This window comes from Campylobacter concisus (genome assembly GCF_002913745.1).
Classification (GTDB): Bacteria; Campylobacterota; Campylobacteria; order Campylobacterales; family Campylobacteraceae; genus Campylobacter_A; species Campylobacter_A concisus_R.
The window spans coordinates 1-114,803 of sequence record NZ_PPCG01000030.1 but is presented as its reverse complement, the minus strand read 5'-3'; the positions used below and the strand labels follow the sequence as shown (position 1 = coordinate 114,803).

Below are 114,803 nucleotides of genomic sequence, written 5' to 3'. Positions count from 1 at the left end.
ATATTATAATGCCTTGCTGTTGCGATTTGTTGCATTTAAGGATATTTTTTAAAAAATTGTAATATTTTTTTGATTTTTACATCTTTTTGACGGAAATAAGCTATTATTTCTCTAATCGATCAGATCGATAATTTTTTTAAGGAACACTCCTGTGAACATTTATGTAGGAAATTTGTCGTATAGAACGACAGAGGCAGAGTTGAAGGAAGCTTTTGCACAATTTGGTGAAGTAAGGCGCGCAAAGATCGTAAAAGATAGAGAAACAGACCGCTCAAAGGGCTTTGGCTTTGTTGAGATGGACGACGCGAACGAGGGCCAAAAGGCGATCGACGCACTAAATGAAAAAGAACTTGGCGGACGCACTTTAAGAGTAAATGAGGCTAGACCAAGGGATTAATGACTATTTGCCACCATCTGGTGGCATAGTCTCTCGCATAGCTCCGACGCCAAGCGGCTACCTGCACGCTGGCAACGCCTACAACTTCATCTTGACTTATCTTCTGACGCGCTCACTGGGTGGCGTTTTACACTTAAGGATTGATGATTACGACCTTGGCAGATACCGGCGCGAATTTGTTCAAAATATCTTTGACGTATTAGAATTTCTGGGGCTTTGCTACGACAAAGGTTCTAAAAACGTTAGCGACTTTGAGCAAAATTTTAGCTTTAAAACAAGAGCTAAAAGATATGAAAACGCACTTGAAAAGCTAGATGAAATTTACATTTGTGAATGCACAAGAGCTACCAAAGATGCCTATGAAAACGGCATTTACACTAAAATTTGCAAAGACAAAAAGCTAAAATTTATAAAAGATAAAACCGCTATCAGACTAATCGTGGATGAAAATGATGAGCTTGGCAGGCAAGTGGCAGCGCAGATGGGCGATTTTGTCATTTATAAAAAGGATTTTACCCCAGCTTATAACTTTGCAAGCGTCATAGATGATGAGGATATGGGGGTAAATTTAGTCGTTAGAGGCGAGGACCTGCTGCCTTGCACGCTAGCTCAAAGATACCTTGCAAAAAGGCTAAATTTTAGCTTTTTAAATGCTAAATTTATCCACCACAAGCTACTTTTAGACGGAGGCAAAAAGCTTTCTAAAAGCTCCAAGTCACCACCAATAGATCTAAGCCAAAATCCTAAAATTTATTACAAAATGTTAGCAATTGATCTTGGACTAAATTTAAACTCAGCAGATAAAATTTCAAACCTGCTTTATGAATTTAGGATTAAAAATATGGCTGAGAAGATGATGAACTATAAAAATTTTATATAAATTTAGATATATAGTGTGTTGGTGCTATTGTTTGCACTATTTTGTAAATTTTTAATTCCATTCACCCCTAAGAATTGACTACTAAAATTTGACTTTGCTTGTAGCTTAGCTCAAATTTTAGAGTCGAAATTACTCGCTCATAAAATTTTAAAATTTGCTGGAAATTTCTTAAAATAAATCGCATGCAGTGCAAAGCACTAAAGCATGCACCTCTAACGTTGTCGGGGTTAGGGGATTGTTAAGGGGGAAGGGAGCGACTTCGTAATTCAAGCCTCTTCCCCCTTAACAAAGAAGCAAATATTTAAATTTCTAAAAAATCTACTTTTGCAAATTTTAAAACTTCATTCACTCGCAAGAATTGACTACTAAAATTTGGCTTCGCTTGCAGCTTAGCTCAAATTTTAGAGCCGAAATTACTCGTTCATGAAATTTTAAAATTTGCTGGAATTTCAATAAAATGTATGCATTACAAAGCAAATTTTAAAATCTTACTCGTTCGCCTTAATATACCACTAAATTTAGAGTTGTGATTTGCCAGCTCTAATTTTAAAATTTCTCAAACGCTAAATAGCGCAGCGTGACAGCTTAACCAAGCGCTTTGTTCTTGCCATAGACTTAAAAAATCTCTAAATTTTAAAGCTCCCATTAAGCTTTCATCAAGCGCCTTATTAGCCAAAATTTTGTAAAATCCGCTCATTAAAAAGGATAAAAAATGAGTGAAAATTCTGGCTTTACACACCTACATTTACACACCGAATACTCCCTACTAGACGGAGCAAACAAGATAGAAGAGCTAGCTCACATGCTCCATGACAGAGGCGACACGGCAGCAGCGATCACGGATCACGGCAACATGTTTGGCGCGATTGATTTTTACAAAAAGATGAAAAAAAATGGGATAAAACCGCTAATTGGCATCGAAGCATACGTGCATAACGGCGAGCAGCTTGATGATAAGAGCACCAAGCAGCGCTTTCACCTCATCCTAATCGCCAAAAACGAGACTGGCTATAAAAATCTGATGTATCTAAGCTCCATGAGCTACATTGAGGGCTTTTACTACTATCCTCGTATCAATAAAAAAATCTTAAAAGAGCATAGCGAGGGCCTAGTTTGCAGCTCTGCTTGTTTGCAGGGCGAGGTGAGCTGGCATCTAAATTTAAGCGAGCGCAACGTTAAATTTGGCGCTAAAGGCTACGAGAGAGCAAAAGAGGTCGCGCTTGAGTATAAAGAAATTTTTGGAGATGACTTTTACCTTGAGATCATGCGCCACGGCATCGGCGATCAAAGGCGCATAGACGATGACATCTTGCGTATCGCAAAAGAGACTGGCATCAAGGTCATCGCCACAAACGACACCCACTACACTTTTAAAGAAAGAGCCGCTGCGCACGAGGTTTTCATGTGCATCGCGATGAACAAAACCTTAGATGATCCAAACCGCCTTCGCCACAGCGTCCATGAGTTTTTTGTCAAAAGCAAAGAGCAGATGAATGAGCTATTTTTAGACATCCCTGAAGTGATAGAAAATACCCAAGAGATCGTGGATAAGTGCAACCTTGAGATCAAACTTGGAAACCCAACTCCGCCAAATTTTAAATTTACTCTTGAGTGCGCCAAGGAGAGAAATTTGACCCTCCCAGAGCCAGAAAACAGATATAGCTTCAAAAATGACGCTGTATTTTTCGAACACGAGTGTAGAAAGGGTCTTGAAGAGAGGCTGAAATTTGTCCCTGAAAATTTACACGAAGAGTATAGAAAGCGCCTTGAGATAGAGATCGGCATTATTAATAAGATGAATTTCCCAGGATATATGATGATCGTTTGGGACTTCATCAACGAGGCCAAGCGTAGAGGCGTGCCAGTTGGCCCAGGACGTGGCTCTGCGGCTGGTAGCTTGGTCGCTTACTCGCTAAAAATAACTGACCTTGATCCTATCCCATACAACCTGCTTTTTGAGAGATTTCTAAATCCAGAGCGCGTTAGCATGCCAGATATCGACGTGGATTTTTGTCAAAGCAGACGCGGCGAGATCATCGACTACGTCACGCAAAAATACGGCAAATTTAACGTTGCTGGCGTTATTACATTTGGTAAATTGCTCGCAAAGGGTGTCATTAGAGATGTGGCTAGAGTCTGCGATATGCCTTATGCTGAGGCTGATGCGATGGCAAAGCTTATCCCTGATGAGCTTAACATCACGCTAAAAGACGCCTACGAGAAAGAGCCAAAGATAGCTGAGCTAATAAGCCAAAACCCAAAGGCGGCTAAAATTTGGAAATTTGCCCTTGATCTTGAGGGGCTAAACAGAAATGCCGGCCAGCACGCAGCAGGCGTTGTCATCTCAAACGAAGAGCTTTGGAACAAAACCCCGCTATTTCGCCAGCCAAACAGCCCAGAAGATCGCTTTGTGACGCAGTATAGTCTAAAATACCTAGAAGACGTTGATTTAATAAAATTTGACTTTCTTGGCCTAAAGACGCTAACGGTTATCGATAATGCGATAAAGCTCGTTAAACAGCGCACTGGCAAGGATATCATCTGGGAGCAGGTCGATAAAAACGACTCTGGCGTTTATAAAATGATACAAAGTGGCCAAGCCATCGGCATCTTTCAGATAGAGGGTGAGGGTATGAGAAAACTAGGAACCAGCTTGCGCCCAGACTGCTTTGAGGATATCGTCGCGATGCTAGCACTCTACCGCCCAGGACCGATGGAAAGTGGTATGCTTGATGACTTCGTCAAAAGAAAACATGGCGAGGCAGAGATAACATACGCATTTAAGGAGCTTGAGCCGATCCTTGCGCCAACATACGGCGTTATCGTCTATCAAGAGCAAGTCATGCAGATCGTGCAGGCCATAGGCGGTTTTAGCTTAGGTGGTGCGGACCTTGTGCGCCGTGCGATGGGTAAAAAGATCAAAGAGGAGATGGATAGGCTAAAGGGTGAGTTTGTAAAAGGTGCTGAGGCAAAAGGGCTAAATGGTCAAAAAGCGGACGATCTTTTCGAGCTGATCGTTAAATTTGCTGGATATGGCTTTAACAAGTCTCACTCCGCAGCCTACGCTTATGTCACATTTCAGACGGCTTATCTGAAGGCTTACTATCCGGCTGAATTTATGGCGGCACTTCTAACAAGCGAGGAGAGCAACGTCGATAAGATCGTTCGCTACATCGATGAGATAAAACGCATAAACATCGATACTTTGCCACCATCTATCAACAAATCAACCAAAGAATTTAGCGTCGTTAAAAATGGTGATCACGATGGCATTATATTTGGACTTGGAGCGATTAAGGGTGTTGGTGGAGCGGCTATTGAGAACATCATCGCTGAGCGTGACACAAAGGGCGAGTTTAAGAGCATGGATGACTTTGTCTCGAGGATCGATCCATTTAAGGTCAATAAAAAGGTCTTTGAAAGCCTTATAAAAGCTGGTTGCTTCGATGAGTTTGGCTTTAGTCGCAAGATGCTTTTGCAAAATGTAGAAAATATCGTAGAAGCTTGCAAAAATGCAGCCCAAATACGTAAAAATGCGACTGAGAGCCTCTTTGGCGAAGATGATAGCATGAATGATGTGAAGATAAATTTCGTCACTATAGATGATGAATTTGACATCAAGCAGATCTTGAAATTTGAGCAAGAGAGCGTTGGCATCTACCTCTCAGGTCACCCGCTTGATGACTATAAAGATGAGATAAATAAGATCAAATACACGCTAAGCTCGGAGTTTGAGACCTTGCCACAAAGCGCTGAAATTTTGGTGGTTGGCAAGATCGAGGACTTTAGCACAAGGATCACAAAAAGCGGCAAAAAAATGGGCACTATAAATGTGCTGGACTTTCACGGCAACATCGAGATCGCCGTCTTTGAAAGAGAGCTTGGCAACATCGAAGATATCGTAAAAGACGAGGCAAAACGCGATCTGCCTTATGCTTTTAGGATAAATATCTCGCGCGACGATCAGTTTGTAAGGACAAATTTAAATGAGGTTTATAGCCTAGAAGATGCGCAAAATTTAGACTTTAAGACAAGAAAGCTAAAGCAAAACTCTAAATTTAGTAAAAATGAAGAGGTGAGCGCCCATCAAAAGGTAAGAGAGTATGCCGAGTTAGAGGTGCTTTTAAACCTTAGCGAGCTTAGCAGGCAAAAGCTGGAACAAATTTACTCGCTAGTTTTTAGCAAAAATGCTCCAAATAATCAAAAACGGCTAATTTTGAAGATAAAAAATGAAGCAACTGGCGAAATTTTCATCTATAAGACCGAGTTTATCATAAGCGACGATGTGGGCGAAGAGATAGAAAAGCTCGCTGCTTCGGCGTAAATTTAAGGACAAGAAATGTTTGATATTTTTAGAAAAAAGGGCCATTTTTTAGACGAGCTTGGCATAGATAAAGGTAACTGGAGTGAGCTTTTTAGCGCTTGTCTTGGCAGAGCGATGCTGCTTCAAAAGAGATTATTTAAGCAAGTTGTTGAGGCTAGCAAGTGGCAAGCTGACTTTGAAAGTGGCAAAATTTGCTTTGACAAGCAGGAGTTTGATATGCAGTTTATCGGCTCTGAAAGCTTTTCGTCTAACACTTGGCTTTGGGGCTATGAAAATGTAAATGGCTTTGATGAGCGCTTGCTTGGCCTTGCAAATAGGGCGCGTGAGTTTGGCGAGAAATTTGGGCTTGAAGTGTTTAGCACGGCGCAGTTTGAGCTAGATGAAAATGTAAATGGTCATACGCTCAGCATGGTTGCTTGCGTGGCGCTTGGCGAGGAGCTAAGCTATTATAGGGTTGATTACGACGGAGGTGCTGCATACGTGGCATTTAGGGCGGAGGCCATCTTTAAAGAGCCCGTTTTAGCAAGCGAAGTAGTAAGCGTAGTAAATGAGTGTATAAGCGCCTATGAGCTAGACCACAAGCTTTTTATAAAAGGGCTTTTGCTGGGCAGCGAGATAAAATTTAGCGAAAACAAAGATGAGATAGTAGCTAAGTTTAAAGATGAACTTAGTTTTAAATTTGATGATCTAAATAGACTGACAAATATCTCCGCGAAATTATAAGCTTATATTTTGGCTGGGTTATTAGGCGCTTAGCTTAGTAACCCAGCTCTTTTCTTAGTAAATCTATCTCATCTATTACCATTTGGGGCTTGAGATCTTTCATGCAAGCGTGCGTTTTTAGTGGGCAAACTCGCTTCATACAGGGCATGCAAGCTAAATTTAGATGCACTATCTTTGCAAATTTATTACCCCAGGGCGAGGTCTCGCTAAATTTTGTCGGTCCAAAAAGAGCGATCGTTGGCACAAGAAAGGCGGCAGCTACGTGCATAGGACCGCTATCGTTTGTGACGAAAATGCCATTTTTACTAAGCCCAGCTATGCGCTCGCAAAGCTCTTTGACACTGGTTTTGCCAGCTAAATTTTGGCAAGTTGCGCCATTTTCTTTTAAAATTTGCTCTATTTTTTCACAAATTTCTTGCTCGCCTTTGCCACCAAAGACGACTATCTCAAACTCATCTTTAAAATTTAAAGCCACCTGTGCAAAATACTCTGGGTACCATCTTTTGGCACTTCCATAGCTCGCACCTGGATTTAGAGCTAGTGTTTTTTTGCTTGAAATTTGAGGTGTAAAATGTAGCTTTAGCTGAGTGGAAATTTCGCCTAAACCAAGGGCATTTTTTAAAAAATTTGCATATTTTAGCACCTGATGAAGGACGGTTTTGCTCTTTTTAAAGATGACTTTTTTCTTAGCGTTTATAAAAAACAGCAAAAATTTACTAGCAAACGAGCTTCTAAAGCTAAGCGCTAGATCAAATTTACCAAGACTTTTTGCACTTTTAGTAAGGGATAAAAATCTAAATTTAGCCTTTTTGCTCTCATCAACGACCACTTTTTCGCAGTTTGGATGGCTTTTGTAAAGCTCGCAAGCTACAAATGAGCCAAAAAAAACGATTTTTAAATTCTTCTCATTTTGCACTAAATTTTCGATCGCAGCGCTCGCCATCACGCTATCACCAAGCCAGGTTGGAAGCTCGATAAAAACTCTCATTTTAAGGCATCTTTTACAACATCAAGCGTAAGAGCAGCATTTTTTTCGATGCTAAAATTTAGCGAAAGCTCGTAAGACTTCTCTTGTAGGCTCGCTAAAAGCTTATGGTTTGTGAGAATTTCATCTATAAACTCTAGTGCGCTCTCGTCACTTGGGCTTTGAAGTACAAATTTATCTTCTAATATCTCGCTAGCGCCATTTTGAGCCGTCGTAAAGACCACGTTTTTAAAGCTAAGTGCCTCTAGCACGACATTTGAAAACGGCTCATAGTGCGTTGGAAAGATGAAAATATCACTCGCCTCATAAAATTTAGCTGTGCTCTTTTGCTCGCCGACAAAGTAGGCGTTTAGCCCAAGTTTTTTAGCTAGGCGTTTGTAGCTTGAGATGTTTTTGTCTTTGCCTACAATGAGCGTATTTACGGGCGTTTTTAGCTTTGAAGCAAGGAGTAAAAACTCTTTTAGCCCCTTTCTTTTAAAGCCATTTCCCACGAAAAGCAGGGTCGCAAGCTCAAATTTAAGTCCAAATTCCTCACAGAGTGCGAGCTTTGCCTCGGCTTTTTGCACCTTTTGGGGTAAATTTACTCCGTTATAAATGGTCGTGATCTTCTCTGGCTCTATGCCGTAAGTCGAGATAATCTGCTCTTTGATGAAATTTGAGTTTGTGATGATCTTTTGGGCGTTTTTAAAACACTTTTTCTCTAAGTATGGATAGACGAAATTTAGGGGGTTTAGCCACCAAAAGCTCTTTGTCGTCCTATAAACCTTATGCACGCCGTCTCCTGCCCTGTAGATATCGGCGCAGCTTACTCGCTCTAGGCTAAAGTAAAACTCGTCCTCTTTTTTTTGGCGTTTTACTTGGCGGTTAAAATTTAGCGCTTTTTTCCAAGAAGATATGCCAACATCTCCAAGATATGAGCGAATTTCTGTTTGGATACCAAGCTCATTTATGACCTTAACAAGCCTTCTTAAGTATCTTTCAGCACCTCCAACTGCGTTTGGATTAGTTCTTAAAAATACTATTTTTTTCATCTATAACTCCTAAAGCCAGTGCCCAGATAAATAACATAAGTAATGCGTTTTCATGGTGAAATGTCGTATTAAATAGGGATATAACATTATTAAATAATAGTATCAATAATCCACAAAAAACAACGTTTGATGTCTTGATATTTTTTATAAATTTTATAAAAAGTGATAGTTGAAATACCAAATATGCAAGTAGTGCGAAGATGCCTTTTTCTGTTAAAAATGTTAAAAAGGTGTTGTGCGCGTGGCTAACTCTAACCTCAGAATTTCCTGGGAAAAATGTAGTTATATCTATATTTTTGAAATTTCCTAAACCTATGCCAAAAAATGGATTATCTTGCCATGTGTAAAATGCTGAGTAAAATATAGGCCATCTTGTCTCATTACTTGAAATACCCTGTGATATTTTAAAGACAAATCTAGCATCATTTTGCATTACAAACGCTACAGCAATAATAGCTAATGCAAAGATAGAGATTACTGATAGTGTAAATTTTATATTTATATGTTTTTTGATTGTTAAATATATGAGTATTGAAAATATTACAACCGGAAGTAAATACATAGTAGCACGAGAACCAGCGATAAGAATTCCACAAGTAGAGATAATAGCTATAATAAAGCACGAACTTTTAAAAAATTTATCCTTGCTATCAACAAAAGAAAGACTTACTAAAAGTACTAGTAACATAAAAATAGCGCTGTGATTTACATGACCGATTGATTTAAGCTCAAAAAGCGCCATTGGGTCGTTTGATGTAATTTTTTTAACACAAGCTGGTATAAAAGCGACAATAAAACCAGTAAATAGTGCATAAAACATAAATTTAAAATTTATTTTTTCTGTTCCAACGGTTCTAGCTACAAAGAAAAACAACATACATCTTAACGGATCAAGTGCTCTTGAAGGCGAAACCCCATTTACAAGGCAGCTTATAAAAGTGGCCAACACAAAAACAAAAAGAGAGATGTTGATAACATCAAATTTAAATTGCTTTTTTTCTTTAACGCAAATATAAATTCCAACTAAAACAAAAAGTATGAGTGAAATTTGTTTTAATCCTTCGGTAACTGGTAGTGTAAACAGCATCGCAAGCAAAAAAAAGTTGTAGAGTTTTGACGCAATTTCATTTTTCATATGTATCCTTTAAAATTTAAGTTTGCATTTTATCATTGATGAACTAAAAATAATATACAATTAAACAAAAAGTTAAAAGGAAGTATCGTGCGTGGCGTGAAAATAAGCTTTATAGTGCCTGTTTTTAACAAAGAGGAGCATATTAGAGATTGTTTAAATTCGCTGATATCTCAAGATATGGATGATATTGAGATCATAGTTGTAGATGATGGAAGCAGTGACGATACATCTAAAATTTTAAAAGAGTATAAAGATAAAATAATTTTAAAAACAAAGAGCAATGCAGGTGTAAGTGCTGCTAGAAATGATGGTATTATACTAGCTAACGGAAAATATACCATCTGCGTTGATGCTGATGATTACGTAGAAAAAGACTATGCTTCATCTGTTTACGATATCGCTGAAAAATTTGATGCTGATATCGTGATAACAGATATGTGTAAGATTTATGGTGATAAAAAGCTATTCTTTAAAGATTTTGAGACAAAAGAGGATGGCATTATCGATAAAGATGAGTATCTAAAAAGGCTTTTAGCATCAAGACACAACAAAGTTTTACACAATGCTGCAAACAAGGCGATAAAGACTAAAATTTTAAAAGAAAATTTGTTTCCAATCGGGATCACACAGGCTGAAGATTTTCACACTGTGGTGAGAAATGTTATCGCTTCAAAGACTCTTGTAAAGCTAAATAGGACGTTTTATAACTACAATATCGGAGAAAATAATACAGGTGGCTTCGAAAAGCTAAAAGCTGTGGTAGATCATAAATTTGTCTATGAGGACATAATCTCAATTTTAAAAAATAAAAATTTAGCTCTTGAGATGGTGCCTGATCTAGAGTTTAGAAAGATCAAAAGTGTCTATATGCCAGCTATTTCGGCGATACCAAATCTCAAAAATAGTAGCTACGTAAAGGCACTTGATCTTTTTTATGAGGATATTGATAGCATTATAAGTTCAGCTGGGTTTTTAAAGCTTAGACTAAAACATAGAATTTTGATAAAAATGCTAAAAAATGTAAAATCATACGAAAATGTATCAAAAATTTTAAAAATCTTTAATACAATAAATGGCTTTTTATCAAATAAAAAAATGAAAGAATTTAAAGAGTAGAAAAATGATAAACATACTTGAGCTTGAAAGCTCTTTAGGATTTGGCGGGCAAGAGCACCGCACACAGCGTGTGATAAATGGACTAGATAAGAGCAAATTTAAAGTTTTTTATGGGCTAAACCCTGGCTCAAAAAGCTTTGAAAAGCAGATAGAGTGCGAATTTGTCGAGTTTAACCTCAAAAAGTCTTTTAATATCTTTGAAATTTTAAAAATCTGTAAATTTGTAAAGCAAAATAATATAAAAATCATCTCAACTCACTCAGGCAAAGACGGCACCATAGGCGCGATCGTGGGCAAAATTTGTGGCGTTAGCGTGGTTCGCACTAGACATTTGCAGCTGCCTATAAGTTCTCCCATACCTTACAACCTAAGCATTAAAGTGGTTGGTGTTTGCAACTCAGTTTGCGCTGATCTTATCAAAAGAGGTGTGAGAAAAGAGAAGGTGCTAAAAATCTACACTGGCATCGACACGCAAAAATACACGCCAGAATTTAAGATAAATATGAAAAAAGAATTTGGCCTAAGTGACGATGTGGTGGGCGTTTGCATCGTTGCAGTGTTAAGAGCTGCTAAAAATCATAAGCTCTTAATCGATGCATTTAGCGAATTAAATTTAGAAAAATCAGCCCTTTTTATAGTGGGCGACGGTCCTCAAAATAAAAATTTACACGAGTATATAAAAGATAAGAAAAATATCTTCATGCTTGGCAACAGAACCGACGTAAGCGACTTTTTAGGCTCGCTTGATATCTGCGTGCTACCTTCAGACATGGAGGCTATCGGTGGAGCGTTACTTGAGGCATCTTCGTGTAAGTTAGCTACCATCGGAAGCGATGTGGGCGGCCTTGGCGAGGCTGTGAGTAATGGCAAAAGCGGATTTTTGTTTGAAAATGGCAACAAAGAAGAGCTAAAAAAGGTGCTTGAAAGGCTCATTTTGGATGAAAATTTAAGAAAGCAGATGGGTGAATTTGGCAGAGAGTACGTAAAAGAGATATTTAGCATCGAAAAAATGATAGAAAACACACAAAATTTATATATGGAGCTTGTAAAATGAGCGTACCGGTTTTGATGTATCACCACGTGCTTGAAAAGAGCGGATTTATCGCTAGTAGCGTGGATGAGTTTAGATCGCACATGAAATTTCTAGCCGAAAATGGCTATAAAACGTTAAGTATAAATGAATTTATCGCGTACAAAAAGGGCGAGCTTGAGGTGCCTAAAAAGAGCGTTTGCATAACATTTGATGACGGCTGGATGGACAACTACATCTATGCCTATCCTATCGTGAAAGAATTTGGACTAAAAGCAAATATATTTATAATAACTGGCTGGATAGAGGCAGCGCAAAAGGCCCATGAGTTGAGGCCTGCTAGCTTTTTAAACGTCGATCACAACGAGTGTAAGAGGCTTGCTCCAAGTAGGCCGCAAGATGTGATATTAAATTTAGAGCAGATTGAGAAGATGAAAGACTGCTTTTATTTTCATTCGCATACGCACGGGCATTTTGATGGATATTTTGGGCAGCTTAGCTTGGATGAAGAATTTGGTCTTTGTCGTGAGTTTATGAAGAAAAATTTTGGCTTTGAAGATGACGCACTTTGCTGGCCAAGAGGCAAATATAATGATGAGTATCTAAATGCTGCTAAAAAGCATGGCTACAAGGCATTCTTCACGACAAAGCGTGGCATAAACAAGGCCGATGGCAACTTAGAGGAGATAAAACGAATAGTGACAAAACGCGACGAAAAGTGGCTTAAAAAGACTATGTTTATCTACCAAAATGACTTTTTGGGCTCGATATATGCGGCGATAAGGTCCTAGTGGGCTATAAGCTATTTAGTAAAAATTTTCTCGTTCTTTGTTAGATGCTTTTCGTAAGATCTAGAAATTTTATATGATAGGTTTTTACTATATTTTTTAAAGATAGATTTTATCTTCTCTTTTTGCTTTCTTTGTATCTCTAAATTAGAGTTGTTAAGCTCCTCTGGATGAAAAAATATATTACTAAAGTACATTTTTAACTCAGTATTTCTTAGGATAGCCTCCCATTTATCGGCTCCATAAAGACCATCTTTGTAAAACTCTAAAAGAGCTTTTGCACTGGTTTTTGTTAGTATGTAAGCTGCTGCTCTATAAATGCTAGCATACGAATAGGGTGATACTAGATACAAATCTGGCTTTATTTTTTTACCAAATGCACGAAATCTACTGCTAAGTCCATCTTGCACGCCACATATCAAAATGCTGTCGTGACTTATATCTTGGCATAGCAAAAATGCTTTTTCTATCAAACTATCATCACCTATAACATCATCTTCTAGTATAAGTGTAAATTCTGCGTCGCTTTGTAAAAAATCCTCATAGACTTTTATGTGTGACATTGTGCAGGCTAGCTCTCCTGGAGTCGCCACTAATGGAGGTATCTTAAATTTGTACTTTTCGTCGCATGATTTTAATAAGCAATCGATCATTGCTTTATAGTATTCGCTAGCACTAAAATTTTTAGCATCAACTGCATCAATTATTTTAAATTCATCATATCTGCCAAATTGTTTTTGTAAATTTAGCCTTCGCTCTTCATCTCTTTTTAGTGATATGATATAGATAGGATAGTTCACTTTTACTCCAATTTTAGATATTTCGTTTTATTGGTGATTTAAATTCTAATTTAATTTTATATTCAAGACCTACTAGATCAAGCTCTTTTTTATCTATGTGCCTTTGTGTATTGTTTTGTTCTTCTGCTGGATTTCTTTTGTAAATTCTAGCGATCCTATCTTCTTCATTGATATTTAAAATGCAGAGTATATCGCATTTGCTGATGCGCGAAAGAGGATTGGCGCTTGCGTATATCACAACCTTTACAAATGGCATGATAAATTTAAAAAATGGCCTTAGCTCGTCTCTTTGATCACTCTTGATTTTTACTCTTGGGCGTATAAAAAAAAGATTTACACTCATCACTCCATCATCTATGACAGCGATCTGATATGGTTTAAAGTCACCAAAACCTTTGCGTCTTAGCTCTTTACCAAGCGTACTTTTGCCGCTTCCATGAAGCCCAGTAAGAGTGATTAGTACCTGTTTTTTTGCCTTTAATATCTCTTTGCAAGCTGAATTTAATGCTTCTAGCATTATTTATAGCCTCTATTTCTAAAATTTGAATATAAATTTCCTATTATTGGTGTTGAATAGATAAAAAGCTTCTTTTTGATCCTAAAAATGTAGTCGCTCTCACTCTTTGCATTGTTTGAGATATCGATACGCCTTATCTTAAATTTATCATCTCCCACGCAAAATCCGCCATCTATCACGCTAAAAGCAAAGCTGTAATACTCTTTAACCATCCTTTGCGAAAGCTCGTTAAAATGCCCTTTTGGAAAGCAAAAGCCAAATTCTTTTTTTTCAGGAAATAGCTCTTTTATCTTGGCAAGCGAGCTAGAAAACTCCTCTCTTAGCTTTGCCTCATCGTCGCTTCTGCAAGAAAAGTGGCTCGCTGTGTGGCTATCAAACTCAAAGAGTCCGCTCTCTTGCATCTGCCCGATCTCATCTAAATTTAAAAAATACTCCGCGTCTTTGTCGTAGTCGATCTCTTTGTGTTTTTTAAACGAAAAATCATAATCCTGCCTTTTAAAATCATTGATCTTATCTGTTATCAAAAAGCAAACAGCTGGGATATTTAGCTCTTTTAAGATGGGATATGCAAATTTGTAATTATCAAAATATCCATCATCAAAAGTTAGCAAAATGCTCTTTTTATGAGCCTTTGCTCTGCCAGCAACGATATCTTTAAACTGACCATAATTTATAAATTTATAACCCTCGTCAAGTGCCATAAAAAGCGCTTTTTTAAATAGCTCAGGCCTTATGGCAAAGTCGTTTTCATTGTTATTGCAGTGGTGCATCGTTAGCACGCAAACTGGGTAGTTCATTTTTGCTCCAGTAAATTTCTTATAGCCTCTTTTAGCGCCTTGTGGCTAAAGTTTTCATCCACAAATTTAAAGGCGTTTTGAGAGTAAATTTTGGCTTTATCAGGCTCATTTATCAGTTCTAAAATGCACTCTTTTAGTGAAATTTCATCTAAATTTATAGCACAAAGCCCACGCTCTTTATCTGTAACTAGCACGTTCATCGGCGCGTTATCATAGACCACGACTGGCACCTTTGAGCTCATCGCCTCAAGCAAGACCGTACCAAGTCCCTCAGAGTGCGAGGCAAATACGTAGATATCAAAGCTTTTTATAACATTTGCCGCATCATTTCTAAAGCCAGTGAAGACGATCTTATCTTTTTCATCAAACATAGAGGTGATCTGCTCTTTTGTGCCGTCACTAATGTTGCCAGAAAATACAATAGTCGCATCCTTTGTCTTTAAAATTTCTTTTGCAGCACTTGCAAAGTCAAAGACCCCTTTTTTGCGGTAAAGTGAGGTAAAAGTACCGATGACTAGCTCATCTTTGGCGATATGAAACTCATCTCTAAAAGTGCTTTTTGTGCTATCAATTTTTTCGACATTAACCGTGCTTGGCATAAAAAAGAGCCTATCTTCGCTAACGCCGATGCTTAGGAGATACTCTTTGACGCTACCTGAGATGTATAAAATTTTGTCAAAAAGCTTTTTATGCATAAATTTAGAAACAAACCCATTTATAGGGAAAAGATTGTGTCTTTCTTTATAAAATTTAACGCCTCTTTTGCGGTAAAAAAGCCCAGCTATGGCGCCGACCCAGCTATCAGTCGAGCCATGTGTGATCACGACATCTATCTTATTTGATCTTATCGCTTCGCAAAGTGCTGGCACGCTTTTATGAAAATTTTTCTTATTCATTTCGTGCGTGATGACCTTAAATCCATCTTCTTTCGCGATGCTTTCGATCTGCGAATTTGGGTTGCAAAATAGCATCACTTCATGACCCATTTCACGCATAAAGCGCATCTCGTTTAGCGTCTTGTTTTGCTCGCCACCCCAGTTAAAAAGCGTTTGCGTGTGGAGGATGTTCATTGCGCTAGCTCCAAATTTGATCTTATTTTCGCCTTTATATGTCCCATTTCATCGCTAAAGTCCATTAAAGTCTTCTCGATGCCGTGCTCTTTTATACCCTCTTTGTCGCAAGGCACAAAGTCCCAGTCCTTTTGATAGACAATGTGCTTGCCCATGCTTTGGATGCCATTTTGCGCTGTGTAGCCATTTTGCATCAAGCTATTATCCCAAGGCCCCCATTCAAAAGCATTGCTAGGGCCAAAAAGGGCGATCACTGGCACGTCATTTGCAGCGGCTATATGCATGATCGCAGTATCGACGCCGATAAAGAGACTTGAGCGCTTTGAGAGGGCGATCGTTTGTTTTAGGCTTAGTTTGCCACCCAAATTTATAGGCTCGCTTTTGCAAATTTTTAGCACGCTTGCAAGCTTATTTAGCTCATTTTCTTTGTTGTCGCTTGTTAGCACGACCTTTACGCCAAGCTCATTTTCGCAGTAGTCTATAAGCTCTGCCATGCTCTCGTCGTTTGCGCATTTAAACATCCAGCGGCTTGTTAGATGCACGTGCACAAAGCGTTTTGGTAAATTTAGATACTCCACGCTCTCGTCTGAAAAAACGCTCACTTTTTTACTAACCGGCTCAAAGTCCAAAGCTCTTAGTGCGTTTAAATTTAGATCAACCGTGTGAGAGAAATTTTCATAGTATTTTGCCTTTACGCTTAAAAGCTTATTTATCGCCTTGTGCTTGCCTAAAAAGCCAACTATCTTTTTGATCTTGGCGTATTTTGAGATGATGACGCCGCGGTCTCCAGTGGTCGTTTGCACCGCCATATCGTACTTCTCTTTTTTGATCGCTCTTATAAATTTTAGCTCGGTCATTAGCTTTTTAAAAAAGCCAGAATTTGCACTTTGCCTATCGTAAATGTGGATTTTATTTATGTAAGGATTGCCTTCTATCATTGCTTCTGTGCCTTTATTTAGGGCAAAGTCGATGGTCGCGTCTGGGTAGTAGTGGTGCAAATTTTCAATGAGCGGCGTTGTTAAAAGCACATCGCCGATGTTTCTAAATTTAATCACAAGTATTTTCATTTTATATATTTCCAAAATGTGTACTGGGCGTAAAGTCTAGCTATAACGTAGCCCGTAAAGCCCTCTTTAAAGCCGCCTTTTAGCACGTAAAGCTTAAAAAATTTCCAAGCCGGGCTTGTAAGCGCCTTTAGTAAATTTCTTTTTGCGCCCATGCTTGAGTAGCGATTTTGCTTGGCGATAAACTGCTCGATGCTCTCATACGCGTAGTGCAAGAAGTGATTTTTAAGCGCTCCAAGCCTTTGTGAGCCGTCATTTAAAACGACCTTTTCATGCACAGCTCTGCCATCAAATTTGGCAAAATTTTTGTTAAAAAGCCTCACCGTGTAGTCTGGATATAGCCCCATATTTTTTATAGCTTTGCCAAAGAAAAAATTTAGCCTAGCAACGTTATAAGCGCTAAATTTAGGCTCTTTTAGCGTGCTAATGATCTCATTTTTAAGCTCGTCTGTAATCACCTCGTCGCTATCAAGCACAAAGACCCACTCATTTTTGGCTAGATCCACGCCCTTTTGCTTTTGCGCGCCAAATCCAAGCCAAGCTTGCTCGTGAAATTTCACGTTGCTAAAGCCATCACAAATTTGCCTTGTGCCATCTTTTGAGCCGCTATCGACCACGATGATCTCATCAGCAAATTTAGTGCTCTCTAGCACCTCTTTTAGGTATTTTTCGCTATTAAAAGTCAAAATGACAACGCTTAGCATTTGTACTCATTTTCGTAAAATCTCTTAAACCTTTGGTGAAACCAAAAGTACTCCTCAGGCCTTGCTCTAACCATCTCTTCGCACGCACTGCACTGCATCTGCGTCACTTTTTGCACAGCATCTTCTTTATCAAATGTGCTTATGTCTATTGGCTCTTCAAAGCAAATTTCATTTAAATTTTCACCTTTTTGGTAGATAAATGCATTTATGATAAGGGCATTTGTCTTTTGCGCTAGCACACTTGCAGCTGGTGTATGAAGCACATCTTTGCCAAAAAACTGCACCTTTATACCATCTTTTGGCGCTGTGTTTTGATCGACTAAAATTCCTACTATTCGCCTAGCTTTCAGCGCTTTTAAGATATCTTTTGCGCCGCCATTTTTATCGATTAGCTCCACGTCAAACTGCGCTCTATTTGCCTTTAAAATTTTATCCATGACGCTGCTATCAAGCCTTCTGCCAAGCGCCGAAGAGGCCCCAAAGCGAGCTGCAACTGCTAGGCCAAATATCTCCCACTGTCCAAAGTGCGCAGTCGTGACGATGATAGGCCTGCCAGACTTCATCGCATCAAGCAAAAAGTGCTCATTTTTAAAAACAACTTGTTCAAGTATCTTTTGCTTTGTCGTGTTTTGATTGAGGATGAAATTTATACCAAGATATTTTGCAAAGTTGTAGTAGCATTTTTTGGCGATTTCTAGCTTCTCTTCTTTAGTTTTTGTCTCGCCAAATGCAAGGTCTAAATTTGTCATAACGACATGAAAACGCTTTTTTTTAAGCTTCATAAAGGCAAATGCTAAAAATTTAGCAAGCATCTTTTGAAGCGAGCTTGGTAATATAAATATAAGAAATTTTAACGTGTAAAAGCCAGCTAGATAGAGCCTATCCATTTAGTAGCCTTTTTGCGAAATTTGCAACCGTTTCAGGGTAAATTTCTCTTATGCAAAAGTCGTTTTTATCGATACTTCTAGCATCTATCTCCTTGCCCATATCAACAACAAGGTTTTTGTCTGTGACGTAGGCATTGCGGTGGCTTGGGCGGTTGCCAAAAAGCGTGATAGAAGGCCTATTTACAGCCCATGCAAGGTGCGTTAGACCGCTATCGTTACCGATTACCAGATCGCAGCTCGCGATAAAATCTATCATATCTTTTATGCTTAGTTTTTCAAGCAGTTTTGCTTTAGTGCCTGAAATGATCGCCTCAGCCCTTGTCTTTTCGCTCTCACTCCCGTAGCAAAGGTAAATTTCGCAACCTTCAAGCAGTCTGATCACATCTTTAAATTTGTCATAAATTTTGCTCTCTTCGCTTGCAAAGGCAGCGATTAAAACGCGTTTTTTACCGCTTTCATTTTTAAATTTTTTGCAAATTTCAAAGCAGGGTGATTTTTTTAAAATTTCATCTCTGTCAAAGCTAAAATTTAAGGCGTATCCAACGAGGCTTAGGTTTCTAACTATGATATTTTCATTGTAGTCGATCTTAAATTTATGCCTATAAAGCCTGGCTGCGATCTTTTCTTTGACGCTTTCTCTGCTAAAGCCATAAATTTCTTTGCCAAGTAGTTTTGCGACGACGGCTGATTTGAAAAGTCCCTGCAGGTCGATGATCTTGTCAAATTTGCCAAGCGTTTTTAAGATCTTGTAGCTCTTTTTAAAGCTCTCTTTAAGCGGCAAAACGACTAGCTCGTCGATAAGGGGATGATCTTTTAAAAGGCTTGCAAAACGGGCATCAACGAGCCATGTGATGTGAACATTTGGGCAGTGCTTTTTAATAAACTGAAGCACGATGGCTGCATGGACGATGTCCCCAAGTGCCGAAAGCTTTACGATGGCTATTTTTAGTTGATTTTTATCTTGCATAAAACACTTTAAATATAAATTTTTGGTATGATTTTAAAAAAAAATGCTTAAAAAAGGGCTAAAATGGCGAAAAGTTACATCTGCGTCTTTGACTGCGAGACGATACCTGACGCAAATTTGATAAGAAAAATTTACGGCATTGACGGGAGCGACGAAGATGTGAGCGTGCAGGCGATGGCATTGCAAAAAGAGGCTAGTGGGAGTGAGTTTTTGCCTGTGATGTTTCATAGAGTGGTCGCGATCTCTGCGGTGATGGCCGATGAGTACGGCAAATTTTTAAAAGTTAGCACGATGGAGGGCAAGGACGAGCGCGAAATCATCGCTAAATTTTTAAAATTTATAAATGATTACAACCCAAGGCTCGTTAGCTTTAACGGACGTGGCTTTGACCTGCCAATGCTTATGGTGCGTGCGATGCGTTACAACCTAAACGCAGCGGCATATTATGAGAGCGAAAACAAAGAGCTAAATAAAAACAAATGGGAAAACTATAGAGCGAGGTATTCGCCTAAATTTCACCTTGACCTACTTGATTTTATAAGCGATTTTGGAAGCGTAAGAGGGCTAAAGCTCGATACGCTTTGTGCTAGCTTAAATTTACCTGGTAAATACGACGTGCACGGCGATCAGGTGCTTGAGCTATACTATGCAGGCGAGCTTGATAAGATAAACGAATACTGCGAAAGCGACGTGCTCAACACCTACTGGCTATTTTTGAAATTTGAGCTTTTGCAGGCAAATATCTTGCAAGAAGATTACATAAATCACCTAAACGTGATGAGCGAATTTTTAGCCAAAAACTGTGCTCACAGGGGATATAGCGAGGTCTTTTGCTCTGCGATAAGCGACGAGCTAGCAAGGCTTAGCGGACAGCTAGACTACGAGATAAAGATAGATAAAGAGGCTTTGGAATTTAGCGAATTTGATGAGGTAAGGCCCATTAGCAAAGAGGAGCTAAACCGCGATATGCTGGGCGGTTTGCTTAAAAAAGCAAGCGATCTAAAGCCAAAAGAGCCAAAGAGCAAGACACTTTTTGAAGAGAAAGTGCCTGAGATAAATTTAGACGACGAATAAGTCAAAATGAAAGGAAAAATATGAAAATTTTAGTAACTGGAACAGCTGGATTTATAGGATTTCACCTTGCAAATGCCCTTGTGGCTCGTGGGGATGAGGTCGTTGGATATGACGTGATAAACGACTATTACGACGTAAATTTAAAGCTTGCGCGCCTAAAAACGGCTGGCTTTGACGTGAGCGAGATAGATTACGGCAAGCTCATCACATCAAAAACGCATCCAAATTTAAAATTTATAAAAGCAGACCTTGCTGATGAAAAGACGATGAAAGAGCTTTTTGCTAAAGAAAAATTTGACGTAGTGGTAAATTTAGCCGCACAAGCTGGCGTTCGCTACTCGCTCATAAATCCAAAAGCCTACATCGACAGCAACATCACAGGCTTTATGAACATCCTCGAGTGCTGCCGCCACAATGAGATCAAAAATTTAGTCTATGCAAGCTCTAGCTCGGTTTATGGACTAAATGAAAACATGCCATTTTCTACGCACGAGGGGGTCAATCACCCTATAAGCCTCTACGCAGCGACCAAAAAGAGCAACGAGATGATGGCGCACACTTATAGCCACCTATTTAATGTGCCAACGACCGGACTTCGCTTTTTTACGGTTTATGGACCATGGGGACGCCCTGATATGGCGCTATTTTTGTTCGTTGATGCCGCGCTTAAAGATAAGAGCATCGATGTCTTTAACTACGGCAAGATGAAGCGCGACTTTACATACGTGGACGACATCGTAAAGGGTATCATCAAGTGCATCGACAACCCAGCTAAACCAAATCCAAACTGGGACGCAAAGCACCCAGACCCTGCCACCTCAAAAGCGCCGTTTAAGGTCTATAATATCGGCAATAACAGCCCAGTTGAGCTCATGGACTACATCAAAGCAGTTGAGATAAAGATCGGCCGTGAGATCAAGAAAAATTTTCTCCCACTTCAAGCAGGCGACGTGCCAGCGACATTTGCTGATGTGAGCGATTTGGTGGCTGACTTTGACTATAAGCCAAATACAAAAGTAAATGACGGTGTGGCTAAATTTGTCGAGTGGTATAGCGAGTTTTACGGGATCAAAATTTAAATGAGACGTTGCGAGTGGGCCAAGAGCGAGCTTGACATAGCCTACCACGATAATGAGTGGGGCAAAGTCATAAAAGATGATAGAAAATTTTTTGAGATGATAGTTTTGGAGGGCTTTCAAGCGGGGCTTTCGTGGCATGGGGTACTTCAAAAAAGAGAGGCTATGAGAGCGGCGTTTGACGGCTTTGATCCTGAAAAGATCAAGCTCTATGGCGAGGCTGAGATAGCTAAATTTATGCAAAACGATGGGCTGATACGCAATAGACTAAAACTAAAATCGCTTACCACAAACGCACTTGCATTTTTGTCTGTGACGCAAGAATTTAGCAGCTTTTATGACTATTTGTGGGGACATTTGCTAAGAAAATTTGACCCTAAATTTGACGGCAAACAGATCATCAATCACTACCAAAATATCAAGCAAGTGCCAGCAACCACGCCGATGTCTGACTTTGTGGCAAAGGAGCTAAAAAAGCGAGGGTTTAAGTTTCTAGGCTCTGTTAGCACCTATGCCTTTTTGCAAAGTGTGGGCGTGGTGGATGATCATATGGACTATTGTTTTTGTAAGTGCAAGGCTTGATTAGAATAATTTTTGCACTTTTGGTGCTTTTAAATTTTGCATTTTCCCTTGATCTGTTGCGCCTTAGCGAATTTAAAGATCAAAACGTCTCAGGCTGGCTAGCTAGCGAAAAGCTTGATGGTGTGCGTGCCTACTGGGACGGGGAGAATTTGCTTTCAAGGCAGGGCAAAAAGCTAAATGCGTCGCAAAGTTTTACTAAAAATTTCCCTAAATTTGCACTTGATGGCGAGCTTTACGCAAAGGAGCTTAAATTTGAAGAAATTCAAGCGACCGTGATGGATAAGCTGCCAGATGAAAAGGCGTGGAGCAGACTTAAATTTCACATTTTTGACGTGCCAGAGGCAAGTGGCGGCTTGCTTGATAGGCTTGAAGTTTTGGCTAAATTTCTAAAAAATGAGCCAGATCAAAATTTGATCATCATAAAGCAGATAAAAATGCGCGATAACGCTCAATTTTTAAAATTTACAGAGGAGATTATCGCAAAAGGCGGCGAAGGAGCTGTGGTGCGTGAGCCAAATGCGCCATACGAGCGAAAACGAAGCAAAAATGCGCTCAAATTTAAGAAATTTAAAGACGCCGAGTGTGAGGTTGTCGCCGTAAATAAAGGCAGCGGCAAATACACAAATCTTGCTGGCTCGCTTACCTGCAAGGCGATTGGCGGCAAAGATGATAAAGAAAAAGCTAGCGAGCCAAAAAAGGGCACTATTTTTAAAATAGGCTCAGGACTAAGCGATAAAAACCGTCAAGAGCCACCAAAGATAGGCTCTGTTATCACATATAAATTTCAAAATTTAACCTCTAATGGCAAGCCAAGATTTCCTATATTTTTAAGGGTTAGAGAGGATTAAATTTTGTCCGCGATCTCTTTTAATGCCCTAAAAGAGTCAAGCTGCGCATCCTCGTCAAAAATGAAGCTTTGAGCCATGATCTCATCGACTTCAAGTCTGTTTTGAAACTCTAAAATTTGCTCTTTAACGCTTTGCTTTGAGCCTATAAAAGAGCACGCCATCATCTCTTCCGTGACGCTTCTTTCTCTATTTTTTAGCTCTATCTGCCTAAAGTCGATCGGCCCAAAATGCGGAGCCTTGGCACCTGTTTTGTAAGACGCAGCAAAGACCTCGTCGTTATCCTTTTTTGGTGGCTGCAAATACTCTTTTTCGCCAGTTACTATGTTTAAGAAAAACTGCGTTTGCGTGGTTGCCAAACTCTTCGCTAGCTCGTCACTTTGGGCTATTATCACATTTGCTCCTGCGATGATATAGGGTGCTTTTAAAAAGGGCGATGGTTTGAAATTTTGACGATAAATTTCTACCGCTTTTTCTAGCGCACGTGGTGCAAAGTGCGACGCAAAGGCGTAAGGCAGACCAAACTCAGCCGCCACATATGCGCTATATATGCTTGAACCAAGTATGTAAATAGGCGGAAATTTTTCAATTTTTGGATAGGCTTTCACGGCTCTTTTGGCGTTAAAATAGTCCATTAATTCGTTTATTTGCATATCAAATTCTATCTCTCTTGCGCCTCGTCTAAGCACTGCAGCCGTCTCTTGGTCAGTCCCTGGAGCTCTGCCTAGCCCAAGATCGACGCGGTTTGGAAATAGTGTCTCAAGAGTGGCGTACTGCTCGGCGATGGAGTAGGGGCTGTGGTTTGGTAGCATCACGCCGCCAGAGCCCACACGCAAGCTTTTTGTGTGCTCTAAGATGTGTGTGATGATAAGCTGTGTGGCTGAGCTTGCTAAATTTTGCATATTGTGATGCTCTGCGACCCAGTAGCGATTTATGCCGATATCCTCGGCAAATTTAGCCAGTCTAACGGCTGCATCTATGGCTTCTTTTGCGTCACTGCCTTGCTTTATCGGTAGTAAATTTAATATTGAAACATTCATTTTTATCCTTTTTTTGTAGATGAGGGATTATAAAGATTAAATTTAAAATAGATTGTAAGTCTATTTTAAATTTATAAAGGCAAAGACCTATCCATGCAGTCTTCAAGCAAAATTTAAAAACTAACCCTGCTTTACTTTTGCTTTACTCTATTTTTGATAAAATTAATCACTTTTTTATGAAAGGCTTAAACTTGAAGATTTTAGTAACAGGTGGAGCTGGATATATCGGCAGCCACGTAGTAAAAGCACTTTTAAAGCAAGGCAAAGATGAGATAACCATCATCGACAATCTCTGCAAGGGCTCACAAAAAGCACTTGAGGCACTCCAAAAGATAGGAAATTTTAAATTTATAAATGCAAATTTAGAGGATGACCTAAGCGAAATTTTTGCAAATGGTAAATTTGATGCGATCATTCATTTTGCAGCGTTTATCGAGGTCTTTGAGAGTATGAGCGAGCCGCTAAAATACTATCTAAACAACACCGCAAACGTCGCAAGGGTGCTAAGATATGCAAAAACTTACAATGTAAATAAATTTATATTTAGCTCAACTGCTGCAGTTTATGGCGAGCCAGACGTGGCAGAAGTTAGCGAAACAATGCCTACAAACCCTATAAATCCATACGGCAGAAGCAAACTCATGAGCGAGCAGATCATCAAAGATTACGCCGCTTCAAATGAAAATTTCAAATTTGCAATACTTCGCTATTTTAACGTCGCAGGCGCAGACGAAGAAGGGCTTATCGGCCAAAACTATCCAAACGCTACGCACCTTATCAAAGTAGCTGTGCAAACTATACTTGGCAAGCGCGATAGCATGGGTATCTTTGGCGATGACTACGCGACAAAAGATGGTACATGCGTTAGAGATTACATTCACGTTAGCGACCTAGCAGACGCCCACATAAGCGCACTTGAATATATTAGCCAAAATGGCAGCGAAACTTTTAACGTGGGATATGGCAGAGGATTTAGCGTAAAAGAGGTGATCGAAACCGCAAAAAAGGTAAGTGGGGTAAATTTTAAGGTGCTAAACGCGCCAAGAAGGGACGGCGACCCAGCTATCCTTATCTCAAACGCAAGCAAACTGCGCTCGCTAACAAGCTGGAAGCCAAAAAGAGATGACCTAGCGCTCATCATAAAAACCGCCCTTGAGTGGGAAAAGAAAATTTAGGGAAAAATATGAAAATAGCAGTAATTGGAACCGGATATGTTGGACTAGTAAGCGGTGCATGCTTTGCTAAAATGGGCAACAGCGTGATCTGCGTCGATGTTGATGAAAAAAAGATCGAGGCACTAAAAAACGGCGTCGTGCCTATATATGAGCCAGGGCTTGCTGATATCGTGAGTGAGTGCTACAAAAATGGCTCGCTTAAATTTAGCACGCAGATAACAGAGGCGCTAGAGCACGCAGATGTGTTATTTATCGCAGTTGGCACGCCTATGGGCGCTGATGGGCAGGCGGATTTAAAATATGTTCTCTCGGTTGCCAAGTCTATCGGAGAAAATTTAAGCAAACCGCTAATCGTAGTCGATAAATCAACCGTTCCAGTGGGCACTGGAGCTAAGGTGCACGAGGTGATAGAGGCTGAGCTTAAAAAGAGAAATGTAGAGATCAAATTTGAAGTCGTTTCAAACCCAGAGTTTTTAAAAGAAGGTGCGGCGGTTGAGGACTTTTTAAAGCCAGATCGCGTAGTTATCGGAGCTAGCAGCGAGTGGGGCTTTAATGTGATGAGGGAGCTTTATGAGCCATTTATGAAAAATCACGACAGGCTCATTTGCATGGATGTAAAATCAGCCGAAATGACAAAATACGCTGCAAATTCGATGCTGGCAACCAAAATAAGCTTTATAAACGAGATAGCAAATATCTGCGAACGCGTAGGCGCTGATGTAAATTTAGTTAGAAAAGGCATCGGCAGCGACTCAAGGATCGGATATAGCTTCATCTACCCAGGCTGCGGATATGGCGGTAGCTGCTTTCCAAAAGACGTCGAGGCGCTAATCTACACAGCTAGGCAAAATGGCTTTGAGCCAGAGCTTTTAAACGCGGTCGAGTCAAGAAATAAGGCTCAAAAAAGAGTTTTATTTGATAAAATTTATAACTTCTTTGGCGGCGATCTAAAGTGCAAGACAATTGCACTTTGGGGGCTTGCATTTAAGCCAAATACCGATGATATGAGAGAGGCTAGCTCGCTAACTTTGATAAAGCTTTTATATGAAGCTGGCGCAAAAGTGGTCGCTTACGATCCAAAAGCAAGCGAAGAAGCTAAAAAATATATGTCAAATCTAGATATAAAATATGCTAAAAATAAATATGACGCTCTTGATAACGCCTATGCTATGGTGCTTGTGACGGAGTGGAGCGAGTTTAGATCGCCTGATTTTATGGAGATCAAAGAGAGGCTAAAAAACGCTGTCATATTTGACGGACGCAACCAGTATAACGCTAAAACTTTAGCTGAGCATGGATTTAAATATTTTCAGATAGGCGTCAAAGCGTGAAGCCAATTTTATCTCTCATAGCTTGTTTGCTACCTTTTACGCTCTTAGCTAGCGAGGCTACAGGTAAAAGTGAAGCAAAGACGCAAGAGCAGGTTTTTGAGCTGCCTATCTCAAAGATGCCGAATGATTATTTTAAATATGAAGCTGCATTTTTTAAAGAGGTGCAAACGGATTGCGAATTTGCTATGCTAGAGGGCGGAGGCTTAGATAAAAAAGAGGATAAAAGCGGGGTTTATTATGAATTTAGCGCAGATGATGAGCCGCTTAAGCCTTGCAATGGCAAAAATAAAAAGAGGCAAATTTATTATGAATTTACTCAAATTTTGCCTGGCATTAGCCCCATTAAGATCGTAACCCCACAAGACGTGGGCGCAGAGATAAGAATTTATGAACGTGTAGAAACAATAAAACCAAAAATTTTAAAAAGGAAAGAGAAATGAAAATAGCAGTAGTAGGACTTGGATATGTGGGACTTCCACTAGCAGCGGCTTTTAGTGAAAAGTACGAAGTAGTCGGCTTTGACGTAAATGCAAAACGTATAGAAGAGCTTAAAAGTGGCTATGACAGAACGCTTGAGCTTAGCAACGAGCAGATGAAAAAAGCGATCGATAATGGCATGAAATTTAGTCTAAATTTAGATGACATCAGAAGTTGCAACTTCTTCATCGTAACCGTCCCAACTCCGATAGATAAGAACAAACGCCCTGATCTAACTCCAGTGGTAAAAGCGACTGAGAGCGTGGCAAAAGTGCTTAAAAAAGGCGACATCGTTGTCTATGAGAGCACCGTTTATCCAGGCGTTACAGAAGAAATTTGCGTGCCACTTCTTGAAAAGAGTGGGCTTAAATTTAACAAAGACTTCTTCTGCGGCTACTCTCCAGAGCGCATAAACCCAGGTGATAAAGAGCACACTGTTACAAAGATTAAAAAGATCACAAGTGGCTCAACTCCAGAGATCGCTGACAAGGTCGATGAAATTTATCGTTCTATCATCACAGCTGGCACTCACAAAGCTTCAAGCATCAAAGTAGCAGAGGCTGCAAAAGTCATCGAAAATACTCAGCGCGACATCAACATCGCCTTTATAAACGAGCTTGCGATGCTCTTTGAAAAGCTTCACATCAACACTATCGACGTGCTTGAGGCTGCAGGTACTAAGTGGAATTTCTTAAATTTCCGCCCAGGTCTAGTCGGCGGTCACTGCATCGGCGTAGATCCATACTACCTAACTCACAAAGCTCAAGAGGTAGGCTACAACCCTGAAATGATCCTAGCAGGTCGCCGCATCAACGATGATATGGGCAGATACGCAGCCGATCAAGTGATAAAACTAATGATAAGAAAAGGCGTGCTTATCAACAAAGCGCGCGTGCTTGTTCTTGGCATGACATTTAAAGAAAACTGCCCAGATATAAGAAATTCTCGCGTTATAGACGTGGTTGATGAGCTAAAAGACTTTGGCTGCAAGGTCGATGTGACTGATCCTTGGGCTGATAGTGCCGAGGTAAAACACGAGTACGGCTTTGATCTAGTAAAAGAGTATAACCTAGACGACTACGACTGCATCGTGATCGCCGTAGCTCACAATGAATTTAAAAAGCTCAACCTAAAAGGCCACTTGGTTTATGATATAAAAAATATCTACCCAGAGGCTGACGCTAGGCTGTAAGTGAGCGTTAAATTTAAAATTTACATAGCTGCCTTGCCATCTGGCTTGGCGGCTAAATTTTATGGTTTTTTCTTTTTAAATTTAGCTTTTGGGCTAAATTTCAAAGGTTAAAAGTCTAATGCTAATCAATCTAATAAGCTTGATCGTCGTTTTTGTCGTATCAATGGGCATAAATTTCTTTCTTACGCCATTTATCTTAAAAAGCCTTGGCAACGAGGCATTTGGCTTTGTGGGCCTTAGCAACGCCATCGTTAGCTACGCAGCAGTCGTGAGCGTGGCGATCAACTCGGTCAGCGGGCGCTTTGTCGCTCATGCGTGGCACAAAAAAGATCTAAGCCTTGCAAACACCTACTACTCATCAGTGCTTGTTGTAAATATCTTCTTTTGCGCCGTTGTCGTGGTGCTTAGCTCTGTTTTCATACTAAATTTGCAAAGCTTTTTAAATGTCCCTGAAAATTTACTCTTTGACGTGAGAATGACCCTTGTTTTTTACTTTATAAATTTCTGCGTTGGGCTATTTAACGGCGTTTTGACGGTTTGTGCTTTTGTGACAAACAAGCTCTACCTACTCTCCATCAGAAACGCCATCTCAAGCGCGATCCTAGCAGCCCTCATCGTGGCGCTCTTTTTCTTTTTTAAGCCATTTATCTCATACATCGCCATTTCAGCGCTAGTTGCTAGCCTTTTTGTCTTTTTTAGCACCATTTTTATGTCAGCTCGCATCACGCCAGAGCTAAAATTTAGCCTTAGTAAATTTGATTTTTCTAAGATAAAAGAGCTTTTAAGCTCTGGCATTTGGAACAGCTTTAATGCGCTAAATCGCATACTTTTAACGGGCATGGACCTATTTATCTGCAACATTTTCGTAAATGCAAACGCCACTGGCCTTCTTTCAGTCGCCAAGGCCGCCCCTATCATACTTGAGAGCTTTGTAGCGCAGCTTAGCGGCATCTTTGCACCAAAATTTGTCGAGCTTTACTCTAAAAATTTGATCATGGACCTCATAAAAGAGGCTAAATTTTCAATGAAGGTTATCGCCTTTGTGATGAGCGCTCCAGCCGCATTTTTCGTCGTTTTTGGGCTTGATTTTTACACGCTTTGGCTACCTTTTAAAAGCGCAGATGAGGTTAAATTTATCTACAATATCTCGATGATCACGCTTGTGCCGATCGTATTTATAAGCTTTGTTTTTTCGCTTTTTAACCTTGATAGCGCGACAAACAAGCTTCGCCGCCCAGCCATTGCCAACACCATCCTTGGCGTTAGCACGATCATAGCGCAGATCGCACTGCTTAAATTTAGTGACTACGGCGTTTATGGTATCGTCATCGTCGCAGCCATTTTTTATAGCATAAGAATTCTCGGCTTTGACCTCATAAATGCCGCTTTAAATTTAGAGGTGAAGCTCACCACATTTTACGGGGTTTATTTTAAAAATTTAGCCGTTTTTGCGCTTTGCGTGCTTGCGATGTTTGCCTGCAAGGACTTTGTGAGCTTAGATAACTGGCTAAAATTTGCTATCTTTGCTGCGATATACGCCAGCGCAGCTTATGTTTTGGGATATTTTTTGTTTTTTAATGCTTTCGAGCGAGGCATAGTTTGGCGTAAAATTTTAAAAAAATTTAAAAGGTCTTAAATGAATGAAATTTACTTGATCTCTTTGGCAAAAGACACCAAAAGGCGCGAGTTTTTGCAGCAGAAATTTGGCTCTTATGATAGCTTTAAACTAATAGACGCAATAGACGGCAGGGAGCTAAACGCGAGGGAGTACTACAAGATCATTTCGCCATCATTTAAAGCTTACGGCAAGGTTTTAAGCCCGGCTGAGGTTGGCTGTTCGCTCTCGCACGTGAAGGCTTACGAGGCGTTTTTGGCGAGTGAAGCCAAATTTGCTCTCATCTTTGAAGATGACGTGATCGGAGATGATAATGCCATAAAAGAGGCATTTTTAGCAGCTAGCAAGATACCAGAAGAGAGCGTGCTGATATGTGGCATGCAAGATGGGCTGGAGGGCAGGTTTAGTGCCTTTGGCAAAAAGGTGGATGCCAGCCTAAGTAAGCCACTTTGGCAGGTCTCAAAGCACTCATTTTTATGCATTTATAGAGCAGGGGCTTATGTGCTAACTAAAAAAAGTGCTAAGAATTTGCTTGAAATTCATAAAAATGCGCTTTGCACGACCGATGTTTGGGACTATTTGCTAGGCGTTAATGATATGCAGATGTATTTTTGCGACCTTTTTGCGCACCCAACTGATCTAAGTGGCTCAAACATCGAGAGCGAGCGCCTTGAGAGAGGATACAGCGCAAATTTAAAAGCCTACATAAAAACATTTAAATTTATACTTTTCTCACGACTTGAAAAGTTTCAAGGCTATGAGAGAATTTTTAAAAGGGGCTAAATGAGCGAGCCATTAATCAGCATCGTAACCGCGACTTACAAGCGTCCAGAGCTTTTAAAAAAGGCTATAAAAAGCGCTCTAGCTCAAAGCTATAAAAATTTAGAAATAGTTGTAACTGACGACGGCGATGACGAGAGTGCGAGTGAAATTTGCAAGAGTTTTAACGACGCTAGGATTAAGTTTGTAAAAAATAGCGCTCATAAAAAGAGCCCAAATGGCAACAAAAATAACGGCTTTGACAACACAACAGGCGAGTTTGTCTGCTTGCTAGATGATGACGATGAGCTTTTGCCGGAGGCGATAAAGGAGTGCTATGAAATTTTAAAAAGTGGTGAGTATTCGTGCGTTTTTGCAGACGCGATCTGCGAAAAAGATGGCGTGATGACCGAGGTGATAGCTGGTAGAAGCCCATATAGCAAGAGCGGGGCGATGAGCAAGGTTGATTATCACTGCGGGCGGATAAATGGCGAGTATTTTAAACTTTTTTCGCGTGAATTTATAGACGGCTTTAGGTTTGATGAGAGCAGTTTTGGCGGCGAAAATGAGCTTTATATCCGCTTTTTTGAAAAAAATGTCTTCTATCTTAAAAAGCCACTTTACATCTACCGCATCGCAAGAAGTGATAGTGCAACGCTAAATGCCAGCAAACACGCGCTAAACGTGGCAAACGCTTACATTAAAACCGCAAATTTACACTACGATATCGCTATAAAAAACGAGCCAAAATTTCTAGCTATGCAGTATAAAAACGCCGCTTACTACGCCAAAATAGCGGGCGAATATGGCCTTATGCTAAGGTGTATCTTTAAAAGTCTTAGCATTAAATTTAGTAAAGAAGCGCTTATCTTCTTACTGCTTAGCCCGCTTCCAAGTGGCTTTTTACCAGCACTTTCAAAGCTTAGAGTGAAGATAAAACAAAGGTTTGGCGTATGAAGATATTATTTGTCACATCAACGCTTAGAAGTGGCGGTGCAGAGCGAGTTTGCGCGGTGATCGCATCAAGGTTTAGCATGGATCACGATGTAAGTCTTGTTAAATTTGACAAGGACGAGCCATTTTACGAGCTGGCAAGTGGCGTGAAGCTCATAAATTTAGGCGTTGGGGCTGATGAACTTGGCTTTGTTGGAAATTTAAAAAAGAGAGTTTCAAAGGTGCTTGCTTTAAGAGCGCTCATAAGAGAGGGCAAATTTGACGCTGTGATATCCTTTTTAGACGCCGTAAATACCTTGGTGCTCTTTAGTTCAGCCGGTCTAAAAACGCCTATAATCATAAGCGAGCACACAAACTATCTTGCGCCAAAAAGAGCCATTTTTAAGGTGCTAAGACGCATAAGCTATCCATTTGCAAATGCACTTAGCGTCCTAAGCGACGAGGATCTAGGACATTACTCGAAATTTTGCAAAAATGTGATGAAAATTTACAACCCACTCTTTGAAGAGGTGCTCAGTGAGAGCTTTTCTAAAGAAAATTTAGTCATTTTTGTTGGCAGGCTAAATAAGATAAAAAACTGCGAAATGTTTGTAAGAGTGGCTGCAAACTTAAAGCAAAGCGGCTATAAATTTGCTGTCGCTGGAGATGGCGGCGAAAGAGCAAATTTAGAAAATTTAGCTAAAAATTTAGGCGCTGATGTCCAGTTTTTAGGCAATGTAAGCGACATCGCTTCGCTTTATAAAAGGGCAAAGGTGCTACTCTCTTGCTCAAATTTCGAGGGTCTTGGAAACACCTTGATAGAGGCGATAAACTACGACTGCGTGCGGGTTGCGACAAGAACTAGCGGGGCAAAAGAGCTTATAAAAGATGGCTTTGATGGCTTGCTTTGCGAGATAAATGACGCTGATAAGATGAGCGAAAAGCTTGCAAAAATGCTGCAAGATGAGGCAAAAATGGTCGAATTTGTCAAAAACGCAAGGGCTAGACTTGATGAGTTTAGTGTGGAGCAAATTTATAAAAAATGGCTGGAGCTTTTAAGGCTTGGAGGTGTGAAGTGAAAATTCTTTTTGTTATAGCCGCACTTAGAAATGGTGGAGCCGAGCGAGTGCTAAACGTGCTTGCAAATGGGCTTTGCAAAGACAATGAGATCACTATCGCTCTTCTTGAAGAGGACCTTGGGCTTTATAAATTTAGTGAAAAGATAAATATCATAAACCTTAACGTCACTGGCTCAGGGCTTGCTTTAAAATTTAAAAAAATTCTCGCTCTTAGAGCGCTTTTTAAAGAGCAAAGGGCTGATCTCATAATTAGCTTTATCGACTGGACAAACGTCGCTTGCGTGCTGGCAAATGCTGGGCTAAAGAGCAAACTAATAGCAACTGAGCACCACGAACACAGCTACTTAAAAAGCAAAATCGCAAGCGCTATGCGTGATATTAGCTACCGCTTTGTAGATGGCTTAAGCGTGCTAAGTAAAAGCGACTACGACTACTATAAATTTGCCAAAAATAGCGAGGTCATCCACAACCCACTTTTTATCGACGCGCCTGAAATTTGCAAGAAGCAAAACGTCATATTAAGCGTGGCAAGGCTGGAGGCGGTAAAGGGCTATGATATCTATTTTGAGGCGCTTAGCAAGGCGGATAAGAGCTTGCTTGATGGCTGGGAGATAAAGATCGCAGGCAGTGGCAGGCAAGAAGCGCAACTGAAGCAAATGGCGTCAAATTTAGGGCTTAATGTCAAATTTCTAGGTCACATGAGCGACGTTAGCAAGCTTTATAGCGAGGCAAAAATTTTCACTCTTAGCTCAAGAAGCGAGGGGCTTTCAAATGTGCTAATAGAATCAGGCGCCTTTGGCTGCGCTAGGCTAAGTAGCGACACTGTGGGCGCAAGGGAGCTTATAAATGACGGCATAGACGGGCTTATCTTTAAAAATGGCGACGCAAATGATCTAAAAAATAAGCTTGAAATGCTTTTAAAAGATGAAAATTTAAGGCAAAAACTAGCAAAAAACGCCAGCGAAAGTGCAAATTTATTTAGCAAAGAAAATATCATCAAGCAGTGGCGAGAATTTATAAAAAAGGTTGTTAGCAAGTGAAAAAATTAGCCGTTTTTTTATACTCGATGGGACCTGGTGGGGCTGAGCGAAATGTGGCAAATTTGCTGCCATTTTTGGTAAAACGTTATGAAGTTCATCTCATCTTAATGAGCAAGGTCATCGCTTACGAGATCCCAAGCGAGGTGCAGATCCACTTTATAGAAAATAGCGATCCTTACGAGAGCGGACTAAAGAAGCTTGCAAGGCTCTTTTTAGCGATGCCGTTGCTTGCCTTTAAGTATAAAAAGCTCTGTCAAAGCTTAAACATCGACACGCAGTTTGTGCTGATGAACCGCCCTTGCTATATCGCTGGGGTTGCTAGGATTTTAGGGCTAAAGGCTAGGCTAGTTATCAGCGAGCGAAGCTGTCCGTCGATCCTATATAAAAACGATCTAAGCGGCAGGGTTAATAAATTTTTACTCACTCATCTTTATAAAAAAGCTGATCTAATCCTTGCAAATGCAGCTGGCAATAAAGAGGATCTGGTGCGAAATTTTGGCATGAGTGAGGCAAAAACAAAGGTGCTTTATAACGCCCTTGATCTAAAAACTATAAATTTGCTAAAAGATGAGCCACTTGAGGATGGCTTTAAGCCATTTTTCATAAACATCGGCCGCCTTGATAGCGGTAAAAATCAAGCCATGCTAATAAAAATAATCGCTTTGATTAACGACCCTCGCGCCACGCTTGGCATCCTTGGCAAAGGGCCTTTAAAGGATGAGCTGCAAAATCTGATAGACAAATTTGGCGTGGGTGAACGGGTAAAGCTTCTTGACACTGATAAAAATCCTTTTAGGCATATAAAAAACGCCTCTTGCTTGCTTTGTGCCTCGCGTTTTGAGGGCTTTTCAAATGTGCTTTTGGAAGCACTAGCGTGCGAAAAAACTATCATCTCAACCGAGCACAAGAGCGGCGCAAAGGAGCTTTTGGGCGATAGCGAGTTTGGCATCTTAGTGCCAGTTGATGACGAAAATGCGATGAAAGAGGCGATGATAAAGGTGCTTAACGAGCGTGAAATAAGGCAAAATTTTGAAAATGTTGCGTATAATCGGGCTAAATTTTTTGATAGTGAAAATATAGCGAGCGAGCTTATAAATTTTTTGGAAAATCCTAATGAATAGAAATTTATTTTTTAAAAATTACTCTTTATACCTTATGATATTTGCCGCAGTCATCTTTGGCATGGTTTGCAGGCTTTACTGGGTCTTTTGGGCGAGTGAGTATCCAGTCTTTTTTTGGAACAACGAGCTGATGATCAGCACAAATGACGGCTACGCATTTGCCGAGGGTGCAAGAGATATGTTAGCTGGCTTTCACCAAGAAAATGACCTTAGCTACTACGGCTATCCGCTCTCGACGCTTACTTACTGGATCGTGAAATTTCTAGGTGTCAAGCTTGAGACGGCGATGATTTATATGAGTGTCTTTTTCTCGTCGCTTGTGGCTGTGCCTGTTATCTTGATCGCAAATGAATACAAAGCAAAAATGGCTGGCTTTATCGCTGCACTTCTTGCAGTGATCGCAAATAGCTACTACAACCGCACGATGGCTGGTTACTACGACACCGACATGCTCATCATCACTCTTAGTGTCTTTGTCGTTTGGGGGCTTGTTAGGGTGCTTGAGAAAAAGGACACAAAGAGCCTGATAATAGCGCCTTTAAGCGTGCTTATCTATATGTGGTGGTATTTGAGTGCCTTTTCGCTTATTAGCATTTTAACTGGACTATTTTTACTTTACACGCTCATTTTTGATAGGAAAAATCCACTCTTTTACCTTGAAATTTCGCTGCTTTTACTCGCTATCTCAAACCTTGATCTAACGCTTAAATTTATCGTTGTCATCGCTATTTATGCACTTTGCTTATTTAAAAAAGAGGTGATAAATTTAAAAATTGCTCTTGGCATTTTGGCGGTTATCTTTGTTATTTTTGTCATCCGTGGCGGGCTAAATCCGATAATCTTTCAGCTTAAATTTTACGTCTTTAGAGATGTGCCTGAAGTTGGCGGCATGAGCTTTCACTTTTTTAATGTCAATCAAACTATCCAAGAGTCAAGCGTCGTTGATTTTACGCTATTTTGCGAGAGGATCAGCGCAAATGTCATCACATTTTTGATCTCGCTTGCTGGCGTTGCTCTTTTTTGCTACAAGCACCGCTCATTTGCCGTCTCGCTTGGCATGCTCGCAATTGGCTTTTTGGCCTTTAAAAGCGGCCTTAGATTTACCATTTACGCCGTGCCTATCATGGCGCTTGGCTTTGGCTATTTAGTGGAGTTCGTGCTTGCAAATTTAAAGCTAAAAGGAGCCGTGCTAAATCTCATAAGAGTGTTCATAGCGGCCCTAGTGCTTGCTCCAGCGCTCATTCACATCTATGGCTACAAGGCTGAGCCAGTCTTTGTAAATAAAGAAGTTGAAATTTTAAACAAGCTAAAAGGCATCGCAGGGCGCGAGGACTACGTGGTTGCGTGGTGGGACTATGGATATCCGATTAGATATTACAGCGATGTTAAGACGCTAATTGACGGCGGAAAGCACCTTGGACGTGAAAATTTTGCCGTAAGCTTTGCACTTGGAAGCGACGAGATGAGCTCGGCAAATATGGCAAGGCTCGATGTAGAATACACTGAGCGAAATTTCAAAGAGCACTTTAATGGCAACTTGGCTCAAATTTTAAAAGATAGAAATTTAAGCGTTGATCAGTTTTTTAGCGAGATAAAAGAGGCAAATTTTAGCCTACCAGCAAAGAGCAGAGAGATATATTATTACCTGCCAGATAGGATGCTTAGCATTTTTCCGACCATTTTGCAGTTTAGCAAGATCGATCTAAAAAATGGTAAAAACCTAAACAACGGACTTTTCATAACCACTAGAGCGATCTCGCAAAGCGAAAAGGGCATTAGGCTAAGTGGTGGATTTACCCTAACAAGTGATGTCACAAATTTGATCTATGATGGCAATGTCTTACCACTAAGATCTTTCATAGAGACCGACTACAACGAGGCTGGCAAGCTAAATGTAAAAGAGTATAAAAATAATGAAAGCTCAAACATTTCTGTCATTTTTATGAGGGATTATGGTAGATTTATCATCCTTGATGAGAGTATTTTAAATAGCGCCTACATCCAACTTTTCGTGCTCGAAAGATACGATCCTAAGGTCTTTGAGCCAGTCATACTTGATGGGGCGGCAAAAGTTTATAGGCTAAAGAGGTAGAGATGGCAAGGATAGGATTTTTAAGCCACGCTGATATGAGCATACACTTTTTTAGACGCCCTATAATGCAGGCTTTAAAAGATATGGAGCATGAGGTTTTTGCTATCGCTCCAAAAGGAAATTTCACTAATGAGCTTGCTAAAAGCTTTCACACCGTCACCTATGAGCTTGATAAGGCTAGTCTAAATCCGCTAACCGTGATAAATAACTCAAAAAAACTATCTCAAATTTTAGGCGAGCTAAATTTAGACCTGCTGCAAACTGGCGCTCACAAGTCAAATGTCTTTGGCACATTTGCTGCTAAAAATGCTGGCATAAAGCACGTGATAAATTTGGTTGAAGGCCTTGGTAGCTTTTATATCGATGATGATCTTAAGACAAAGGCCGTGCGTTTTGTCATGGAGAGCCTTTATAAGCTCTCTTTTGCAAAGGCCGATGCTTGTATCTTCGTAAATGACGCAGATCCAGACTATCTGATCTCTAAAAATTTGATAGATAAAAGCAAGGTGTACCGCATAAAAAGTGTCGGCGTCGATACTGCTAAATTTGACCCAGCCATCACGCAGGCAGCTGATCTTGGTGAAAAAAAGGTCATTTTAATGATAGCAAGAGCCATGTGGCACAAGGGTGTTCGTGAATTTTACGAGGCAGCAGAAATTTTAAATGGCTATAAAAACTGCGAATTTGTCTTTGTGGGCGAGGGCTTTGCTGGTAATAAATCAACCGCAGACGAGAGCTTTTTAAAAGGTGGCAAAGTGCGATATCTTGGCGCTAGAAACGACATACCACAGCTTTTAAAGGCTTCTTACTTGCTAGCTTTGCCAAGCTACAAAGAGGGCTTTCCAAGAACGGTTTTAGAGGCGATGAGCATGGCTAAAGCAGTCGTCGCAAGTGACGTTACAGGCTGTAATGAAGCTGTAAAAGATGGCTACAACGGACTTTTATGCAAGGTAAAAGACGCAAGTGATCTTGCTAGTAAGATAAAAACTTTGCTTGATGATGAGGAGCTTTGCGCTAAGCTTGGAGCAAATGGCAGAAACTGGGCAGTTAGTGAGTTTGACGAGAAGCAAATCGCGAAAAGATATATAGAAATTTATAGGAAATTTATAGATGTATAGAAATTTTTTAAAGAGGGTGATTGACATTTTGGGGGCTTTGTTTTTGCTTATTTTAACGTCGCCCATCATCATAGCAACGGCTATTTTTATCTATTTTAAAGTAAGCCGTGATGTGATTTTTACGCAGGCTAGACCAGGGCTTAATGAGAAAATTTTTAAAATTTATAAATTTAAGACGATGAGTGACGAGCGTGACGCAAATGGCGAACTCTTGCCAGATGATCAGCGTCTTGGTAAATTTGGCAAACTTATCCGCTCTCTTAGCCTCGATGAGCTGCCACAGCTCTTTAATGTGCTAAAGGGCGATATGAGTTTCATCGGACCAAGGCCGCTTTTGGTTGAGTATCTACCCATCTATAACGAAACGCAAAAGCACCGCCACGACGTGCGCCCTGGTATCACGGGCCTAGCGCAGGTAAATGGCAGAAACGCCATAAGTTGGGAGAAAAAATTTGAATACGACGTCTATTACGCTAAAAATTTAAGCTTTATGCTTGATGTAAAGATCGCTTTGCAGACCATCGAAAAGGTGCTAAAACGAAGTGGTGTCAGTAAAGAGGGGCAGGCAACGACGGAGAAATTTAATGGCAAAAACTAAGAAAATTTACATCTACGGAGCGAGTGGGCATGGTCTTGTGATCGCTGACATCGCTAGAGATAACGGCTATGATGAGATAGTTTTTTTAGATGATGCTAGTGAGCATAAATTTAGCCCAGAGCTTGAAAAAGCTGACATCATAATAGCCATAGGTGATAATAAAACAAGGCAAAAGATCAGCCAAAAGGTGGAGGATGTTGGCTTTGAGATAGTAAATTTGATCCATAAAAGTGCGGTCGTGAGCGAGAGCGCTGTGATAGAAAAAGGCGTAGTGGTCATGCCAAATGCCGTGATAAACGCAAAAGCTCGCATAAAAGAGGGCACTATCATAAACTCTGGCGCAGTGATAGAGCATGAGTGCGTGATAGGTAAATTTGCTCACATCAGCCCAAATGCAGCCCTTGCTGGAAATGTGAGCGTGGGCGAATTTACGCACGTTGGCATTGGCTCAAGCATCATTCAAGGCATAAGCATCGGTAAAAACTGCATCATAGGCGCTGGAAGCGTGGTCATTAGAGATATAAAAGATGGCATAAAGGCGTATGGCGTGCCTGCATGCGAGCGTGCTAAGATATAAATTTAAAAATAAGTGCTAAAATCGCCAAAAAATCACGAAAGGTATGAAAATGGATAGGGTTTTTTTATCTCCACCAAATATGAGTGGAAAAGAGCAAGAATATATAAAAAAAGTTTTTGAAAGCAACTACATAGCGCCACTTGGCGAATATGTCAATAAATTTGAAGATAGCATAAAGGCTTATACTGGCGCCAAAGATGCGCTTGCACTATGCGCTGGAACTGCGGCACTTCACCTAGCACTTCGCGTCCTTGGCGTAAAAGAGGGCGATCTTGTGCTAGCTTCTAGCTTTACTTTCATGGCTTCAGTCTCGCCGATACTTTATGAAAAGGCAACTCCAGTCTTTATAGATAGCGACGAGAGCTGGAATTTAAGCCCAGAGCTACTTAAAAAAGCGATCTCAAATTTACCTAAAAAGCCAAAAGCACTAGTCGTCACTCATCTTTATGGACAAGCTTCAAAGATGAAAGAAATTTGCGAAATTTGCCAAAACGAGGGCATCGCTTTGGTCGAGGACGCAGCTGAAGCGCTTGGTGGATTTTACGGCGGCAAGGCGCTTGGCACATTTGGCGTGATGGGTGGATATAGCTTCAATGGCAACAAGATCATCACTACTTCAGGTGGTGGCATGCTAGTTGGAGATAGCGAATTTGTTGAAAAAGCTAGATTTTACAGCACGCAAGCAAGAGAGCCTTTGCTTCACTACGAGCATAAAGACTACGGCTACAACTACCGTTTAAGTAACGTCCTAGGTGCTATTGGCGTGGCTCAGATGGAGGTTTTAGAAAAGAGAGTCGAGCAAAAGAGAAAGGTCTTTGAAATTTATGAAAAAGAGCTTGGCGATATTTTAGAATTTATGCCAGAGCTACCAAATTCTCGTGGAAACAGATGGCTCACAACCGGCGTTTTTGCTAAAAAAGATGCACATTTAAAAGTTATAAAAGCACTAGCTGACGCAAACATCGAGAGCCGCCCACTTTGGAAGCCTATGCACTTGCAGCCTGTCTTTAAAGGTGCGTTAAGCTTTGTTGATGGATATAGTGAAGATCTATTTTCAAGAGGAATTTGCTTGCCAAGTGGCAGCGATATGAGCGAGCAGACACAAGAAAGAGTGATAAAAATAGTCAAGGATAATGCGTAAATGTTTCATGCAATGAAGTTAAAAAGGCTCGTATTGTTCCTTCTTGGCGATGTTTTTATATTTGTTTTTTCGATATATGCGGCTTATCTTTTGAGATTTAACGCCGACATCCCAGATATCTACGTGCAAGGGCTTTTTGTAACGGCTGGATTTTTGATCGTATTTAAGCTCTTTTTTATGTGGATGTTTAAAATTTACAAGGTGCCGTGGAGATTTTTTGGCTTAAATGAAGCTCGTAAAATTTTCCTAGCTCACGTTTGCGCGGCGATTTTATTTACGATCGTATTTTTCATCATACAAGATTTTTTAAATCCTTACCCAAGAAGCGTCATTTTTATCGATCTTCTCATCTCGTGCCTACTCATCGGGCTTTTGAGAATTTCAAAGCGTATGGTGCTTGACTTTTCAAACAGACCTCACAAAGGCGAGCCTTGTATCGTTATAGGCGCGACCTCAAAGGCGCTTCACGTCTTGCGTGGCTTAAAGCAGGGCTATCTTGACTACTATGCAGTTGGCGTGGTAGATGGCAGAAGCGATCTTGTTGGCACATATTGTGATGGATTTTTAGTTCAAGATAAAAAAGATATACCAAGCCTTATAAAAGACTACGACGCAAAGACTGCTATCATCGCGCTTGCACTCGATCAAGACGAGCTTCAAGCTTTAGTTGATGAGCTAACTGGATATGGCATAAGAGATATGAAGCTCTTTTCGCTTATCGAGAATGAGCCGATCAAAGATATCTCGATCGAAGATTTGCTCGCTAGAAAGCCAAAAGACCTCAATCCAGAAGCCATTTCAAATTTCTTAAAAGATAAAAAAGTGCTTGTCACTGGAGCTGGCGGTAGTATAGGAAGCGAAATTTGTAAGCAGTGCTTGAAATATGGCGTAAGCGAACTTATAATGGTCGAGCACAGCGAGTTTAACCTTTATAAAATAGGCGAAGATACAAGAGATAAAAGAACTGTTAGCAAGCTTGTAAATATCACAAATTTAAAAGACTTTGAAGAGGTTTTTGAAGAATTTAGACCAGAGATAGTCATCCACGCGGCAGCCTACAAACACGTACCACTTTGCGAGCTAAATCCTCGCTCAGCAGTTGAAAACAACATCCTTGGCACAAAAAATGCAGTCGATCTTTCTAAAAAATATGGTGCTAAGAAATTTGTCATGATCTCATCAGACAAGGCAGTGCGCCCAACAAACATAATGGGCACAACTAAGCGTGTTTGCGAGCTTTACGCACTAAATTCAAACGAAGCAGGTGTGTGCGAGATAGTTTGTGTGCGCTTTGGTAACGTCCTTGGCTCAAGTGGCTCAGTCATACCTAAATTTAAAGCACAGATCGCTGCAAATAAGCCACTAAGCGTCACTCACCCAGAGATCACAAGGTACTTTATGCTTACGTCTGAAGCGTGCCAGCTAGTCCTTCAAGCAGCCTCTATCGCAAAAGGTGGAGAGCTTTTCGTGCTTGATATGGGCGAGCCTGTTAAGATCGTAGATCTTGCTAAAAAGATGCTTCTGCTTTCAAATAAAGAGCATTTAGGTATCGAATTTGTAGGGCTTAGACCTGGCGAGAAGCTTTATGAGGAGCTGCTTATCAACAAAGATGACGTTCAAACTAAGTATGAGTCGATCTTTGTGACACACTCGCAGCCTTATGATCTGACCCTTTTAAATTCGCAGATAAATGGGCTTTTGCAGCTTGAAGATGACGAGGTAGCACCTGCTCTTAAGGTGATCGTGCCAGAGTTTAATCATGCATTAAATTTAAAAGGCTAATTTTGGTTATAAAAGATATTAAGAGATTTAGTGACACGAGATATAAGGCAAGGGCATATATCTGCTATTTGTTTAGTAGAAATTTACCAAACAGACTGCCTGGAGTGTGCTTAGAAAACATAAAAGCTGGCTTTGATAAGATCAGCCACGAGATAGAAAATTTTGATGCACTATACATTTTGGACGAAAATGGCATACAAATCGAAGACTCTATCAGCCTAAATGAAAAGTATAAAATCCCAAAAGGCGAAAACCGCGCAAATAAAGCCTACTACTACACAGCCGTGCGCGAGAAAAGGTGCGTTTTAAGCGACCCATATCCATCAAGCCTAAATGGAGGTTTGTGCGTCACAGCAAGCGTGCCTATCTATAATGAAAAAAATGAGCTTAAATTTATCGCTTGCATCGATATAAGCCTAGAAAATATCCTAAATATGGTCGATAGCGGCTTTGTCGAGGAGCATTTTGGTAGATTTTTGAAGACAGTCTATGCGCTCTTTTGTGCATCGCTTTTTATGATCTGCGCATTTTTATTTTGGCACGGCGTAAAGAGCTTTATCTCAAAGAGCATCGAGCATATAAATGTCGAAGAAATTTTTGAATCAACCATCATTTTAACGCTGGCTCTTGCCATTTTTGACCTTGTTAAGACGATATTTGAAGAAGAGGTTTTAGGCAAAAATCACGAAGAAAATAGCGTTATTTATAAGACGATGGTGAGATTTATCGGCTCTATCATCATCGCACTTGCGATCGAAGCGCTCATGCTAGTCTTTAAATTTGCTATCACTGCACCTGAAAATATCATAAACGCTATCTATCTAATAGGCGGTGTGGCGATGCTGATGGCGGCACTTAGCTTTTATCTCTTTAGCGTAAAAAGACAAGAGAACAGATGATCGCTATTATTGATTATGGTGCTGGAAATATCAAAAGCGTGATAAATGCTTTTAAATTTCTTGGACATGAGTGCGTTTTACTAAGTGAGCCTGGGAGCCTAAAAGAGCACTCTCATATCGTTTTACCAGGTGTTGGGGCATTTGGCGAGGCGATGAAAAAGCTCAAATTTAATGGCATGGATGAAGCGATAAAAGAGGCTGTAAAAAATGGCAAGGCCTTTATAGGAATTTGCCTTGGTATGCAGCTTTTGTTTGAAAAAAGCTTTGAATTTGGCGAGCATGAGGGGCTTTCTCTTTTGCCAGGAGAGGTTTTTAAATTTGATGAAGCTAAATTTGATAAACCACTAAAGATCCCACATGTTGGCTGGAACACACTCGAGTTTAAACAAAATAGCCCTTTAAGATTAGGACTTAAAGAGCTTGAGTATTTATATTTTGTACACAGCTACCACGTGGTTTGCGATGATAAATTTGCACTTGCAAAGACAACTTATGGATATGAATTTACAAGTGCGGTGCAGCATGAAAATCTCTTTGGTTTTCAGCCTCATCCAGAAAAAAGTCATGAGGTTGGGCTTAAAATTTTAGAAAATTTTGCGAGGTTGTGATGGAAATTTTCCCAGCGATAGATCTAAAAGAGGGGCAAGCAGTTAGGCTTAGCAAAGGGCTCATGCAAAGTGCTAAAATTTATAGCAGTGAGCCAAGTGAGCTTGCAAAGAGATTTGAAGGCTACGGCGCAAAATGGCTGCATGTGGTCGATCTTGACGGAGCGTTTGCAGGGGAAGCTATAAATTTTAACACGATAGAAAAGATCGTAAAAGCTACAAATTTAAAGGTGCAAGTTGGTGGTGGCATAAGGGATGAAGAACGTATAAAGCGCTATTTGGACCTTGGAGTTAGCAGAGTGATCCTTGGCTCAGTTGCGCTTCGTGATCCAGAATTTACAGCAAAAATGGCTGGAATTTATAGGGTTGTAGTTGGCATAGATGCCAAAGATGGCTATGTGGCAGTGCAAGGCTGGGGCGAGGTTTCAAACATAAAAGCAGTCGATCTTGCAAAAAAATTTGCAGATGTGGGTGTAGAAGCTGTGATTTGCACCGATATTAACAAAGATGGAATGCTTGGCGGAGTTAATGTTGATTTTAGCTTGCAAATAGCTAGAAGCAGCAAGCTTGAGACCATAGCAAGTGGCGGTGTGAGCGATATAAACGACATTTTGGCACTTAAAGAGACAAAAGAGATAGCTGGCGTGATCGTTGGTAAAGCTTACTATGAGGGACGACTTGATTTGAAAGATGCTTTCAAACAAGTTGGCTAGCGTTAAAGCTTTTATAAATTTTAATTAGCTAGAATAGGGCAATTTTTACTAAAAGGATATTATGTGAAGATTTTGGTTGTAGATGACAGCTCAACAATGAGAAGGATCATAAAAAATACTTTGCAAAGGTTAGGACATCAAGAAATTCTCGAGGCTGAGCACGGTCTTGAAGCTTGGAATATCTTGACGCAAAACGAGGGTATTGAGGTTCTTATTACTGACTGGAACATGCCTGAGATGAATGGTCTTGAGCTTGTTAAAAAGGTAAGAGCTGAGCAAAAATATGTTGATATGCCTATCATAATGGTAACAACAGAGGGCGGAAAAGCCGAGGTTATAACAGCTTTAAAAGCAGGTGTTAATAACTACATCGTTAAACCTTTTACGCCACAAGTTTTAAAAGAGAAGCTTGAAGACGTTCTTGGTTAATGAAAGATAAATTTTACGAATTAAGCATCAAAACATCAAATTTTTATGATGAAATTTTAGAGTTAGTTTTCTCTTTTGGGGTCACCTGTGTAGAAGAGCTAGACCATGAGATCATCATCAGGGAAGAGTATGATCTAAAAGATATAGCTTGGGGTGTCGAAGAGTATGCAAAAGGGCTCTCTAGTGTTCGTAAAATTTCAAATAATTTAAAAATTTCTCTTAATTTAAAAGAAAATAAAGACTGGCTAGGCGAATATAAAAAGGCAGTTAAGCCTATTTTGGTTGATAAAATTTATATTAGACCTAGCTGGGAAGAGCCACTTAGTGGCGTAACAAATATCATAATAGACCCAGCTCTAGCCTTTGGCTCAGGGCACCATGAAAGCACAAATTCTTGCTTGCAACTTTTACAAAAATATGCAAAAAGTGGTGATACCGCTTTAGATGTGGGATGCGGAAGCGGGATATTAAGCATAGCTTTAGCAAAGCTTGGCTGCAAGGTCGATGCCTGCGATACAGACGAGCAGGCCACGCAAAGCTCGCTAAGTAACGCCCAGCTAAATGAGGTTAAATTTAATAAAATTTGGACAGGATCTATTGCAAATTTAGAGCAAAAATATGACATCGTCATAGCAAATATCATTGCTGATGTCATTTTTATGCTCTCAAATGACTTGAAAAAATCGCTTAAAAAGGGCGGCTATTTAGTATTGTCAGGAATTTTGAATAAATACGAAGATAGGATTAAAGATACGTTTAAGGATTTGGAGCTAGTTGAGATAAAACAGGCTAATGATTGGGTTAGCTTTGTTTATAAGGAAATGGATGAATAATCAAAATAATAACCAAAATAATGGCGATAATAACGGTTTTTTTAACAAAAATCCCATCTTTATCTTTGCTATTTTTGCGATAGTTATAGTTCTAGCTTTTAGAAGCTTTAGTGGCGACGGACTAGGCGGTACTTTTGGGCTTGGTAGCAACGCTCAAAGCAAGATGATAGCTTATTCTGAATTTAAGGATATGCTAAAAAATAAGCAGCTAAATGAGGTTGCGATATCTGAAACCACGATAAAAGGCGTTGGTAATGACAAAACCATCTACCTAGCAAAGCGCATAAATGATTCAACGCTCATTGGCATACTTGAGCAAAACGGTATAACTTACAGCGTTTATAGCGAAAATAACTGGTTTGGAGATCTTATATTTTCATGGATCATACCGGTGTTTATATTTTTTGCTATTTGGATGTTTATTGCTAGTCGTATGCAAAAGAATATCGGCGGTGGCATACTAGGTATAGGAAGTGCAAAAAAGCTTATAAATTCTGAAAAACCAAAAGTTAAATTTGACGATGTTGCAGGCGTTGAAGAGGCAAAAGAAGAGGTTCAAGAGATAGTTGATTATCTAAAGAGCCCAGATAAATATCTAAGACTTGGAGCTAAAATTCCAAAAGGTATTTTGCTAGTTGGCCCTCCAGGTACTGGTAAAACGCTTCTTGCAAGAGCTGTTGCAGGCGAGGCTAGCGTGCCATTTTTCTCTATGTCGGCATCAAGCTTTATAGAGATGTTTGTTGGCGTTGGTGCAAGTAGGGTTAGGGATCTTTTTGAAAATGCAAAAAAAGAGGCCCCGGCGATTGTATTTATAGATGAGATCGATGCGATCGGTAAGAGCAGAAATTCTGGTCCGATGGGTGGCAATGACGAGAGAGAGCAAACGCTAAATCAGCTTCTTTCTGAGATGGATGGCTTTGATGCAGACAAGTCGCCAGTCATCGTTATAGCAGCTACAAATAGACCTGAAGTTTTGGATGCTGCACTTTTAAGACCGGGTAGATTTGACAGGCAAGTGCTTGTTGATAAGCCTGATTTTAAAGGACGTTGCGACATCTTAAAAGTCCATATGAAAGATGTGAAAATTGGCAAAGATGTAAATATTGAGGATATCGCAAGGCTTACTACTGGTTTAGCAGGTGCTGATCTTGAAAATATCATAAATGAGGCGGCACTTCTTGCAGGACGTAAGTCAAAGACTTTTGTCGAGCAGGCTGATCTAGTGGAGGCTGTCGAGAGATCGATAGCTGGTTTAGAGAAAAAATCACGCCGCGTAAATCCAAAAGAGAAAAAGATAGTCACTTATCATGAAAGTGGCCATGCCTTGATAGCTGAGCTAACAAAAGGCGCAAAAAGAGTGACAAAGGTCTCAGTCGTGCCGCGTGGTCTTGCGGCGCTTGGCTATACGTTAAATACGCCTGAAGAGAATAAATTTATGATGCAAAAGCATGAACTACTTGCAGAAGTGGATGTTCTTTTGGCTGGTAGGGCTGCTGAAGAGGTCTTTATAAAAGAGATATCAACTGGAGCTAGCAACGATCTAGAGCGTGCAACTGATATCATAAAAGCTATGGTTAGCATGTATGGTATGAGTGATGTTGCCGGTCTTATGGTACTTGAAAAGCAACGCGCAACATTTTTAAATGGCGGACAAAGCATAAAAGACTATAGCGACAAAATGGCTGAAAAGGTTGATGAGTTTGTAAAAGCTCTTCTTCATGAGAGATATACAGCTGTGCTTGGTCTTCTTGAAATTTATAAAGGTGCCATTGAAAACATGGTTTCAGCGCTTTATGAAGAAGAGACTATCGAAGGAAAACGAGTTAGAGAGATCATCAAAAACTACGAAGAAGAAAATGGTCTTGAAAGCAGGCTTGTAGAGCTTGAAGAAGAGGAAAAAGGCAAAAAAGAGGAATAAAAATGAGTGGCTACATCGCAAAAGCAGGGTATAAATTTATATTATTCTTTTTGATTTTATTTGCTATATCTGCATTGTTTGGTATTTCGTCACTATTTTTTCTAGCGCTGCTTCTTTTAACTCTCTATTTTTTTAGAGACCCTGAAAGAGAGCTTTTTACTGATGATAAGCTAGCCTTACTTTCGCCCACGGATGGTAAGATAAAAGAGATCAGCGTTTCAAATTTTGATGATAAAGAGGTGGCTAAGATAGTTATCTCAAAGCCATTTTTTGGAGTAGGTACGCTAAGGGCTATAAGCGATGCCAACGTCACTGAAGTTAAAAAAAGGCATGGGCTCTTTTTATGCCAGGCTATGAAAATTTCAGAGATGCTAAATGAAAGAGCGATAATTCGTTTTGAAAAAGGAAATATCAAATTTGCTATGAAGATCATAGCTGGAGTTTTTAGTAGAAGTTTAGAAATTTATAACATTACCAGTCTAAAAGCCTCTAGAAAATTTGGCTTTTTAGGAAGCGGCGAAGTGATTTTATACTTGCCAAGAGATACTAAAATTTGTGTAAGTGTTGGCGAGAGTGTTAAAGCTGCTTCACTTCTTGGATACTTTGAAGAGGAAAAATGAAATGAATAGCATACAAAAAATGCAGTTAATGTATATCTTGCCAAATTTATTTACCGCAGCAAGCGCTTTTTTGGGCGTCATAAGCATTATTTCATCTATTCAGGGGAACTATTTTAAAGCTATTATTTACATCATTCTTTCACTGATTTTAGATGGACTTGATGGACGCGTGGCAAGACTTACAAAGACTACAAGTAAATTTGGAGTAGAGTTTGATAGCCTTGCAGACCTTGTAGCATTTGGTGTGGCTCCAGCGATTTTATTTTATCTAACAGTTGGTGCAAAATTTGGTAGATTTGGTGCGCTAATAGCAGCTATGTTTGTGGTCTTTGGAGCTATTAGACTAGCTCGTTTTAATGTCACTACTGGCACATACGAACCAAATGTTTTCATCGGACTTCCTATACCATCAGCAGCCATCATCGGAGTGCTTTGGGTTGGTGTTTATCTAAAGCATGAATTTTTATATGGTTTTGAGTGGTGCTTGATATTGCTTGAAGCAGTTTTGGCTATCTTGATGGTTAGCAACATCCGCTACCCAAGCTTTAAAAAGATGAATTTAAAACAAACTCATGTTATGCGAATTTTAGTGGCACTTGTAGTTGTATTTTCTATGCTTTATCTATATCCTTACGAGAGTGCGACCTTTTTTATGAGCGTTTATATGCTTTATGGTATTATTAGAGCGGCGATAATGTTTAGCAAAAATCACAAAAAAAAGGAGAGCGAATGAGCGAAAATGGCATAATAAAATCGCGTAAATTTTTACCAAAAATCGAAATCCAAAACTCTCTACTGCTGCTACTTAGGTAGCAAATTCTTCTTTACTTAACTCATTAAATTTAAATATAAAAAATCATAAAAGGACAAAAAATGGATAAAAATAAAATTATAATCTTTGATACGACTTTAAGAGATGGTGAGCAAAGCCCAGGAGCTTCTATGAACACAGCTGAAAAGCTACAGATCGCACTTCAGCTTGAAAGGCTTGGTGTAGATGTGATGGAGGCTGGATTTGCAGCGGCTAGCCCAGGGGACTTTGACGCGGTAAATCAGATCGCAAAGCAAGCTTCAAACATCACTGTCTGCTCGCTTGCACGTGCGGTTGAGCGTGACATCAAGGCAGCTGGCGAGGCATTAGCTCCAGCAAAAAACAAAAGAATTCACACCTTCATAGCAACAAGTCCGATCCACATGCAGTACAAGCTAAAAATGAGCCCAGACGAGGTGATCAGGCGTGCAGTTGAGGCAGTGCAATACTCAAAAACATTTTGCGATGACGTGGAGTTTAGCTGCGAGGATGCTTGCAGAAGCGAGATGAGCTTTTTAAAAGAAATTTGTGACGCAGCGATAAGCGCAGGGGCAAAAACCATAAACATCCCTGATACGGTTGGCTACTTGTATCCAGAGGAGATCACAGCTCGCATTAGCGAAATAGTAAAATTTATAGGTGGTAGAGCGGTAGTTTCGGTGCATAACCACAACGATCTAGGCATGGCTACGGCAAATTCTCTAGCTGCTATAAAAGCTGGTGCAAGGCAGGTTGAAGGCACGATAAATGGCATCGGCGAGCGCGCTGGAAACGCTGCACTTGAAGAGATCGTGATGGCCATAAAAACTCGTCAGGACGTCTTTGCTCCACTTTACACAGGCATCATCTCAAAAGAAATTTATCCGACTTCAAGACTGATCGCTAGCATCACAGGCATCGAGCCACAGCCAAACAAAGCAATCGTTGGCAAAAACGCCTTTGCGCACGAGAGTGGCATCCACCAAGACGGCGTACTAAAGCACAAAGAGACCTACGAGATCATCAGTGCTGAGAGCATCGGCTTAGAGAAAAACTCGCTCGTTCTTGGCAAGCACAGTGGTCGCCATGCGTTTAAGGATAAGCTTGCTAGCCTTGGATTTGACCTTGATAGTGATGCGCTTAATAAGGCATTTGAGAAATTTAAAGACTTGGCAGATAAGAAAAAAGAGATATTTGACGATGATATTAGGGCGCTCGTGGCAGAGGAGATCACTAAGATCCCGCAGGCTTACGAGATCACAGACTTGCTTCAAAGTAGCGGTGGCAGCTTAGCAAGTGCCTCTATGAGTATCAGGCACAACGACGAGATCGTTAGCGACTCAGCCCTTGGCAATGGCACAGCAGATGCGATATTTAAGGTAGTTGATCGCATTAGTGGCATTAACGGCACGCTCAAAGATTACAAGGTCACAGCTGTTTCTCAGGGTAAAGATGCTCTTGCAAAGGTCGATGTAAAAGTCGAGTTTGAGGGCAAGACAGCCGTAATGGGTCACGGACTTGATATCGATACGATGATGGCAAGCGCTAAGGCCTATGTCGGCGCACTAAATAGCTACCTTCGCATCCATAAAAACTAAAATTTTAGCTGGCTGCTAAATTTGCAGCTAGCTAATTTAAATTTAGCTACTCTTTAAATTTACTGCGTTTTTCAAATTTTAAAACTTTCACTCACCCCTAAGAATTGACTACTAAAATTTGGCTTCGCTTACTGCTTAGCTCAAATTTTAGAGCCGAAATTACTCGTTCACAAATTTTTAAAATTTGCTAAATTCTCATCTTGGATTGTTAAATTTGTCTGTTGTAGAGCTGGCTGTTAAATTTATCCAAAAATGTTAGCTCTAATTTTAAATTTTGCTCGGAGTGCAAATTTAGGCTTTCTGCCCGACTATTTTTTTAACAGCTAGCGAGGCTAAATTTAGCCCAAAGCAGGCAGTCACGCCCATGAAGCTTCCAAGTGGCTTGCAAAGGGGCTCTTCTGTTGAAAAAACGACGTCAAATTTACCGCTAAAGCCTGATTTTTTGAGCTCATATCTATATTTTCTAGCTAGTGGATCGACCGAAGTTTTCCAAACGCAGGCCACCTTGATCTTGGTTGGATCAACTCTTTTTGCCCCACCCATCGAGGCTATAAATTTACTAGGATCTACCGCATTTGCAAGGGCGATCTTCGCGGTGATATCATCGATCGCGTCGATCACCACGTCAAATTTGCTAAAGTCAAATCCCGCGACAAACTCAGGTGTGATCAGCGTCTGCATAGGCGTGATGCAAGGATAAATTTTGGCAAACTCCTCCACCTTTACGCCGCCTACGTTTTCGCTGTAAATTTGGCGGTTTTGATTTGTCACGTCAAAGATGTCTTTATCGATCAGCGTGATGCTTCCGACCCCGCTTCTAGCAAGCGCATCTACGCACATCCCACCAACGCCTCCAGCTCCGCAAACTAGCACTTTCGCGCTTTGAAGCTTGCTAAAACCATCCTCGCCAAAGAGCCATCTTATCCTTGTAAATCTATCATTTTGCATCAAATTTCCCTTTTAAGCTCTCCAAGCTCTCGTATGAAGTCATGTTTAGTTTTATGGGCGTTATTGTGGCAAAGCCCTCATTTACCTTGCTGATGTCGCTTGGCTCGCCTTTTTCATATTCAAGTGCGGCGTTTCCAAGCCAGTAGTACTCGATGCCTCTTGGGTTGCGATTAAGCGTGGCATGCGTGGCGTAGGTGCGTCTGCCAGCTGGCACGACGGCGTAACCTTTGAAATTTTTGCTAGCTCTAGCTGGGATATTTACATTTAGAAATTCTCTTTGATTTAGCGAAATTTCATCATTTAGCACCTTTGGCACGATAAATTTAACGATCTCTTTTGCTAGTTCAAAGCCAAGTTCATTTAGTGAGTTGTTTTCATAAAACTGCGAAAAAGCGATGCTTCTAATGCCCTGTAAAACGCCCTCCATCGCCGCTCCACACGTACCAGAGTAGGTGATATCTTCGCCCAAATTTGCCCCGTGATTTATGCCGCTTATCACTAGATCTGGTTTTTTATTATAAAGTGCGTGAAGTGCGAGATAGACGCAGTCGCTGGGCGTTGAGTCGTCAAGTTTAAAAAAGCCATCATCAAGTTTTATAAACCTAAGCGGTCTTGTGAGCGTCAAAGAGTGAGCGCAGGCTGATTTTTCAGAGCTTGGAGCCACGATCGTGACATTTACGCCATCTAGCTCGCTTAAAGCTTCTTTTAAGGCAAGCAGGCCAGTCGCCTCAAATCCATCGTCATTTGTTATCAAAATTTCTTTCAAATTTTATCCTTTAAAGGGTTGGATTTTATCACAGCTTTCTTAAAATTTTAAAGAATTTTTGCGTATAATGCCCCCAAAAAAAGACCTGATGAAAGTGTGTAAATGAAAATTTTAGTCTCCGCTCTTGAGCCATCGGCAAATTTGCATTTAAAAGAAATCTTGAAAAATTTCGAGGGTGAATTTGAGCTAATGGGAATTTTTAGCGAAGAGCTTGGCACGCCATATATGAAAAGCAGCGAGTTTTCTGCGATGGGCTTTGTCGAGGTTTTGCCGCTCATCTTTAAAGCAAAAAAAGCGATGAAAGTGATGAGCCAGATGGCAAAAGAGGCTGATGCAGTGCTGCTAATAGATAGTCCAGCCTTTAATCTGCCGCTTGCAAAGGCGATAAAAGAGGCCGGCGCAAAAGCAGCCGTGACATACTACATCTTGCCTCAAGTTTGGGCGTGGAAGCCAAAAAGAGTAAGCGTTGTGGAGAGATACTGTGACAACCTAGCTTCGATCCTGCCATTTGACTCTAAACTTTATAGCCGCTCGACCTACGTGGGCCATCCTTTGATGGATGAGATAAAGCTTAAGAAAACTAGCCTAAGTAGTAGTGGCAAAGTGGCATTTTTGCCAGGCTCAAGAAGGTCAGAGATTTCGAGGCTGATGCCAGTTTATAGAGAGCTTGCTAAAAAGATAGAGGCTAAAAGGCTGCTTGTCGTGCCACCATTTTTGCTTGATAAAGTAGGCGAAATTTATGGCGATGTGAGCGATTTTGAGGTCGTCTCAAACACGCCTGAAGCCTTGTATGAGAGCGACTTTGCCTTTGTTTGCTCTGGCACTGCTACGCTTGAAGCAGCGCTCATTGGCACGCCATTTGTGCTAGCATATAAGGCAAAAGCGATAGATGTTTTCATCGCTAGAAAATTTGTAAAGATCAAGCACGCGGGACTTGCAAATATAATGTTTGACTTCATGGGCAAAGAGCCGCTTCATGAGGAGTTTATCCAGGAGTTTGCAACGGCTGAAAATTTGCTAAGAGCCTACAAGAGCTGCGATAGGCAAAAATTCTTAAAAGGCTGCGATGAGCTAAGAGCCTACCTAGGGCATGGCAGCAGTAAAAATGTAGTAAAAATTTTAAAAAATATGGAGTAAAAAATGAGTGAACCAATGACAATGCACGGATACGAGAAGATAGAAGCTGAGCTAAAGGATCTAAGGCTAGTGCAGCGCCCACAAATCGTAACAGAGATAGACATCGCAAGAAGCCATGGCGATCTAAAAGAAAACGCTGAGTATCACGCAGCAAAGGAGAAGCAAGCCTTTATAGACGCTAGGATCGCTGAGCTTAGCGCACTTTTAGCAAACGCTGAAGTGATCGATCCAAGTAGCTACGAGCATGATAGGGTGAGATTTGGTTCAAGTGTGACGATAATGGACGAAGAGACTGAGGTAGAGCATACTTATACGATAGTTGGTGTGAGCGAAAGTGACCTAGACAAGGGCTATATCTCGATAAACTCTCCTCTTGCAAAGCAGCTTTTAGGCAAGGCTGAGGGCGATGAGGTAGCGCTAAATTTACCAAAAGGCAGAAGCGACGTTGAGATCGTTAAGATCTGCTATAAACCTATAAAATTTGACTAAAAAGATGAGGCGAAGAGCTAAAAACTGCTTTTGGCTCTGCTAATTTTTAATTAAGGCAAAATTTGAGCGAATACCTATATGCCCCCGTTATAAAAGAAGGCGCGATCTTTTTGGCTGATGCGCATGAAAATATAAATAGAGATGGATTTTTGAAATTCTTGCGTGCCGTTGATAGCGGAGAGATCAAGGAGCCACCGCAGATTTTCTTGCTTGGCGATATATTTGATTTTTTAACGGGCGAGGGCGAATATACGCAAAAATTTTACGCTGAGCACTTAAGGCTTATAAATAAAATTTCACAAAAGGTGGAAATTTTTTATTTCGAGGGCAACCACGATTTTAGGCTTTCAAATTTATTTAATAAAACTAGAGATTTTTGGGACAAAGGTGAGAGGCTAAGCTTTGAGGGGGTAAAGGTCTATGACATTTGCGCTCAGCCAGTGAAATTTAAAACTATAAGTGGCGAGCACGTCCAGATCGCGCATGGCGATATATTTTTACCTTTTATAGATAAGTACGCGCTTAGGTTTTTAAGGCTTAGATGGTTTTTGAAATTTATGAACGAGCTTGATAAAATTTTGGATTTTAAAATTTCAAAAGCGATACTAGCCAAACTTACTAAGAAAAATCTGCACTATAAAATTTCAAACTTCAAGGAGCTAATGAGCAAGCATTTACAGGGCTTTGACGCAAGTATAGTGATAGAGGGACACTATCATCAAGGTGAGCTATTTGATATTTACGATAGATTTTATATAAATTTACCTTGTTTTGCATGCGAGCAAAGTTATTTTGTTGTAGAATACGCCCAGCAAAAGTTGAATTTGCTCAAAATGAGTTTGAAAGGACATTGATGTTTGGAGATAACGTACTAAAAACGGACTCAAACGAGATGGAACTTGTTGATTTTCGTATCTTTAAAAAGGCCGAAAACAAAGTATATGAAGGAATATACGGAGTCAATGTCGCAAAGGTGCGGGAGATCATTAAGATGCCAAATCTTACCGAGCTTCCTGGTGTTCCCGAGTATATTGAGGGAATTTTTGATTTAAGAGGCGTGGTGATCCCTGTCATAAATTTGGCAAGATGGATGAATATAGTCGAGCCAACTGAGGGCGTAGTCATAAAACCACGTGTCATTATCGCTGAATTTAGCGGTATATTGATCGGTTTTATCGTCCATGAGGCCAAGAGGATTAGGCGAATAAGCTGGAAAGACATAGAGCCAGCAAATTTTGCTTCAGGTTCTGGTACTCTAGATAAAGGTAAGATCACAGGTGTAACAAGAATAGAAGATGATGAAGTACTTCTCATTCTTGATCTTGAAAGCATCGTTGAAGAGCTTGGAATTTACTCGCCAAAGATCGAATTTGATGTAACAGATGATCAAAAACTAAAAGGCTCTGCTCTTGTTCTAGATGATAGCTCGACTGCTAGAAAGCTAGTAAAAGATGCACTTGAGAAGATGGGTCTTAGTGTAGTTGAAGCTAAAAACGGCGTTGAGGGTTTAGAGAGAATGGAAGAGCTTTATCAAAGATATGGGGATAACCTAACAAGAGAGCTTAGAGTTATCTTAAGTGATATCGAAATGCCACAAATGGATGGATACCGATTTGCTTCAACTATTAAAAATGATGATAGGTTTAAAGAGGTTCCAATTGTATTTAACTCTTCATTAAGTAATGAATTTAGTGAGATCAAGAGTAAAGAGGCTGGTGGCGCTGCGTATCTTACAAAATTTGATGCTAGTGTATTTTATCAAGAGGTGCTAAAAGTAATTGAAGCACATTCTCAATCTGCAAAATGAGGTGAAGCATGGATGATATGAAAGAAATAATGGAAGACTTTTTAATAGAGGCTTTCGAACTTATTGAGCAGATAGATCATGACCTTGTTGAACTAGAGGCAAACCCTGAAGACTTGGAGCTTTTAAATAGAATTTTCCGTGTTGCTCACACAGTAAAAGGTAGCTCAAGCTTTTTAAATTTTGATGTTTTAACAGAGCTTACTCACCACATGGAGGATGTTTTAAACAAAGCTAGAAAAGGCGAGCTAAAGATTACTCCAGACATTATGGACATTGTTCTTGAGTCAGTTGATATGATGAAAGGACTACTAGAGAGCATTAGAGATAACGGTAGTGACGCAGCCGCTGGTATCGATATTAAAAATATTTGTATAAGACTTACTCAAATTTCTGAAGGTGAAGCCCCAAGTGCAGCCCCAGAAGCTCCAGCCACACCAGCTCCTGAGCCAGTAAAAGAGCCAGAACCTGCCGCACCAGCTGAAGAAGCAGCTCCTGAAGTAAGCGATGCCGAGCTTTCAAAGCTAAGTGACTCTGAGGTTGAAGCTGAGATAGAGAGACTCTTAAAAGTTAGAAAAGCAGAAGATCAAGCAAGACGTGCTTCAAAAGCCATAGCTCCAAAATCTCCTGAAGAGATAGCCCCAGCTGCAAGCGCTGCACCAGCACCAGCACCTAAGCCAGCTCCTAGTAGAGAAAGAGATGCGGATAAAAAAGTACCAGCTGCAAGCAGTGGTGCAGTAGCGCAGGAGCAAACGATACGTGTTGAAGTAAAAAGACTTGATCACTTAATGAATTTAATCGGCGAGCTTGTTCTTGGAAAAAACCGCCTGTTAAAAATTTACGATGACGTAGAAGAGAGATATGAGGGCGAGAAATTCCTTGAAGAGTTAAATCAAGTAGTCTCAAGTCTAAGTCTAGTTACGACTGATATTCAGCTAGCTGTTATGAAGACAAGGATGCTTCCAATAGCAAAAGTCTTTAATAAATTCCCACGTATGATACGTGATCTTAGCCGCGACCTTGGTAAGCAAATAGATCTTGAAATTTCAGGTGAAGATACAGAGCTTGATAAATCAATCGTTGAAGAGATCGGTGATCCACTAGTTCACATCATCAGAAACTCATGTGACCACGGTATCGAAGATCCTGAGACGAGAAAGGCAATGGGTAAACCTGAAAAAGGCCTTGTTCAACTAAAAGCTTATAACGAAGGCAATCATATCGTTGTTGAGATAGTTGATGATGGTAAGGGCTTAGACGCTGATATGCTTAAATCTAAATCTATAGAAAAAGGCATCATCACTGAGCGAGAAGCTGATGCGATGAGTGAGAAAGAGGCATTTGGTCTTATATTTAGACCAGGATTTTCAACTGCTGCAAAGGTTACAAACGTATCTGGTCGTGGCGTTGGTATGGACGTTGTTAAGACAAACATTGAAAAACTAAATGGTATCATCGATATCGAGAGTGAAGTTGGAAAAGGTACAGTCATGAAGCTTAAAATTCCACTCACACTTGCGATTATTCAGTCACTTCTTGTTGGAACACAAGAGGAATTTTATGCGATACCACTTGCTAGCGTTCTTGAGACTGTTCGTGTGCCAATCGATGATATCTATACGATTGATGGTAAAAACGTTCTAAGATTAAGAGATGAGGTTTTATCTCTTGTTAGGCTTTCAGATGTCTTTGGCGTCGAAAAAGTGTTCGATGGCGGTGATCATACTTATGTCGTTATCATCGGCGTTGCTGAAGCAAAACTGGGCATCATAGTAGATACTTTAGTTGGTCAAGAAGAGATCGTTATTAAGTCAATGGGTGATTATTTACAAAATATCCCAGGCATCGCTGGAGCTACTATTAGAGGTGATGGCCGTGTAACTCTTATTATAGATGTTGGTGCTATGATGGAGATGGCTAAAGATATCAAGGTAGATATTAGAGCTGAAATAGAAGATAGCACAAAAGCAAAGGAAAAGCCAAGTGATTATAAGGTCTTGATTGTTGATGACTCTAAAATGGATAGAACCATTATGCAAAAAGCACTTGAACCAACCGGAGTAACTATAATAGAAGCAACTAACGGTGTCGAGGCATTAAATGTTATAAAATCGGGCGAGCATTCATTTGATGCAATTTTGATTGATATTGAGATGCCTAGGATGGATGGATATACACTTGCTGGTGAGATTAGAAAATACTCTAAATATCGCAATCTACCGCTTATTGCTGTTACATCAAGGACGTCTAAAACAGATAGATTACGCGGTGTAGAGGTTGGTATGACTGAATACATTACTAAACCGTATTCAGCAGAATACCTTGAAAACGTTGTTAGAAAAAATATAAAATTAGCTTAGGGGTAAGGGATGAACGATAAACTAAACCAGGTTTTAAGCAAACAAAAACAACAAATTGACGGACCTGAGTCAAAAAACAATGAAGATATAGTTCAATTAGTAGGCTTCGTTGTTGGTGAGGAAGAGTATGCGATACCTATTTTAAATATCCAAGAGATAATCAAACCTATCGAATACACCCGTGTTCCTAGCGTGCCTGACTATGTTCTTGGCGTCTTTAACCTACGTGGAAACGTTATCCCGCTTATTGATTTGCGTAAGCGTTTTTCACTAAATGTTACAAAACAAAGCCCAAGTACAAGATATATCGTCATGAAAGATGAGGATAATATCGCAGGTTTCGTGATAGACCGCTTGACGGAGGCTATAAGAATAGTTCGTAACAGGATAGATCCGCCACCAGAGACTTTGGTAAAAGACAAAGGCATGATCTATGGTATTGGCAAACGCGATCAAAATATTCTTACGATTTTAAAGGTTGAGAGCCTTTTAAAGCGTGATTTTTAGGGCATAGCTTGATAAAACTTTGTGTTTTTGACTTTGACTCTACGATAATGGACGGCGAGACGATTGATATCCTCGCCGCCGCTAATAACGCCAGCAATGAGGTGGCTAGCATAACGAAGCGTTCGATGAACGGCGAACTTGATTTTTTTGAAAGTCTTACAGCAAGAGTAAAATTTTTAAAAGGAATGCCACTTTCAAAAGTAGATGAAATTTGTAAAAATTTACCCATCATGCCAGGAGCTAGCGAGCTTATAGCTGCTCTAAAGCAAAAGGATATAAAAGTCGTGGTCTTTAGTGGTGGTTTTCACATCGCAACTGATAAGATGCAAGAAAAACTTAAATTTGATGTAAATTTTGCAAATATCTTGCACCACAAAGATGGAATTTTAACAGGTGAAGTTGGCGGAGAGATGATGTTTGGTAGCTCAAAAGGCGATATGATAGATCGCTTAAAGGGGCTATTAAATTTAGATAAAAGTGAGATCATGTGCGTTGGCGACGGAGCCAATGACGTATCTATGTTTAGAAAATGTGATCTAAAAATTGCCTTTTGTGCGAAAGAAATTTTAAAAAAAGAGGCGACGCATTGCGTGGATGTCAAGGATCTGCGTGAAATTTTAAATTTTATAAGGTGAAAAAATGTATGACAATGAAGCTAAATTTTCTCTTTGGTGTGACTTTATAGAGAGAGATTTTTTACAAAACGAATTCAACTCTTTATTAGAAAAAGGCGTTATAAACGGAGCTACAAGCAACCCAGCTATCTTTAAAACAGCTTTTGCATCACCTGCTTACAAACAGATCATACAAAACAGCAACAAGCGTCACCCAAAAGATCTTTATGAAATTTTAGCGACCCAAGATATCAAGATCGCCGCATGTAAAATGCTAAAAAACTACGCAAATGGCGATGATGGCTTTGTTAGCATCGAGGTTGATCCAAATTTAAGTGGCGAAACAGCTGCGACGATAGAAGAGGGCATCAGGCTTCACAACCTTATCTCAATGCCAAATGTCATGATAAAAATTCCAGCTACAAAAGAGGGCTATGAAGCGATGAGCGCACTCATGGCAAGAGGTATCAGCGTAAATGCGACGCTCATTTTCTCGCCTGATCAGGCTAAAAACTGCCTAGAGGCCTTTAAAGAGGGTAGCAAAGCTTATGCAAGCCGCTTTGTGGATACGACGATGCCAAAGGGTGTGATCAGTGTTTTTGTTAGTAGATTTGACAGAAAGCTTGATGAGACGATGGCTGCAAAGAGCCTACCAACAGGACAGATCGGCATATTGAACGCTGCAAATATCTATCATATCATTGAGGATTTTGGCTTAGAAAACGTAAGGACACTTTTTGCAAGCACTGGCGTAAAAGGTAGTGGCTTAAGAGGGGATTATTACGTTAGAGAGCTAATGTATAAAAACTCTATAAACACAGCTCCGATAGATACTATAAAAGAATTTATAAAAGAAAAAGCTGAGGCAAAAAATGCCCCTAGCAAAGAGAATATCTCAAGCTTTTTTCACATCATAAAAAATAATGAGATCGATATAAATGCTACTTATAAAGAGCTTTTAAATGACGGCTTAAAGCAGTTTGTTGCAGCATTTGACGACATTATGAAATCACTTTAATGACCAAAAAAAGACCTAGATTCATATCTGTGCTCTTTAGTCGAAAAAGGCGGCAGCGACCTTCATCTAAAGTCTGCAAGCCTTGTTTATGGCAGATTTAATGGTGAGATCATGCCACTTAGCGAAGAAAATTTAGACCCAAGTGACGCGGTAGCTATCGCAAAAGAGCTTTTGGTGGCTAAATTTGATGAGTTTATGGATAAAAAAGATATAGATTTTTCTTATAAACTAAATGATGAGTACTGCTTTCGTGTAAATATGTTTTTGCAGATAAATGGAATTTCTGCTGTCTTTTGTGTCACTCCAACGAAAATTCCAACCATAAAAGATCTAAATTTACCAAGTGTGATAGAAAAAATTTGCACAGAGACCACTCGTGGCATCATCCTAGTGACTGGCCCAACTGGAAGCGGCAAGACAACGACGCTTGCAAGCATGATAAATTTCATCAACCAAACAAAAAGATCACACATCGTGACTATCGAAGATCCGATTGAATACGTATTTAACGACGATAAAAGCATAATCAACCAGCGCTCTATCGGGGCAGATGCGCTAAATTTCTCAGATGCGCTAAGGGCTTCACTTAGAGAATATCCTGACATCATTTTGGTTGGCGAGATGAGAGATCTTGAGACGATTGAGACTGCCATTAGAGCCGCAGAGACTGGACACTTGGTGCTTTCGACATTTCACACACTTGATGCAAAAGAGAGCGTAAATAGAATAGTAAATAGCTTCCCACAAGGCGAGCGAGATAAAGTCAGCCTTATGTTCTCTTCAGTGCTTGCTTGCGTCATCTCACAAAGGCTAGTTAAGACGCTTTTTGGCACAAGACGCCCGGCAGTCGAGATCATGATAAAAAATACCCGCATAAAAGAGCTCATATCTGAAGAGAAATTTGATGAGATCGATCTTGCCATAGCTGAGTCAAAAAATACTTATGGCATGCAAACCTTTGATCAGCACCTGCTTGAGCTTTATGAAAATAAGATAATTAGTGCCGAAGTAGCGCTTGACAATGCTAGCAACAGGGGCGATTTGCAGCTTAAGATAAAAAGCTCAAATGTGGCAGGTTTTAGCTTTGAAAATGGTGTAAATTTTGGCAAACCTCAAAGCAAACAAGATCAACCTGAAGTGATCGCACTTAAAGAAATTTAATAAGCTTTATGTGAAATTTATAAAGCATTAGATAAAATCAGCACCTATTTTTTATGAAAGGAAAACGATGTTAGAAGGAATCGTTAGAGAGAGTATCGGTAAGAAGTCTGCGAAGGCTTTGAGAAGAGATGGTTATCTAATCGCCAACATTTATGGCAAGGGATTAGAGAATGTTGCAGCTGCTTTTAAAGTCAATGACTTTATAAAAGAGGCACGCAAAAAAGAGAGCCTTGCTTTTGATGTAAAAGTAGGCGGAAAAGTTTATAATGTCGTTATTGTTGATTACCAAAGAGATGTTGTTACAAGCGATCTTAAACACGTAGATCTAAAAGTAGCACTTCCAGGCGTTTTATCAAAATATATGATCCCAGTTAAGCCAGTTGGAACACCTATTGGTCTTAAAAATAAGGGCGTTTTGATTCAGTCAAAAAGACGTCTTTGCGTAAAATGCACGGCTGAAAATTTACCAAATTCATTTGACGTTGATGTAAGCAAACTTGACATTGATGATACGATTTTGGTTCGTGATATCACAGCTCCTAAAGGCGTTACTATCATTGACGCTGACCGTGTTGCGGTACTTGGAGTTATTAAAGCTAAATAAAAAGGGCTTTTGTGACACTAATAGCGGGGCTGGGAAATCCTGGTCCCAAATACGAAAACACTAGACACAACATAGGCTTTATGCTTATAGATCTTCTAAAAGACTCAAATTTCAAAGATGTTAGCTCAGCCAAATTTCAAGGCGAAGTTTTTAAATTTAACGACATTATCTTGCTAAAACCAACAACCTTTATGAACCTCTCGGGCCAAAGCGTAAAAGCAGTAAAAGACTTTTACAAGCCAGATAGGATAATCGTCATCCACGACGATCTTGATCTTAGTTTTGGCGCGGTTAAATTTAAAAAAGGCGGCAGTAGTGGCGGACATAACGGCATAAAATCGATCGACGGACTAATAGGCAACGACTACGAAAGAGTGCGCGTAGGTATCGGACATGAGGGCGATGCTAAAAATTTCGTCCTTGGCGAGTTTAGCAACGAGGAGAAAAAGGCTTTAGATGAAATTTTAGCCTATACAAAAAATGCGGTTTGTGAGCTTCTAAAGAGCGACATCAACGAAATTTCACAAAAATTTACGGTAAAAAAAGGTCTTATCAAATGAAACTATACGCCAGATACGTTGGCTGGGTCTATATAAAATCTTTTCTTATCGTATTTTTAGCGCTTGAGCTATTTTATGTTGGCATTGATCTGCTTACAAATTTAAAAGATCTGCCGCCATCTGCCAACCTTCAGCTACTATACGTTGGACTTACTGCACTAAGTGCCATTAGCTACGTTTTGCCACTTTCACTCATTTTTGCACTAATAATTTTGCATGTAAATATGGTTCGCTCAAACGAGCTAATCAGCTTTTATGCTCTTGGCATCAGTAAAAACAAGCTCATTTTACCGCCATTTCTCATCGCACTTTTTGTGACGATTTTTTATGTTGGGCTAAATTTTACGCCGTTTGCTTATGCGCATGATTATCAAAAGAGTATCGCAAAAAACACCGCTTTTTCAAAAAGTACAAACGACTCATTTTTGAAATTTGAAGGCAAATTTATCTATATAAAAGAGCTAAACTCAGCCAAGCAAAGAGCAAATGATGTGAGAATTTTTGACATTAATGGCACTGACTTGCTCTCGACAACCTTTGCCGACCACGCTAAATTTAAAGACAATGAGTGGGTTTTGGAAGATGTAAATCAGACCTTTTTGCCTCAAAGCTTAGAGCTTGGCGAAAATGGCTTTAGAAAGGTAAAAAGTGAAAATTTAGATGCGTTAAGAGGCTTTAAACCAAAGAGCATCGAGAGTGCTGCAAGCGTTGAAAACTCGAAATTTAACATACCTGATGCGATAAATTTTATAAAGACATTTAAAAACGAAGGCATAGGGCTTGATAGCGCAAGGACTGCATTTTATAACCTTGCCATCACGCCATTTTTTGCGCCATTTTTATTACTTATTTTCTACTATCATTTGCCAGTGACCGGCAGGTTTTTTAACCTCGCACTCTCAACATTTATCTTTGTTGTGATAACACTCGTAGTTTGGGGACTTCTCTTTATCTTAACCAAATTTGCTCAAACCTCTGTCATCTTGCCAGAGATCGGCATGGTTCTCCCTGTTATTTTGCTTTTTGCATACGCCATTTATCTCATAAAATCGCATCGTTAAGCCAAATTTTGGCAACTTTTTTGTAAAATCAAGCCATTTTAAAAAAGGCTATTTTATGGATTTTAAAGAGCTTGCAAGCAAATACAAAACCCCACTTTACGTTTATGATTTTAACTACATTAAAGAGCGCTACGAGGCGCTAAAAAACGCATTTTACGCTAGAAAATCTCTAGTCTGTTACGCTGTAAAAGCAAACTCAAATTTAAGCGTTTTAAAATTTCTGGCTGATCTTGGAGCTGGCTTTGACTGCGTTAGCATCGGCGAGGTCAAAAGAGCGCTTCTTGCAGGGGCTAAGAGATATCAGATCATATTTAGTGGCGTTGGCAAGAGCGATGAAGAGCTAAAAGAGGCTTTAGAAAATGAAATTTTGCTGATAAATGTTGAGAGTTTTGCCGAACTTTTAAGGCTTGAAGAGATCGCAAAAGGGCTAAACTTAAAGGCAAGGATCAGCATCAGGGTAAATCCTGGCGTTGATGCAAAAACACACCCATATATCTCGACAGGGCTAAATGAAAACAAATTTGGCGTCGATGCGCAGACGGCTAAAAAGATGTATATCCACGCTAAAACTTCAGAGTTTCTTGAGCCAACTGGCATACACTTTCACATCGGCTCGCAGCTAACTTCACTAAGCCCGATAATAGATGCTGCAAAGATCGTAAGCGAGCTTTTAAGAGAGCTAAGAGCGTTTGAGATCGATATCAAATTCTTTGACGTTGGTGGCGGACTTGGTATCATCTATAACGATGAAAAAGAGATAAATTTATATGACTATGCACAAGGAATTTTAGGCGCAATAAAGGGTCAAGATGTGACCATCGTTTGCGAGCCAGGACGTTTCATCGTGGGCAATGCTGGTTACTTTGTCGCAAGCGTTTTATATGAGAAATTTAACGGCAAAAAGAGATTTGTCATCACTGATGGAGCGATGAATGATCTCATAAGACCAAGCCTTTATGGCGCGCATCACAAAATTTTTGTCGATGGCAAGGATGAAAATTTAGGCACTTGCGATGTGGTCGGTCCAGTTTGTGAAAGCGGCGACTTTTTAGCAAAAGATATCAATCTACCAGAGTGTGAAAGTGGCGACGTCATCGTGGTTAAAGGGGCTGGAGCTTATGGATTTAGCATGAGTTCAAACTACAACACAAGAAACAGAGCCGCTGAAGTTTGCGTGCTTGATGGCAAAGATAGGCTGATAAGAAGACGTGAGTGCTTTGAGGACGTCGTGGCACCTGAGATTGAGTTTTTGGAGAGCACTGATGCAAGAGCTAAATGAGCTTAGAAAAGAGATCGATAGTATCGATGATCTCATCTTAAATAAACTAAATGAAAGAATGAAGCTTGTCGAGCAGATCGGCAAGCTAAAGCAAACGACTGGGACGCCTATATATCGCCCTGAGCGCGAGCGAGCCATCATAAACCGCTTAACTAGCCTTAGCAAAGATAAAGCCTTAAATAAGGCTGCGATCGAGGCTATTTATCTTGAAATTTTTGCTGTTAGTAGAAATTTAGAGATGCCTCAAAAGATCGTCTATCTAGGGCCTGAGGGCACTTATACACATCAAGCGGCGCAAAGTAGATTTGGTGCGATGAGTGCCTACCTGCCACTTGCTACGATCGAGGCAGTTTTTACAAAGCTAGCTCAAAAAGAGGCAAAATATGGCGTCGTGCCTATCGAAAACAACACTGAAGGCGCTGTTGGAGCTACGCTTGATTGTTTGAGTAAATTTGATGATATAAAGATAGTGGCAGAGCTCTACGTAGATATCCACCACAGCTTTGTTAGCATAAATGAAAATTTAAAAGAGATAAAGCGAATTTACTCGCATCCGCAAGGCTACAACCAGTGCCGTAAATTTTTAGAAGATCACTTGCTAAATGAGGTTGAGTTTATCCCAGCCAAATCAACCGCAGCAGCTGCATATATGGCATCTATGGACAGAGAATCAGCCGCCATTTGCTCAAAAATCGCAGCTAAAATTTACAACGTGCCAATCGTCTATGAGACTATTGAAGATAATATGGCAAATAGAACGAGATTTTTGATCTTAAGTGATTTTAAAAACGCCAAGGTTGAAAACTCGAAAACTTCGATCCTAGCTAAAACTGATCACAGTCCAGGACGCCTTGCTGATCTGCTTTCTATCTTTAAAAATGAGAATATCAATATCACAAAACTTGAGTCACGTCCTATCAAGCAGCGCGAATTTAAGTCAATTTTTTATCTTGACTTTGAAGGGCATATCGACGATGAGAAGGTGCAAAATGCCTTTGAACTCGCAAAAGAGAGCGGCGCTGAGATAACTTGGCTTGGAAGCTATTTAAACGGAGATGAGTAATGAAATTTAATGACTTTTTAGATGATCTAGTAAATTACGAGGCTGGAAAGCCGATCGAGCTTGTAGTTAGAGAGTTTGGCATCGATGCAAAAGATGTGATAAAACTAGCGAGCAATGAAAACCCTTTTGGCACGAGCAAACGCGTAGAAGAGGCGTTAAAAGAGGTCGCCAAAAACGCACATCTCTATCCAGATGATAGCTACTTTGAGCTAAAAGAGGGGCTGGCTAAGAAATTTGGCGTAACTAGCAAAAATCTAATCATCGGCTCTGGAAGCGACCAGATCATAGAGTTTGCACTTCACGCAAAGGCGAACAAGCAAAGTGGCGTTTTGATGGCTGGCGTGACATTTGCGATGTATGAAATTTATGCAAAACAAACAGGGGCTAAAATTTACCGCACAAAGAGTGTGGAGCATAATTTGAGCGAGTTTTTAGAAATTTATAACGCGCACAAAGATGAAATCTCAGTCATTTTTCTTTGCTTGCCAAACAACCCTTTGGGTGAGTGCATCGATGCCGATGAGGTATATAAATTTATAAAAAACATTGATGAAAACACGCTTGTGGTGCTTGATTGTGCTTACAACGAGTTTGCTAAATTTAAAGATAGCAAAAAAGAGATAAAGCCAAGCGAAGTGGTGAAATTTAAAAACGCCATCTATCTTGGCACTTTCTCAAAGGCCTACGCACTTGGCGGCATGCGCGTGGGATACGGCGTGGCAAATGAAGAGATCATAGGCACTCTTTCAAAGCTAAGAGCTCCATTTAACATCACTACTCCAAGCCTAAGAGCAGCGATAGTGGCGCTTGGAGATGATGAATTTGTGCAAAAAACTATGCAAAACAACTTCGAGCAGATGAAGAGATATGAGGAGTTTGCAAGGCAAAATGGCATCGAGTTTATCCCAAGCTATACAAATTTCATAACTTTTAAATTTAACGAGCCAAAATCAAGCCAGATATGCGAAAAGATGCTAAAAAAAGGTATAATTTTACGAGATTTAAAAAGCTATGCCTTAAATGCGGTGAGAATCACTATTGGTCAGGCATGGCAAAACGATAGAGTTTTTGAAGAGTTAGAGCAAATTTTAAAGTAGGGATATGGATTTTAAGGCATTACTTCATCAAATAAGTCAAATTTATCAAAAGCTTTCACTAAAACAAAAGATCGTCACAGGCAGCTCGATCGTTTTGGTTGTGGCTTTTTTGGTATTTTTAACGCTTTACAAAAGCAAAAGTGATAGCTTTGCAGGATATAGCGTCCTTTTTGAAAATATCAGCCCAAGCGACTCAGCCTTAATAGTCGATCAGCTAAACAAAGATGGCATCAAGTATAAACTAGCAAATGAAGGCACTATTCTCGTGCCAACTAGCGATGTATATAAAGAGCGTATCGCTGTTGCAACGCTTGGCATACCAAAAGAGAGCAAGATCGGTTTTGAAATTTTTGACAAGCAAGAATTTGGCGCAACGGACGCTGAGCAGAGAGTTAAATTCCAAAGAGCGCTTGAGGGCGAGCTAGCTAGAACGATCGAGAGCCTCTCATCTATCCAAAAAGCAACCGTAAGAATAGCCATACCAAAAGAGAGCGTCTTTACTGAAAGGCAAGCACTCCCGACCGCTTCTATCGTAGTCGAGCTAAAGCCAGGCGTTAGTCTAAATGCGAAGCAAATTTTTGGCATTAAAAACCTAGTCGCCGCCTCTGTTACAAATTTAAGCACCGAAAATGTCAAGATAGTAAATCAAGACGGCGTCGCACTTGGTGATGAAGACGGAGAGTTTGATAGTGATGCCATAGCTCAGCAGATCCGCTATAAGCGCGAGTTTGAAAATAATTACGAGCAAAAGATCGTAAATGTCATAGCTCCTATCGTGGGCGGTGCGGACAAGGTCGTAGCAAAGGTAAATATCGACTTTGACTTTGATAAAAAAGATACAAAAAGCGAGGTTTATGACCCAAATAACGTCGTAAGAAGCGAGAGCAACATCGAAGAAAAGCGCCAAGGCTCGGCTCTAAATGAAGTAGGCGGCGTACCAGGTGCAGTTAGCAACATAGGCCCTGTTCAAGGGCTAGATGACAGCACTTTAAAAGAGCAGTACAACAAAAGCTCGCAGCAGACAAACTACGAAATTTCAAAGAAAGTAACAAATGTCAAAGGGCAGTTTGCTAGCATAAGCAGAGTAAGCGCAGCTGTCGTTATAGACGGACTTTATCAAAGCAAAAAGGATAAAGACGGCAAGCCAACTGGCGAGCTTGAATTTGCCCCACTTACCAAAGAGCAAAGAGAATCAATCACAAATTTAATCAAGCAATCAATCGGCTACAACCAAAATAGAGGCGATGAGGTAAGCTTAGATAACTTCGAGTTTAAAACTGGTAAAGATGTCAGCACTGGCGAGAAGATGGATGGCTTTATGAACAACTACGTGATGCCTTTCTTGCCGCTACTAAAATACATCTTTGCAGCACTGCTACTCTACATCTTCTACAAAAAAGTTATCGTACCATTTATGCAAAAGATGCTTGAGGAGACAAAAGAGGAAGAAGAACAAGTTCAGAATGAGTTTGAAGATATCGAGACTGATGCTGAAGATACACTTGAGAAATTTAAAGCTGCTCGCAAGAAAGTCGAAGAACAACTTGGTCTTGGTGGTGAATTTAATGAAGACGAGCTAAAATACGACGTATTGCTAGAAAAAATGAGAACGGTTATCTCTGAACGTAGTGAAGAGATTGCGGCATTACTTCAAGATATGGTTAAAAATGATAGTGACTTTAACATGCGCAAGGAAATTTAATGTCGATGAAGTTAAATGATAAGCAAAAGATGACCTACGATGATCTATCAATGCCTGAAAAGATTGCTATTTTATTAATTCAACTTGGCGAAGAGGCGACAGCTGTTATATTTTCTCATATGGATGTTGATGTCATCACTGAAATTTCAGGCTACATAGCGACTGCAAAAAATATAGATAAACAAGTTGCAGGCGCGGTGCTTGAAGAATTTTACGCACTAATGCAGTCAAATCAATATATGAGAAGTGGCGGTTTAGAATACGCAAAAGAGATCTTGTACCGCACCTTTGGTCCAGAGGCAGCACAGAAAATTTTAGATAAGCTTGCAAAAAGCATGGAGAACTCAAAAAGCTTTGGCTATCTTGATAAGATAAAGCCGCAGCAACTCGCAGACTTTATCGTAAAGGAGCACCCTCAAACTATCGCGCTAATCCTAGCCCACATGGACTCAAGTAGTGCTGCCGAGACACTAAGCTTTTTTTCAGATGAGCTAAGAAGTGAGGTCGTGATCAGGATGGCAAATCTTGGCGATATTAGCCCATCAGTAATAAAACGTGTTTCAACTGTGCTTGAGGGTAAACTTGAAAGCCTTACATCTTACAAGGTCGAGGTCGGCGGCCCAAGAGCTGTGGCAGAAGTGCTTAACAGACTTGGTCAAAAAGCTAGCAAAAGCACGATCGAGCGCATCGAGCAAAGCGACGATAAGCTTGCTACAACGATCAAAGAGCTTATGTTTACCTTTGAAGATATTATCAATCTTAACGCAACTGCGATTAGAGAAATTCTCAAAAATGTCGATAAAAAGGATCTTATTGTTGCATTTAAGGGCTCAAGCGATGGCATTAAGGATAAATTTTTATCAAATATGTCTCAGCGTGCAGCCGAAGCCTTTAAAGAGGAGATGCAATACCTTGGTGCCGTGCGTGTAAAAGATGTTGAAGAGGCTCAAAGACGCATTGTAGAAGTAGTACAAACCTTAGCTGATCAAGGCGTCTTCCAAGTTGGCGAAGCAGAAGAGATGATAGAATGAAAAGTAGCGTAATAACAAGTGAGACCTCACCGGCTCACTTTATAGAAAATTATAGATTTAAGGTGCTTGGGAGTAACGAAAGAGCCCAAGATAGCGCGCCTGTTTTGATAGAAGAGAACAACCTTAGCGAAGAGCTAAATGAGCAAAATTTAGAGCAAGGTGGTGAAAATTTTGCACCTCAGATGCTGCACTCAGTGCAACCAAACATGCAAAATCACTTTGTGCCTCAGCCTCAAAATAGCCAATCTCACCAACATGGATTTGACTCGAGCTTTGTCGAGGAGCTGCTTAAAAAGACAGATGAGCTAAGTAGCAACATCATAAAACTTCAAATGCAAATAGAAAATCAAGAGAGCGAATTTGCAAAGCGTCTTGAAGCTGAGATCGCTCGTGCAAAAGAGGATGGCAAAAATGAAGGCATTGCTCAAACAAATGCTGCGAACGAGGCAAAGATAAAGGAGCTTGAGGCTAAATTTAGCGCTTCAGCCACAAAGCTAGATGAGCAGTACGTTAAATTTGATGAGTTTTTGAAAAAGAGCGAGGAAGAGCTTGGGCAAACTGCGATAAAGATCGCAAAAGAGGTGATAGAAAAAGAGGTTTCAAGCGCATCTAGCCAGATCGCTCATCACCTAGCAAATTCACTTATAAAAGAGCTAAGCGACGTAAAAAATATAGAAATTCGCGTAAATCCAGAAGATAGCGACTATCTAAAAGAGCAATTTAGTAAAAACGAACGCGTAAAAGTAAGCGCTGATGACGCCATAAGCAAAGGTGGCGTGGTGATAATAAGCGAGGGCGGAAACATCGACGCGACGATGCAAACAAGGCTAGAGAAGCTAAAAATGTTGGTAAATAATGAATAAAGACGTTAAAAGCCTAAATGTCGATGAGCTAAACGCACTTTGCCACGACATCAGAGATAAAATTCTATCCACCGTTAGTAAAAATGGCGGCCATCTTAGCTCAAACATCGGCGCAGTCGAGATCATCGTTGCGATGCACAAAATTTTTGACGTTACAAAAGATCCGTTTATCTTTGATGTGAGCCACCAAAGCTACACGCACAAGCTACTAACTGGGCGCTGGGACAACTTTGATACGCTTAGAAAATTTAACGGTATTAGTGGCTACACAAAGCCAAGCGAGAGCAAATTTGACTACTTTGTAGCAGGTCATAGCTCAACTTCCATTTCGCTAGCAGTTGGCGCTGCAAAGGCGATCAAGCTAAAAAATGAAGAGCGTTTGCCAGTAGCTGTCATAGGTGATGGCTCGCTAAGTGGCGGCATGGCATACGAGGCGCTAAATGAGCTGGGGGATAGAAAATATCCTTGCGTTATAATCCTAAACGACAATGAGATGAGCATAAGCAAGCCAATAGGCGCTCTTAGCAAGTATCTAAGCCAGATGATGGCTGGGCAGTTTTATCAAAAATTTAAAGGCAGGGTTGAGCGCTTTTTAAGCTATATGCCAGACTCTGCAGCCTATATGGCTAGACGCATGGAGGAGGGCATCAGGCTCATCACTCCTGGTATGTTTTTTGAAGAGCTTGGACTTGAGTACATAGGCCCAGTCGATGGACACGACCTTTCAGCGCTTCTTAGCACATTTGAAACAGCTAAAAACATGAAAAAACCAGTCATCGTACACGTACAGACGCTAAAGGGCAAAGGGTATGAATTTGCCGAGGGTTACTATGAAAATTGGCACGGAGTTGGGCCATTTGATCTAAAAAGTGGCGAATTTATAAAAAGACAGTCAAATAAGTCAGCCACGGTGATCTTTAGCGAGCAGCTTTTAAAGATGGCAAGAGAACACAGTGACATCGTTGGCGTAACGGCTGCGATGCCAACAGGCACTGGCATGGACGCGCTCATACATGAGTTTCCAGACCGCTTTTGGGACGTGGCGATAGCCGAGCAGCACGCAGTTACCTCAATGTCAGCCATGGCAAAAGAGGGCTTTAAGCCATTTGTCGCGATATACTCGACCTTTATGCAAAGAGCCTACGATCAGGTCATTCACGACGCTTCTATTTTAAATTTAAACATCACGTTTGCGATGGATAGAGCGGGCATCGTGGGCGAGGACGGCGAAACGCATCAGGGCGCTTTTGACATTAGTTTTTTAAACGCTGTGCCAAACATGGTTCTTTTTGCTCCAAGGTGCGAAGAGAGCATGAAAAATGTTATGGAATTTGCCTACTCTTACAAGGGCGTTAGCGCGTTTAGATATCCGCGTGGGGCGTTTATTTTAAGGGATGGGTTTAAAGCTAAGCCGCTAGAGTTTGGCAAGGGCGAAATTTTGGCTGACGCAAAGAGTGAGACCGCATTTTTAGGCTATGGCAATGGCGTTGGCAGGGCAAATTTGGTTAGAAATTTACTAGCTGGCAAGCTTGAAGCTATCCTTGTTGATCTAGTCTTTGTAAAACCGCTTGATAGAGAGCTTTTGCTGGATCTTGCAAAACGCACTAAAAAGTGGTACATCTTTAGCGATAGCGCTAAAAAAGGCGGTGTTGGCGAGATCGTAAGTGCGTTTTTACAAGAAAATGGCATCTCAAATGTAAGCGTTGTTAGCTTTGAATATGACGATAAATTTATCCAGCATGGCTCGACAGCTGAGGTTGAAAAGAGCCTTGGCATAAGCGCTGAGCAAATTACCCAAAAATTACTAGAGAATAATTAATATCATTTAATAAAGAAACGTTTAATATTACTTTTGCTAGCATAAAGCAAAAATTTGTATAGGGGAAAATTATGCAATATGTATCGTTGCTAAAACAGTCTGGGCTTAAAGTAACGCCGCAGCGTATTAGCGTTTTGAGAATTCTTGATCGTCACACACATCCAACGATCGATGAGCTTTATGATGAAATTTTGAAAGAAAATCCATCAGTTTCGCTAGCAACTGTTTATAAAAACCTAAACACTCTAAAAGACGAGGGTCTAGTGGTTGAAGTAAATATCGTCAATCAAAAGGCGAGATATGACATTTACGAGCATCCACACATCCACGTGGTTTGCGAAAACTGCGGTAGCGTCGAGGATATGAGCTATGATGACTCAGAACTTGGCAAATACCAAGAAGCGCTTGAAAAAAAGATCGGTAACATCATCGAGCGCCTAAATATCGTTGCTAGCGTAAAAAGCTGTAAACACTGCCGATAAGGCAAAATTTATGTTGCATTATGCAACATAAATTTTTATTTTTCTTCATAAAACACTTCAAACAAGCCTGAAATTAGCTTTTTCTCATTATTTTAAGCACTAACTCGCTAAAATAAGCAAAAAATTTCGGAGAAAAATGTGGGTTTGGAGATAGAGCGTAAATTTTTACTCAAAAATTCTCAAATTCTAGATTTTCTAAAAGAGGCTGGGCTAGTTTTTAAGAACCTTGAAATTTCTCAGTTTTACACCAAGATCACGCAAAATGAAGAGATCCGCTTCAGAAGTGAAGAGGATAAATTTATAAAAACAATCAAGGTCGGCAAAGATCTTATAAGAGAAGAAAATGAGGAATTTTGCGAAAAAGCGGAGTTTAAAAAGGCTCTAAAAAACCGCATAGGGCGCGTAATCACAAAAGATAGATACATTTTTCGACTAAACAATAACCCATGCAACATCGACGTTTTTAAAGATAGCTTAAATGGACTTTGCACATTTGAGATCGAATTTGCTGATGAAAATGAGGCTGTATATTTTAAACTGCCACCATTTTTGGAGCAGTTTTGCCAAGCTGATGTCACCTGCGATAAAAGATATAAAAACAAATTTCTTGCCATTCATGCAAATGAAAATGAACAAATCGACTACAAAAGAGCCTACAATGTCTTTAAAAACAAAGAAATTTCGCCAAATTTCGCTGCAAATTTAAAAAGCGGTGAGGCGCTAAGGGCTTTGTTTTTAAGCATTTTTAAAGAGATAAAGAGGCTAAAGAGCGACTATCTGCAAGATCACGATGAAGAAATTTTGCACAACCTGCGAGTAAATTTAAGAAAAGTTAGGTCGCTACTTAAAATTTTTAACGGCGTTTTTGATGAAAAAGTGACGCTCTTTTTTGGAGAGAATTTTAAAATTCTGGCAAACTCAACCAACAAAAAGCGAGACCTAGACATATTTCTAGGCTTTTTAAGCGAGCAAAAGCATGCAAATGAGCTAATTTACTTTGTGCAAAAGGCTCTAAATTTAGAGTATGAAAACGTTAAAAGCTATCTTAGCGATGAGGAAAACTACGTATTTTTAAAAGAGTGGGAGATATTTTTAAACGAGGGCGAGTTTTATAGATCAAAGCTCTTTGATGTAAGCTTTTCGCGCCTTGGCTCGTTTAAACTTAGAACGCTTCTAGTTTTGGCTCAAAAAAGGCTAAAAAGCCTAGATCAAGACTGCCCAAATGAGAGCTTTCACAAGATCAGGATCGAGCTTAAAAAGGTGAGATATACTTACGAGTTTTTGAGTGAGATTTTTTATTTTGACGGGCTTAAAAAGTATGAAGAGCGGTTAAAAGATATACAAGATATCTTTGGTGCGCTTCAAGACTACGATGTCTGGCTGGGTATCTTAGAGCGCTTGCCAGTGGCTGCTGGTAAAGAAAAGCTAGAGAGTAAAATCTACAAACAAATTTATAAAACCAGAGAAGAGATACTAAAAAAACGGCTTAAATTTATAAAAGCAACTCGCAAAATCTCGCGAAATTTAAAAATTTACTACATATAAAGGTCTAAAATTTATGCAAAAACAAGAAAAAATAGTTGATATGTTTAACCAGATCGCTCCGACTTACGACGTCGCAAACAGGGTGCTAAGCCTTGGCGTGGATGTGAGTTGGAGGAAATTTGCTTGCAGATATATGCTAGAAATTTTTAAAAATAAAAGCATAAATATCGTGGATGTGGCTTGCGGCACTGGCGATATGATGGGGCTTTGGAGTGAAATTTCAAAAGAATTTGGCGTAGAGGTGAAAAGCCTAACTGGCATCGATCCATCAAGTGGCATGCTAAAAGAGGCGAGAGCGAAATTTCCAAATTTTAAATTTATAGAGGCCTACGCTGATAACACAACGCTTGCGAGCGGCGAGGCTCAAATTTTAAGCATAAGCTACGGCATCAGAAACGTGGTCGAGCGAAAGGCTGCGCTTAGGGAGTTTAACAGGGTCTTAGCTGATGGCGGATACGTAGTCGTGCTCGAATTTACCAAACGCCAGAAAAAGGGCTTTATAACTGCGCTAAGAGATTTTTATCTAAGTAAAATTTTGCCAAGTATCGGCGGCTTTATCTCGAAAAACAAAGAGGCGTACGAGTATCTGCCAAGCTCGATCGAAAATTTCTTGGACGCAAAGAGCTTTTGCGATGAGCTAGTTGATGCTGGCTTTGAGATAGAGCTTTGCAAGGGCTTTAGCATGGATATCTCGACGCTATTTATCGCTAAAAAGGTCAAAGATATCAATGCTTAGCGTATCTGAGCTAAACGAAAAAGCAAAGGCACTGCTTGAATCGACACTTGACTACGTCGAGGTAAGTGGCGAAATTTCGCGCCTAACAAAGCACGCCTCTGGACACTGGTACTTCACGCTAAAGGACGAAAAGTCAAGCATCTCGGCTGTGATGTACCGCATGAATAACCAAAAGGTGAAATTTTTGCCAAAAGAGGGACTAAAGGTCAAAATTTATGGCAAAGTGACCATTTATTCGCCAAGTGGGTCATATCAGCTGGTGGCTAGCGCGATGCTACCTGATGGTGAGGGTGAGCTTGATCTTGCGTTTAGGCAGCTTAAAGAAAAGCTCGAAAACGAGGGGCTTTTTGACATCGGCGCAAAAAAAGAGATACCAAATTTACCTAAGAAAATAGCCCTTGTCACAAGCGCTACTTCAGCTGCACTTCAAGACATGCTAAAGGTGGTAAAGAGCCGCTGGAAGCTAAGTGAAATTTATATATTTGACGCGCTAACTCAGGGCGAAAGTGCTCCAAGCTCGCTCATAAAAGCTTTGCGCAGAGCTGATAAATACGGCGTTGATGTGATCGTTTTGGCTCGCGGAGGCGGTAGCAAAGAGGATCTTTGGTGCTTTAACGACGAGGGCTTGGCGCGTGAAATTTATGCTACCAAAACGCCAGTCATAAGCGCTATCGGACACGAGATCGACTACGTTATAAGTGATTTTGTAGCAGACCGCAGATCGCTTACGCCAAGTGCAGCCATGCTTGATCTGTTGCCTGATGAAGAGGCGTTTTTTCAGTATCTTGATAGGCTCAGCGACGATCTTGATAGCGCTTTAAGCTTAAAGATAACCAAAAAGCAAAATTTGCTAAATGTTCTTCTTTCTAAATTTTCATCAAACGCTCTAAAAGCTAGGATCGAGCTAAAATTTAGCGAGGTAGCAAACAAGCAAAATGCCCTAACAAACGCCGTGCAAAGAAAGATCTTGCTTCTTGGCTCGGCTCTTAGCTCGCTAGAGAAGGCTTATGAGATGAGAGAGCTCTTTTTTGAGAGCACGAAGGGGCTTATTGAGGTCAGAAAAGATGGCAGGAGGGTTGATCTTAGGGATTTAAAAATAGACGATGAGATAGAGCTTATCTCGCAAAATACACATAAAAAAGCAATTATCAAGGAGTAAAAATGAGTAGAAAAATTAACTTTAGCGCAGGCCCAAGCGCGATACCACTAGACGTTTTAGAGCATGCAAAAGCCGAATTTACCGACTACAGAGGCGAGGGCTACTCGATCATGGAGATCAGCCACAGAAGTAAGACCTTTGAGGAGATCCACTTTGGCGCGATGGATAAGATAAGAAAGCTCTATAACATCGGCGATGAGTATGAAATTTTATTCTTGCAAGGCGGCGCACACTTGCAATTTAGCATGATACCGATGAATTTATATCAAGGTGGCAGGGCCGAGTACACAAACACTGGCGTTTGGACAAACAAAGCGATCAAAGAGGCAAAAGTGCTTGGCGTAAATGTAGATGTCGTCGCAAGCAGCGAGGATGAAAATTTCTCTTACATACCTGAGTTTAAATTTAGTGACGATGCTGACTACGCCTACATCTGCTCAAATAATACGATTTACGGCACACAGTATAAGGCTATGCCAAAGACCAAATCGCCCCTAGTTGTTGATACTTCGAGCGACTTTTTCGCTAGACCGCTTGATTTTAGCAGTATCGGCTTGCTTTACGGTGGCGCTCAGAAAAATGCAGGTCCAAGTGGTGTGACTATCGTTATTATAAGAAAAGATCTAGTTGATCGCGTGAGCAGCCAAAATGTCCCTATGTTTTTGCGATACAAAACGCACGTAGAGGCAAACTCACTTTACAACACGCCGCCAACTTTTGGAATTTATCTTTTAAATTTAACCATGCAGCACCTACTAGATCTTGGCGGACTTGTAGAGGTTGAGAAGATAAATGCCAAAAAAGCAAGCACGCTTTATGACATTATCGATAGCTCAAATGGCTTTTACGTAGGTCACGCTAAAAAATCAAGCAGGTCAGATATGAATGTGAGCTTTACGATACCAAAAGATCACGCACTTGAGCCAGTTTTTGTCGAGGAGGCGCTGAAAGAGGGCATGATAGGGTTAAAGGGCCACAGACATCTTGGTGGCATAAGAGCCTCTATCTATAATGCCGTTAGCCAAAGCGACGTTGAGAAACTTGGCGAGTTCATGAGAGAATTTGCTAGAAAGCACGGCTGATGAACAAGGCAAAAAAAGCTTACGACGAAATTCCTTATTTCTCGGCCGCATTTAGCGACTGCTCGCCAGTTAGGATAGAAGCGGTTGCTAAATTTCTGGGGCTTAAAGCAGCTAGCCTAAAAGAGGCTAGAGTGCTTGAGCTTGGCTCATCATATGGCGGAAATATCTTACCATTTGCTATTTCGCATAAAAACGCAAAAGTTGTTGGTATCGATATCTCAAGTCATCAAGTGGCTGAAGGTAATAAGGTAGCAAAGCAGATAGGTTTAGAAAATTTTACTCTACTTGAGCGAAATTTTTTGCACATGAACGAAAGCGATATAAAAGAGCTTGGGAAATTTGACTATATTATCGCTCATGGCGTTTATAGCTGGGTGAGTCCAAATGTAAGAGATGCGCTGCTTGCCACGATTAAGGCACTACTGAGCAAGGATGGCATAGCTTATGTTTCGTATAATACCTATCCTGGCTGGAAGAGCCTTGATATCTTAAGAGACTTCATGCTCTTTGCGAGCGCAAACAGGGGCGATAAAGAGTCGCTACCTCACGTCAAAGAGGAGCTAAATTTTTTACAGGATTATTTGAAATTTAGCCTGCAAAACCAAAGCGACATCGTCTATAAAGACAGCATGAAGCTACTTTTGACGCAGTTAAATTTCTTACAAGGCATCATCGCAAAGGGTAGTGATTATTACATTTTGCACGACTTTTTGGAGGCGAGTAATGAGCCAACATACTTTCATAAATTTGCCAAGCATATCGACAAACACGGACTTTGCTACGTCATAGACGCCTCGCTAAATGATATCTTTGCAAGCTCAACTGGGATATATCGCTTTGACGCGCACATCGAGCAAAGCTACAACACTCGCATCAAAAAAGAGCAGCTAAATGACTTTTTGTTTAATAGATCCTTTAGAAAGAGCCTCATCGCGCACAAAGAAAGGCTTGAGGGCGCTGATGACTTTGACGCGGTGCTTGGAGAGAGCGAGCTTGATAGGGTTTATTTTGCATATTTTAGTGAGCAGCCAAGGACAAAAACGCAAGAAATTTTAAGCAAAGTCTATCCGCAAAGTCTAAATTTAAGTGAAGTAAAGGCTGTACTTGGCGAGAGCGAGAGCGAAGCATTTATGGGACTACTTGAAATTTTAAATGATCAAAACACTAAAATTTCATCCTCAAAGCTTGCTGCGCTCACATACGAGCCTAAAAAAACTAGGCTAAAGCCTAGAGCTGCGGCCTATCTTGGGTATTTTCTGGAGGCTAGCTCGCCAGTCATATCTTTAGCAAACGAGCTAAATGGCAAGCTAAACTTAAGCGCCCAAGAGATCAAAGCTGCATTGAAATTTGACGGTAAAGCTAGCTTTAAAGAGATCGCAAAGGGCGTAAATTTAAGCGAAGATGAGCTAAAAGAGCTTGCTTTTAAACTAAGCGAAGCTTACTTTTTTGAAGAAATTTAAAAATAGCGTGGCAATTTAGCCATGCTCTTACTCAAAAAAACATATCTTTTAATATCAAACATATCATCGCTATGTAAAAGACCAAAAACCATTTTTTAAGTGTTTTTTTGTCGGTATATTGCGTCTTTTTGGTGCCAAAGTATGCGCCAATTAGCGAGCCAAGACCTAAAAATGTGCCCTCAGCGTATGAGATGTGACCATTTAGTGAGAGTGAGGTGAAGCCGGCAATGGCTGCAAACATAACGAAAAACACGCCCATAGAAACGGCTTTTTTAAGCTCATAACGCAAAAAGCCAACCAAGATAGGAGCGATAAAGACGCCTCCACCGATGCCGATGCTAATGGCAAAAACGCCAACAAAAACACCAACTAAAAATAGCAAAAAGAGTGAATTATTCGCATTTGAGCCGTCGCTGTTTGGTGAAAAGTATAGTTTTATAAGCGAAAAGACAAATGTCGCAAGTAGCATAGACTCAAGTAAAAGTGCAGGCGCGTGCGATACGATGATGCCGCTAAAGCTAGCTCCAACCAAGCCTCCAAGCCCCAAAACCACGCCACGATCTAGCTTTAAAAGCCCAGCTTTGTAGTTTAGATACGAGCCAAACGTCGCGCTAAAGATCATCTGCATGACGCTTATGCCAATGGCAGTTTTGACGTCGTATCCAAAGGCGACCATGATAGGAACGACGACCGTGCCGCCACCGATGCCAAAAAACCCAGCGATGTAACCAACGCCGATACCGATTATAAATAGTTCTACAAAAAGCATTTTTTCTCCCTCGACTGGCGCAAATTTTAGCCAAGGGGCTCTTAAAAAAATAGTAAAAAGGCGTAAATTTAAAAATTTAGCCAAAATTCTAAAAAGTAAAAGCGAAAATTTTTTATAATCAATAAAAATTTAAAAGGAAAAATATGCTCTTAGAACAACCACTTTTTTATTACGAAGCGATCAGAGAGAAATTTAAAAATAGCTACCTTGCTGAAGACAAGACACAGACGATAATCGGCATAGACTGCGAATATATCGACGAAAAGGATATGGACTTTTACGGACTTAGAAGCTACTTTGATACTAATCGTAATAGATCGCTCGCACCTTTTGCTGGACTTTTTGGCGTTTTTGCTTATGATGGCGTGAGATACTTTGAGTATATCGGCGAAGAGAAAGCTAAAAAGTATGAATTTCCAAAATTTATCTACGCTGACGCAAAAGCATATATGCACTTTGATAAGATGAGTAAAATTTACACTTTTTATGGAGATCAAGAGAGGTATTATGACTTTTTGCTAAATTTAAAGGCTGAGCATAAGGGCGAAAAAGAGTGTGAATTTAGCATAAAAACTGATCTTAGTAACGAAAAGAAACACTTTGAAGATATGGTTGAAGTAGCAAAAGAATACATAAGAAGCGGCGACGTCTTTCAGGTGGTGCTTGGTGAGCTACTTGAAATTTCAACGAATATGAGCAGCTTGGACTTTTACAAAAAACTAGCCATAGCAAATCCTAGCCCGTATATGTTTCATTTTCCTACGCCTTATGGCGATGTGGTTGGCTCGTCGCCTGAGCTTGTTTTTGAGATGAAAAGCGAGCAAATTTTTGTAGCACCAATCGCAGGCACAAGACCAAGAGGCAGTGATGCAAACGCTGATGCGGCACTTGAAAATGAGCTACTAAGCGACGAAAAGGAGCTGGCTGAACATAAGATGCTAATCGATCTTGCCAGAAATGACATCGGCAGGGTCTCAGAGCCAAAGAGCGTGGTCGTGAAAAATGCGATGCATATCCAAAAATTTGAAAAAGTGATGCACATCGTGAGCGACGTCTATGGCAAGTGCGCTAGGGAGCTTAACCTTTTTGACGTGCTAGCTAGCATCTTCCCAGCTGGCACGCTAAGCGGTGCGCCAAAGATCAGAGCGATGCAGATAATCAATGAGCTTGAAATTTTTGAGCGAAATATCTATGGCGGGGGCATTGGATTTTTGCATTTTAATGGCGACGCTCAGGTGGCGATCCTCATCCGCTCAGCCATCTTTGTACCAGCTAAAAACGGCTTTAGCGACGTCTTTGTCGGAGCTGGAGCTGGCATAGTCTATGACTCAAAAAGCGAAAAAGAGTATGCTGAAATTTGCCACAAACGAGCCAGCGTGGTAAATGTCTTTAAAAACAGCGCAAAAGAGGTTTGAATTTAAGTCGCGCAAGTGAAAACTTTAAAAATAAAAGGATAAAATAGCCGAATAAGCGATGAAAAAAATAAATTTTTCATTTCCGCAAGGAAAATTTAGAAAAAATGAATTGTTTTTAGAGCTTAAATTTAAAAAATATAAAATGACAGTATATGAAAAAAGTTTCATTATTAGCATTGAGTGGCATCATAGCTCTAGCATTGTCAGGTTGCGGAGATGATGATGGTGTCAGTGGCAAAGTGGCAAGAAGTTTTAAGGAAGCATGCCAAAACACAACAACAAAATATGACTGGCTTGTAGCAGATGTAAAATATAAACTAATAAATATTGATAAAAACGACAGAAGACAAGAAAGATATGTAGTTTATGATAAAGAAGATCAGGATTTGGAAGTTGGTGGAATAGGAAGATATGATCTAGCAAATTATGCACAATTTGAACTAACAAACGATAACAAATTTAGATATGCAAAAATAAAGGTTAGAGGACAATTACAATGTGAAGATGCTGGTGACTACTTTGATAAAGCCCCAACTGATGTAAAACCATTAAAAAAACTTATATTCTTTAGTAGCGCTAGCACAACAGTAGAAAGAAAATAAAAATAATAATAGTATTATAATACTATTCGCACCATCCTCAAAGGACAATCATGGGACAACAAACATGCAATAACTGTATAGCCTTTGACGATTATATTAACGGTTGTAGATTGCATAATCTTATAACTGGCAAAAAAGTCAAAATATACACAGAAGATCAAAAACTAATAGGATAAATAACGAAATTTCATCCTATAACAAAATGTAATAAACCTAAAAACAAACAAGAATTCTATACTCTAGTAAAAAAATCTATTCAGTCTTAATTACCTATTTGATTTTATCCTATTACAATTTTTACAAAGCATTTGACAGTTTTGAGCTATTGTCTTTCCGCCCTCGCTCCACGGAGTAATATGATCAGCTTCCATATCACTTATATCAAAATGTTCATTACATTTTACACAGATCCCATTTTGTTTTTGATAAGTTGAGTGTTTTATGGTATCGCTAAAAGCCCTGTATAAATACGAAAAAGGATAACTAATGCTATGGTAATTTAATCCTAATCGTTTTTGTATGTATATAGCGAGTATAAAAATTTAAAAGTTAAATTTTGCAGATTTTAAAATTTTGTAAGATAAATTTTTTAGACTTCCTAGCTTGTGGTTATTGAAAAAATAAATTTGATATTTTAAAAAAAAGAATTTTACAAGGTAAAAACCTTGTAAAATTTAGACATTAAACCTAAAGTGCATCACGTCGCCATCTTGCACGACGTAGTCTTTGCCCTCAAGTCTCATCTTGCCAGCTTCTTTGGCTCCGTTTTCGCCGCCATGTGCGATGTAGTCCTCGTAGCTTATCACTTCAGCTCTGATAAAGCCCCTCTCAAAGTCGTTGTGGATGACGCTTGCTGCTTTTGGCGCTTTCCAGCCATTTGTGATCGTCCAAGCCCTTACTTCCACGACGCCAGCAGTGAAATAGCTTATCAAATTTAGCTTTGCAAAAGACGTTTTGATGATCTTTTCAAGGCCGCTCTCACTCGTGCCAAGAGATGCCAAAAACTCGTGAGCCTCTTCGTCGCTTAGGCCTATTAGCTCCTCTTCGACCTTGGCGCAAAGCTTGATCACCTCGTGGTCTGAGGCTTTAGCGTACTCTTTTAGTGCTTTTACAAATTTATTATCTTCACTAAGTCCCTCTTCATCGACATTTGCACCATAAACTACCTCTTTTGCGCTTAGAAGTCTTAGCTCTTTGTTTAGCGCCAAAAATGCCTCACTATCTCTTTGTTCAAAGCTGCTAGCACTTTTGCCATCGTTTAGGTGAGCAAGAAGCAAATTTGCTATCTCAAGCGCCTCTTTTGCGCCTTTTGCATTTGCTTTTGCCTCTCTTGTGAGCTTTTCTATCTTTTTATTTAGCTGCTCGATGTCAGCTAGTATCAGCTCGGTTTGGATGATCTCGATGTCTCTTACTGGATCGACGCTGCCCTCGACGTGAGTGATGTTCTCATCCTCAAAGCAGCGAACTATGTGCAAGATAAGCTCGGTCTCTCTGATGTTTGATAAAAATTTATTGCCAAGTCCCTCGCCAGAGCTAGCCCCTTTTACAAGGCCTGCGATATCGACAAATTCGATGGTTGAATATTGAATTTTATTTGGACTAACTATCTTTGCAAGCTCATTTAGGCGTTTATCAGGCACTGGCACGATGGCTTTGTTTGGCTCGATAGTGCAAAACGGATAGTTCGCACTCTCAGCGTTTTGCGCCTTTGTAAGTGCGTTAAATGTCGTTGATTTGCCCACATTTGGCAGGCCTACTATTCCAACTGAAAGTCCCATCAATTCTCCTTGCTAAGTGCTTGTAAAAAGTATAAATTCATCCTAACTCCTGCTCCGCTCGCACCTGCTTGATTATATCCCCAAGCCTTTTCGCGGTATGCTGGACCTGCGATATCAAGGTGCAGCCACTTGTCTTTGTACTCATCTTTGATAAATTTAGCCAAAAACATGCCAGCTGTGATCGCGCCGCCATATCTGCTTGAGGCGCAGTTGCTAACATCTGCGATCTGGCTTTTTATAAGCTCGCTAAGATAAGGGTTAAAATCAAGCGTAGTCGCTAGCTCGCCGCTATCTTTTATCTTGTTTTTAAACTCATTTTTTAGGCTCTCGCTGTTGCCCATGATGCCTGTTGTGTATTCGCCAAGTCCCACGACGCAAGCGCCAGTTAGGGTTGCCATGTCGATTAGGATGTCTGGTTTAAAGTCTTGTGCGTAGCTTAGGCAGTCAGCCAGCACCAAACGTCCCTCTGCGTCGGTGTTTCTAACCTCTATGCTAACGCCGCTTCTTGAAATAAGCACGTCGTCTGGCTTATAAGCGTTGCCGCCGATCATATTTTCAGTTGCGCCCAAAATGGCGTGAATTTCAAATGGTAAATTTAGCTCTGCTGCACCTTTTATGATGCCAAGAGCTGCTGCTGCGCCGCTTTTGTCTGACTTCATTGTTAGCATATAATCAGCCGGCTTCAAGCTAAGTCCGCCGCTATCGTATGTTAGGCCTTTGCCGACAAAGATGATGCGTTTTTTAGATTTTTTAGGCTTATAGGTTAGGTGGATGAGCCTTGGTTTATGCACGCTTGCGCGATTTACCGCCAAAAATGCGTTCATATTCTCTTTAGCTAGAAATTTCTCATCATAGACCTCGCACTTTATGCTGGCGATATCTTTGGCTAAATTTAAAGCGTCCTGCGCCATCTTTTGTGGTGTGTAAATTTCTGGGATTTCATTTACGATATCTTTTGTGAAATTTGTAGCGCTTGCTATTATCTCTGCCTCTTTAAAGCCCTCATTTGCTGCCTTTAGATCGACCTTTTTGCCAGCAAATTCTTCAGTAGAAAAGATGACCTCTTTTAGGGTGTATCTCTCTTTTTTCTCTTTATATTTGTTAAATTCATAACTACCAAGCAAAAAGCCCTCGGCTAGCGCTTCAAAGCTTAGTTTTTGGCACTGCGCTACGTAAGAGGCTAGCTTTATACTCTTGATGTTTAGCGATTTTAGCGCGTTATAAGCTTTAGCAGCTGCAACTCTAAGCTCATCAAGATCAAGCTTAGAAAGTGGAACGTAAGCTCTTTTTGCCTCGCTTAGAATGAGGACGCTATCGCCTTTGTAATTGTTAAATTTAATAGCCTCTTTATCGCCTATAAATTTATGTTTTAACTCCTTATCTACTACGAAAATTAGTTCAATATCAGCTTTTATATCTTTTAATTTCTTATCAACTATTTGAAACTGCATGTCTTCTATCTCTCCTTTCGTTTAAAATTTTATTTTCGATGCGCTTAAATGCATAGATCAAAAGCCCCATAAATATAGCAACCACTGGGATAGCGACATACCAGTGCTCTTTTGCTTCTTGCAAAAGCACAAGTATATGCTCGCCAAGTATCCAAGCAGGTATGGTGGTGATCGCCGCCCAGCACCAAGCGCTGATTAAATTTATAAAGGCATATTTTTTAGCATCATAACCAGTAAGTCCTATGCAAAGCGGTATGATGACACGAAAGCCATACATATAGCGTTGCAAAAAGATGATCGGCCAACCGTATTTTTTCAGCATTATGTGCGCCACTGCAAATTTTCTCCGCTGCGTGTGAAGCCTTTTTGCGATGTATTTTTTATTGTAACGGCCAAGGTAGAAGTAGATTTGATCTCCCACAAAGCCTCCAAGTCCAGCCACAAAGATAGCAAGCGCGATGTGCATGTGTGTGGTGTGAGCGAGAATTCCAGCCATTATTAAGGCCATCTCGCCCTCCATGATACACCAGACAAAAAGTATGATGTAGCCGTACTCTTTAAGCAGTTCTATAAAAAACTCTTCCATTCTAAACCTCTAAAACGCTGTAAATTTTAGTAAGCGACTTTAGCTTTTCGCTACCTTTTAGATCGACTAGATCTATTAGAAAGCAAGCTTCTACGCAGGTTGCGTTAGTTTGATTGATAAGCTCAACTGAAGCCTTTGCAGTGCCACCAGTCGCGATGAGATCGTCCATCAAAAGCACTCTAGCGCCCGCTTTTTCTCCAAAAGCATCGATGTGAATTTGCACTTCATCGACGCCATACTCTAGGCTATATTTTTGAGAAAGCGTGATAAAAGGCAGTTTTTTTGGCTTGCGAATAGGCACAAAAGGTAGCCTTAGTCTTGCCGCAAGCGCCGCGCCAAAGATAAAGCCTCGCGACTCGATACCAGCGATATAGTTGATATTTGCGTCCTCATATCTAGCCACCAAATGATCTATCAAAAAGTTAAATGCCTCTTTGTTATTTAGCAGCGTCGTGATGTCACGAAAGACTATGCCAGGCTTTGGAAAGTCGTTTATGCAGCGAATAGAGTTTAGTAAAAATTCTTTGCCTTTTTGATCTAAAATTTTCATAAATTTCCTTAAATTTGATGTTAAAGTAGCGCTTCGATCTTGCCTTCAAGCTCACGAATTCGTTGTCTTAGCTTGTCGTTTTCTAAGCGGTACTGGGAATTTCTTGTGCGAAGTGAGGTTACGTCGTTTTTAGTTTTGTTTAGCTCGTCTGTTAAGATGTCGATATTGCCTAGACTTCGTTGAAGTTGGATCTGAAATTTTCTTATGACGACCTCGGTATCTTGGAGGTTATTTTTCATAAAATCTTTTGTCGCACGCTCTTTTTTTAGAAGCGTTTTGAAGTAAAAAACCATGACGGTTAGGTAGATCGCAGCACAAACAAGAGCGGTAAAAACGATCCACTCGCCTATCATTTGCCTGCCTCAAGCTCGATTTTTTTGACTCTTCTTTCGTGCCTGCCGCCTGCAAACTTAGTCTTTAAAAATGCTTCAACCGCCGAAATAGCCACGCCTGCGCCGATCACTCTTGCACCAAAAGCGATCACATTTGCGTCGTTATGCTCTCTTGCAAGTCTAGCGGTAAATTCGTCGTGGCAAAGAGCACATCTTACGTTTTCGTGCCTGTTTGCAGCTATTGATATGCCTATGCCTGTGCCACAAACTAGCACGCCGTAGCAGTTAGGCTCAAGCTTGCTTGCTAGCAAATGTGCATAATCAGGGTAATCAACGCTATTTTTATCGTTTGTGCCAAGATCAACCACTTCGTATCCAAGCCCTTTAATAGCCTCTTTAAGCTCGTTTTTTAGCTCAAAACCAGCGTGATCGCTAGCTAAGAAAACTTTGTCTATCTTCATGAAAAGTCCGTTAAATTTTTTGTTGATTATAGTCAAAGTTGCATTAAAATAAAATTTTACTCTCAGCCAAAATGAAGCTATAATTTACCAAAAATTTAAAGGAGAAAATGTGAAAAAAACGCTCTTTTTAGTGGCTTCTACGTTAGCCTTTGCAAATGAAAATCTGATAGAGTTCTACACAGATCAAACCATCATCACTCAAAAATTTAGTGACGCAAATAGCTCTTTTAGCGCCTTTGTGCCAGAGGGTGTGCAGAGTGAGAGCATCACTATAAATGGGGATTGTGACGCGAATGCTTATCTAAAAAAGATCAGCGAAGAAAATAGCCCAAGTTACATAAAATGGAAGCAAGAAATTGCAAATTTAAACAACAAGCTTGAGGCGCTAAATGCAAGAGGTAGGTTTATAGAGCAGGCTTTAGTAGAAGAAAACAAAAGTAACGATGTGACAAAAAGAGCTGATGAGTTTTATAAATTTAGCCTAGAAAATATCGAGAAAATTTCAGCTGCTAAAAGTGAGCTTGAAGCGCTTAAAGAAAATGAGCCAAAGAGCGAGATGGCTGGATTTTTGCAGCTTGATGTGAAATTTGCTTGCGACCCAAAAGAGGCGACGCTTTCATACATGGATGATGAGGCCCCAAAGACGCTAAATGAAATTTACGCAGACACAAAAAACAAAAATATCTTGATAAAACAAGAAATTTTACTCACCAACCCATTTGCTAGCGATGTTAAAAATTTAAAGCTCGCCATCTATCCAACCAGATATCAAAAGGCGCTTGCTCCAAGCAAGTTTTACCCTTGGTACGAGGAGAGCGAGGCGGAGGCTGATGGTTACGGCGCTTCGAAAAATATGCTAAGAGCCGCGAAAGTCGCCGCTGAGGTCGCTGATATGCGTGTGCAAAGAGATGAGAATGAGTTTGCCAAAATTTGGAAGATAGATGGGATAAATTTAGCAAAAGGCGAGAGCAAATATATAACTTATGATACGCAAAAAATGGATGCAAATTTTAGCGTTTTTGCTGATTTTTACGGTTCGCTAAAGGCTTATAATGTAGCTAGCTTTAAGCTAAATGACGATCTAACGCCAGCTAAAACACAGTTTTATGTTAATGGCGTGAGTGTTGGCAGTCCAAGCGAGTTTGAGATGAAAGCTAAAGATGAGCCCTCACAGCTATTTTTAGGACAAAACGAGCTAATCGAGCTTAAAAAAGAGCGCTTAAATAAATTTAAAAAGAGCTCGCTTCTTGGCAAAGAGCGAATAAGCGAAGAGGGCTATGAGATAAGTGTCAAAAACAACTCAAGTAAAAGTGTCGATGTCACTTTGGTCGATCGTATGCCAGTATCTGCCGACGAGGCGGTAAAGGTCGAGATAAAGGGCTTTGATAAAAAAGATATCAGCAAAGATGGCAAGGTGGAGCTTAAATTTAGCCTCGCACCAAAAGAGGAATTTAAAAAAGAGTACTCTTATAAGATCACAAAGCCAAAAATTTAGAGCGAATTTGCTCTAAATTTAGCCATTTATAAAGGCACTTGCGATATCTAAAACGTATCTTATCGGATAAAAGATAGTGTCTTTTAAAGGCGAAATGAGGATGATGATAAGGATGACAAAGCCATATCTTGAGATGCCCTCTAGCTTTTCAGCTAGTGCGTGAAAGCCAAAATTTCTAAGCGCGTACTCGAGCGCGTGAAAACCATCAAGTGGCGGGATCGGATAGAGATTAAAGATGGCTAACATCAAATTTAAAAGCGCAAGCGTAAATAAAAACTGAAGTAAAATTTCAAAGGTTTCTATATTTAATAGAGCCTTTAGCACAAAAAGCGATAAGATGCCTAAGATGACGTTGTAGCAAATGCCAGCTAGGCTTACATATATAGCTGCCTTGTAGCCACCATTTCGCACGACTGTGTAGGTATTTACAGGCACTGGTTTTGCCCAGCCAAACATCATACCAGTGCTTAGATAAAGCACCAGTGGCACGATGATAGTGCCAACAAGATCGATGTGTTTTATGGGATTTATGCTAAGTCTGCCAAGATTTTTTGCGGTGTTGTCGCCAAATTTATAAGCGACATATCCGTGCGCGATCTCGTGACCGACGATGGCGATTATTAAAGAGAGGACGATAGTGGCGACTTTGATAGGGTCAAAATTAGTGAAGTCCATCAACTTCTCCTTCTTTTAAAGCTTGTTTTGTGAAAAACTCATCATTTTCTATCGTATCTACAAAGCGTCCGATACGCTCCCAGCGCACATTGTAGTTATTGTCCCAGCTAAAATAAATAAACCAAGGCTGTCCAACTATATCTTTGTAAGCCACGCTTCCCCAAAAACGGCTATCGTTTGAGTGGTCGCGGTTGTCGCCTATCATAAAGTACTCATCTTTTGGTACTTTGACATAAAAAGCGTTAAAGTTAAAATTTGGATTTTGCGGTAGTGAGCTAATGAGCGCTGGCTTCATAAAAACGTTTGATTTGTTTGTATTTAGCATGAAAACCATCTGCTCAAATAAATTTACATTTTCATCGTAGTGGATGCCACTAAATCTATATGGCTCTTTTATGAAAAGTTTGCCATCAAGTTCGGCTATATCACTGCATGAGTAGCCAAATTTGCTCTCTTTGCCGTTTAAATTCTCTCGGCAGTTTGCCTTTATAAAGCTATCTCCCTCTTTTGGGCGTAGATATAGGGCTTTTTCAGTAAAAACGATCTCGTCCTCGCTAGTTGCAAAGCAGCGCTTTACAAAGTGAGTTTTCTCATCGTTTGGATAGCGAAATACGACTATATCGCCCCTTGCAGGACCATCGCCTGTGATGAGGTGACCATTGTCATTTAGCTCAGGTAAAATTTTCACCTCAAGCCATGGAATTCTTGGTGTTGGTATGCCATAAACATACTTTTTAGCAAATAAAAAATCCCCAACCAAAAGCGTATTCTTCATCGAACCAGACGGGATCACAAAGGCTTGAGCTACAAAGAAAATGACAAGCAAAACGATGATAACCGTGCCTGTCCAGCTCGAGCAAAAGTCATAAAATTTAGTAAAAGCTCTCTTCATTATCTCACTCTTTAATTTTTAGCTATCTTTGCTTGTGCAGCAAGGATTGTGTTGTTTAAAAGCATGGCTATGGTCATCGGGCCAACGCCGCCAGGAACAGGCGTGATATATGAGCATTTTGGTGCGACCTCGTCAAAATCCACATCGCCCACAAGCCTGGCATCATCAAGTCTGTTTATGCCCACATCAACGACTACTGCGCCATCTTTTACCATATCAGCCTTTAAGAAAAATGGCTTGCCAATGGCTGCGACTATAAGGTCAGCATTTTTGCAAATTTCTTTTAAATTTGTGGTCTTGCTGTGTGTCACAGTAACCGTTGCAGAGGCGTTTAGGAGTAAATTTGCCATAGGTTTGCCAACGATGTTGCTTCTGCCGATCACCACTGCATTTAGCCCAGCTACATCTATGCCATACTCTTTTAAAATCTCCATCACGCCAAGGGGTGTGCAAGGCACAAAGCCATCTAGCCCGCTAACAAGTTTGCCAACATTTACAGCGTGAAAGCCATCTACATCTTTTCGTGGATCGATCGCTGCGAGCACGACGTTTGTATCGATGTGCTTTGGTAGTGGCAATTGAACCAAGATGCCATGGATGCTATCGTCTAAATTTAGCACGTTTATAAGCGCAAGTAGCTCGTTTTGGGTTGTATTTTCACTTAGACGGTGAGCCACGCTTTTTATGCCGTATTCGTTGCAGGCTTTCTCTTTGGCTCTAACGTATGTTTGAGATGCCTTATCTTCGCCGACCAAGACGACGGCTAAGGTTGGCTCGACACCAAATTTCTTTAGCTCATCAGCTCTTACTTTTACGCTTTCTTTGACCTTTAAAGATACGGCTTTTCCGTCTAAAATTTTCATATTCGATCCTTACTTAAAAGCTTTTTTAATCACAAGGGTGGTATCATACCTAAAAATAAATTAAATTTTTAAAAGAGAGGTTTATGAGGTCTGTTTTTTTGATTTTGCTTTTTTGCGTGGCGATTTTTGGAGCTGATTTTATCACAAAGACCGAGTACGCCAAGATGCTCTACCTAAATCCACGTGGCATAGGCTGTGATAAATGTCACGGCGCAAAGGGTGAGGGCAGCCTAATCTCTAAATACAAGCACTTTGACAAAAAAGCAAACAAAACGGTCGATGACGAGCTTAGAGCGCCAAAGATAAATGATATAAATTTTGAAAGCTTTAAAGCAGCTCTTACAAAGCCAAAAGGCGTCATGCCAAGTTACTTTTTGACAGACGAGGAGACGACCATCCTTTATGAATACATCACAAATCAGATGAAACCTCCTGCAAAAGCCACAAAAGTAGCACCTAAAAATTTGGCTAAGCCAACAGCACCTGTAGCTACGCAAAAACAGCCAGAACCTGCTAAAGCCGCCCCAAGCGCAAAAGCAGTAGAGCCAGCCACCGCGCAGGCACAAAAGGCTCCTGCAAAACCAGCTGAGCCAGCAAAGCCAGCTAGCACGCAAGCACAAAAGGCCCCAGTAAAACCAGTAATAAATCAAAAAGATAATCAAAAGACAAATTTAAAAACACAAAATCAAAAGGATAAAAAATGACAAATAAAGAGGCGTTTAGTGAAGCTAAAAAATATATCCCAGGCGGCGTAAATTCACCTGTTCGTGCATTTGGCAGCGTTGGTGGCGAGCCTGTGATGATAGATCACGCTAGGGGTGCTTATCTATACGACGTTGAGGGTAAAAAATACCTTGACTTCATCCAAAGCTGGGGACCGCTCATCTTTGGTCACTGCGACAAAGATATCGAAGAAGCGATCATCTCTGCTGTAAAACAAGGCGTATCTTACGGCGCTCCCTCACCAAAAGAGACCGCTCTAGCAAAGCTAATATGTGACGAGTTTAAACAAATAGATAAAATTCGCTTCGTTAGCTCTGGCACGGAGGCTACTATGAGCGCTATCAGAGTGGCTAGAGGATATGCTAAAAAAGACGGACTTATCAAATTTGAAGGCTGCTACCACGGACACAGTGACGCACTTCTTATCAAAGCAGGAAGTGGCGCTACGACATACGGCAACGCTTCAAGCGGCGGCGTGCCACAAGATGTTGTGAAAAATACATTTTTAGCTATCTACAACGATATAGAGAGCGTAAAAGCCATTTTTGAGAACAACAAAGACAAAATAGGCGTCGTCATAATCGAGCCAATCGCAGGAAATATGGGGCTTGTGCCAGCTGATAAGAAATTTTTACGAGAGCTTAGAGAGCTTTGCGATAAATTTGGCGCTGTGCTCATCCTTGATGAGGTTATGAGCGGCTTTAGAGCTTCTCGCCTTGGCTCATATCCATTTCACGAAGTAAGTGCCGATCTTGTCACATTTGGCAAGGTCATAGGCGGAGGCATGAACGTCGCTGCATTTGGTGGCAAAGCTAAGATCATGGACTGCCTAAGCCCAGAGGGCGCTGTCTATCAAGCAGGCACGCTAAGTGGTAACCCAGTGGCGATGAGCGCTGGTATAGCGGCAATTTCAAAGATAAATAGCGACGTAAATTTATATGCTAGACTTGAAAAACTAGCGAAAAGACTAATGGATGGCTTCAAAGAGGCAGCAAAAAGCGCTGGCATCACCATTCAAACAGAGGTTCGTGGCTCTATGTTTGGCTACTTTTTTACTGATCATGCAGTAAAAAACTACGACGATGCGCTAAAGAGCGACACAAAACTCTTTGCTAAATTTCACCAAGCGATGCTTAGACGTGGAATTTATCTTGCGCCAAGCCAGTTTGAGACGGGATTTATCTGCGATGCGATGAGTGAAGCTGATATCGATCTAGCGGTAAATGCAGCTAAAGAGGCATTTTTGGAGATAAAAGCTTAATGGCAAAGCTAAAAGTAAAAGATATCGTTGCAGGGGCTGAGCAGCTAAGCCTTGGCGTTTCAATCGTAGTTGCGATCTTGCTTGGCACTGGGCTAGGATATCTTGTAAAAAAGGCTACAAATTTCACGCCAGCGCTTTGGATAGGCTTTGCTATTGGCATCGCAGCTGCTATTTTAAATGTCTATAAAGCCTACAAAGCGCAGGTTAAAAGCCTAGATGAGCTAAAGGACGAGACTAGATATAAAGGCTACACAAAAGACAATGATGACGAGGACGATTAGCAGGCTTTTTATTTGCTACTTTGGGCTTTGGCTAGTCCTTAGCGTGGTTGGCAAATTTATATCAAATCAATTTTTTATAAGCTCGCAAATTTCATTTTTTGCCTCGCTTATCATCCTAACGGCTAGCTTTTTTGCCTATAAAAACCGCATAAACTCAAGGCTAGAAAATGCAAGAGATGAAATTTTAGCCAAGATAGAAGAAGAGGACGAAGAGGATGATGAAATTTTGCCCCAGAGGGAGGCAAAAGAATTTAGCCTAAAAGATGAAAAAGCAAGGCTAAAAAAGCAGAAATTTTCATTTAAAGATAGAAGCTTTGCAGCGGCTTTTATGCCTTATCGTTTGGTCGCTTACGCGATACTTTTTTTTGGATTTATATTTTTAAAAAATGAAAATTTACTAAACGTGCCTGGCTTTTTAGTGGGGCTTGCTCCGATGCCTATTGGAGCTTTTATCTTTGGGATAATGCAAAATAATTTGAGAAAGGACGCAGATGGCAAGTAGCTTTAGGATCATTCGCTCGATGGGGCCGCTATTTTTAGGCATGAGCCTACTTTTTATAGGCAATGGCCTAGTCATCGCATCTTGTAGCGCGCTTCTTAAGCAAAATGGCGTAGGTGAGCTTGCGATTGGACTAATTAACACTGGATTTTTCATAGGAGCGTTAATTAGCACGATCACAGCGCACAGGGTCATCTCAACCACCGGCCACATCAGAGCTTTTGCTATCTTTTCAGCTATCTTTGCAGTCTCTGCCATGCTTCACGCCATAAGCGAAAATTTGATATTTTGGGCGATTTTGCGAGCCTTTTTGGGATATTGCTACTACGCACTTTTGATGGTTATAGAAAGCTGGCTAAATGCTAAGATCCCAAACAAGATAAGATCGCGCGTCATCGCCTTTTATGAGTGCGTTTTTTACACCAGCTTTGGACTTGGAATTTTGATCTTAGCGCTTGATCTTAGCGCATTTGAAATTTTCATCATCAGCGCAGCTTTTATCATGCTCTCAAGCATACCTTTAAATTTAATCCGCATAAACCAGCCTCAAATCCCGCAGCGCCAGCCTATAAACATCCCAAAAATTTTTGGCATCGTCCCACTAGCCCTCGTAGGAGCGCTAGTTGCAGGACTTGCGATAAATGGCTTTTTTTCGATGGCAAGCCTCTTTGTCTTACTTCAAGGATATAGCGCAAAAGAGGCGTCATTTTTTATGACTATAGCGATGGCTGGGGGCTTTTTAGCCCAAACATTTATCGGAGGCTTTTCAGATAGATACGGCAGACGCCCAGCGCTCTTGCTTTGTAGTGCCGTAGCATTAGTAAGTGCAGCACTCTTTTTGCTAAATGGCTCAAATTTGATCGTTCAATACATACTTTCATTTTTCTTTGGCGGTGGCATTTTTTGCACATACGGACTTTCGCTCGCTAGGGCAAATGACGAGATCACAGACAAGACAAAGAGCGTCCAAGTGGCACGCGCGCTACTTTTTAGCTACTCTTTTGCCTCGCTTTTCTCGCCGCTTCTTATGAGCTATGCGATGAAAATTTTTGGCGCATTTGGCTTTATCTATGTCTATTTGGTGCTTTATGTTGGACTCATTTTATTTGCGCTAACGAAAAAGACCATACCACAGCATATGAGAAAAGAGTACAACGACAGGCTCGTTGCAAGGACGGCTGGCATCGCTACTATTCAGCAAAATGGCAATTTTGCCGATAGAGAAAATAAAAAGTAGAAAATGGACGTAGCAAATTCTCTAAATATATCAAACACCTCGGTTCAAACTGGGCAAAACGCCACCCAAAACGCGCCTGTCCGTAAAAACGAGGGTTCGCTTTTTAAAAATCAGCCAGCTGGGACGCCAAGCGAGCAAACCGTTTCAAACGCCCTTGATAACGTTGGCAAGCTAGTAGCAAGAGTGCTTGATGATCTAAAAAGTGCTTCAAGCCTTAGCAGGGCTGAGCAAATTTTATCTCAGGCAAAAGATACGAAGATCGCTCCAAATTTAGCTAGTGAGCTCTCAGACCTTGCCAAAAGCTTAGAGAGCGAGGCTGCGCAAAATGAAAGCCCTGAGATAAAAAGCCTTGCACTAAAGCTAAAAGAATTTTTAAAGCCAATAGCCGATCTTAAAGCTGGCTCACTAAATGATCAGATCAAAAACTCAGGTGTCATGCTTGAAGCAAATTTAAAAGATGCGCTTACCCCAGAGAAGCTGCCAAGCTCGATACAAAAACTACTAAGCGATATAAAAAATCTCTCAAATCAAAATTTACTTAGTCAAATTTTAACCCTAAATGATGAGAGCTTGGATAATCAAAACTCATTTATGAAGCTTACTTCTATGCTTGAAAAAGCGAGCGGTGATGCTAAAAACATCCTTGATAACTCGGGCGTAAAAACGCTTTTAAAAGATGTGGGTAAGCTTGATAATGTGGCTAAATTTCTAGATAAAAACTTCTCAAAAGAGCAAAGCGCAGACGCGGTAAAAAATCAGACCAGCAAGATGGAGAATTTCATCTCAAATTTAAGCGAGAAGGTGGCAAATTTAGTTAGCGAAAAACTAAATCAAAGTGTGGCTTTTAGCTCAAATCACAAAGAGCTAAAAGCTATCCTTGAGAGCCTAAAAAACGATCTAAAAATGCTAAATAACATAGGCGATGAGGCTGGACTTGTAAAGGCGTTTAACGAGGTTAGTGACGTCTCAAAGGAGGGCAGCTTGCAAGATAAGCTCCAAAGTGCAGCAAGACGCCTAGCTCATAGCCTTAGCCTAGCAGATCCAGAAGCTAGCACGGCAAAAAGCGATTTAGCCGAAAGTAAGGCGCTTTTAAAGCAGCTAAAACTAGCCACTAACGACATAAATAACATCACGACAAAGAGCCAGAGTGAAATTTCAAAGGTGCTAAATCAAGATGTAAAAAGCACGCTTTTAAACATAAGTGAAAAGAGTCAAAACGCCCAGAGCGTAAATGCTGCAAACAAGATGATCTCGCAAATAGAGATGCACCAGATGGTCTCAAGCTTGCAAGGAGGCATACAAACTTATATGCCTTATATCTGGGACGGCGTGGAGGACGGAAATGTCGCGTTTAAACAGGGTAAAAAGGATAAATTTTATGCCCAGATCGATCTAAATTTTAAGAAATTTGGCCAGATAAATGTGATGGTTGGGCTTGTGGATAAACGCTATATCGATCTATCGGTGGCAACGCAGACAAATGAGTTTAAAGAGCTTATCTTAGGAAATTCAAGCGAGCTAAAGCAAGCGATCTCAAAGCTTGGACTAATCGTTTCAAATTTTAACATCAAAACCTTGCCAAAGGTGAAGCTAAACGATAGATTTAAAAATTTTGGCGGCCTTGATGTGGGCTTTGATAAGAAAATTTGATGCAAGTAAATAAGAAAAAAGCCGTCGCTCTTGGCTACAACAGATCGCAAGATAACGCTCCAAAGGTGCTTGCAAGCGGTGCTGGCGAGATAGCAAATAAGATAATAAGCCTTGCAAAAGAGCATGACATACCGATCAAAGAGGATCCTGATCTCATTGAAATTTTAAGCAAGGTCGAGGTCGATCAAGAGATACCGCCAAATTTATATAAGGCGGTGGCTGAGATATTTAGCTTTTTATATAAGATCACAAATAAAAAATCATAAAAATACCTTAAGAGTACTCACAAAAACACTATATATTTGCTAATTATTATTGATATTTAGCAGTAAAAATTTATACAAAATAGACGATATAGTAAGCACAAAATAAAATAAAAGGTAATTTGTGGCACAAAAATTAATATTAATTGGTGCATCAACTGGTGGTCCTGGACATATTAAGAAGCTATTAAAGGACATAAAGCTAAATGGTGCCATCATTGTGATAGCTCAACATATGAACAAGATGTTTATACATTCTTTCGCAGTACAAATAGGAAAAGAGTGCAATATAAATGTTGAAATTTTGACCGAAAAAACGAATCTGAAAGAAAATATTGTCTATATATGTGAACAAAATACCTTAGTGGCGCCAACTTTGCCAATAAGTGCAAAACCTAATCCTGAAGAAAAAACGATATATACACCAAATGTAGATGTTTTGTTTAGCTCTGGAGTTGGAATTTGTAAAAGCGCAAATGTGCTAGCTATTTTACTAACTGGCATTGGCGATGATGGTGCAGCTGGGCTTGATAAGCTTTATAAAGCAGGTGCAAAATGCATAGCTGAAAATGAAGAGAGTGCGATAGTTTATGGTATGCCAAAGCGTGCTAAAGAACTAAATCAAAATTTAAAATCGTTAAATCTAATGATGATAAGAAAAGAATTGGAGGATTTTTTAAATGCTTTTTAACAAAGATACAAAGGGAAGTGAAGCTTTGGAAGTAAAAGCACCAAGCGACATGGATGGATTTAACGAATTTATGAGTACTATAAAGACACTTTGTGGGGTCGATCTAGAGCCAAAGAGAGATATTACACTTCAAAGAATTAGCATTTTTGCTAAAAACCGCCAGATAAAGAGCTTTAAAGATCTAGTTTCGATGATAAGATATGACTCAAATTTGCGCCAAGATATCTTAAATCTAGTAACTGTAAATGAGACATATTTTTACAGAGAGCTGACACAGCTTAAAGATGTTATTTACTATGCTAAAGATCTTGGAGAGGCTAGAATTTTATGTGCGCCATGTTCAACTGGTGATGAGCCATATTCACTAGCTATGCTGGCCTATGAGCTAGGTTTTAAGCAAAATGAAATTTCAATCGTTGGCATCGATATAAACTCAGAAGCTATAACGAGCTGTCAAAAAGGTATTTTTAGTGAAAGAAGTCTAAATAGACTAAGCGATTTTCAAAAAGAGAGATTTTTTACAAAAATTGATGACAAATTCCAGATAAAAAAAGAAATTTTACCAAGGTGTGAGTTTAAAATTTTAAATGTTTTTGATGATGCGATATTTAATCTTGGAAAATTTGATATCGTCCTTTCAAGAAATATGATGATATATTTTGACGATGAATTTAGACTAAAGTGTGTCGAGCGTTTACACAAGCTTCTAAAGCCGGATGGCAGGCTCTACGCAGGACATGCTGATCTTGTGCCATACACCCCGCTTTACACAAAGCGTTTTTCAAACGGAGCTACATATTACGAGCGTGCTTAAGGGTTAAATTTAACCCAGGCCGCTTTGCTCTTAGCAAGTTTTTATCAATTTTTGGCTAAAATCCCACAAGCTAAATTTAAGGATAAAAATGAAAGACAATCTACTTGAATTAACTCAAGATATCGCTTCAGTTGATATCGAAGATTCTATAAAAAATAGCTATCTTGACTACTCTATGAGCGTCATCGTCGGACGTGCTTTGCCTGACGCTAGAGACGGATTAAAGCCAGTTCATAGAAGAATTTTATACGCTATGGATAACCTCGGTGTTGGCAGCAGAAGTGCTTATATGAAGTCAGCTCGTATCGTCGGTGAAGTCATCGGTAAGTACCACCCACACGGTGATATAGCGGTTTATGACGCACTTGTTCGTATGGCTCAGAAATTTTCTATGCGTTATCCAGTCGTTGATGGACAAGGAAACTTTGGCTCGATTGATGGCGACAGCGCAGCTGCGATGCGTTATACCGAAGCTAGAATGACCATGCTTACTGAAGAGCTTTTAAAAGATATCGACAAAGATACGGTTGATTTTGTACCAAACTACGACGATAGAGAGGTTGAGCCAGATGTTTTGCCTAGCCGTGTGCCAAATTTATTATTAAACGGCTCAAGCGGTATTGCGGTTGGTATGGCGACAAATATCCCACCACACAGCCTTGATGAGCTAATAGACGGTCTTTTACTACTTCTTGAAAACAAAGAGGCGACGCTTGAAGAGGTTATGGAATTTATAAAAGGTCCAGACTTCCCAACTGGCGGTATCATCTTTGGTAAAAAAGGCATCATAGAGGCCTACCGCACAGGTCGTGGCAGGGTCAAGCTAAGAGCCAAAACTCACATAGAAAAAAAGCCAAACAAAGACGTCATAGTAATCGACGAGCTACCATATCAAACAAACAAAGCAAGGCTCATCGAGCAGATCGCCGAGCTTGTAAAAGATAAGCAGATAGATGGCATTAGCGAGGTTAGAGATGAGTCAGACAAGGACGGCATCCGCGTAGTCATCGAGCTAAAACGCGACGCTATGAGCGACATCGTGCTAAATAATCTCTTTAAATCAACTACGATGGAGAGCACTTTTGGCGTTATTATGCTTGCTATTAATAACAAAGAGCCAAAGGTATTTAACCTTATCGAGCTACTTAAGCTATTTTTAAATCACAGAAAAACCGTTATCATTAGAAGAACGATATTTGAGCTTGAAAAAGCGCGCGCAAGAGCCCACATCTTAGAGGGTCTAAAGATCGCACTTGATAACATCGACGAGGTGATCGAGCTTATTAGAAATAGTGCTGATACGGCGGTTGCTAGAGAAGGCTTGATGAGCAAATTTAACCTCTCAGAACTTCAAGCAAACGCTATCCTTGATATGCGTCTAAGCAAGCTTACAGGCCTAGAGAGAGAAAAACTAGAGGCCGAGCTAGCTGAGCTTATGGCTGAGATCGCAAGACTTGATGAAATTTTAAAGAGCGAGACATTGCTTGAAAATTTGATCAAAGAAGAGCTTCTTGAGATCAAAAATAAATTTAAAGTACCAAGAGTGACTGAGATCGTTGATGACTACGATGATATCGACATCGAAGATCTTATACCAAATGAAAATATGGTCGTAACCATAACTCACCGCGGCTACATCAAGCGTGTGCCAAGCAAGCAGTACGAGAAGCAAAAACGCGGCGGCAAGGGCAAAGTAGCGGTCACGACATACGATGATGACTTTATAGAGAGCTTCTTTACTTCAAATACCCACGATACGCTCATGTTTGTGACAGACCGCGGACAGCTTTATTGGCTAAAAGTCTATAAGATCCCAGAGGGAAGTCGCACAGCAAAGGGCAAAGCAGTTGTAAATTTGATCCAGTTGCAGCCTGATGAGAAGATCAAAGCGATCATACCAACGACTGACTTTGACGAGAGCAAATCGCTAGCATTCTTCACTAAAAATGGCATCGTAAAACGCACAAATTTAAGCGAATTTAAAAACATCCGCTCAGTTGGCGTAAGAGCGATAAGCCTCGATGAGAACGACGAGCTAGTAACTGCGCTCATCGCTCAAACATACGATGATATGCCGGTCACCGACCCTGAAAATGAGCTAAGCGTAGAGACAGAGGTGCTTGAAGTTGAAGAGCTTCAAAACGAGATCGATGAAGATAATGTAAATGCTGAAGAGGACGCAAACTCAGGCGATGAGATAATGCTATTTGTCGTTACTAAAAAGGGTATGTGTCTTAAATTTAAGATCAGCAAGGTTCGCCAAATGGGAAGAACTGCACGCGGCGTAACTGGTATCAAATTTAAAGAGCCAGGCGACGAGGTCGTAGGCGCAGCAGTTATCGAAAGCAATGACCAAGAAATTTTAAGCATATCTCAAAAAGGTATCGGTAAGCGCACAACCGCTGACGAGTACCGCTTGACAAACCGCGGCGGCAAAGGCGTCATATGCATGAAACTAACAAGCAGAACAGGCGATCTTGTGGGCGTTGTGATGGTTGATGAAGAGCAAGATCTTATGGCTCTAACATCAAGCGGCAAGATGATAAGGGTTGATATGCAAAGCATCCGCAAAGCAGGACGTAATACAAGCGGCGTGATCGTCGTAAATGTAGATGGCGATGATGTTGTAAGTATCGCAAGATGCCCTAAAGCAGATGATGGCGAAGATGAAGATGAAGCACCAAGCGAAGATATGGGGCTTTTGGAATAAATTTTGCTATTAAATTTTAAATAAAAGCATAAAAAAGGTTGTTTATGAAGGTTAAAATTTTATCTTTTGCTTTGATGATTGCTATTTTTGGCGGCTGCTCATTTAATGGCTTTATGGGCGAGCCAACTAGCACATCAAACCGCAACGTAGTCATCCAAAAGGTCGATAAAGACGATCTTAGAGAGGTGATGAAAAAAGAGAAGATGATATATGATAGCGCTCCAAGAGAGACCACTTTTAGAGCCACAGGCGAGGGCATAGCTCCGCTAAATTCGCTCTCATACGCTCAGTCAGTCACTCTTGCAAAAAGAGCAGCGATGGCTGATGCTTATTCGCAGCTTGCAGGCAAGCTTTACGGTGTAAAGATCAATGCTGAAGACACCGTAAGAGACGCGATGCTAAACGACTCATCTATCACTTCAAAGGTTCAAGGCCTTGTTAAAAACGCAAAGATCGTGAATGAAAATTTCAAAGACGGGCTTTATAAGGTAAATATGGAGCTTAAGATAGACGAAGATAAGTGGCGAGAAGTCTTTTCTTACTAACGATACTTTTAAATTTCGCCTTTTGCCTGGAGGAGTTTATCTTCTGGGCGAAGGTCGATACGAAAAATCAAATAGTTTCCTTTGAGGAAATTTCTTTTTCAAAGGCGATGACCCTCTCGCCAAATCCAAAACCAAAATTTCTTTGCCAGATAGATGCTTTTAAAGATGAAAACACCACAACTCTTGGCTTTTTAAATTTACACAAAGATGAAATTTTTGACTGCTTTGCTTTAAAAAAAGTGATGATAAAAAATGAGCTAAATGTCAAAAATGCACATGTCTCAAACGCTTCAAATTTGAAAATTTTGCCAGTTAGATTTATGGTGGAATTTAAGCCAAAATCCGCTATCATCGGCACACTTCAATAAAAAAGAGATCAAATGAATATCGTCATAGTAGAAGATGACATCAATATGCGAAAGTCGCTTGAGATCGCGCTTGGTGAGTACGACGAGCTAAACATCAAGAGTTACAAGAGCGCAGTTGAGGCTCTAAAAAAGCTAAGCGACGACACTGATCTAATAATCACCGACATAAACATGCCAAAGATGGACGGACTTGAGTTTATTAAAGAGTTAAACGGCAAATTTGACGTCATCATAATGACTGGAAACGCCACACTTAACAAGGCGATCGAGAGCGTTAGGCTTGGCGTGAAGGACTTTTTAACAAAACCATTTGACATCTCAACGCTATATGAGGCGATAAAAAGGGTAGAGGCGCTAAAACAAAAGACTCCAAAAAGTATAAAAAAAGTTGAAACTAAAAGCGAAAATAACGGCTTTTTAGCTAGCTCAAAAGCGCTAGAAGCCACGCTAAATATCGCGCTAAAAGCTGCAAGAACTGACGCCTCAATAATGCTTAGTGGCGAAAGCGGCGTTGGCAAGGAGGTCTTTGCTAAATTTATCCACGCAAACTCACCTAGAAAAGATGCGGCATTTATCGCTTTAAATATGGCTGCGATCCCTGAAAATTTGATAGAAAGTGAGCTTTTTGGCTTTGAAAAAGGCGCATTTACAGATGCAGCGACTACCAAAAAAGGGCAGTTTGAGCTGGCAAATGGCGGGACGCTATTTTTAGATGAGATCGGCGAGATGCCTATAAATTTACAGCCAAAGCTGCTTCGTGCTTTGCAGGAGCGCGAGATAACAAGACTTGGCGCTACAAAGAGCGAAAAGATAGACGTTCGCATCATCTGCGCTACAAATGCAAATTTAGAGCTTGCGATGAGGGAGGGCAGATTTAGAGAGGATCTTTTCTACCGCCTAAACACGATTCCGCTTTTCATCCCGCCACTTCGCGAGCGAAAGGATGAAATTTTGCCTATCGCGCAGGATGCTTTGGACAAATGCTGCAAAGAGTATGGCTTTGAGGCTAAAAATTTTTCAAAAGCAGCCAAAGAGGAGCTTTTAGGCTACGACTATCCAGGTAACATAAGAGAGCTCATCTCGGTCGTGCAGCGTGCAGCGATACTAAGCGAGGGCGATGAAATTTTGCCAAAAGATCTATTTTTGCAAGCAAGAAGTAAAAAATAGGTAAAAATTTAAGTTTTTGGCTAGTAAAATTATGCAAATTAAGAAAATTAAAAGAAACCAAGGAGAGCAGATGAGAAAATTTAACGTAGCGGTCGTTGGTGCTACTGGAGCGGTCGGCGAAGAGCTTTTTAGAGTTATGGAGGAGGTTGATTTCCCAGTTGGTGAGCTTTTGCCACTTGCAAGCGCAAAGAGCGTTGGCATGGAGATCGAATTTAAGGGCAAACACTACAAAGTAAAAGAGCTAACCGAGAAAGTTTTTAGCGAGCACGAGATCGATATCGCATTTTTTAGTGCAGGCGGCTCAGTTTCAGAGAAATTTGCCAAATTTGCAGCTGACAGTGGCGCTGTTGTCATCGATAACACCAGCCATTTTAGGATGGATAAAGATATCCCGCTAGTTGTGCCTGAGTGTAACCCAAGTGACATTGCCATGTGGAAAAACCGCGGCATCATCGCTAATCCAAACTGCTCAACCATCCAAATGGTTCAAATTTTAAAGCCCCTAAATGACGCTTTTGGCATCAACAGGGTCGATGTTTCTACCTATCAAGCAGCAAGTGGCGCTGGCAAAGAGGGCATGGAGGAGCTTGTTGTTCAGATGCAAAAGTTTTTTGAATTTAAGCTTGATGAGTGCGAGCCAAAGGTCTTTGCGCACCGCCTAGCGCTAAACGTGATCCCACACATCGACGTCTTTTTGGATAATGACTACACAAAAGAAGAGATGAAAATGGTCAATGAAACACAAAAGATCCTTCACAAAGATATCGAAGTGAGCGCAACTTGCGTGCGTGTGCCAGTGCTTAGAAGCCACTCTGAGGCGATCACTATCCATTTTGACAAAGACGTGAGCGCAGATGCGGCAAGAGAGGTTTTAAACAAAGCTCCAAGTGTCGTCGTAGTCGATAATCCGGCTAAAAAAGAGTATCCGATGCCTACTATCTCAAGCGATACAAACGAGACTTATGTTGGCAGGATCAGGGTTGATAACTTTAGAGCAAATGTGCTTCACCTTTGGTGCAGTGCCGATCAGATCCGCGTAGGAGCTGCGACAAATGCCGTTAGGATCGCACAAAAATGGATAGCGATGCAGGAGTAGTTTGCATTAAAATTAATTGCGATTTTGCACCTAAATTTTAAGGAAAAAACTATAAAATACACCCTTTTTTAAATTTCACAAAAAGGGTTTTTATTGCGTAAAATATTCGAGAGAATTTTGCTTGCAAGCAACAGTTTCACGCTTTTTCCAGTAGTCTTTGGACTTTTAGGTGCGATCGTGCTTTTCATCATCGCAAGTTATGATGTCGGCAAGGTGCTTTTAGAGGTTTATAAATATTTCTTTGCTGCAGATTTTCACGTTGAAAATTTCCACTCAGAAGTCGTTGGCGAGATAGTTGGAGCGATCGATCTTTACTTGATGGCGCTTGTTCTTTATATATTTAGCTTCGGAATTTACGAGCTTTTTATCTCAGAGATCACACAGCTAAAGCAGTCAAAGCAGAGCAAGGTGCTTGAAGTGCATTCACTTGATGAGCTAAAAGACAAGCTTGGCAAAGTGATCGTCATGGTTTTAATCGTAAATTTCTTCCAAAGGGTGCTTCACGCAAACTTCACAACTCCGCTTGAAATGACCTATCTTGCGGCTTCTATCCTAGCGCTTTGCCTTGGACTTTACTTTCTTCACAAGGGAGATCACTAAAATTTTAAGCGTTTTTACGCTTAAAATTTCTCCTACATCTTTTCTTTAGCTATTTTTAGATAATATCCATTTAAAAATTTAAAGGAAATTTGATGATTTTCATAGACGCTTGCCTTAAAAAACCGACCCCATATACGCCTGTTTGGATGATGCGCCAAGCTGGTAGATATCTGCCAGAATATATGGCTGTAAGAGCTAAAGCAGGGGGCTTTTTATCACTTTGTAAAGACTATAAAAAGGCTAGCGAGGTCACGCTTCAGCCAGTTGATATTCTTGGCGTTGATGCGGCGATTTTGTTTAGCGACATCCTTGTTGTGCCTCTTGAAATGGGCATGGATCTGCGCTTTGAAAAGGGCGAGGGACCAGTTTTTACAGATCCTTTGCGTGATAAAGCCGCACTTGACGTGCTAAGTATCGAAAAATCGACTAAAAATTTAGCATACGTCTATGATACGATCAAGCTCACGAGAGAAAATTTAGCCAAAGATAAGGCGCTCATTGGCTTTTGTGGCGCACCTTGGACGATAGCTACATATATGATCGAGGGTGGTGGCAGTAAAACTTATGCGATCTGCAAAAAAATGCTCTATCAAAATCCAGAATTTTTACATCAAATTTTAGAAAAAGTGACGCAAGCTCTCATCCTTTACGTCAAAGAGCAGATAAGAGCAGGCGTAAATGCCGTGCAAATTTTTGATAGCTGGGCGGCTGCACTTGAAGAGCAGGCTTATTTTGAGTTTGGATTTAACTACATTAATAAAATAGTTGATAGTGTTAAGGCTGAATTTCCAGAAATTCCAGTCATCGTTTTTCCAAAAGGAATAAGTGGCTATCTGGATAAAATTTCAGGAAAATTTGACGTTTTTGGCGTTGATTGGAGTACGCCGATCGAGCTAGCAAAAGAAAAACTTAGCCCAAGATACGTCCTTCAAGGCAATATGGAGCCAACAAGGCTATATAGCAAAAAGGCGATAGATGAAGGTGTGGATAAAATTTTAAGCACGATGAAAGGCACGCCGCATATTTTCAATCTTGGTCATGGAATTTTGCCTGATGTGCCAGTTGAGAATGCAAAATATTTTATAAAACAGGTACAGACAAAAAGTGCAAGGTAGCAAGCCTTGCATCGTCTTTGGACCGATAAATTCTCGCCGTTTTGGCATGAGCCTTGGTATAGATCTAAGCCCTAAACAAAAATCATGTAATTTTGACTGTGTTTATTGCGAGCTAAGTGGCGCAAAGACTGTTGAAACAATAGAAAATCCGCCAAGTGTTGATGAGATCATAAGCGATCTAAAAGAAGCTTTAAAAGCTTATCAAAATATCGACGTCATCACGCTTACAGCAAATGGCGAACCAACTCTTTACCCACACTTAAAAGAGCTGATAGCAAAAGTAAATGAGCTAAAAGGTAGCGCAAAAACACTTATTTTGAGTAATGGCTCAGGCGCGAGGGATCAAAAAATTTGTGAAGCCTTGCAAGGGCTTGATATAGTGAAATTTAGCCTTGATAGCGCGGTGCAAAGCACATTTAAAAAGATAGACCGCAACAAAAGCGGTATAGAAGTTGGCGAGCTTATAAAAGCAATGGCTAAATTTCGCAAGGAATTCGCTGGTGAGCTTGTGCTTGAAATTTTGGTTGTAGCTGGATTTAACGACAAAGAAGAGGAATTTATAGCACTCAATGCTGCGATAAATGAGATAGCTCCGCACCGAGTGGATATTGGCACGATAGATCGCCCACCAGCTTATAATGTAAAGGGTGTAGACGCCAAAAAACTAGAGGAGCTAGCCAAGCAGATAAGTGGCGTACCGGTTAATATAGCTAAAGCTCACAAAATAGAGCAAAAGTATAACTTTAGTGAGGAAGAAATTTTAGAAATGCTAAGGCGTCGTCCGCAAACTATCGCAAATGTTGAAGAAAATTTCTCAGAGCACTCAAAGCAAATTTTAAACAAGCTCTTGCAACAAGATATGGTTTATCTAGCCGATGTTGCTGGGGTAAAATTTTACAAACTAAGAGCATAAATGAAAAGAATCCTTACAATACAAGATATCTCGTGTGTTGGTAAATGCTCCCTTACTGTCGCGCTTCCGATAATTAGCGCTCAAGGCATTGAGGCGTGCATATTGCCTACTGCGCTACTTTCGACTCACACTGGCTTTAAAAATTTCACATTTCGTGATCTGACTGATGAATTTGACGCAATAACACGAGTATGGCACAAAGAAAATATCGCATTTAATGGAATTTATACTGGATTTTTAGGCAGCTTTAGCCAGCTTGAGCTGATAGAGAAAATTTTTAATGAGTTTAGTGGCTCTGCTCCACTAATACTTGTAGATCCTTGCATGGGCGACAATGGCAAGCTCTATCACGGATTTGATGAAAAATTTGTTATGAAAATGCGTGAACTTTGCACAAAGGCTCACGTCATCACGCCAAACATAACTGAAGCAAGCTTTATGTGTGGGATGCCGTTTTTTGGCAGTGACTATACGCAAGATTATATTTTAGAGTTGCTTGAAGGCTTAGCTAGCTTTGGAGTTAGAAAGATTGTGTTAAAGGGCATTAGATACAAGCAAAATGAATGTGGCATCATAGCTTACGACGCAAAGACAAAAGAGAAAGTAGAGTATTTTCACGAATTTTTACCATTTCACACAAGTGGCACAGGAGATATATTTGCCTCTGTGCTTTTTGGCTCGCTAGTAAATGGCGAAACGATAGAAACTGCTATAAAAAAGGCAGCAAATTTTGTGCTTGAGAGCATCAAGATCACGCTACAAGATAATAACCGTACGTGGTATGGTGTGCAGTTTGAAAAATCGCTTAAAGATATTATTATTTAATAGTGGTGATCTTTATTTGATAAAAAAGCATTTATTTTTCAATATATTTATTCTTTAATAATTTAATTATTGTCAAGTTTTTCTATTACTAGCGAATAGTTATTTTTATATATGGCGTATATTTCGTGCGGTTCGATTAAGCCTTGAGTGAATTTTTATTATTAGCTTTAAAAGATTTTTATCTAAATTTTATTGTATAGTTTTAATATTATATTAAAAATTGTTCTTTAAATAAAGAGAGTAAAAGTTTTAAAACTACTTTGATAAAATTTACTTACAATCGCGATTTTATTAAGTAAAATTTGAGCCTCTTTACCTTTCTTTTATAGATTTTTGATCAGACCATTTTAAATTTTTATAAAAGAAAATATTGCGATTATAAATTTAATAATTAGGCTTTGTTAAAATAATTTTTAGTAGATTGCTAAGGCGACCGAGTAAAATTTAAAAATTTACAAAACCTATCAACATATTGATTAAATTTCAAACCAAAAGGGAGTTAAATTTCACCTCACCTTATAATGCACGCTACCGCCGTATGCGATATCTTCGGCTTTTACGTCATCGCTTGTCAAAATTTCGCTTATCTTGCCGTTTGCTTCAAGTCTCTCTCTATTCTCCTGAGCGTCTTCTTGATAGCTATAAACCATCGCAACGCTCACCACGCCGCTAATGTCCTCTATCATCTTAAAAACTCTGATCTCATCTTCGATGCTCTCTGAGCTAACGATCACCACGATCCTATCTTCTGCGTCAGTGATGATCTCGCACTCTTTTAGCTTGCTTATCTCGCCTTTTACGCTCTCATTTTTATTATCCGTATAGACTATCAGGCTTGAAATATTCATCTAACTCTCCAAAATAAAATTTTCTTCTCATAAGCAGAGGTTACGACCTCGTTGTCGCTTATGAAAACTATGCTATTTATCGTGCTTTGACCAGTTTTTAGCATCGCGATCTTATCCAAAGTGACGCTATCAACCAAATTTACATCACTCATCTCATCGCTCATATACGCTGCGATCTTGCCGTCACTACTAAGCCCCACACCATAAACCAAAAAGCCAGTGTTTATCTTTTTTAGCGTCCCAGCTGAGAAGATGCCAGCGATCCTGTCGGTGCCTCCGCTGATCAAGACACCATTTTTATAGGCGATGTCGTAGATATTATCAGTGTGGATGTCTAAAATTTTGTCCATCTTTTTAGTATGAACGTTGTAAAAATAGACCTTGCCACTCTCGCAAGCGATCGCTAAAGTGCCTCTATCTTCGCTTATCTCCATGTCTGAGAGCATTGCGATTGATATCTTAAAACTATCATAAATTTCGCCACTTTTTAGATTTAAAAAGTAAATTTCATTGCTGATTGAGGCAAGTGCTATGTGCTCATCATCTAAAAATAGCGCCTTTTTTGTCGCTTGATTAGCCATTTTTATGCTTCTCATCTGCCCATTTTCTCTTATATAAAGCACCTTTGTAGCGTAGTCGCCCTCGCTTAGGATGAGCATCTTGCCATTTAGTTCATCGACATTTAAAATTTTTGGCCTTTCATGGTCGCTAACGTAGGTTTTTATATCATCCATTTTGATGATCTCATCAAATTTAGACTCTTTTGGATCGTAAATTTCAACCGTGCCACCATCAGTTGCGATAAAAAGTTTGCTATTTATCAGCGTGGTATTAAGCACATTTGCACTAGCTTCTATCTCTTTAATAGGCGTCGTGATCTCATTTGCAAGGACAAAATTTAGCAAGCAAAAAAGAAAAAATAAAACTCTCATAAAGCCTCCATCTCAAGCGAATTTTTAAAACAAACATCAAAACACTCGCCGCAGCTTACGCAATTTTGATTGATTATAGGGCGAAAAACACCAAGAAACTCAACCGCTTTAAATTTACAAGCATCAAGGCAGTTGTAGCAAATCGTGTCATTCCACGCTAGGCAGCTAGCGACGTTGATGCTAACTTTAGCGTTTATGCTCTTTGGCGAGTTTAAGCTTAGTGTCACGTGAGCGCTACTTTGACAAGCCTTCGCACACTCCTCACAAAAGTCGCAACCTAGCTTTTTAACTTTAAAAACAACTCTTTCATTTTCAAAGCTAAGAAGCTCTTTTTCACAGGCACTTACGCAGCTAGCCTCACAGCCAGCGCAGTCAAATTCGCCGCTAAAAAAGGGTGGATCTATAAATTTGGGAGCAGGTTTTGCCCCCAAAATTTTGCTAAAAAGCTCTCGCCTGCTTTGCATTACTTAACGCCGTCATTTAAAACGTCTAGTAAATTTGACTTATGTGAGCCGTTTTTATCTCTAAAGTCAGGCTTAAATTTATTGCCAACAAGCTGGGTTACGCCATTTTGTTGCTCGACGTGGCAAGTTGTGCAGTTATATCTCTCATCATCAAGCTTGCCTGCAAGATCTTTTTTATTTCTGATGTCATAAAGGTGAGAAGCAGGGATAGGAGTTGCTCCGCTATCTTTTGCAAACTCAGGCATGTGGCAGGTTACGCACATATTTGAATCTTTTGTGATAGGCACCAAACCCTCAGTGTCGTGTGGGATAAATGGAGGTGCATTTTCAAAAGATCTGTCAAATCTCTTTGCCATACCTGCTGGCTCTTTTGTGTAGTTGATGTCTTTTAAAACAACGTCTTTATCATCTAACAAATCGACATTTCTAAGTCCGATCTGCGAATCACTAATGCTTGTATTGTTCAATGCACATGCCGCTAAAAAGGCAGCGCATAGTGCTCCAAGCGCCATTATTTTCATTTTCATTTTTCTCTCCTTAAATTTCTAATACTAAAATTTAATGCCCCGTCGCCGCAAACGTCGATGCATCTACCGCAGCTTACGCACTCGCTTGAGCTAACCGCGCGGCTCTCTTTGCCGATCATATCTAGCACTTGCACCTCTGGGCAGACGAGCTTGCACTTCATACATTTTGTGCAGGCATTTGCGTCGTGTTTTACTCTGATGAGTGCAAATTTTGATATCACCGCGTAAAATGCACCAAGCGGGCAGACGTGTGAGCAAATTCCGCGCTTTAGCACGAACATATCAAAGGCAACTATGCCAAGGGCGATGCCAATGGCGCTAACTGAGCCATAGATGATGCCACGCTGGATGATGCCAACAAAGCTAATGCTCTCAAAAGCTGGCACTGACAGAGCAAGGCTTAGGATAAGAGCAAGCGCTAGCAAGTAGTAGCGCAAATTTTTACTTACGTTTAAAATTTTCTCACCCTTAAAGCCAAATTTCTCTCTTAGCTTGTAAGCAATGTCGGTTAGTAAATTTACTGGGCAAACCCATGAGCAAAATGCTCTTGGAGCGATGAGCGCGTAAAATGCAAAGACGATGATCGCGCCGATTGCCGCATTTATGCCTACGCTAAAGCCTGCTAGTAAAATTTGAAGCACCGCAAATGGATCGCTTAGTGGAATTTGTCCAAAAAGCAAAGATGAGCTTAAATTTCCGCTAAGTATCTTAACTCCATAAACATTTCCTAGGATAAATAGCACTAGGATAGAAATTTGAGTTATTCGTCTTAAGATTAAAAATTTCATAGCTCACCACCATTTAGATAGTCAGTCGCCTTTTTGATGTCGAGCTTTATCTTGCTGTCGGCATCATCCACGCGCCTTTCATCTTCTTTTACCCAGCCTTTGACGTAGTTATCGCCAACTTTGCCAAGCACAACTTCGCGGTTTAGCACGGTAATGGCTGCTTTTTCGGTGATACAGGCTCGCTCGCACACGCCGCATCCTGTGCAGATATCGCTATCAACAACTGGTAGCAAAAACGCATGCTTTTGCGTCCTTTCGTTGCGGCGATACTCAAGATACAAGGCCTTATCTATGAGCGGACAGGATCTGTAGCAAGCATCACACTGTATGCCCCAGTATGCCACGCAGTTTTTCATATCGACCACTGCAACGCCCATTTTGGCTTTATTTATGTCTAGTTTGCCAGCTGTGCTTACCAAATTTGCATCCAGCGCACCAGTCGGACAGGCTGGCACGCAAGGGATATGCTCGCACATATGACAAGGAATTTTTCTAGGCTCAAAATAAGGCGTACCGACACTTATACCATCTTCAAGAGTAGCAAGTTTTAGCGTATCAAATGGACAGGCCTCTACACAAAGCCCACACCTAATACAGCTTTTCAAAAACTGCTTCTCCGCTTTCGCACCAGGCGGTCTAAGAAGTACAAGCGGTGAGGCTTTGGCACTAAGTGACCATATAAAGCCTCCGCCAAGAGCTAAGATCGCTGCCTTAGCTCCAAATTTCAAAGCTTCACGCCTACTTGAAAATTCCATATCAGCCACTTTTATGCCTTGTAAATTTTAACCGCGCACTTTTTATAGTCTGTCTCTTTTGAGATCGGGCAAGTAGCGTCAAGGCAGACTTTATTTATAAATACGTTTTCGTCAAAGAAAGGCACATAAACAAGACCTACTGGCGGCTTATTTCTACCTTTTAGATCTACTCTTGCTTTTACCTTGCCACGGCGTGACTCGACCCAAACGATCTCATTTTGAAGCACGCCAAGTTTTTTAGCGTCATCTTCGTGCATGTAGCAAAGTGCCTCTGGGACGGCTCTATAAAGCTCAGGAACACGCATAGTCATCGTACCTGTATGCCAGTGCTCTAGGACACGGCCAGTACATAGCCAGAATGGATAATCTTTGCTTGGCATCTCGCATGGATCCATGTAAGGGCGGAAGAAAATTTTTGCTTTGTTTGCAAGAGGAGTTTTCTCTTGATTTTTTACGCCTTTTAGATCGCCTGTTGGAAGGGCTGCGTTTTTGTTGCCGTAGAATGCAAATTTATCATTTGGAGCAGCTTTTTTCGCGTATGGGTCAAATTTAGTGTTAAATCTCCACTGAGTCTCTTTGCCATCAACTACCGGCCATCTTAAGCCTCTTACTCTGTGGTAAGTGTCAAAGTCAGCTAGGTCGTGACCGTGACCAACGCCAAATTTTCTATACTCTTCCCAAAGATATTTGTGGATGAAAAATCCATATCCTTTAAATTCTTTACCATCTGAGCCGATCACCTTTCTGCTATCGCCAAAGACTTCTGTATTGTCATAGTTTTCCATGATCGGATCGTTTGCGCTAAATTTCTTAGCATCTTCATTTGCAAAAAGCACGTCAAATAGCGTATCTTCTTCGCTATATCCCATAGCTTTTGCAGCTTCAAGCACGCTTGGAAGTGTTACTTTGTCATTTAGTTTTTTCTCGCCCCAAACATCTTTTAGCTTAAAGCGCTTACTAAACTCAAGCATCTGCCAGATATCAGGCATCGCTTCGCCAACAGGGAGCACTTGCTGTCTCCAGTGCTGTGTCCTTCTCTCAGCATTACCGTATGCGCCCCATTTTTCGTAGATCATCGCAGTTGGTAAAATAAGGTCAGCTACTTTTGCAGAAATTCCTGGATAAGGGTCGCTTACGACGATGAAGTTGTCCATTTCGCGAGCAGCTTTGATCCAGTGGTTTGCGTTTGCAGTGTTTTGCCATGGGTTATTTACTTGAACCCAGATAAATTTAACCTTGCCATCTTCAAGATCACGCATCATTTTTACATAGTGTGAGCCTGGTACGGCATTTAGCGTGCCAGCAGGTAGTTTCCAAAGTTTTTCAGTGATCTCTCTATGTTTTGGATTGCCAACAACCATATCAGCTGGCAAGCGGTGAACAAATGTTCCAACCTCTCTTGCAGTTCCACACGCACTTGGCTGGCCAGTTAGAGAAAAGGCGCCTGAACCTGGGAGTGCTTGCTTGCCAAGCAAGAAATGCACCATATAAGCTTGCTCGTTTACCCATGTGCCGCGTTGGTGTTGGTTAAAGCCCATAGTCCAGAAACTTACAACTTTGCGGTTTTTCTCGATGTAAAGATCAGCAAGTGCTTTTAGTTTTTTCTTAAATTCATTGATATCTTCGTTTGGATCGCCTTTTGCTACCTTAGCTGTAAAGTCAAGCGTGTAAGGCGCAAGAGCTTTTTTAAACTCTTCAAATGTTATTTGCCAGTGATCGCCAGCTTTTGCAGCGTTTTTGTTTTCTAGCGTATCGCCAGCTTTTAGGCCAAGATAAGAAAGTGTAACGCCCTCAGCCTCGCTTAGCACTTTTGATTTTTCAGTCGCAGCTGTGTCTAGCTCGCTTGGAGCATATTTTTTGTGGTGGATGTCTGGACGAAGACCATATCCAATGTCAGCTGGCCCAGCTGTGAAGACGCAGTGCTTTTTAACAAATTCTTCATCTATCATCTCAGGGTGGTTATAGACTATCTCACGAGCGATGTAGTTCCAGATAGCAAGGTCAGATGACGGAGCAAAAATGATCTCGATATCGGCTAAATTTGATGTTCTAGTTGAGTAGGTGCTTAAATTTACGACCTTTACTCTATCAGGATCGCTAAGCTTTCTATCGCTCACGCGCGCCCAAAGGATCGGGTGCATCTCAGCCATATTTGCGCCCCAAGCTATGACAGTATCAGTTAGCTCGATGTCATCAAAGCAGCCTGATGGCTCATCGATACCAAAAACTTGCATAAAGCCAAGAACCGCACTTGCCATACAGTGTCTTGCGTTTGGATCGATGCTGTTGCTTCTAAAGCCACCTTTCATAAGCTTAACTGCTGCGTAGCCCTCTGGGATTGTGTATTGACCAGAGCCAAGCACGCCAACGCCGTGAGGTCCAAGCTCGTCATAAGTCTTTCTAAACTGAGCTTCCATCACGTCAAATGCTTGTTTCCAGCTTACTTGTTTAAATTTACCTTTTTTGTCAAATTCGCCCTTTTCATTTACACGTAAAAGTGGATGAGTTATCCTATCTTCGCCGTACATGATCTTAGCGTTAAAGTAGCCTTTGATACAGTTTAGACCGCGATTTACCGGTGCTTCTGGATCGCCTTTTACAGCTACTATCTTGCCATCTTTTGTAGCAACCATGATGCCACATCCAGTTCCACAAAATCTACAGGCAGCCTTATCCCAACGCCAGCCTTTTTCAGCTTCGTTTGCCGCACTTAGCGAGCTTGGCACAGCGATACCGGCACTAGCACAAGCAGCACTAGCTGCAGCACTTTTTATGAATTCTCGTCGATTCATTTTTTCTCCTTAAAAGATTTAAACAGATTTAAGAGATATTACCCTCATTAAACTTATTTACCACTGATTTACATAGATAAAAATTTTAATAAACTTAAGATATATAATTACATATTAGTTTAAGAAAATTTATAAAAATAGCCCATTATAAAAGAAGTAAGATGATAACTTAAAGCAATTTTTTTACATAACTATAGGTATTTTACAAGTAAATCTTAAAAAAATAAATTATAAATTTATTTAAATAGTTGAGTAGAAAAGTAACACATATAATAGGATAAAAATTATGTTTTATTTGGTAAATAGTGTAAATTTTATTAAATATCTTAATTATTTTTACAAATTAAATTTAACCCCCCCCCTCAAGCATAAACTTGAGGGATATAAATGGGGATAAGGGGATGACTTTACTCTAGCTTCGTCTCACAACTGTAAGCAGAGCGTAAATCAAGTCCT

114 protein-coding genes are annotated in these 114,803 nt (G+C 40.4%); 82 read left to right on the top strand and 32 right to left on the bottom strand.

The window, feature by feature from the left end; all coding sequences use genetic code 11:
• Positions 1-151: 151 nt before the first annotated feature.
• From CYO90_RS04110 to CYO90_RS04090, 4 genes are all read left to right on the top strand, one after another.
• A complete protein-coding gene (locus tag CYO90_RS04110; protein WP_009294719.1) occupies positions 152-397 on the top strand; it encodes an RNA recognition motif domain-containing protein in 246 nt (81 codons plus the stop codon).
• On the top strand, positions 375-1,277 hold the full coding sequence (locus CYO90_RS04105) for a glutamate--tRNA ligase family protein (protein ID WP_103578552.1): 903 nt from the start codon (positions 375-377) through the stop codon (positions 1,275-1,277). The genes CYO90_RS04110 and CYO90_RS04105 overlap by 23 nt, the downstream gene beginning before the upstream one ends.
• Before the next feature lie 712 nt (positions 1,278-1,989).
• Positions 1,990-5,601 (top strand): DNA polymerase III subunit alpha, encoded by a 3,612-nt coding sequence (gene dnaE / locus CYO90_RS04095; protein WP_103578551.1) that lies wholly within the window; start codon positions 1,990-1,992, stop codon positions 5,599-5,601.
• 15 nt (positions 5,602-5,616) lie between these two features.
• The gene (locus CYO90_RS04090) at positions 5,617-6,324 is read left to right on the top strand and encodes a DUF6882 domain-containing protein (protein WP_103578550.1); all 708 of its coding nucleotides are present in this window, start codon (positions 5,617-5,619) and stop codon (positions 6,322-6,324) included.
• Between the two features lie 34 nt (positions 6,325-6,358).
• On the opposite strand, the gene waaF is transcribed toward CYO90_RS04090, so the two are convergent.
• The 3 genes from waaF to CYO90_RS04075 are packed head-to-tail and all read right to left on the bottom strand — an operon-like array spanning position 6,359 to position 9,475.
• Positions 6,359-7,312: a lipopolysaccharide heptosyltransferase II gene (gene waaF, locus CYO90_RS04085; protein ID WP_103578549.1), complete on the bottom strand. Its 954-nt coding sequence runs from the start codon at positions 7,310-7,312 to the stop codon at positions 6,359-6,361.
• Positions 7,309-8,340 (bottom strand): glycosyltransferase family 4 protein, encoded by a 1,032-nt coding sequence (locus CYO90_RS04080; protein WP_103578548.1) that lies wholly within the window; start codon positions 8,338-8,340, stop codon positions 7,309-7,311. Before CYO90_RS04080 ends, waaF begins: the two co-directional genes overlap by 4 nt.
• Positions 8,312-9,475: an O-antigen ligase family protein gene (locus tag CYO90_RS04075; protein WP_103578547.1), complete on the bottom strand. Its 1,164-nt coding sequence runs from the start codon at positions 9,473-9,475 to the stop codon at positions 8,312-8,314. The genes CYO90_RS04080 and CYO90_RS04075 overlap by 29 nt, the downstream gene beginning before the upstream one ends.
• Before the next feature lie 87 nt (positions 9,476-9,562).
• Between CYO90_RS04075 and CYO90_RS04070 the strand changes: the two genes are divergently transcribed.
• Genes CYO90_RS04070 through CYO90_RS04060 form a run of 3 tightly spaced genes read left to right on the top strand, consistent with a single transcriptional unit; the run spans position 9,563 to position 12,412 of the window.
• Positions 9,563-10,591 (top strand): glycosyltransferase family 2 protein, encoded by a 1,029-nt coding sequence (locus CYO90_RS04070; protein ID WP_181000206.1) that lies wholly within the window; start codon positions 9,563-9,565, stop codon positions 10,589-10,591.
• Positions 10,592-10,595: 4 nt separating this feature from the next.
• Positions 10,596-11,645 (top strand): glycosyltransferase, encoded by a 1,050-nt coding sequence (locus CYO90_RS04065; RefSeq protein ID WP_103578545.1) that lies wholly within the window; start codon positions 10,596-10,598, stop codon positions 11,643-11,645.
• Complete coding sequence (locus CYO90_RS04060; protein ID WP_103578544.1) at positions 11,642-12,412, top strand: polysaccharide deacetylase family protein; 771 nt, start codon at positions 11,642-11,644, stop codon at positions 12,410-12,412. The genes CYO90_RS04065 and CYO90_RS04060 overlap by 4 nt, the downstream gene beginning before the upstream one ends.
• Positions 12,413-12,423: 11 nt before the next feature.
• Here CYO90_RS04060 and CYO90_RS04055 read toward each other — a convergent pair whose 3' ends face one another.
• Genes CYO90_RS04055 through waaC form a run of 8 tightly spaced genes read right to left on the bottom strand, consistent with a single transcriptional unit; the run spans position 12,424 to position 19,215 of the window.
• On the bottom strand, positions 12,424-13,209 hold the full coding sequence (locus CYO90_RS04055) for a glycosyltransferase family 25 protein (protein ID WP_103578543.1): 786 nt from the start codon (positions 13,207-13,209) through the stop codon (positions 12,424-12,426).
• Positions 13,210-13,222: 13 nt separating this feature from the next.
• Entirely contained in the window at positions 13,223-13,726 is a 504-nt protein-coding gene (locus tag CYO90_RS04050; protein WP_103578542.1) for a hypothetical protein, read from the bottom strand.
• Complete coding sequence (locus tag CYO90_RS04045; protein ID WP_103578541.1) at positions 13,726-14,523, bottom strand: polysaccharide deacetylase family protein; 798 nt, start codon at positions 14,521-14,523, stop codon at positions 13,726-13,728. The genes CYO90_RS04050 and CYO90_RS04045 overlap by 1 nt, the downstream gene beginning before the upstream one ends.
• On the bottom strand, positions 14,520-15,593 hold the full coding sequence (locus tag CYO90_RS04040; RefSeq protein WP_103578540.1) for a glycosyltransferase family 4 protein: 1,074 nt from the start codon (positions 15,591-15,593) through the stop codon (positions 14,520-14,522). The genes CYO90_RS04045 and CYO90_RS04040 overlap by 4 nt, the downstream gene beginning before the upstream one ends.
• A complete protein-coding gene (gene rfaQ, locus CYO90_RS04035) occupies positions 15,590-16,660 on the bottom strand; it encodes a putative lipopolysaccharide heptosyltransferase III (protein ID WP_103578539.1) in 1,071 nt (356 codons plus the stop codon). Before rfaQ ends, CYO90_RS04040 begins: the two co-directional genes overlap by 4 nt.
• The gene (locus CYO90_RS04030) at positions 16,657-17,361 is read right to left on the bottom strand and encodes a glycosyltransferase family 2 protein (protein WP_103578538.1); all 705 of its coding nucleotides are present in this window, start codon (positions 17,359-17,361) and stop codon (positions 16,657-16,659) included. The genes rfaQ and CYO90_RS04030 overlap by 4 nt, the downstream gene beginning before the upstream one ends.
• Positions 17,355-18,248 carry a lipid A biosynthesis lauroyl acyltransferase gene (locus tag CYO90_RS04025; protein WP_103578537.1) on the bottom strand — a complete coding sequence of 298 codons (894 nt, stop codon included), beginning with the start codon at positions 18,246-18,248 and terminating at the stop codon, positions 17,355-17,357. The genes CYO90_RS04030 and CYO90_RS04025 overlap by 7 nt, the downstream gene beginning before the upstream one ends.
• Complete coding sequence (gene waaC, locus CYO90_RS04020) at positions 18,241-19,215, bottom strand: lipopolysaccharide heptosyltransferase I (protein WP_103578536.1); 975 nt, start codon at positions 19,213-19,215, stop codon at positions 18,241-18,243. The genes CYO90_RS04025 and waaC overlap by 8 nt, the downstream gene beginning before the upstream one ends.
• A gap of 63 nt (positions 19,216-19,278) precedes the next feature.
• On the opposite strand from waaC, the gene CYO90_RS04015 reads away from it, so the two are divergent.
• The 4 genes from CYO90_RS04015 to CYO90_RS04000 are packed head-to-tail and all read left to right on the top strand — an operon-like array spanning position 19,279 to position 22,795.
• The gene (locus CYO90_RS04015; protein WP_103578535.1) at positions 19,279-20,289 is read left to right on the top strand and encodes a 3'-5' exonuclease; all 1,011 of its coding nucleotides are present in this window, start codon (positions 19,279-19,281) and stop codon (positions 20,287-20,289) included.
• Positions 20,290-20,309: 20 nt separating this feature from the next.
• Positions 20,310-21,368, top strand: a complete 1,059-nt coding sequence (locus tag CYO90_RS04010; protein WP_103578534.1) for an NAD-dependent epimerase — start codon at positions 20,310-20,312, stop codon at positions 21,366-21,368.
• Complete coding sequence (locus CYO90_RS04005; protein ID WP_103578533.1) at positions 21,369-21,947, top strand: DNA-3-methyladenine glycosylase I; 579 nt, start codon at positions 21,369-21,371, stop codon at positions 21,945-21,947. It abuts the gene before it with no gap.
• Positions 21,947-22,795 carry a DNA ligase gene (locus CYO90_RS04000; protein ID WP_103578556.1) on the top strand — a complete coding sequence of 283 codons (849 nt, stop codon included), beginning with the start codon at positions 21,947-21,949 and terminating at the stop codon, positions 22,793-22,795. Before CYO90_RS04005 ends, CYO90_RS04000 begins: the two co-directional genes overlap by 1 nt.
• Here CYO90_RS04000 and CYO90_RS03995 read toward each other — a convergent pair.
• Entirely contained in the window at positions 22,792-23,832 is a 1,041-nt protein-coding gene (locus tag CYO90_RS03995; protein ID WP_103578532.1) for an LLM class flavin-dependent oxidoreductase, read from the bottom strand. The genes CYO90_RS04000 and CYO90_RS03995 overlap by 4 nt on opposite strands.
• A gap of 191 nt (positions 23,833-24,023) precedes the next feature.
• Here CYO90_RS03995 and galE point away from each other — a divergent pair, with 191 nt between their 5' ends.
• The 25 genes from galE (at position 24,024) to CYO90_RS03870 (ending at position 50,267) form a co-directional block, all read left to right on the top strand.
• Positions 24,024-25,007 carry a UDP-glucose 4-epimerase GalE gene (gene galE / locus CYO90_RS03990; protein ID WP_103578531.1) on the top strand — a complete coding sequence of 328 codons (984 nt, stop codon included), beginning with the start codon at positions 24,024-24,026 and terminating at the stop codon, positions 25,005-25,007.
• Positions 25,008-25,015: 8 nt separating this feature from the next.
• Positions 25,016-26,338: a UDP-glucose dehydrogenase family protein gene (locus CYO90_RS03985; protein ID WP_103578530.1), complete on the top strand. Its 1,323-nt coding sequence runs from the start codon at positions 25,016-25,018 to the stop codon at positions 26,336-26,338.
• Complete coding sequence (locus CYO90_RS03980; protein ID WP_103578529.1) at positions 26,335-26,778, top strand: ecotin; 444 nt, start codon at positions 26,335-26,337, stop codon at positions 26,776-26,778. Before CYO90_RS03985 ends, CYO90_RS03980 begins: the two co-directional genes overlap by 4 nt.
• A complete protein-coding gene (locus tag CYO90_RS03975; RefSeq protein ID WP_002939912.1) occupies positions 26,775-28,007 on the top strand; it encodes a nucleotide sugar dehydrogenase in 1,233 nt (410 codons plus the stop codon). Before CYO90_RS03980 ends, CYO90_RS03975 begins: the two co-directional genes overlap by 4 nt.
• Positions 28,008-28,125: 118 nt before the next feature.
• Positions 28,126-29,643 (top strand): MATE family efflux transporter, encoded by a 1,518-nt coding sequence (locus CYO90_RS03970; RefSeq protein WP_103578528.1) that lies wholly within the window; start codon positions 28,126-28,128, stop codon positions 29,641-29,643.
• Positions 29,644-30,405, top strand: a complete 762-nt coding sequence (locus CYO90_RS03965) for a glycosyltransferase family 25 protein (RefSeq protein WP_103578527.1) — start codon at positions 29,644-29,646, stop codon at positions 30,403-30,405.
• The gene (locus CYO90_RS03960; RefSeq protein ID WP_103578526.1) at positions 30,406-31,338 is read left to right on the top strand and encodes a glycosyltransferase family 2 protein; all 933 of its coding nucleotides are present in this window, start codon (positions 30,406-30,408) and stop codon (positions 31,336-31,338) included.
• The gene (locus tag CYO90_RS03955) at positions 31,335-32,393 is read left to right on the top strand and encodes a glycosyltransferase (RefSeq protein WP_103578525.1); all 1,059 of its coding nucleotides are present in this window, start codon (positions 31,335-31,337) and stop codon (positions 32,391-32,393) included. The genes CYO90_RS03960 and CYO90_RS03955 overlap by 4 nt, the downstream gene beginning before the upstream one ends.
• The gene (locus tag CYO90_RS03950; protein WP_103578524.1) at positions 32,390-33,433 is read left to right on the top strand and encodes a glycosyltransferase; all 1,044 of its coding nucleotides are present in this window, start codon (positions 32,390-32,392) and stop codon (positions 33,431-33,433) included. Before CYO90_RS03955 ends, CYO90_RS03950 begins: the two co-directional genes overlap by 4 nt.
• Complete coding sequence (gene pglJ, locus CYO90_RS03945; protein ID WP_103578523.1) at positions 33,430-34,554, top strand: N-acetylgalactosamine-N,N'-diacetylbacillosaminyl-diphospho-undecaprenol 4-alpha-N-acetylgalactosaminyltransferase; 1,125 nt, start codon at positions 33,430-33,432, stop codon at positions 34,552-34,554. The genes CYO90_RS03950 and pglJ overlap by 4 nt, the downstream gene beginning before the upstream one ends.
• Entirely contained in the window at positions 34,547-36,646 is a 2,100-nt protein-coding gene (locus CYO90_RS03940; protein WP_103578522.1) for an STT3 domain-containing protein, read from the top strand. Before pglJ ends, CYO90_RS03940 begins: the two co-directional genes overlap by 8 nt.
• A gap of 2 nt (positions 36,647-36,648) precedes the next feature.
• Positions 36,649-37,764: a N,N'-diacetylbacillosaminyl-diphospho-undecaprenol alpha-1,3-N-acetylgalactosaminyltransferase gene (gene pglA / locus CYO90_RS03935; protein WP_103578521.1), complete on the top strand. Its 1,116-nt coding sequence runs from the start codon at positions 36,649-36,651 to the stop codon at positions 37,762-37,764.
• Positions 37,757-38,362, top strand: a complete 606-nt coding sequence (gene pglC / locus CYO90_RS03930; RefSeq protein WP_012140183.1) for an undecaprenyl phosphate N,N'-diacetylbacillosamine 1-phosphate transferase — start codon at positions 37,757-37,759, stop codon at positions 38,360-38,362. The genes pglA and pglC overlap by 8 nt, the downstream gene beginning before the upstream one ends.
• A complete protein-coding gene (pglD, locus tag CYO90_RS03925) occupies positions 38,349-38,939 on the top strand; it encodes a UDP-N-acetylbacillosamine N-acetyltransferase (RefSeq protein ID WP_103578520.1) in 591 nt (196 codons plus the stop codon). Before pglC ends, pglD begins: the two co-directional genes overlap by 14 nt.
• Positions 38,940-38,988: 49 nt before the next feature.
• Complete coding sequence (gene pglE / locus CYO90_RS03920; RefSeq protein WP_103578519.1) at positions 38,989-40,080, top strand: UDP-N-acetylbacillosamine transaminase; 1,092 nt, start codon at positions 38,989-38,991, stop codon at positions 40,078-40,080.
• The gene (gene pglF, locus CYO90_RS03915) at positions 40,081-41,862 is read left to right on the top strand and encodes a UDP-N-acetylglucosamine 4,6-dehydratase (configuration-retaining) (RefSeq protein WP_103578518.1); all 1,782 of its coding nucleotides are present in this window, start codon (positions 40,081-40,083) and stop codon (positions 41,860-41,862) included.
• Between the two features lie 2 nt (positions 41,863-41,864).
• Positions 41,865-42,761 (top strand): PDC sensor domain-containing protein, encoded by an 897-nt coding sequence (locus tag CYO90_RS03910; RefSeq protein WP_009294679.1) that lies wholly within the window; start codon positions 41,865-41,867, stop codon positions 42,759-42,761.
• Entirely contained in the window at positions 42,758-43,369 is a 612-nt protein-coding gene (hisH, locus tag CYO90_RS03905; protein WP_103578517.1) for an imidazole glycerol phosphate synthase subunit HisH, read from the top strand. The genes CYO90_RS03910 and hisH overlap by 4 nt, the downstream gene beginning before the upstream one ends.
• Positions 43,369-44,079: a 1-(5-phosphoribosyl)-5-[(5-phosphoribosylamino)methylideneamino]imidazole-4-carboxamide isomerase gene (hisA, locus tag CYO90_RS03900; protein WP_103578516.1), complete on the top strand. Its 711-nt coding sequence runs from the start codon at positions 43,369-43,371 to the stop codon at positions 44,077-44,079. Before hisH ends, hisA begins: the two co-directional genes overlap by 1 nt.
• A 63-nt stretch (positions 44,080-44,142) precedes the next feature.
• On the top strand, positions 44,143-44,508 hold the full coding sequence (locus tag CYO90_RS03895) for a chemotaxis response regulator CheY (RefSeq protein ID WP_002939933.1): 366 nt from the start codon (positions 44,143-44,145) through the stop codon (positions 44,506-44,508).
• Positions 44,508-45,341, top strand: a complete 834-nt coding sequence (locus tag CYO90_RS03890) for a 50S ribosomal protein L11 methyltransferase (RefSeq protein WP_103578515.1) — start codon at positions 44,508-44,510, stop codon at positions 45,339-45,341. Before CYO90_RS03895 ends, CYO90_RS03890 begins: the two co-directional genes overlap by 1 nt.
• Positions 45,334-47,259, top strand: a complete 1,926-nt coding sequence (gene ftsH, locus CYO90_RS03885; RefSeq protein WP_103578514.1) for an ATP-dependent zinc metalloprotease FtsH — start codon at positions 45,334-45,336, stop codon at positions 47,257-47,259. The genes CYO90_RS03890 and ftsH overlap by 8 nt, the downstream gene beginning before the upstream one ends.
• 2 nt (positions 47,260-47,261) lie before the next feature.
• Positions 47,262-47,879 (top strand): phosphatidylserine decarboxylase, encoded by a 618-nt coding sequence (locus CYO90_RS03880; protein WP_103578513.1) that lies wholly within the window; start codon positions 47,262-47,264, stop codon positions 47,877-47,879.
• A gap of 1 nt (position 47,880) precedes the next feature.
• Positions 47,881-48,612, top strand: coding sequence for a CDP-diacylglycerol--serine O-phosphatidyltransferase (gene pssA, locus CYO90_RS03875; protein ID WP_009294672.1), 732 nt, complete (start codon positions 47,881-47,883; stop codon positions 48,610-48,612).
• A 140-nt stretch (positions 48,613-48,752) separates the two neighbouring features.
• Entirely contained in the window at positions 48,753-50,267 is a 1,515-nt protein-coding gene (locus CYO90_RS03870; protein ID WP_103578512.1) for a 2-isopropylmalate synthase, read from the top strand.
• Between the two features lie 291 nt (positions 50,268-50,558).
• On the opposite strand, the gene CYO90_RS03865 is transcribed toward CYO90_RS03870, so the two are convergent.
• Together CYO90_RS03865 and surE are read right to left on the bottom strand one after the other, a co-directional pair.
• Positions 50,559-51,215 (bottom strand): tRNA threonylcarbamoyladenosine dehydratase, encoded by a 657-nt coding sequence (locus CYO90_RS03865; RefSeq protein WP_103578511.1) that lies wholly within the window; start codon positions 51,213-51,215, stop codon positions 50,559-50,561.
• A complete protein-coding gene (surE, locus tag CYO90_RS03860) occupies positions 51,205-51,981 on the bottom strand; it encodes a 5'/3'-nucleotidase SurE (protein ID WP_103578510.1) in 777 nt (258 codons plus the stop codon). Before surE ends, CYO90_RS03865 begins: the two co-directional genes overlap by 11 nt.
• Positions 51,982-52,083: 102 nt before the next feature.
• On the opposite strand from surE, the gene lpxB reads away from it, so the two are divergent.
• The 25 genes from lpxB to CYO90_RS03735 all read left to right on the top strand — a co-directional run bounded on the left by lpxB (position 52,084) and on the right by CYO90_RS03735 (position 78,614).
• A complete protein-coding gene (gene lpxB, locus CYO90_RS03855; RefSeq protein WP_103578509.1) occupies positions 52,084-53,118 on the top strand; it encodes a lipid-A-disaccharide synthase in 1,035 nt (344 codons plus the stop codon).
• A gap of 3 nt (positions 53,119-53,121) precedes the next feature.
• The gene (gene greA, locus CYO90_RS03850) at positions 53,122-53,607 is read left to right on the top strand and encodes a transcription elongation factor GreA (RefSeq protein ID WP_012001423.1); all 486 of its coding nucleotides are present in this window, start codon (positions 53,122-53,124) and stop codon (positions 53,605-53,607) included.
• A 62-nt stretch (positions 53,608-53,669) separates the two neighbouring features.
• Entirely contained in the window at positions 53,670-54,461 is a 792-nt protein-coding gene (locus CYO90_RS03845; RefSeq protein WP_103578508.1) for a UDP-2,3-diacylglucosamine diphosphatase, read from the top strand.
• The gene (locus CYO90_RS03840; RefSeq protein ID WP_002939662.1) at positions 54,461-55,414 is read left to right on the top strand and encodes a chemotaxis protein; all 954 of its coding nucleotides are present in this window, start codon (positions 54,461-54,463) and stop codon (positions 55,412-55,414) included. Before CYO90_RS03845 ends, CYO90_RS03840 begins: the two co-directional genes overlap by 1 nt.
• 8 nt (positions 55,415-55,422) lie before the next feature.
• Positions 55,423-57,771, top strand: a complete 2,349-nt coding sequence (locus tag CYO90_RS03835) for a hybrid sensor histidine kinase/response regulator (RefSeq protein WP_103578507.1) — start codon at positions 55,423-55,425, stop codon at positions 57,769-57,771.
• A 9-nt stretch (positions 57,772-57,780) separates the two neighbouring features.
• Positions 57,781-58,278, top strand: a complete 498-nt coding sequence (locus tag CYO90_RS03830; protein ID WP_009294664.1) for a chemotaxis protein CheW — start codon at positions 57,781-57,783, stop codon at positions 58,276-58,278.
• A gap of 8 nt (positions 58,279-58,286) precedes the next feature.
• Positions 58,287-58,913 carry a phosphoserine phosphatase SerB gene (serB, locus tag CYO90_RS03825; RefSeq protein ID WP_103578506.1) on the top strand — a complete coding sequence of 209 codons (627 nt, stop codon included), beginning with the start codon at positions 58,287-58,289 and terminating at the stop codon, positions 58,911-58,913.
• Between the two features lie 4 nt (positions 58,914-58,917).
• Positions 58,918-59,910 (top strand): transaldolase, encoded by a 993-nt coding sequence (locus CYO90_RS03820; RefSeq protein ID WP_103578505.1) that lies wholly within the window; start codon positions 58,918-58,920, stop codon positions 59,908-59,910.
• Positions 59,911-59,937: 27 nt separating this feature from the next.
• On the top strand, positions 59,938-61,071 hold the full coding sequence (locus CYO90_RS03815) for a type IV pilus twitching motility protein PilT (protein WP_103578504.1): 1,134 nt from the start codon (positions 59,938-59,940) through the stop codon (positions 61,069-61,071).
• A 67-nt stretch (positions 61,072-61,138) separates the two neighbouring features.
• On the top strand, positions 61,139-61,675 hold the full coding sequence (locus CYO90_RS03810) for a 50S ribosomal protein L25/general stress protein Ctc (RefSeq protein WP_002939542.1): 537 nt from the start codon (positions 61,139-61,141) through the stop codon (positions 61,673-61,675).
• A gap of 11 nt (positions 61,676-61,686) precedes the next feature.
• Positions 61,687-62,235 carry an aminoacyl-tRNA hydrolase gene (pth, locus tag CYO90_RS03805; protein WP_103578503.1) on the top strand — a complete coding sequence of 183 codons (549 nt, stop codon included), beginning with the start codon at positions 61,687-61,689 and terminating at the stop codon, positions 62,233-62,235.
• On the top strand, positions 62,232-63,296 hold the full coding sequence (locus CYO90_RS03800) for an LptF/LptG family permease (RefSeq protein ID WP_103578502.1): 1,065 nt from the start codon (positions 62,232-62,234) through the stop codon (positions 63,294-63,296). Before pth ends, CYO90_RS03800 begins: the two co-directional genes overlap by 4 nt.
• Before the next feature lie 55 nt (positions 63,297-63,351).
• Positions 63,352-64,575, top strand: coding sequence for a diaminopimelate decarboxylase (gene lysA, locus CYO90_RS03795; protein ID WP_103578501.1), 1,224 nt, complete (start codon positions 63,352-63,354; stop codon positions 64,573-64,575).
• Complete coding sequence (gene pheA / locus CYO90_RS03790; RefSeq protein WP_103578500.1) at positions 64,559-65,638, top strand: prephenate dehydratase; 1,080 nt, start codon at positions 64,559-64,561, stop codon at positions 65,636-65,638. The genes lysA and pheA overlap by 17 nt, the downstream gene beginning before the upstream one ends.
• A complete protein-coding gene (gene hisC / locus CYO90_RS03785) occupies positions 65,638-66,735 on the top strand; it encodes a histidinol-phosphate transaminase (RefSeq protein ID WP_103578499.1) in 1,098 nt (365 codons plus the stop codon). The genes pheA and hisC overlap by 1 nt, the downstream gene beginning before the upstream one ends.
• Before the next feature lie 4 nt (positions 66,736-66,739).
• Complete coding sequence (gene fliF, locus CYO90_RS03780; protein ID WP_103578498.1) at positions 66,740-68,437, top strand: flagellar basal-body MS-ring/collar protein FliF; 1,698 nt, start codon at positions 66,740-66,742, stop codon at positions 68,435-68,437.
• Positions 68,437-69,468 carry a flagellar motor switch protein FliG gene (fliG, locus tag CYO90_RS03775; RefSeq protein WP_103578497.1) on the top strand — a complete coding sequence of 344 codons (1,032 nt, stop codon included), beginning with the start codon at positions 68,437-68,439 and terminating at the stop codon, positions 69,466-69,468. The genes fliF and fliG overlap by 1 nt, the downstream gene beginning before the upstream one ends.
• Positions 69,465-70,331: a flagellar assembly protein FliH gene (fliH, locus tag CYO90_RS03770; protein ID WP_103578496.1), complete on the top strand. Its 867-nt coding sequence runs from the start codon at positions 69,465-69,467 to the stop codon at positions 70,329-70,331. Before fliG ends, fliH begins: the two co-directional genes overlap by 4 nt.
• The gene (gene dxs, locus CYO90_RS03765) at positions 70,324-72,150 is read left to right on the top strand and encodes a 1-deoxy-D-xylulose-5-phosphate synthase (RefSeq protein ID WP_103578495.1); all 1,827 of its coding nucleotides are present in this window, start codon (positions 70,324-70,326) and stop codon (positions 72,148-72,150) included. Before fliH ends, dxs begins: the two co-directional genes overlap by 8 nt.
• Positions 72,151-72,221: 71 nt before the next feature.
• Complete coding sequence (locus CYO90_RS03760) at positions 72,222-72,632, top strand: Fur family transcriptional regulator (protein ID WP_103578494.1); 411 nt, start codon at positions 72,222-72,224, stop codon at positions 72,630-72,632.
• 138 nt (positions 72,633-72,770) lie between these two features.
• Positions 72,771-74,177 carry a CHAD domain-containing protein gene (locus CYO90_RS03755; protein WP_258030639.1) on the top strand — a complete coding sequence of 469 codons (1,407 nt, stop codon included), beginning with the start codon at positions 72,771-72,773 and terminating at the stop codon, positions 74,175-74,177.
• Positions 74,178-74,190: 13 nt separating this feature from the next.
• Positions 74,191-74,913 (top strand): bifunctional demethylmenaquinone methyltransferase/2-methoxy-6-polyprenyl-1,4-benzoquinol methylase UbiE, encoded by a 723-nt coding sequence (gene ubiE / locus CYO90_RS03750; RefSeq protein ID WP_103578493.1) that lies wholly within the window; start codon positions 74,191-74,193, stop codon positions 74,911-74,913.
• Positions 74,906-76,072, top strand: coding sequence for an exodeoxyribonuclease VII large subunit (gene xseA, locus CYO90_RS03745; protein ID WP_103578492.1), 1,167 nt, complete (start codon positions 74,906-74,908; stop codon positions 76,070-76,072). The genes ubiE and xseA overlap by 8 nt, the downstream gene beginning before the upstream one ends.
• Positions 76,073-76,074: 2 nt before the next feature.
• Positions 76,075-77,154, top strand: coding sequence for a phosphoserine transaminase (gene serC / locus CYO90_RS03740; RefSeq protein ID WP_103578491.1), 1,080 nt, complete (start codon positions 76,075-76,077; stop codon positions 77,152-77,154).
• Entirely contained in the window at positions 77,154-78,614 is a 1,461-nt protein-coding gene (locus CYO90_RS03735; protein ID WP_103578490.1) for a class I SAM-dependent methyltransferase, read from the top strand. The genes serC and CYO90_RS03735 overlap by 1 nt, the downstream gene beginning before the upstream one ends.
• Positions 78,615-78,645: 31 nt before the next feature.
• Here CYO90_RS03735 and CYO90_RS03730 read toward each other — a convergent pair whose 3' ends face one another.
• Positions 78,646-79,383, bottom strand: coding sequence for a sulfite exporter TauE/SafE family protein (locus CYO90_RS03730; RefSeq protein WP_103578554.1), 738 nt, complete (start codon positions 79,381-79,383; stop codon positions 78,646-78,648).
• A 143-nt stretch (positions 79,384-79,526) separates the two neighbouring features.
• Between CYO90_RS03730 and CYO90_RS03725 the strand changes: the two genes are divergently transcribed.
• Both CYO90_RS03725 and CYO90_RS03720 read left to right on the top strand, forming a co-directional pair.
• The gene (locus CYO90_RS03725; protein ID WP_103578489.1) at positions 79,527-80,798 is read left to right on the top strand and encodes an anthranilate synthase component I family protein; all 1,272 of its coding nucleotides are present in this window, start codon (positions 79,527-79,529) and stop codon (positions 80,796-80,798) included.
• A gap of 152 nt (positions 80,799-80,950) precedes the next feature.
• Positions 80,951-81,400 (top strand): hypothetical protein, encoded by a 450-nt coding sequence (locus CYO90_RS03720; protein ID WP_103578488.1) that lies wholly within the window; start codon positions 80,951-80,953, stop codon positions 81,398-81,400.
• Between the two features lie 266 nt (positions 81,401-81,666).
• On the opposite strand, the gene CYO90_RS10455 is transcribed toward CYO90_RS03720, so the two are convergent.
• The 7 genes from CYO90_RS10455 to rpiB all read right to left on the bottom strand — a co-directional run bounded on the left by CYO90_RS10455 (position 81,667) and on the right by rpiB (position 86,558).
• The gene (locus CYO90_RS10455) at positions 81,667-81,810 is read right to left on the bottom strand and encodes an HNH endonuclease (RefSeq protein ID WP_258030645.1); all 144 of its coding nucleotides are present in this window, start codon (positions 81,808-81,810) and stop codon (positions 81,667-81,669) included.
• A gap of 264 nt (positions 81,811-82,074) precedes the next feature.
• Complete coding sequence (gene ychF / locus CYO90_RS03710; protein WP_103578486.1) at positions 82,075-83,178, bottom strand: redox-regulated ATPase YchF; 1,104 nt, start codon at positions 83,176-83,178, stop codon at positions 82,075-82,077.
• Positions 83,178-84,629 (bottom strand): leucyl aminopeptidase, encoded by a 1,452-nt coding sequence (locus CYO90_RS03705; RefSeq protein ID WP_103578485.1) that lies wholly within the window; start codon positions 84,627-84,629, stop codon positions 83,178-83,180. Before CYO90_RS03705 ends, ychF begins: the two co-directional genes overlap by 1 nt.
• On the bottom strand, positions 84,610-85,215 hold the full coding sequence (locus CYO90_RS03700) for a DedA family protein (RefSeq protein WP_054196332.1): 606 nt from the start codon (positions 85,213-85,215) through the stop codon (positions 84,610-84,612). The genes CYO90_RS03705 and CYO90_RS03700 overlap by 20 nt, the downstream gene beginning before the upstream one ends.
• A gap of 1 nt (position 85,216) precedes the next feature.
• Positions 85,217-85,765, bottom strand: coding sequence for an adenine phosphoribosyltransferase (gene apt / locus CYO90_RS03695; protein WP_103578484.1), 549 nt, complete (start codon positions 85,763-85,765; stop codon positions 85,217-85,219).
• Between the two features lie 20 nt (positions 85,766-85,785).
• Positions 85,786-86,118: a hypothetical protein gene (locus CYO90_RS03690; RefSeq protein ID WP_002939538.1), complete on the bottom strand. Its 333-nt coding sequence runs from the start codon at positions 86,116-86,118 to the stop codon at positions 85,786-85,788.
• Positions 86,115-86,558 carry a ribose 5-phosphate isomerase B gene (gene rpiB, locus CYO90_RS03685; RefSeq protein ID WP_103578483.1) on the bottom strand — a complete coding sequence of 148 codons (444 nt, stop codon included), beginning with the start codon at positions 86,556-86,558 and terminating at the stop codon, positions 86,115-86,117. Before rpiB ends, CYO90_RS03690 begins: the two co-directional genes overlap by 4 nt.
• 109 nt (positions 86,559-86,667) lie before the next feature.
• On the opposite strand from rpiB, the gene CYO90_RS03680 reads away from it, so the two are divergent.
• Positions 86,668-88,053 (top strand): DUF4139 domain-containing protein, encoded by a 1,386-nt coding sequence (locus tag CYO90_RS03680; RefSeq protein WP_103578482.1) that lies wholly within the window; start codon positions 86,668-86,670, stop codon positions 88,051-88,053.
• Positions 88,054-88,071: 18 nt separating this feature from the next.
• Here the strand turns inward: CYO90_RS03680 and CYO90_RS03675 are convergent, their stop codons facing one another.
• The 3 genes from CYO90_RS03675 to folD are packed head-to-tail and all read right to left on the bottom strand — an operon-like array spanning position 88,072 to position 90,483.
• Entirely contained in the window at positions 88,072-88,728 is a 657-nt protein-coding gene (locus tag CYO90_RS03675; protein WP_103578481.1) for a site-2 protease family protein, read from the bottom strand.
• Positions 88,715-89,620, bottom strand: coding sequence for a signal peptidase I (lepB, locus tag CYO90_RS03670; protein ID WP_002939748.1), 906 nt, complete (start codon positions 89,618-89,620; stop codon positions 88,715-88,717). The genes CYO90_RS03675 and lepB overlap by 14 nt, the downstream gene beginning before the upstream one ends.
• 11 nt (positions 89,621-89,631) lie before the next feature.
• Positions 89,632-90,483 carry a bifunctional methylenetetrahydrofolate dehydrogenase/methenyltetrahydrofolate cyclohydrolase FolD gene (folD, locus tag CYO90_RS03665; protein WP_103578480.1) on the bottom strand — a complete coding sequence of 284 codons (852 nt, stop codon included), beginning with the start codon at positions 90,481-90,483 and terminating at the stop codon, positions 89,632-89,634.
• Positions 90,484-90,566: 83 nt separating this feature from the next.
• Here folD and CYO90_RS10770 point away from each other — a divergent pair, with 83 nt between their 5' ends.
• The 18 genes from CYO90_RS10770 (at position 90,567) to CYO90_RS03575 (ending at position 107,241) form a co-directional block, all read left to right on the top strand.
• A complete protein-coding gene (locus CYO90_RS10770) occupies positions 90,567-91,187 on the top strand; it encodes a c-type cytochrome (RefSeq protein ID WP_103578479.1) in 621 nt (206 codons plus the stop codon).
• The gene (hemL, locus tag CYO90_RS03655) at positions 91,184-92,467 is read left to right on the top strand and encodes a glutamate-1-semialdehyde 2,1-aminomutase (protein ID WP_103578478.1); all 1,284 of its coding nucleotides are present in this window, start codon (positions 91,184-91,186) and stop codon (positions 92,465-92,467) included. Before CYO90_RS10770 ends, hemL begins: the two co-directional genes overlap by 4 nt.
• On the top strand, positions 92,467-92,748 hold the full coding sequence (locus CYO90_RS03650) for an AtpZ/AtpI family protein (protein WP_103578477.1): 282 nt from the start codon (positions 92,467-92,469) through the stop codon (positions 92,746-92,748). Before hemL ends, CYO90_RS03650 begins: the two co-directional genes overlap by 1 nt.
• Positions 92,732-93,250, top strand: coding sequence for a hypothetical protein (locus tag CYO90_RS03645; RefSeq protein WP_258030636.1), 519 nt, complete (start codon positions 92,732-92,734; stop codon positions 93,248-93,250). The genes CYO90_RS03650 and CYO90_RS03645 overlap by 17 nt, the downstream gene beginning before the upstream one ends.
• Positions 93,240-94,484, top strand: a complete 1,245-nt coding sequence (locus tag CYO90_RS03640) for an MFS transporter (RefSeq protein ID WP_103578475.1) — start codon at positions 93,240-93,242, stop codon at positions 94,482-94,484. Before CYO90_RS03645 ends, CYO90_RS03640 begins: the two co-directional genes overlap by 11 nt.
• A gap of 3 nt (positions 94,485-94,487) precedes the next feature.
• Positions 94,488-96,134 (top strand): flagellar hook-length control protein FliK, encoded by a 1,647-nt coding sequence (locus CYO90_RS03635; protein WP_103578474.1) that lies wholly within the window; start codon positions 94,488-94,490, stop codon positions 96,132-96,134.
• Entirely contained in the window at positions 96,131-96,400 is a 270-nt protein-coding gene (locus CYO90_RS03630; RefSeq protein ID WP_223154848.1) for a FlhB-like flagellar biosynthesis protein, read from the top strand. The genes CYO90_RS03635 and CYO90_RS03630 overlap by 4 nt, the downstream gene beginning before the upstream one ends.
• A gap of 121 nt (positions 96,401-96,521) precedes the next feature.
• Positions 96,522-97,088, top strand: coding sequence for a CheB methylesterase domain-containing protein (locus CYO90_RS03625; RefSeq protein WP_103578473.1), 567 nt, complete (start codon positions 96,522-96,524; stop codon positions 97,086-97,088).
• Positions 97,078-97,902, top strand: coding sequence for a CheR family methyltransferase (locus CYO90_RS03620; protein ID WP_103578472.1), 825 nt, complete (start codon positions 97,078-97,080; stop codon positions 97,900-97,902). The genes CYO90_RS03625 and CYO90_RS03620 overlap by 11 nt, the downstream gene beginning before the upstream one ends.
• 88 nt (positions 97,903-97,990) lie before the next feature.
• Positions 97,991-100,612, top strand: a complete 2,622-nt coding sequence (gene gyrA, locus CYO90_RS03615; RefSeq protein WP_103578471.1) for a DNA gyrase subunit A — start codon at positions 97,991-97,993, stop codon at positions 100,610-100,612.
• 44 nt (positions 100,613-100,656) lie between these two features.
• Positions 100,657-101,157 carry an LPP20 family lipoprotein gene (locus CYO90_RS03610; RefSeq protein WP_103578470.1) on the top strand — a complete coding sequence of 167 codons (501 nt, stop codon included), beginning with the start codon at positions 100,657-100,659 and terminating at the stop codon, positions 101,155-101,157.
• Positions 101,133-101,525: a hypothetical protein gene (locus CYO90_RS03605; RefSeq protein ID WP_103578469.1), complete on the top strand. Its 393-nt coding sequence runs from the start codon at positions 101,133-101,135 to the stop codon at positions 101,523-101,525. The genes CYO90_RS03610 and CYO90_RS03605 overlap by 25 nt, the downstream gene beginning before the upstream one ends.
• A gap of 12 nt (positions 101,526-101,537) precedes the next feature.
• Positions 101,538-102,692 (top strand): sigma-54-dependent transcriptional regulator, encoded by a 1,155-nt coding sequence (locus tag CYO90_RS03600; protein ID WP_103578468.1) that lies wholly within the window; start codon positions 101,538-101,540, stop codon positions 102,690-102,692.
• A 70-nt stretch (positions 102,693-102,762) separates the two neighbouring features.
• Entirely contained in the window at positions 102,763-103,788 is a 1,026-nt protein-coding gene (locus CYO90_RS03595) for an aspartate-semialdehyde dehydrogenase (RefSeq protein ID WP_103578467.1), read from the top strand.
• Positions 103,789-103,881: 93 nt separating this feature from the next.
• Complete coding sequence (locus CYO90_RS03590) at positions 103,882-104,388, top strand: YqhA family protein (protein WP_103578466.1); 507 nt, start codon at positions 103,882-103,884, stop codon at positions 104,386-104,388.
• A gap of 92 nt (positions 104,389-104,480) precedes the next feature.
• Entirely contained in the window at positions 104,481-105,503 is a 1,023-nt protein-coding gene (gene hemE, locus CYO90_RS03585; protein ID WP_103578465.1) for a uroporphyrinogen decarboxylase, read from the top strand.
• 46 nt (positions 105,504-105,549) lie between these two features.
• The gene (locus CYO90_RS03580; RefSeq protein ID WP_103578553.1) at positions 105,550-106,416 is read left to right on the top strand and encodes a radical SAM protein; all 867 of its coding nucleotides are present in this window, start codon (positions 105,550-105,552) and stop codon (positions 106,414-106,416) included.
• On the top strand, positions 106,417-107,241 hold the full coding sequence (locus CYO90_RS03575) for a pyridoxamine kinase (protein WP_103578464.1): 825 nt from the start codon (positions 106,417-106,419) through the stop codon (positions 107,239-107,241).
• Between the two features lie 506 nt (positions 107,242-107,747).
• Here the strand turns inward: CYO90_RS03575 and CYO90_RS03570 are convergent.
• From CYO90_RS03570 to napA, 7 genes are read right to left on the bottom strand one after another with little or no spacing between them, the layout of a single operon-like run.
• Positions 107,748-108,089: a chaperone NapD gene (locus tag CYO90_RS03570; protein WP_103578463.1), complete on the bottom strand. Its 342-nt coding sequence runs from the start codon at positions 108,087-108,089 to the stop codon at positions 107,748-107,750.
• Complete coding sequence (locus tag CYO90_RS03565) at positions 108,086-109,021, bottom strand: WD40 repeat domain-containing protein (RefSeq protein WP_103578462.1); 936 nt, start codon at positions 109,019-109,021, stop codon at positions 108,086-108,088. The genes CYO90_RS03570 and CYO90_RS03565 overlap by 4 nt, the downstream gene beginning before the upstream one ends.
• Positions 109,018-109,485: a 4Fe-4S ferredoxin gene (locus CYO90_RS03560; RefSeq protein WP_103578461.1), complete on the bottom strand. Its 468-nt coding sequence runs from the start codon at positions 109,483-109,485 to the stop codon at positions 109,018-109,020. The genes CYO90_RS03565 and CYO90_RS03560 overlap by 4 nt, the downstream gene beginning before the upstream one ends.
• Positions 109,485-110,012 (bottom strand): nitrate reductase cytochrome c-type subunit, encoded by a 528-nt coding sequence (locus CYO90_RS03555; protein WP_103578460.1) that lies wholly within the window; start codon positions 110,010-110,012, stop codon positions 109,485-109,487. The genes CYO90_RS03560 and CYO90_RS03555 overlap by 1 nt, the downstream gene beginning before the upstream one ends.
• Complete coding sequence (gene napH, locus CYO90_RS03550) at positions 110,009-110,800, bottom strand: quinol dehydrogenase ferredoxin subunit NapH (protein WP_103578459.1); 792 nt, start codon at positions 110,798-110,800, stop codon at positions 110,009-110,011. The genes CYO90_RS03555 and napH overlap by 4 nt, the downstream gene beginning before the upstream one ends.
• Positions 110,797-111,555, bottom strand: coding sequence for a ferredoxin-type protein NapG (gene napG / locus CYO90_RS03545; RefSeq protein WP_034901590.1), 759 nt, complete (start codon positions 111,553-111,555; stop codon positions 110,797-110,799). Before napG ends, napH begins: the two co-directional genes overlap by 4 nt.
• Positions 111,556-111,566: 11 nt before the next feature.
• Entirely contained in the window at positions 111,567-114,347 is a 2,781-nt protein-coding gene (gene napA, locus CYO90_RS03540) for a nitrate reductase catalytic subunit NapA (RefSeq protein WP_103578458.1), read from the bottom strand.
• Between the last annotated feature and the right edge of the window lie 456 nt (positions 114,348-114,803).

Bases quoted from the DNA above. Each gene is read 5' to 3' on its own strand.
- CYO90_RS04105 (WP_103578552.1), top strand. From the start codon at position 375: ATGAGGCTAGACCAAGGGATTAATGACTATTTGCCACCATCTGGTGGC.
- dnaE (WP_103578551.1), top strand. From the start codon at position 1,990: ATGAGTGAAAATTCTGGCTTTACACACCTACATTTACACACCGAATAC.
- CYO90_RS04090 (WP_103578550.1), top strand. From the start codon at position 5,617: ATGTTTGATATTTTTAGAAAAAAGGGCCATTTTTTAGACGAGCTTGGC.
- waaF (WP_103578549.1), bottom strand. From the start codon at position 7,312: ATGAGAGTTTTTATCGAGCTTCCAACCTGGCTTGGTGATAGCGTGATG.
- CYO90_RS04080 (WP_103578548.1), bottom strand. From the start codon at position 8,340: ATGAAAAAAATAGTATTTTTAAGAACTAATCCAAACGCAGTTGGAGGT.
- CYO90_RS04075 (WP_103578547.1), bottom strand. From the start codon at position 9,475: ATGAAAAATGAAATTGCGTCAAAACTCTACAACTTTTTTTTGCTTGCG.
- CYO90_RS04065 (WP_103578545.1), top strand. From the start codon at position 10,596: ATGATAAACATACTTGAGCTTGAAAGCTCTTTAGGATTTGGCGGGCAA.
- CYO90_RS04060 (WP_103578544.1), top strand. From the start codon at position 11,642: ATGAGCGTACCGGTTTTGATGTATCACCACGTGCTTGAAAAGAGCGGA.
- CYO90_RS04050 (WP_103578542.1), bottom strand. From the start codon at position 13,726: ATGCTAGAAGCATTAAATTCAGCTTGCAAAGAGATATTAAAGGCAAAA.
- CYO90_RS04045 (WP_103578541.1), bottom strand. From the start codon at position 14,523: ATGAACTACCCAGTTTGCGTGCTAACGATGCACCACTGCAATAACAAT.
- CYO90_RS04040 (WP_103578540.1), bottom strand. From the start codon at position 15,593: ATGAACATCCTCCACACGCAAACGCTTTTTAACTGGGGTGGCGAGCAA.
- rfaQ (WP_103578539.1), bottom strand. From the start codon at position 16,660: ATGAAAATACTTGTGATTAAATTTAGAAACATCGGCGATGTGCTTTTA.
- CYO90_RS04030 (WP_103578538.1), bottom strand. From the start codon at position 17,361: ATGCTAAGCGTTGTCATTTTGACTTTTAATAGCGAAAAATACCTAAAA.
- CYO90_RS04025 (WP_103578537.1), bottom strand. From the start codon at position 18,248: ATGGATAGGCTCTATCTAGCTGGCTTTTACACGTTAAAATTTCTTATA.
- waaC (WP_103578536.1), bottom strand. From the start codon at position 19,215: ATGCAAGATAAAAATCAACTAAAAATAGCCATCGTAAAGCTTTCGGCA.
- CYO90_RS04015 (WP_103578535.1), top strand. From the start codon at position 19,279: ATGGCGAAAAGTTACATCTGCGTCTTTGACTGCGAGACGATACCTGAC.
- CYO90_RS04010 (WP_103578534.1), top strand. From the start codon at position 20,310: ATGAAAATTTTAGTAACTGGAACAGCTGGATTTATAGGATTTCACCTT.
- CYO90_RS04005 (WP_103578533.1), top strand. From the start codon at position 21,369: ATGAGACGTTGCGAGTGGGCCAAGAGCGAGCTTGACATAGCCTACCAC.
- CYO90_RS03995 (WP_103578532.1), bottom strand. From the start codon at position 23,832: ATGAATGTTTCAATATTAAATTTACTACCGATAAAGCAAGGCAGTGAC.
- CYO90_RS03985 (WP_103578530.1), top strand. From the start codon at position 25,016: ATGAAAATAGCAGTAATTGGAACCGGATATGTTGGACTAGTAAGCGGT.
- CYO90_RS03975 (WP_002939912.1), top strand. From the start codon at position 26,775: ATGAAAATAGCAGTAGTAGGACTTGGATATGTGGGACTTCCACTAGCA.
- CYO90_RS03970 (WP_103578528.1), top strand. From the start codon at position 28,126: ATGCTAATCAATCTAATAAGCTTGATCGTCGTTTTTGTCGTATCAATG.
- CYO90_RS03965 (WP_103578527.1), top strand. From the start codon at position 29,644: ATGAATGAAATTTACTTGATCTCTTTGGCAAAAGACACCAAAAGGCGC.
- CYO90_RS03960 (WP_103578526.1), top strand. From the start codon at position 30,406: ATGAGCGAGCCATTAATCAGCATCGTAACCGCGACTTACAAGCGTCCA.
- CYO90_RS03955 (WP_103578525.1), top strand. From the start codon at position 31,335: ATGAAGATATTATTTGTCACATCAACGCTTAGAAGTGGCGGTGCAGAG.
- CYO90_RS03940 (WP_103578522.1), top strand. From the start codon at position 34,547: ATGAATAGAAATTTATTTTTTAAAAATTACTCTTTATACCTTATGATA.
- pglA (WP_103578521.1), top strand. From the start codon at position 36,649: ATGGCAAGGATAGGATTTTTAAGCCACGCTGATATGAGCATACACTTT.
- pglC (WP_012140183.1), top strand. From the start codon at position 37,757: ATGTATAGAAATTTTTTAAAGAGGGTGATTGACATTTTGGGGGCTTTG.
- pglD (WP_103578520.1), top strand. From the start codon at position 38,349: ATGGCAAAAACTAAGAAAATTTACATCTACGGAGCGAGTGGGCATGGT.
- pglE (WP_103578519.1), top strand. From the start codon at position 38,989: ATGGATAGGGTTTTTTTATCTCCACCAAATATGAGTGGAAAAGAGCAA.
- pglF (WP_103578518.1), top strand. From the start codon at position 40,081: ATGTTTCATGCAATGAAGTTAAAAAGGCTCGTATTGTTCCTTCTTGGC.
- hisH (WP_103578517.1), top strand. From the start codon at position 42,758: ATGATCGCTATTATTGATTATGGTGCTGGAAATATCAAAAGCGTGATA.
- hisA (WP_103578516.1), top strand. From the start codon at position 43,369: ATGGAAATTTTCCCAGCGATAGATCTAAAAGAGGGGCAAGCAGTTAGG.
- CYO90_RS03890 (WP_103578515.1), top strand. From the start codon at position 44,508: ATGAAAGATAAATTTTACGAATTAAGCATCAAAACATCAAATTTTTAT.
- ftsH (WP_103578514.1), top strand. From the start codon at position 45,334: ATGAATAATCAAAATAATAACCAAAATAATGGCGATAATAACGGTTTT.
- CYO90_RS03880 (WP_103578513.1), top strand. From the start codon at position 47,262: ATGAGTGGCTACATCGCAAAAGCAGGGTATAAATTTATATTATTCTTT.
- pssA (WP_009294672.1), top strand. From the start codon at position 47,881: ATGAATAGCATACAAAAAATGCAGTTAATGTATATCTTGCCAAATTTA.
- CYO90_RS03870 (WP_103578512.1), top strand. From the start codon at position 48,753: ATGGATAAAAATAAAATTATAATCTTTGATACGACTTTAAGAGATGGT.
- CYO90_RS03865 (WP_103578511.1), bottom strand. From the start codon at position 51,215: ATGCAAAATGATAGATTTACAAGGATAAGATGGCTCTTTGGCGAGGAT.
- lpxB (WP_103578509.1), top strand. From the start codon at position 52,084: ATGAAAATTTTAGTCTCCGCTCTTGAGCCATCGGCAAATTTGCATTTA.
- greA (WP_012001423.1), top strand. From the start codon at position 53,122: ATGAGTGAACCAATGACAATGCACGGATACGAGAAGATAGAAGCTGAG.
- CYO90_RS03840 (WP_002939662.1), top strand. From the start codon at position 54,461: ATGTTTGGAGATAACGTACTAAAAACGGACTCAAACGAGATGGAACTT.
- CYO90_RS03835 (WP_103578507.1), top strand. From the start codon at position 55,423: ATGGATGATATGAAAGAAATAATGGAAGACTTTTTAATAGAGGCTTTC.
- CYO90_RS03830 (WP_009294664.1), top strand. From the start codon at position 57,781: ATGAACGATAAACTAAACCAGGTTTTAAGCAAACAAAAACAACAAATT.
- CYO90_RS03820 (WP_103578505.1), top strand. From the start codon at position 58,918: ATGTATGACAATGAAGCTAAATTTTCTCTTTGGTGTGACTTTATAGAG.
- CYO90_RS03810 (WP_002939542.1), top strand. From the start codon at position 61,139: ATGTTAGAAGGAATCGTTAGAGAGAGTATCGGTAAGAAGTCTGCGAAG.
- CYO90_RS03800 (WP_103578502.1), top strand. From the start codon at position 62,232: ATGAAACTATACGCCAGATACGTTGGCTGGGTCTATATAAAATCTTTT.
- lysA (WP_103578501.1), top strand. From the start codon at position 63,352: ATGGATTTTAAAGAGCTTGCAAGCAAATACAAAACCCCACTTTACGTT.
- pheA (WP_103578500.1), top strand. From the start codon at position 64,559: ATGCAAGAGCTAAATGAGCTTAGAAAAGAGATCGATAGTATCGATGAT.
- hisC (WP_103578499.1), top strand. From the start codon at position 65,638: ATGAAATTTAATGACTTTTTAGATGATCTAGTAAATTACGAGGCTGGA.
- fliF (WP_103578498.1), top strand. From the start codon at position 66,740: ATGGATTTTAAGGCATTACTTCATCAAATAAGTCAAATTTATCAAAAG.
- fliG (WP_103578497.1), top strand. From the start codon at position 68,437: ATGTCGATGAAGTTAAATGATAAGCAAAAGATGACCTACGATGATCTA.
- fliH (WP_103578496.1), top strand. From the start codon at position 69,465: ATGAAAAGTAGCGTAATAACAAGTGAGACCTCACCGGCTCACTTTATA.
- dxs (WP_103578495.1), top strand. From the start codon at position 70,324: ATGAATAAAGACGTTAAAAGCCTAAATGTCGATGAGCTAAACGCACTT.
- CYO90_RS03760 (WP_103578494.1), top strand. From the start codon at position 72,222: ATGCAATATGTATCGTTGCTAAAACAGTCTGGGCTTAAAGTAACGCCG.
- ubiE (WP_103578493.1), top strand. From the start codon at position 74,191: ATGCAAAAACAAGAAAAAATAGTTGATATGTTTAACCAGATCGCTCCG.
- xseA (WP_103578492.1), top strand. From the start codon at position 74,906: ATGCTTAGCGTATCTGAGCTAAACGAAAAAGCAAAGGCACTGCTTGAA.
- serC (WP_103578491.1), top strand. From the start codon at position 76,075: ATGAGTAGAAAAATTAACTTTAGCGCAGGCCCAAGCGCGATACCACTA.
- CYO90_RS03735 (WP_103578490.1), top strand. From the start codon at position 77,154: ATGAACAAGGCAAAAAAAGCTTACGACGAAATTCCTTATTTCTCGGCC.
- CYO90_RS03730 (WP_103578554.1), bottom strand. From the start codon at position 79,383: ATGCTTTTTGTAGAACTATTTATAATCGGTATCGGCGTTGGTTACATC.
- CYO90_RS03725 (WP_103578489.1), top strand. From the start codon at position 79,527: ATGCTCTTAGAACAACCACTTTTTTATTACGAAGCGATCAGAGAGAAA.
- CYO90_RS03720 (WP_103578488.1), top strand. From the start codon at position 80,951: ATGAAAAAAGTTTCATTATTAGCATTGAGTGGCATCATAGCTCTAGCA.
- ychF (WP_103578486.1), bottom strand. From the start codon at position 83,178: ATGGGACTTTCAGTTGGAATAGTAGGCCTGCCAAATGTGGGCAAATCA.
- CYO90_RS03705 (WP_103578485.1), bottom strand. From the start codon at position 84,629: ATGCAGTTTCAAATAGTTGATAAGAAATTAAAAGATATAAAAGCTGAT.
- CYO90_RS03700 (WP_054196332.1), bottom strand. From the start codon at position 85,215: ATGGAAGAGTTTTTTATAGAACTGCTTAAAGAGTACGGCTACATCATA.
- apt (WP_103578484.1), bottom strand. From the start codon at position 85,765: ATGAAAATTTTAGATCAAAAAGGCAAAGAATTTTTACTAAACTCTATT.
- CYO90_RS03690 (WP_002939538.1), bottom strand. From the start codon at position 86,118: ATGATAGGCGAGTGGATCGTTTTTACCGCTCTTGTTTGTGCTGCGATC.
- rpiB (WP_103578483.1), bottom strand. From the start codon at position 86,558: ATGAAGATAGACAAAGTTTTCTTAGCTAGCGATCACGCTGGTTTTGAG.
- CYO90_RS03675 (WP_103578481.1), bottom strand. From the start codon at position 88,728: ATGGACTTCACTAATTTTGACCCTATCAAAGTCGCCACTATCGTCCTC.
- lepB (WP_002939748.1), bottom strand. From the start codon at position 89,620: ATGAAGAGAGCTTTTACTAAATTTTATGACTTTTGCTCGAGCTGGACA.
- folD (WP_103578480.1), bottom strand. From the start codon at position 90,483: ATGAAAATTTTAGACGGAAAAGCCGTATCTTTAAAGGTCAAAGAAAGC.
- CYO90_RS10770 (WP_103578479.1), top strand. From the start codon at position 90,567: ATGAGGTCTGTTTTTTTGATTTTGCTTTTTTGCGTGGCGATTTTTGGA.
- hemL (WP_103578478.1), top strand. From the start codon at position 91,184: ATGACAAATAAAGAGGCGTTTAGTGAAGCTAAAAAATATATCCCAGGC.
- CYO90_RS03650 (WP_103578477.1), top strand. From the start codon at position 92,467: ATGGCAAAGCTAAAAGTAAAAGATATCGTTGCAGGGGCTGAGCAGCTA.
- CYO90_RS03645 (WP_258030636.1), top strand. From the start codon at position 92,732: ATGACGAGGACGATTAGCAGGCTTTTTATTTGCTACTTTGGGCTTTGG.
- CYO90_RS03640 (WP_103578475.1), top strand. From the start codon at position 93,240: ATGGCAAGTAGCTTTAGGATCATTCGCTCGATGGGGCCGCTATTTTTA.
- CYO90_RS03635 (WP_103578474.1), top strand. From the start codon at position 94,488: ATGGACGTAGCAAATTCTCTAAATATATCAAACACCTCGGTTCAAACT.
- CYO90_RS03620 (WP_103578472.1), top strand. From the start codon at position 97,078: ATGCTTTTTAACAAAGATACAAAGGGAAGTGAAGCTTTGGAAGTAAAA.
- gyrA (WP_103578471.1), top strand. From the start codon at position 97,991: ATGAAAGACAATCTACTTGAATTAACTCAAGATATCGCTTCAGTTGAT.
- CYO90_RS03610 (WP_103578470.1), top strand. From the start codon at position 100,657: ATGAAGGTTAAAATTTTATCTTTTGCTTTGATGATTGCTATTTTTGGC.
- CYO90_RS03600 (WP_103578468.1), top strand. From the start codon at position 101,538: ATGAATATCGTCATAGTAGAAGATGACATCAATATGCGAAAGTCGCTT.
- CYO90_RS03595 (WP_103578467.1), top strand. From the start codon at position 102,763: ATGAGAAAATTTAACGTAGCGGTCGTTGGTGCTACTGGAGCGGTCGGC.
- hemE (WP_103578465.1), top strand. From the start codon at position 104,481: ATGATTTTCATAGACGCTTGCCTTAAAAAACCGACCCCATATACGCCT.
- CYO90_RS03580 (WP_103578553.1), top strand. From the start codon at position 105,550: ATGAGCCTTGGTATAGATCTAAGCCCTAAACAAAAATCATGTAATTTT.
- CYO90_RS03575 (WP_103578464.1), top strand. From the start codon at position 106,417: ATGAAAAGAATCCTTACAATACAAGATATCTCGTGTGTTGGTAAATGC.
- CYO90_RS03570 (WP_103578463.1), bottom strand. From the start codon at position 108,089: ATGAATATTTCAAGCCTGATAGTCTATACGGATAATAAAAATGAGAGC.
- CYO90_RS03565 (WP_103578462.1), bottom strand. From the start codon at position 109,021: ATGAGAGTTTTATTTTTTCTTTTTTGCTTGCTAAATTTTGTCCTTGCA.
- CYO90_RS03560 (WP_103578461.1), bottom strand. From the start codon at position 109,485: ATGCAAAGCAGGCGAGAGCTTTTTAGCAAAATTTTGGGGGCAAAACCT.
- CYO90_RS03555 (WP_103578460.1), bottom strand. From the start codon at position 110,012: ATGAAAATGAAAATAATGGCGCTTGGAGCACTATGCGCTGCCTTTTTA.
- napH (WP_103578459.1), bottom strand. From the start codon at position 110,800: ATGAAATTTTTAATCTTAAGACGAATAACTCAAATTTCTATCCTAGTG.
- napG (WP_034901590.1), bottom strand. From the start codon at position 111,555: ATGGAATTTTCAAGTAGGCGTGAAGCTTTGAAATTTGGAGCTAAGGCA.
- napA (WP_103578458.1), bottom strand. From the start codon at position 114,347: ATGAATCGACGAGAATTCATAAAAAGTGCTGCAGCTAGTGCTGCTTGT.